Below are 113,212 nucleotides of genomic sequence, written 5' to 3' on the forward strand. Positions count from 1 at the left end.
ATACGCTGCGCCAGACCGACGGCACCCTGGGTCTCGAGCGCTGGGTGGCGCTGTTCGACCCGACGAAGTCCGCAGCGATCAAGCCGATCTGGATGGGTCTGGGCAACTCGCTCATCCTCGCCGCGGTGACTGTCGCGATCGTGCTCCTGCTGCTCGCTCCGACCATGATCCTGGTGAACCTCCGCTTCGCGAAGCTCAAACCGCTCTTCGAGTTCGCCGTCCTGCTGCCGATCTCGATCCCCGCGATCGTGCTCGTCGTCGGTCTCGCCCCGATCTACCTGCAGATCGGTCGAGCACTCGGCACAGGGACCTGGACCTTGGCCTTCGCGTACGGCATCACCGTGCTGCCCTTCGCGTACCGCTCCATCCAGGCCTCGATCGACGCCGCCGATCTGCGCACGCTCGCGGAGGCCGCGCGCTCACTCGGCGCCAGCTGGCCGACCGTCGTGCTGAAGGTGCTCGCCCCGAACCTGCGTCAGGGCCTGCTGGCCGCCTCGCTGATCTCGATCGCGGTCGTGCTCGGCGAGTTCACGATCGCCTCGCTCCTCAACCGCCAGGTGTTCCAGACGGCCATGGTCGTCGTGCAGAAACAGGACCCTTATGCCCCGGCGATCTTCACCCTGCTGGCGCTGCTGTTCGTCTTCCTGCTGCTCCTCCTCATCGGCCGCGTCGCTCGCGGCACCGGAAAGGCCCGCTCATGACACTCCCCCAGACCGCCGACAACATGCTGCTCGCCGAGGCGGGCGAGGGCACACGCGTGCAGTTGCAGGGCATCGTGAAGAGCTACTCGGGCACCACCGTGCTGCACGGCGTCGACCTCGACATCGCCCCCGGTGAGTTCGTCTCGCTGCTGGGGCCCTCGGGGTGCGGCAAGACCACGCTCCTGCGGGTGCTCGCAGGTCTCGAAGGTCTCGACAGCGGCGCGGTGCTGCTCGACGGCGGAGACGTCTCTCGCGTGCCGACGAACAAGCGCGACATGGGCATGGTCTTCCAGTCGTACTCGCTGTTCCCGCACCTACGCGTCGCGGAGAACACCGCGTTCGGGTTGCGTCGACGAGGCGTCGGAAAGAGCGAGGCCGCGAAGCGCGCGCTCGACGCCCTGGCGCTCGTCGGGCTCTCCGACTTCGCAGACCGCTTCCCTCACCAGCTCTCGGGTGGACAGCAGCAGCGTGTGGCGCTCGCGCGCGCACTCGTCACCGAGCCGAAGGTGCTGCTGCTCGACGAGCCGCTCTCGGCACTCGACGCGAAGGTGCGCGTGCAGCTGCGCGACGAGATCCGCCGCATCCAGCTGCGACTCGGCATCACCACCGTGTTCGTCACCCACGACCAGGAAGAGGCCCTCGCGGTCTCCGACAGGATCGCCGTGATGAACTCCGGGAGGATCGAGCAGATCGGCACCCCCGAGCAGCTCTACACGACACCGTCGACTGCGGGAGTGGCCGCATTCGTCGGCTTGTCGAGCGTCGTCTCCGGCGTCGCCGAGGGCGACCATGTCGTGGTGTGGGGTCAGCGACTTCCTCTGCAGTCCCCGGCCGACGGCCCCGTCGACGTCTACCTGCGCCCCGAGAACGTGCACTTCGCGTCCGAGGCGGATGCCGCGACAGATGCGCTCGTGCAGGAGAGCACGTTCCTCGGCAGCATGCGGCGCACGCTCGTCCGCACGGAGTCCGGTGAGCTGGTGCGTCTGCAGCACTCCCCCGGCATCCACCCGGCGTTCGGCGATCGAGTGCGGATCGCCGTGGCGCCGGAGCCCGTGGCGGTGCATCCTCGAGGCTGAATCGTGCTCTAGCCCTGGGCCAGTACTCCGGGATACCGTGATCGTCGAGGGCGTAACTCCCTCGATCCGTCAGAGAAAGGACGCCTCATGGCAGGCAAGTTCGAGCTGTACACCGACAGTGCCGGTGGTCACCGGTTCCGTCTGAAGGCCGGCAACGGTGAGGTGATCGCGTCGAGCGAGAGCTACTCCTCGAAGGCCGCCGCGTTGAACGGCATCGACTCCGTCCGCCGCAACGCCGCGGATGCCGAGGTCGTCGAGGCCTGACGCACCACACGACACTTCATACGAAGACCCCCTCCTGCTGATTCAGCGGAAGGGGGTCTTCGTATGAAGCGGGTCGAGAGACCGAGAACTCAGAGCACGCGGGCCAGGAAGTCCTGTGTCCGCGGATGCTGCGGATTGGCGAGCACCTCGCGCGGGTCGCCCTCTTCGACGATGTGCCCGCCGTCCATGAAGATCAGACGCGATCCGACCTCGCGGGCGAAGCCCATCTCGTGCGTGACGACGAGCATCGTCATGCCCTCGTCGGCGAGCGAGCGCATCACCTGCAGCACCTCGCCGACCAGTTCGGGGTCGAGCGCAGAGGTCGGCTCGTCGAAGAGCATCATGTCGGGATTCATGCACAGCGCTCGTGCGATTGCGACACGCTGCTGCTGACCGCCCGACAGGTGTCCGGGAAAGGCATCCGCCTTCTCGGCGAGCCCGACGCGTCCGAGCATCTCCTTCGCCACCCGCTCAGCCTCAGCCTTGGAGCGCTTCTTCACGCGCTGCTGCGCGATCATGAGGTTGCCCATGACGTCGAGGTGCGGGAACAGGTTGAAGCTCTGGAACACCATGCCGATGCGGGTGCGCACGCGGTCGATGTCGACATCGGGGTCGGTGATGTCGATGCCCTCGATGAGCACCTTGCCACCGGTCGGCTCTTCGAGCAGGTTCACCGAGCGCAGCAGCGTCGACTTGCCGGATCCAGAGGGCCCGATGATGCAAACGACCTCTCCGGCGGAGACGGTGAGGTCGATGCCCTTGAGCACCTCGTTGTCGCCGAAGCTCTTCACGAGCCCCTGCAGGTCGATCGCGGGTGCGTGGACGTCAATCAGATCGGTGATCATCGCTGCCTCGACATCCTTCGTTCCAGGTACGCGCTGAAGCGCGTGAGGGGGATCGTCACGATCAGGTAGAGGGCCGCCGCCATGATGAGCGGCGTACCGTTCGCGTTCTGCGTGCTCGCGTCACGGGCGAAGTTCGTCAGCTCCTTCGACCAGATGAAGGAGCCCGCGACGAAGAGCAGCGAGGTGTCCTTCAGCAGCAGCACGAACTCGTTCGTCAGCGGCGGGATGATGATGCGGAAGCCCTGGGGCACCACGATCCAGAAGGTGGTCTTCATGGGAGACATGCCGAGTGAGCGAGCCGCCTCCGTCTGTCCCTTCGGAACCGCCTGGATTCCCGCTCGGATGGTCTCGGCCATGTATGCCGATGCCACCAGGATCAGGCCGATCAAGCCGAGCACCACAGGCCCGCCGAGCTTCGTTCCCGGCACACCGAGTCCGATCGGCAGGATGAAGGCGATGGCGAAGATCGTGAGGATCGCGGGTAGTCCGCGGAACAGCTCGATCCACGCCGTCGCGATCCATCGGAAGGGTCCGATGCTCGACAGCTTCAGCAAAGCCAGCACGATGCCGAGCAGCAGGCCGCCGGCGAAAGCGACCGCAGTGAACCACAGCGTGTTGACGAGCGCGGTGGTGATGATGCCCGGGAGCATCTTCGCCGCGATCTCCGGGTTGAAGTACAGCTGCGCGATCCGCGGCCAGTCGGTGCTGACGATCAGCCATACGGCGACCGCGATCAGCACCGCATAGACGGTGTACCGATACAGCTTGCTCTTCGTGGTGCGCCTCAACGCCATTGTCAAGGTCTCCCTGTCCTACGTCGCTCGCCGATTACTTCGCGGTGAAGTAGGTGTCGTAGATCGTCTGGTAGTCGCCGCTGTCGCGGAGATCCTGCAGCGCGCCGTCGATAGCCTCGCGCAGAGCATCCTTCTCGCCCTTCGCGAAGGCGAAGCCGTAGGACTCGCCGGTCTCGTACTCCTCGACGATCTTGTAGGCGCTGTCGGCCTTCTCGTGCTCGAGGTTCACCGGCTGGTCCTGCAGGATCGCGTCGATCTGACCGGCCTGCATGGCGGGCCACAGCTCACCGTCGGAGGGGTACTGCACGAGCTGCGCGCCCTCGGCGTTCTCGGTCGCGTACGACTCGCCGGTCGTGCCCTGCTGGACGCCGACGTTCTTGCCCGACAGGTCGTCGATCGACTCGATGCCGGAGTCCGTGCGGACGAGCAGCGACTGCAGCGACTCGTAGTACGGCTCGGAGAAGTCGATGTTCGCCTTGCGCTCGTCGGTGATGGTCATCGCGGAGGCGCCGATGTCGCACTGTCCTGCGGCGAGGGTGGTGCCCGACTGCAGAGCGTCGAAGCCGACATCCTGCACCGCGAGCTTGAGGTCGAGCTCCTTGGCGATCGCGTCGAGCAGATCGATGTCGAAGCCGGTGTAGCCGGTGCCGTTGTCGCCGCCCTCGAACTCGAAGGGCGCGTAGGGGATGTCGGAGCAGACGGTCAGCGTGCCGGCCTCGATGAGGTCGTACTCGTCGCCCGCCGCCGGCTCACCGGATCCGGCACCTGACCCGGTCGCGCAGCCTGCGAGGGCGAGGGTGGCGGTCGCGGCGAGCGCGATCCCGGCGATGAAGTTGCGACGCTGCATGTCAGCTCCTGAAGGACGAGGGTGTGTTTCCCACGGACGGGTAGGAGAACATCTAAACATGCGCCACCCGGCCGAACGTGCCGCCAGCCGCCCTCAGCGGATCACATTTGTGTTGCAAGTGTGACCGAATATGACAGCCGTGTTACAGGTCACCCGGCACCGATTGTTCACCTTGCCTGAGTATCCTCTGGCCAAAAGCCCGAGCCGACGCGCTCCGGATTCGGAGGAGACCCGATCATGGCCAAGAAGACCCCTGCACAGCGCACCGCAGAGGCGGCTCTCGATGCCGCGAAGGATGCGGCGAAGGATGCGAAGAAGCTGATCAAGTCCCTCCCGAAGAAGGACGCCAAGAAGCTCAAGGCACTTGTCGAGGACGCGAAGGACGCGTCGAAGGCTTCCAAGAAGAAGATCGCCGACAAGCCCAAGAAGGTCGCGAAGTCGGCCACGGCTGCCACCGACCGACTGCAGGAGGCCGCAGCCCGACTGCGGGCTCCGAAGAAGAAGGGCTCGGCGAAGGACGCGAGTACGTCCGCCCGAAAGGTCGACAAGAAGGCCGACAAGAAGGCCGACAAAAAGGCCGACAAAAAGGCCGACCAGAAGCTGACGAAGAAGAGCACGACGACGACGACGGCTGCTCCGGTGGAGGCCGAGCCCGAGGTCACGACTCCGAAGGCAGCGACGCCGAAGGTCACGACGCCGAAGGCAGCGACGGCGACCGTCGTGAAGCCCGCGATCCCCGACTCGACGCCCGCAGCCGCCCCGACCGCGGCCCCCACCACCACCTCCGCGGAGCTGGCGTCGCTCACACTCGTCCAGCTCCGCGCCCGCGCACGCGCCCAGGGCCGCACGGGCTACTCGCGCCTCTCGAAGGCCGCCCTGCTCGACCTTCTTGCGAACTGACGTGCAGGAGGCGCTGGACCGCCGTGCCGAGGCGCCGCTCCCCCGGACGCTGATCGACATCCTCCGGGACACGACTCAGCGACACCCCGACGCTTCGGCCGTCGAGGACGCCGACGGTGCCCTGAGCTACGCCGAGCTGCTCGCGCGCGTCTGGCGCGCGGCCGCCGTACTGCGCGAGCACGGCGTGCATCGAGGTGACCGTGTCGGCATCAGGATGACGTCGGGGCGCCGCGATCTGTACATCGCGATCCTCGGGGCGATGGCAGCCGGTGCGGCGTACGTCCCGGTCGATGCGGACGACCCGCAGGAGCGCGCCGACCTCGTGTTCGGCGAGGCTCGGATCGCTGGCATGATCACCGACACCGGCTACCACCCGGCGGATGCCTCCGGTGCAGTTCCTCTCTTCGGCAGTGAGGATCCGCATCCCAGCACTTCCGCGATCCCGATCGTCGCCCCGCCGACGATCGACGACGACGCCTGGATCATCTTCACCTCCGGTTCGACGGGTGTTCCGAAGGGCGTCGCCGTCTCGCATCGCTCCGCAGCGGCGTTCGTCGACGCCGAGGCGCGCCTGTTCCTGCAGGAGGCACCGCTCGGCCCCGGCGACCGCGTGCTCGCAGGGCTCTCGGTGGCGTTCGACGCGTCCTGCGAGGAGATCTGGCTCGCCTGGGGGCATGGCGCATGTCTGGTTCCGGCTCCGCGGGCTCTGGTCCGCTCCGGCGAGGACCTCGGCCCCTGGCTGCTCGGCCATGGCATCACGGTCGTCTCGACCGTCCCCACGCTCGCAGCACTGTGGCCGCAGGATGCGATCGAGAACGTACGCCTGTTGATCTTCGGCGGCGAGGCCTGTCCACCCGAACTGGTCGCGCGGCTGGCATCGGACGGTCGCGAGGTCTGGAACACCTACGGCCCCACCGAAGCCACGGTCGTCGCGTGCGCCTCGCTCATGGATGGCACAGGTCCCGTGCGCATCGGCCTGCCTCTGGACGGATGGTCCCTGGCCGTCGTCGACGCCGACGGCCTCTCGGTGGCCGACGGCGAGGTCGGCGAGCTCATCATCGGCGGGGTGGGCCTCGCCCGCTACCTCGATCCGGCGAAGGATGCGGAGAAGTACGCGCCCATGCCCACGCTCGGATGGGACCGCGCCTACCGCTCGGGAGACCTCGTGCGTCTCGAAGCCGAGGGCCTGATCTTCCAGGGGCGCGCCGACGACCAGGTCAAGATCGGCGGACGTCGGATCGAGCTCGGCGAGGTCGAGGCCGCCCTGCAGTCGCTGACCTCGGTCTCGGCCGCGACAGTCGTCGTGCAGAAGACCGAAACCGGCATGTCGATCCTCGTCGGCTACGTCGTGCCCGATGACGGCTTCGACAGGCAGGTGGCGCGTGGCGAACTCGCCGACACTCTGCCTGCACCGCTCATCCCCCTGCTGGCGACCGTCGATGATCTGCCGGTGCGCACGTCCGGAAAAGTCGACAAGGCGGCGCTCCCCTGGCCCCTCGACGCCGGCGACGCGAGCGACTCCTCACTGTCGGGCACTGCCGCGTGGCTCGCCGAGCAGTGGTACGCCGTTCTCGGCATCCGCCCCGGTGGCGAGGACGCCGACTTCTTCCAGCTCGGCGGTGGATCCCTCGCCGCCGCGCAGCTTGTCTCGCGACTGCGCACCCGAGCCCCCGAGTTCACGATGACCGACGTCTACGATCTGCCGCGTCTCCGCCAGATGGCGGATGCCGTCGACGATGAGGCAGACGACGAGCACACCGAGGAGAGGGTCTTCAGCCAGCAGGCGCCCACGCCCAGACGCATGCAGTGGGTGCAGACGATCGCCGGGCTGCCCCTGTTCGTGTTCACCGGCATCCGATGGCTGCTGTTCCTGCTCGCCGCGAGCTGGATCCTGCGACTGACTCCGGGCTTCGAGTTCCTGCCGGACGTTCCGGTGTGGACGATCATCGTCGGCCTGCTGATCTTCGTGACTCCCCTGGGCAAGATGACGATCGCCGCGGTCGCCGCCCGTCTGCTGCTCGCAGGCCTCCGCCCGGGCGACTACCCGCGCGGCGGCGGCGTGCACCTGCGTCTCTGGCTCGCCGAGCAGATCGCGCAGCAGGTCGACCCGGTGGGCCTCGCTGGGGCCCCCTGGGTCGTGTACTACGCACGAGCGCTCGGCGCCCGCATCCACAAGGATGTCGACCTGCACACGGTGCCTCCGATCACCGGCATGCTCGACATCGGCGCCGGAGCGTCGATCGAACCGGAGGTGGATCTCACCGGTTACTGGATCGACGGCGACACCGTGCGCATCGGCGGCATCCGTATCGGCGCCGACGCGACCATCGGTGCGCGCAGCACTCTCGCCCCCGGCACCAAGATCGGCCGTGGCGCCGAGATCGCGCCGGGCTCGGCCGTGTTCGGGCGTGTGCGCTCCGGGCAGCGCTGGGCCGGATCTCCGGCAGCACGCGTCGGCGGTGTCTCGAAGCCGTTCGCGGCCGGCCGTCCTCCGCGCCGCACCCGTTGGCTGTGGGCCTACGCCGCTTCCTCCGCGGTGCTCGGCACCCTGCCCGTCGTCTCTCTGGCCACCGGGGCCTGGGTGGTGGCGCTCGGCATCCGAGGAGCTGAATCCCTCACGTCCGCGATTCCCGGCATCCTGGCGCTGCTCGTGCCCGCCGTGCTGCTCGCGGGTCTGGTGTTCGCCGTCCTCGTGCTGACTCTGGTGCGTCTGCTCGGCCTCGGCCTGTCAGAGGGCGTGTACCCCGTGCGCTCGCGCATCGCGTGGCAGGCGTGGACGACCGAGCGTCTGCTCGACTCCGCCCGCACCTTCCTCTTCCCCCTGTATTCGAGCATCGCCACCCCGCTCTGGCTCCGTGCCCTCGGAGCTGATGTCGGCCGCGACGTCGAGGCGTCGACGGTGCTGCTCATTCCGAAACTCACGACCATCGCCGACGGCGCCTTCCTCGCCGACGACACGATGGTCGCGACGTACGAGCTGCAGGGTGGATGGATGCGGCTGGGCACCGCGCGCATAGGCAAGCGCGCGTTCCTCGGAAACTCCGGCATGGCCTCCGGTGGCCACAACGTGCCGCGCGACGGCCTGGTCGCCGTGCTGTCGGTCGCACCGCCCAAGGCCAAGGCGGGCTCATCGTGGCTGGGCTCGCCCGCCGCGCGACTGCGCCGTGTGGTCAACGACGCCGATCTCGAGCGCACGTATCGCCCGCGCCCGGGACTCCGCCTCGCGCGAGCTCTCTGGGAGCTGTGCCGCATCATCCCGGTGTTCGTGACCTGCGCGATCGGAGTGAGTGTGATGCTCGTGCTCGCCGCGGTGGTCGAGGCCTGGGGGCTCGCATGGGCCGTGGTGCTCTCGAGCGCCGTGATGCTCGCCGCAGGCGCCTTCGCCGCTCTGATCACCACCGCCGCCAAGTGGCTGATCGTGGGGCCGATCCGGGCCGGCGAGCATCCGCTCTGGTCGAGCTTCGTGTGGCGCACGGAGGTGTCGGACACCTTCACGGAGATGGTGGCCGCGCCTTGGTTCGCCAACGCCGCATCGGGCACTCCTGCCCTCGCCATCTGGCTGCGCACGCTCGGGGCGAAGATCGGCCGAGGCGTCTGGACCGACAGCTACTGGCTGCCGGAGCCCGACCTCGTCACGCTCGGCGACGGCGCCACGGTGAACCGCGGATGTGTGGTTCAGACGCATCTGTTCCATGATCGTGTCATGAGCATCGACGCAGTGACCCTCGAGAACGGTGCGACACTCGGCCCGCACAGTGTGATCCTGCCCGCGGCGACGATCGGGGCCGATGCGACCGTTGGCCCGGCCTCGCTGGTGATGCGCGGCGAGTTCGTGCCGATCGGCAGTCGATGGAGCGGGAACCCCATCGGCCCGTGGCGCGCGGTCAAGGTGCGCTCCTACCAGGCGTCCGACGCATGACCGTCGACCCGTACACCCCGCACAGCGGCGATCGGCGCTACGGGGTGTTGCACTACGACCTGGCGCTCGACTACCGAGTCACCACGAACCGTCTCGTGGGTACAGCGACGATCAGACTGCGGATGCGGGAGTCCGCGAAGCACGTCTCCTTCGACCTCGTCGGGCTGAAGGCGACGAAGGTGCGGGTCAGCGGCGACCGCGCCGCGTCTTTCCGACAGGACGATCGGCGGATCAAGGTGATCTTCGGGAGCGAACGGGCCGGCGGCGACGAGATCACCGTGACCGTCGACTACTCCGGCGCTCCGTCACCTCGCCGTACGCGGTGGGGACTCCTCGGGTGGGAGGAGCTCGAAGACGGCGTGCTCGTCGCCTCCCAGCCGACGGGCGCCCCGACCTGGTTCCCCTGCAATGACATCCCCTCCGACAAGGCGACCTATCGTCTGGAGTTCACCTCCGACCACGAGTACACCGTCGTGAGCGGCGGGGCCGCCACACGGTCGACGCAGCGGGGCCGCACGCGGTGGACCTTCCACCAACCGGTGCCGACCGCCACCTATCTCATGACCGTGCAGATCGGTCAGTACGACGACGACCGGATCGATCTCGGTGCGACTCCCGGCAGGCTGTTCCACCCACGGGCGCTCGCATCGCGGGTGCGCTCCGACTTCGCCGCATTGCCGCAGATGATGGACGCCTTCGTCTCCGCCTTCGGCCCGTATCCGTACGAGTCGTACAAGGTCGTCGTCACACCGGACGTTCTCGAGATCCCCCTCGAAGCGCAGGGCATGGCGATCTTCGGAGCCAATCACGTCGACGGTGCGGGGGGCAGCGACCGTCTCATCGCCCACGAGCTCGCTCATCAGTGGTTCGGGAACAGCGTCGGGGTCGCCCGCTGGCAGGACATCTGGCTGAATGAGGGCTACGCCTGCTACGCGGAGTGGCTGTGGTCTGAAGCGTCGGGCGGGCCCTCTGCTCAGGCGAAGGCCGTTGCGCATCACCGCCACCTACGCACACTGCCACAGGATCTGGTTCTGTCAGATCCCGGCGCGAACGACATGTTCGACGACCGCGTGTACAAGCGCGGCGCTCTCACGCTTCACGCGTTGCGAGTGACGATCGGCGACGAGGTCTTCTTCGCCCTCACGCGGGAGTGGACGACCCGCTTCGCCCGGCTCGCCGTGACGAGCGACGATTTCCTCGGTCTCGTCGACGAGATCGCCGGAGGGCAGGCACGGGCCCTGGTGCGCACCTGGATAGACGAGCTGGCGCTGCCTGCGCTTCCCCCGGCCCAGGCGCCGAGCCGCGCGTAGGCGTTCCGCACGATAGTCAGGAGCTGCCGCTGCCGCGGGACTGTGCGGATGCCGCGAGACGTCCCGCGACTCGCGTCAGCCGAGCGCGATGCTCAGCACGTGTCCGGGTGGGCCCGAGAGGGTCGCGACCTCGATACGAGTCACGCCTCCGGGGAGGGCAGCCGACCATACACGCGGATGCACGTCACGCGGCCCGTCGTGCATGATCACCGCGCTCGGATCGATTTCGAAACCTCGGCCGTCCGCCTTGACCGCCGCCTCGACGCGCGTCCATCCAGCCAGATCGGGTGCTGCATCTTCTCGAAACAGCGAGCCCAGCTCGCTGACACGACCGGCGGCCGTCTGCGCCTCGACATCCACGCCGAGTCGGACGATCCCCGCGGCGGCGGCCACCACGACGAGGTCGCCGGCGTGACTCACGCTGAGCGAGACGTCCGCGGTGCGCGGACGACCATGCTCCCCGCCGCACCGGTGGCACCGGCTGTCGACCAGAACCTCCCCCGGGCCCCGAGTACTCTGAACCAGCGCACGGATCAGAGCCCTGCCTGCAAGGAACCCGCGCGCGCGGTCACCGCTGAGCTCACGGAATCGGTCGAGCTGTGTCTGCCCCATCGCGGCGACGTCGGCGTGGGTGAACTTCTCCAGTTCGGACGTCCGCGCCCACGCGACGGTCACCTCTCGCCAGGAGATCTGCCCCATGATCCCGCTTCTGTCTCGTCAGACGGCGGTCGCGGATCGACGGCTAGATCTCGAAGTCGACAGCGGCACGCGAAGCGACGACCGACCGCACGTACGCGACGACCTCTTCGTGCGCCGGATGCACCTGATACTCCTCGAGCGCGGCGATCGAGTCGAAGTCCGCGACGAGGGTGACATCCCAGTTGCTGTCTGGGTAGGCGGCGTTCGCGCCCGCCGAGATGGAGCGCAACTGCGGCACGACGCCGTCGAGGGCGTTGAGCCGACGGGCCACCTCTGCGGCCTGCTCGGCGCGCTCGCCTGTGTCCTCAGCGGCCAGCTTCCAGGTGACGACGTGACGGATCATCGCAAGTCCTTTCCCACTGCGTCCTCCTGGACGGCCTCTTCGAGAGCATCACGCAGTCGGTCGGCGGACAGCCGCCAGTGCGCGTGCAGGTCGCCGTCGATCAGGACGACGGGGATCTTCTCCCACCACAGCTCGTAGAGCGAAGGATCGTCGGCGATCGAGGCCTCCACGATCTCGATGCGCTCAGCCGCGGCATCCGGAAGCTCGGCGACCACCGCGTCGATGATCTCGGACGCGACGTCGCACAGATGGCAGTCGGGCTTGCCGATGAGGGTCAGCGTGGTCACGCCGAGGGCACCTCGACAGATCGCCCCTGTGCGATCCACTCACCGGTGCCGCCTTCGACGTTCGTCGCGTCGTAACCGCGGGACTCGAGCGCCTCGACGACGCGAGCCGACCGGCCGCCCGCCTGGCAGATCACATCGAACGACTCCGACGGAAGCTCTTCGAGTCGATTGCCGATCTCGGACATCGGGATGTTGACGGCACCCGGAACGTGGCCCGCGGCGAACTCATCGACCTCGCGGACGTCGATGAGCGGGGTGTTCGAGCGCTCGGCGAGCTCGGTGACGGTGATCGACTTCATGGCATGCTCCTGCGACGAGTGGGAAACCGGGGGTAGAGACACAAAGCGCCCGTCCGGAGACAGGCGCTCGTGTCTGGTCGCTTACTTCTTGTTGCGACGCTGGTGGCGAGTCTTACGAAGCAGCTTGCGGTGCTTCTTCTTCGCCATGCGCTTGCGGCGCTTCTTGATGACAGAACCCACGGAAACCTCACTAAGTCAGTGGCTGGGTGTCGTCGGTGACGGACACCCGGGTACGGGCACGGAAAAATGCCTCGGATCAGTCTAGCAAATCGTGGAGCTCCTGCTGCACGCCCCTGCCGGACGGTCGCCGAGGGTTCAGCCCACGTCGGCAATGGGCCGCTGCAGCGCGTCGGCGACCGCGGACTCCGGAACTCGGAAACTGCGACCGAAGCGGATGGCAGGCAGCTCCCCAGCGTGCACCATCCGATAGACGGTCATCTTCGACACGCGCATGAGTTCGGCGACCTCGGCCACCGTAAGGAACCGGACATCAGGAACCTCGGGCATCCCACGTACCCCTTTCTCGATTGTGCACACTCTATGGGGAACCTGGGACGCGTGTAAACCCATGTGGCCTGTGTGATCAGCGAGGAGTCCCAGCAGAGACATAGGATGTATGCCGGATCCGCTCAGAATGCTCTGACAAGGTGATCCCACGACTCACGATGGCACCATCCCGAGTCCACGTGGGCTGGGGCCCACGGCTTCGCCCCTGACGACATGCCCCCCGATCGTCAGGGGCGACGTGTGCCCGCGGGCGGAGTCAGGCGCCGAATCGCTTGAGCGCCGTCTCCACGACGTGCTTCGCGGACGCGGCTGCGCGACCGACCACCTCGGCGGCGTGCGCGGCACTGCCGGGCAGCGGCTGCCCGGGGTAGTCGATGTCCGGCGCGTCGTCACCGTATGCGTCCATCAGGAAAGGCACGAGCCAGTCGTCCACGACCCCGAGCGGCTGCACGGCCAGGCTGTAGAAGCGGCGCTGACCGTCTTCTCGCACGCTGACGAGTTCGGCCTCGCGGAGCACCTTCAGATGCTTCGAGACGGTCGGCTGGCTGATGCCCAGATCGGCGACGATCTGGCTGACGCTCGTGCCGGCATCCCCTTCGGTGGTGCGACGCAGGAGGAGCTGGAGGATGTCTCGCCTCGTACCGTCTGCGATCACGTCGAAGATGTCCGTCATGTGATCAGGGTAGTCGTCCCCGGCACGGAGTACCATGACGAAGGCTCGGCGATCGGCGTCGTGCAGCCGCAGAAGGCGGAGCAGGAAGAAAGAAGGGGGACGCGATGTCGGGCATCGTTTCGGCGTCGTCCCCTCGACAGCGGCTCCAGAACGCCGCTTCCTGGGGCAAGCACCTGATCACGTCGTCGCCCTCGCGCTTCGCGATCGTGATCTTCGCGCTCCTCATCCTCGTCTTCACCGTGCTGCTCTCGCTGCCGATCGCGTCGGCCTCGCGCACCGTCACACCGCTGGCCGACGCGCTGTTCACCGCGGTCTCCACAATCTGCGTCACGGGCCTCGCGACCGTCGACATGGCGACCCACTGGTCACCGTTCGGTCATGTGCTGATCTTCGTCGGTGTGAACATCGGCGCCCTCGGAGTGCTGACTCTCGCGTCGCTGATGGGCATGCTGATCTCCAAGCGGCTCGGCCTGCGCGCCAAGCTCATGGCCGCGGGCGACACGAACCCGATGCGCGCGCACGGCGGTGTGGTCAACGAAAGCCAGACCGTGCGGCTGGGCGAGGTCGGCCAGCTGCTGACGACGGTCGCGGTCTCAGCCCTGATCATCGAGGGCGCGCTCGCCATCCTGCTCTATCCCGCACTCGTGATGGCCGGCGTCGAGCCGATCGCGGCACTGTGGGAGGCCCCGTACTTCGCCGCCATGGCCTTCACCAACACCGGCTTCGCGCCGAACGCCGGTGGCGTGGCGGTGTTCGCCGACGACTATCTGGTGCTGTCGCTGCTGATGGTCGGGGTGTTCCTCGGAAGCATCGGCTTCCCGGTGATCTACACCCTCGCCAAGCATGTCTGGCACGTCAAGAAGTGGTCGCTGCACACCAAGCTCACCCTCGTCACCACCGTGCTGCTGTTCGTGCTCGGCGCCGTCGTGTTCCTCGTCCTCGAGTACGCCAACCCGAAGACCTTCGGGTCGATGGATGCGGCGGATACGACGTTCCAGGCGTTCTTCCTCTCGGCGATGACACGCTCGGGCGGATTCAACGTGATCGAGATGGATGACCTGAACGGCTCGTCGCTGCTCGCCGCCAGCATGCTGATGTTCGTCGGCGGCGGCTCGGCATCCACCGCCGGCGGGATCAAGGTCACGACGCTCGCGGTGCTCGCGATCGCCGTGTGGTCGGAGGCGAAAGGGCGCCAGTCCGTCGAGGCGTTCGGTCGACGCATCCCCAGCGACGTCCAGCGCGTCGCCCTCAGCGTCGTCGCATGGGGCGCCACGATCGTGGCGCTCTCGACGATCATCATCTCCCAGATCACCAAAGCCGACATCAGCCATGTCCTCTTCGACGTGATCTCGGCTTTCGGCACCGTCGGACTCTCGACCGGGCTCACCGCAGAGCTTCCCGACTCCGCCTCGTACGTGCTCGCGACCACCATCTTCATGGGGCGCGTTGGTACAGTGACTCTCGCCGCGGCGGTCGCCGCGACATCGCGAACGCAGTACTACTCACTGCCCGTGGAAAGGCCGATCGTTGGTTGAAGTCCTCCGGGGCGACGCGCCCGTCCTCGTCATCGGTCTCGGCCGGTTCGGCGCCGCCTGTGCGGGCGAACTCGACCGCCTCGACCGCGAGGTCCTCGCGATCGACGACAACCTCGAGCTCGTGCAGAAGTGGTCGGACCGCGTCACGCACACAGTGCAGGCCGACGCCAAGAACATCGACGCGCTGCGTCAGATCGGTGCGCAGGACTTCCAGGTCGCCGTCGTCGCCGTCGGCTCGTCGATCGAGGCGTCGGTGCTGATCACCGCGAACCTCGTCGACCTCAAGGTCCCGCAGATCTGGGCGAAGGCGGTCTCGCAGTCGCACGGCAAGATCCTCGCCCGCGTCGGCGCCAACCACGTGATCTACCCCGAGCGCGAAGCCGGCGAGCGCGTCGCGCATCTCGTCTCGGGTCGGATGCTCGACTTCATCCGCTTCGACGACGACTTCGTGCTGGCCAAGATGTACCCGCCGAAGTTCATCCGCGGAGTCGGTCTGAACGAATCGGGCGTGCGCAGCAAGTACAAGGTCACCGTCGTCGGAGTGAAGAGTCCCGGCAAGCCGTTCCGCTACGCCGAGGCGAACACGATCGTCACCAATCACGACCTCATCATCGTCTCGGGCACCAACAGCGACATCGAGCGCTTCGCCGCACTCGACCGCTGACCGGCATCCGCTCGCGCGTCAGGCGTCGATGTCGAGCGTCAGGTCGACGATGTCATCTAGCGTGATGCCCTCGCGATCCTGAAGGACCTTCTTGATCGGCACGATGTATCCGCCGTCCTTGGGCCAGAGTGCGGTCGTCACCGTGGTGCTCCCGATCGTCACGGATGCAGGGATCATGCCCCATCCGTAGGTGACGACGCTCGCCACGTCGCCGATCATCTCGCTCTCGGCCGGCGGCACGGTGACGAAATGGAACGGCGCGGGACCGCGCCAGAACCAGATCGCGCCCGAGAACCGCAGCTGCATGTCAGGCTCCGGCCGCCATTTCCTTGGCGCGCGCGAGGGCTGCGGCAGCAGCGTCAGCGAAGGTGCGGTCGAGGTGCGCGTCCTGCAGCACGGCGACCGCTCGTTCGGTGGTGCCCTTCGGACTCGTGACGCGGCGACGGAGCTCGGACGGCTCCTCCCCCGACACATCGAGCAGCGCGGTCGCCCCGATGAATGTCTGCTCCACCATGGTGCGCGCGTCGGTCTCACTGAATCCCATGCCGACAGCGGCCTTCGTCAGCTCCTCGATCAGCAGGTACACGTAGGCGGGACCAGAGCCCGAGATGGTCGACAGCGCGTCGATCTGCGACTCGGGAACCTCTACGACAGCCCCCACGGTCTCGAAGAGGCGGTGCACGAGGGCGAGGTCGTCGGCGGACGCCGCAGGGCCCGCCGCGAGACCGGTGACTCCCTTGCCGACCGTAGACGGCGTGTTCGGCATCGACCGGATGACCCGCACTTCGGCGCCGAGGTTGTCTGCGAAGGTCTGCAGGGTGACGCCCGCAGCGAGGCTCACGACGATCACGTCGTCGGTGAGATGCGGTGCGATCTCGCGCAGCAGATCGGGCACCATCGCGGGCTTCACCCCGACCATGACGATCCGGGCATTCGCGACCGCATCCGCGTTGCCGTCGGGGGTCTCGGACAGGGCGATGCTCCTGACCCCGTCGAGGTCGGCGAGGGCCGCCGCCTTCTCGGGTGTGCGGTTCGTGGCCGTGATTCCGCCTTCGACCCGGATGCCGGATGCGACCACCCCGCGGAGGATCGCACCCCCCATCGAACCGGCACCGAGGAACGCGAGAGAGGGAAGAGACTCAGCCATGTCGTCATCCTACGGCGGGCGCACCCGGCTTCCGAGGACGAGCGGATCTAGACTCGACGCATGAGTGCATCCGGCGGCGGCAAGGCCATTCTCGCGGCGTTCCTGGCGAACCTGGGCATCGCCCTGGCGAAGTTCGTGGCATGGGCGCTCTCGGGATCCGCCTCGATGCTCGCCGAGGCGATCCACTCGGTCGCTGACTCCGGCAATCAACTGCTGCTCATGCTGGGCGGCCGCAAGGCCAAGCGAGAGGCCGACCGGGCGCATCCGTTCGGGTACGGCCGGGAGCGCTACGTCTACGCGTTCGTCGTGTCGATCATCCTGTTCTCGGTCGGTGGCCTGTTCGCGATCTACGAGGCGATCGACAAGCTCACCCACCCGCACGAGCTCGATCCGACCTGGTGGTGGCTCCCGATCGTCGTGCTGGTGATCGCGATCGGACTCGAGTCGTTCTCGTTGCGCACCGCGGTGAAGGAGAGCAACCTCGTCCGCGATGAGGATCAGTCCTGGGTGTCGTTCGTGAGGCGTGCGAAGGCGCCCGAGCTGCCCGTCGTGCTGTTGGAAGATGTCGGGGCTCTCACCGGACTGACCTTCGCCCTGCTCGGTGTCGGTCTGACCGTGATCACCGGGAACCCGGTCTTCGACGCCCTCGGCACACTGATGATCGGCATCCTGCTCGTGGTCATCGCGATCGTGCTCGGGATCGAGACCAAGAGCCTGCTCGTGGGCGAGGGAGCCACCCCCGCCGATCACGACCGCATCGTCGACGCGATCAACGCCGGCGACGAGATCGAGAAGATCATCCACATGAAGACGCTGTATCTCGGGCCCGATGAGCTGATGGTCGCGGCGAAGATCGCGCTCAACGCCGACAAGCCGCTGCGCGAAGCGGCGGTCGACATCGACGCGATCGAGGCGCGGATCCGCGAAGCCGTTCCGACTGCCCGAGTCATCTACATCGAGCCCGACGTCTACCGGCCATCGCTCGACCCCGAACCGTCCACCGACGTGTTCGTGCTCAAGTCGTCCGACTGATCTTGGTCGCTCTCCGCCGTCTCAGCGGCGCTGGTCGAAGAAGTCGCGCAGCAGTACGGTGGCTGCGTCAGCGTCGATCCCTCCGATGACCTCGGCCCTATAGGGAAGTCGTCGGTCGCGGAGCACGTCGTACATCGACCCCGCCGCGCCTGCCTTCTCGTCCCAGGCGCCGAACACGACGCGCCCGATGCGCGCCTGCAGGATCGCGCCCGCGCACATGACGCACGGTTCCAACGTCACCACGAGAGTGTGGCCGTCGAGATTCCAGGAACCGACGGATGCCGCCGCCGCGCGCAGCGCCTCGACCTCCGCGTGACCGGTCGGATCGTGCGTCGTCTCGCGGTTGTTGCGGCCCTCGGCGACGATCCGGCCTTCGTCGTCGAGAACCACCGCGCCGACGGGGATCTCGGATGCCGCCGCCGCTTCGGCCGCGAGCTCGAGCGCTCGGCCCATCGCGATCTGGTCGGCGGCGGTCATGCGTCGAGCCTACCGACAGCGCGGCCGCCCTCGTCGGGCCCTCCCGTGCATCCGATGTCGTGCGGGGGCGTCCGGCGCATTAGCCTGTATCCATGCGTGTCCACGTCGCCGACCACCCTCTCGTCACTCACAAGCTGTCGGTCCTGCGCGACCACCGCACACCGTCGCCCGTGTTCCGCCAGTTGACGGAGGAGCTCGTGACGCTCCTCGCGTACGAGGCGACACGCAACGTGAGGGTCAGCCCGGTCGAGATCACCACGCCGGTGACGACGACGATGGGCGTGAAGATCTCCGAGCCTCGCCCCATCGTCGTGCCCATCCTGCGCGCAGGCCTCGGCATGCTCGAGGGTCTCGTCAAGCTGCTGCCGACCGCCGAGGTCGGCTTCCTCGGCATGGTCCGTGACGAGACGACCTTCGAGCCGACGACCTACGCCGAGCGTCTTCCTGATGACCTCAGCGACCGCCAGTGCTTCGCGATCGACCCGATGCTGGCCACCGGCGGCTCGCTGGCCGCAGCGATCCAGTTCCTCTTCGACCGCGGGGCCAAGGACGTCACGGCGATCTGCCTGCTCGGCACGCCTGAGGGCGTCGCCGCGATCGAGGCACTCGTCGGCGATCGAGATGTCACGCTCGTGCTCGGGGCACTCGATGAGCGTCTCAACGACAAGGGCTATATCGTCCCCGGGCTCGGCGACGCTGGAGACCGTCTGTACGGCACGGTCTGACGCGCGCGTCTCGTCGGACGGCGCACATGCCGTCGACCCTGCTCACACCTTCAGCGAGTAGGCGCGTTCGTCTCCGTAGTGCGTGAAACCGGCTCTCGCGAGGATCGGCGCAGACGTGGCGGTGCGACCTTTGACCAGCGCCGTGGTCGCTCCGAATGATGCACTGACGCGCAGTCGTTCGGCGAGGACCGCCCGGTAGGCGCCTCGGCCACGAGCTTCCTCGAGAGTGGCGGCGCCCCACAGGCGCGCGAACCCGTCGACGATCGTGCATCCGCCGGTGCTCACCGCCCGACCATCGAGACGCGCGAGCACGCGGACGTGTGTGCCGGCTTCGAACGCCGAGACCACTTCGTCGAGTTCGGTCCTCAGCCCGTCTTCGTCGAGTGGCTGCTGCTGCCAGACGGGCACGTTGATCGCGTCGACCTCGCGCACCTGGTCGATCGTCCGCACGATCTCTGCGGTGGTCTGCGACGGAACGCCGATCTCGGCGCCGGCGATCTCGAGGGCGAACACCGCGACCGTGTCGATGTGCTCGGCTCCGCGGCGGAGGAGCTCGTCTTCGAGATCGGGACGATCGGATTCGTTGGTCCAGAACCGGAGCTCGCCCTCGCCCCAGTCCCTGGTGCGATCGATGGCGCGATCGAGGACCGCGCCCGCATCAGCATCGGTGTCGACCTGCGAGGCTCGCACACCGCCGCCGAATCGCTCGGGGTACCGCACCAGCTGCAGATCTGTCTTCTCGTGCTCGCTGTCGCGAGGAAACCACACCCACGCGGCTGAGGCGCGCAGGATCTCGTCCGTCGTGTGCATCGTGATGTCTCCCTGCAGTGCGGGTCAGCCTGCGGCGCCGACGAGTCGGGCGAAGGCACTCAGCCGCACCACGCCTTCGGGCGTGCGGGGAAGGTCGTCGAGCAGCGCCGGCGAGTGGATCAGATACGCCGCGACCTGCGCTCTGGAGATCGCGACATTCAGTCGATTCTGAAGCAGCAGGAACTCCGGTCCGCGCGGGGCGTCGCGCCCGCTGGATGCGGCAAGCGACGTGATCGAGACCACAGCCTCCTTGCCCTGGAAGTTGTCGACGGTGCCGACGGGCACATCGGGGAACCCGGCCGCGTCGAGCGCGTCGAGAACCAGCTGACGCTGCGCGTTGTACGGCGCGACGACGATGATGTCGCTCTGCGCGAGAGGCCGCACCGTGGCATCCGCGTCGTTGTCGGTGAACGCGCGACCGACGAGATCTCGCACCAGCGCCACGACCTGTGCCGCCTCTTCGGGCGACTGCGTGGCATTTCCGCGATGCCGGAGCGGGACGATGTGCAGCCCCGGGTCGATGCCCTCGAGCGACCTCAGCTCGGTGCCGGGGGCTGAGGCCAGCTGGCCGGCATAGGCGAGGTTCGACACGGCGGCGGCGACGAACGGGTGCATCCGCCAGGACCGCGCCAGGAAGTACCCATGGTCGGGCCGGACGACCGGATCGCCCTCCATGACCCACCCGAGAGCGGAGGTGTCGACGGGCTCGGGGTGTGCTCCCTGACTCACCTGCGGAAGCTGCTGAGGGTCGCCGAGAAGCAGCAGCCGCTTCGCCCCCGCGGCGACGGCGATCGTCGAGGCGAGGGAGAACTGGCCCGCTTCGTCCACCACGAGCAGATCGAGGCCCCCACGCTCGACGCGCGACGTGTTGCTGAAGTCCCAGGCCGTGCCTCCGACGACCGCACCGTGCTGCGCGTGCTCGCCCAGGAAGGATGCCATGCCGTTCTTCGGTATCACCGTGTAGGACGGATCTGCCGAGGAATCCTTCGGTGCCTTCGCTACCTGCGCCGCGGGGACGCCGTCGGCGACCACCCGCTCGAGCAGGTTCTCGATGATCGCGTGCGACTGCGCCACCACACCGACGGTGAAGCCGTGGTCGTTGACGAGGCGCGCGATCACCTGAGAGCCGGTGTAGGTCTTGCCCGTGCCCGGAGGGCCCTGAACCGCGAGGTAGCTGCGGTCGAGGTCGAGGATGCCGCGCACGATCGCGTCGATCGTGTCGTCGCCCTTCGTCGGCAGTGCGTCGCCCGAGACGGTGCGCGGCGGGATGCGACGCAGGATGTCGGTCGCGGCATCGTGCGGGAATCCCGGCGCGGCAGCGTGCACCGTATCGGCCCACTCGTCGATCGCGCCCTGCAGCGAGACGACGCGCGGAGGTGCCGCCGGTGTCAGGGCGAGCGGCAGTTCATCCCACGTCTGCCCCTGGATCGCCGTCTCCGTGATCAGGTAGCCGTCGTCGAGCACCTCGGCGACCGTGACCGTGTGCGGCACGTGCACGGCACGAGACGGCACCTCTGTGTCGAACGGTGCAGGAACGGCGTAGAGCGCGAACGGTTGGGATCCGACACCGAGCGTGGTGCCCGGCGAGACCTCGCCGCGGACCTCGAGGTCGCGCGACATCACTCGACGCCCCTCGGCGACGCTCCACTCACGCCGGATCGTCGATGAGGTGCGGTCGACCCTCACCACGTCGCGCGTGCCGTCCCACATCGTGACCGGCTCGCGGAGCCGCTGGAAGTGCGACACCCAGAAGCTCTTCGCCTCGCGGGGGAAGTAATCGATCGCGGCGGCCGCGATGCGATGCACCTGCCCGTCTTCGCCCGCATCGACCGCTCGCTCGGCGTCGGCGAGCAGCGCCACCGACCGCGGAGAGGGCTCGTAGATCACCTCGTCGGCCTCGTCGGGCGGGGCGGGGTTCACCCCCTCTTTCTTCGCGATCTCGATCAGCCAGTTCCGCAGGCGTCTGGTCGACACGCAGTCGTAGCGGTTGTAGTCGGCGAGGTCGGCGAAGACCGCCTCGGCTTCGGCCTGCTCCCCCGCGGCGGCGAACTCCCGCGCCGCGACGTACTGGACGATCGAATCGTCGCCCTTCTGGACGTCGCTCGTGCGCACGTCTTCGCCCATGTACAGAGGTTCGAGCTTCTTGATCGAGTACGACCTCGATCCGACCCGCACGGTGCGCAGGACCAGCGGATACAGGTCGACGAACACTCCCTCGCGCAGCAGACGATCGATCTCGCCCTCGCGCACGCCATGTCGCGCCGCCATGGCCACGAGGTGAGATGTCTCATACGGGGCGTAGTGGTAGATGTGCATGCCGGGATGCGCCGCGCGGCGCACCTTCACGAAGTCGAGGAATCGCTCGAACGCCTCGCGCTCCGCGGCGAAATCATGCGCCCAGAGCGCGGTGTACTGATCGGTGTTGTCGACCCAGCCGAAGAGGTAGTCGATCCCCCAGTGCGCCTGGCCGTCAGGCGCGGGTTCCGTATAGAGCGGGTCGCCCTCGAAGTCGAAGAAGATGTCACCGTGGCTCGGTACGGGCAGCGTATGGATCGCCGCCGCGTAATGCACGTCATAGGTCGGTGCGCCCTCGGCATCCGCCCTCAGCTGCAGCCGCGCCTGCGCGCGGAGCGTCTCGAACGTGTCGGTGTTCATACCCTCCGGCACATCGGTCGCCGTGGCCAGCGCGTCGATAGTCTCGATTCCTGCCGTGCGCAGCCGCGCGCGCTGCACCGGCCGCATCCGCGCGACCATCAGCAGATCGCGATGCGCGATCACCTGCTCTTCGCAGGTCGCGCAGCGGCCGCATGCCACGATCTCGAGGTCACCGCGGTCATCGCCCCACGCGAGCGCCGCGTCGGAGGACGGGTCGTCGATCCTGCGGTCGGCGATCAGCGCACGCAACCGGGCCCTTCTCACCTGGAAGAGCGGGAGAAGGTCATCGACGGCATGCGTGCTGGTCGATCCGTCGCCGAGCAGGAGATCGACCTCGTCTGACCGAGGGATGCCGAGCCTGTCGAGTTGATCGACGTATGCCGCGAGCTGCATGAGAGCCGTGACTCTGGCCTTGCGGGCGAGCTTGGAATCCTGCACCCGCCAGCGACCGTCGTCATCGCGCTTCAGGAAGTCGGCGAATCCGACGAACTCGGGAGTCGCGAACGCCGCCTGGAACACGACGACGGCGTCGGATCCGAGCGCCTGCACCGTCTCGTCGACGGCTGCCGCGAGCGCCTCGGCGTCGACCGACGAGACCTTCTCGACGCGGTGCACCCGATCGTCGCCGAGGTCATCGATGTACCGCGCGAGGACGTTCTGCTCGTGGACGTCTCCGAGCAGCGCTGCGCGCGCGAGGGTCGCGTCTTCAGGCTCTTCGACCGCCGGCACGCGACCGAGCTTGGCGTCGATCGCCCGACACCACGCGAACTCGCATTCGGCGGCCGCCTTGAGGTCGCTCGCGCTCCAGATGACGCGCTGCGCCTGAGTGTCGATCCGCACGATGCTCCCGTTCTCTCGGATGCTTCGACACTAGCCGCGGCATCCGACACGGGAACACGATGGTCGCGTGTCAGCGCCACCAGGTGTCATCGGGCGTCACCGGCAGGTTCCGCTTGTGCTGGGTGGCGAGGTAGCGCGATTCGATGCGACCCGCCACGTCGGGGTCGACCTCACGCCCCTCGAGGAAGTCGTCGATCTGCTCGTAGGTGAGCCCCAGCTCGTCTTCGTCGGCGCGACCGGGCTGACCGTCGAGGAGATCGGCGGTCGGCACCTTGTAGGCGAGCTGGTCGGGTGCTCCGAGAAGAAGCAGCAGCGAGCGCCCCTGTCTCTTCGACAGGCCCGACAGCGGAAGGATGTCGGCGGCACCGTCGCCGAACTTCGTGTAGAAGCCCGTGACGGCCTCGGCCGCGTGGTCGGTGCCGATCACGAGCAGGCCGTCGTGCCCCGCCAGCGCATACTGCGTCACCATGCGGACTCGTGCCTTGATATTGCCGCGGTTGAAGTCGCTGATGTCGCTCGTGACGGCGAACTCGATGTCCTCCTCGACGCCGTCGACGCCGTTCTGGATGTTCACCTCGACGGACGAGTCGGGGGCGATGAACTCGAGCGCTGCCTCGGCGTCCGCCGCATCGTTCTGCACCCGATAGGGCAGCCGAACCGCGAGGAACTTCGCCTCCCCGCCCTCAGCGCGCACGCGCTCGACCGCGAGCTGCGCCAGACGACCGGCGAGGGTCGAGTCCTGGCCTCCTGAGATGCCGAGCACGAAGCCCTTGGCACCCGTGGTGCGCAGGTAGTCGACGAGGAACCCCACGCGGCGTTCCACCTCGACCTCGGGGTCGATGTCGGACTTCACTCCGAGTGCGTCAGAGATCTGCTGTTGCAGGGTCATGTGTTCCTCCGGTCTACCCGTCGTCAGTATCCTCCTCCAGTGTTACATCGAGATGTCGACGATCGCACGCACTTGACTTCGCGGCGATCGATGCACCTGAGAGGATGGCGGGGTGAAACTTCTCGTCGCAGCCATGGCCTCCGAACTCCAAGCGTTCCCGGAGCATCTCGAGGGATTCGACCAGCTCGTCACCGGCGAGGGCAAGATGCAGGCGGTGTTCGCCCTCACCCGCGCACTCGACGCCAAGGAGTACTCCGAAGTGGTGGTCGTCGGGACCGCCGGTGGTATCGACCCCGAACTCGAAGCGACCGCGCACGAGATCGGCAGCGCGCTGCAACACGACGTGTTCAACCTCGACGGTCTCGCGGGACACCACGTGTCGCTGCCGGCCCGAGTGTCCACGGGTCGCGAGGGCGTGCTGATCGCGACCGGTGACAGCTTCGTCGGCGATGCCGGGATCACCGCCGTCATCCGACGGTCCGGCGCCGGACTGATCGATATGGAGACCTACGCGTACATCTGGGTCGCACAGCAGTTCGGAGTACCGATCCGCGCATTCCGCGCGATCTCGGACCGGGCCGAGGACGGCGCGCTCGTCGACTTCCGCGAGGCGATCGCACGGTGCAGTGTTCAACTGCGCGACGTGATCCGTCGGGAGTACGGCGTCTGAGTACGGTCGCCGTCCGACTCGCGCTCTCGGCGGCGGAACGGCTATGACACGACGGGCGTCTCAGCGCGCGTCGATGACGCTCGGCCCTTCCGGCGTCGCACGCACTCGGAGTTGAGCAGGAATCTGCTCCTGCATCGCCTCGACATGGCTGATCACGCCGACCGTGCGCCCGCCCTGCCGTAGCTCGTCGAGCGTGCGCATCGCGACGTCGAGGGTGTCTCCGTCGAGGGATCCGAATCCTTCGTCGATGAACAGGGTGTCGAGGCGGATGCCGCCGGCGCGCGCCGTGACGACCTCGGCGAGGCCGAGCGCGAGGGCGAGCGAGCTCAGGAACGTCTCTCCTCCTGACAGCGACTGCGCAGGTCTCGTCTGTCCGGTGAAGGCATCGAACACGACGATGCCCAACCCCGACGCGGCTCCGCGGGCGGCCAGTGCGTCGGAGTGGCGGAGTTGGTAGCGCCCGGTCGACATGTCTCCGAGTCGGCGGTTCGCCGCATCGACGATCTCTTCGAGCTCGGCGGCCAGGACGAACGTCTCGAGCGTCATCTTGCGGGTGTTAGCCCCTCGCCCGGCGATGGTGTCGGCGAGGCTGCGGAGCACTTCGTAATCTGCGGCTTCGTCCGCGGTGCGCGCATGCTCCGCAGCCGAAGCCTCGATGATCGCGCTGAGCTGCTCGGCAACGCCGGCCGCTCGCCCTGCCTCATCGACCGCGGCAGACCAGCGCTGCCGCGCGGCGAGCGACGCGCGCTCAGCGGGGCCGGGATCGATCGTCTCCTCCGGAAGGGTGCGGAGCTCCAGCGGCAGGAGGATCGCACGTTCCTTCTCCTTCTGGACCGTGTGCTCGGTGACTCGGCTCTCGAGCGTCGACTGCGCGGCTGTGGAGCGGAGCGCGAGCTCGACCGCAGCGACTCCGTCGAACTCGGACGCCTCGAGCGCCGCATCCTGCTCGGCGTGCGCAGCTGTCGCCGCCGCGGCTCTGCGCGCTCGTTCCGCGGACGCCTCGACCAGGGCCGCCGCGTCCCGGACCTCGGCGAGTGTCGCCGTGAGTCTGTCGGCCACGGTGCCGTACGGCCCTCGCGCTTCGGCGACCGTCGTTCGCATCTCCTCGATCCGCTGAGAGACGAGTGCGTGGGCTTCTCGCGCCGCGGCCAGCGCTGCAGAATCGTGTTCGCGGTCGCCGTCCAGACGACGGATGCGTTCGACCAGAGCGTCGCGCTGCTGCTCGAGCGCGGCCTGTCGAGCTGACGCCTCGGTGCTCTGCGTGTGCGCGGCGGTCGCAGCAGTGAGCTCCGCGACGGCCTCATCGACCTCTCGACCGTCTGCGCGGGTGATCGCCGCGGCGAGTTCGGCGCGTAGCGAAGACTCTGACTTCGCAGCATCCCGCTCACCCCGCGCAAGGAGATCACGGGCGGCCTCGGCCTCGTCGACGTCGTCCGCCGAGACCGGATCAGCGTGCACAGCCGGAGCCGGATGCTCGTGCGAGCCGCACACGGGGCATGCATCGCCGTCTTTCAGAGAACCGGCCAACTCGCCCGCGAAACCGTCCAGTCGCCGCTGCCTGAGCCGGGCGAGGTCATTCTGCGCACCGGCGAGCGCCGAGCTCGCCTGGGCGAGGGCGCGGTCGGCGTCGGCGTGGGCGGCCTCAAGACGGACGGCCTCGAGCGCCGCCGCATGCCGCACAGCGGCAGCGTCTCTTGCTGCGGCCAGGTCTTGCGCACGATCGGCGAGCTGCCTGGCGGCGTCGCGCGCGATAGTGAGGGTTTCGAGCTGAGCGGGGAGCTCGACGCGATCGGCCTCTGCCGCCTCGACGCGCGCTGCAGCAGCCTCGACTGCGGCAGCGGCAGCGGCGAGCTCGACGTCGAGCGCGGAGGCATTCCGTTCGAGCTCTGCAGCCCGTTGCCACGCCCCTGTCTGCCTGGTGCGCTCGGCGATCCATTCCGCCAGGTCGTCCACGACGATGTCGCGCGCGTCCCAGGCCGCGCGTGCTCGCGTCTCGGCGTCGGTCGCCGCATCGAGGGCCGAGGCCGCCGCGACCGCGGCGGCGATCGGAGCTCGCAGCAGCTCCGCCGCCCTGGCATCGCGCAGCTCCCTGCGTGCGTCAGCGATCTGAGGTTCTTCGGCCTCCAGGCGATCGAGCGCGGCTCTCGCGCGATCACGCTCGGTCTGCGCCCGCTGCTCGTCGCGCACGGTCGAGAGCGCGGCATCTGCGGCAGCAGACTGCTTCTCTGCCTCGGCGCGCTCCGCTGCACGACGTTCGGCCCGGTAGTCGGCACGAGCCTTCGCACGGCGCAGACCCTCGAGGCGCTCATCAGTGGTCATCGCGAGCGGTTCTTGCTCGGGCGTGGTCTCGTCGGTCTGCGCCTCGCTGTCGTGGCCGAGGTCGGCGCTGTCGACCAGCCGCTGCGCCTCGTCGAGGCGAGCAGACACCGCGGCGCGTCGAGCACCCAGGGACTGCTCCGCCGCCCTGCGTCTCTCGTCGAACCGCGCCTGCACGTCTTCGAAGCGCTCGGTGCCGAACAGCCGCCTCAACAGCGCCTGTCGCTCTCTGCTGCCTGCGAGGAGGAACTCCGAGAATCGGTTCTGCGCGAGCAGGATGACCTGCAGGAACTGCTCGCGACTGAGCTGCAGGATCTCGTCGAGCTCGTACGCCGCCTCACGTTCCTTCGCGGCGAGACCGATCCATTCTCCGCCGACCATGGTGTCGAGCTGCACGGCCGCCGACTGTATCGTCATGCCGCCGCCGCGCTTCTTCGGACGCTCGTAGTCGGGTGAGCGTCTCACGCGGTATCGCCCGGCCGGGGTACTGAACTCGACCACGACCTCGGTGACGTCGTCGGGCTCGCAATGATCGCTGCGCAATCGCTTCTCGCCGCCCTCGTACCGCGGCACCCCGCCGTAGAGGCCGAAGCATACGGCGTCGAGGATGCTCGATTTGCCGGCACCTGTTCGCCCGGCGATCAGGAAGATCCCGTCGTCGGCGAACGCATCGAAATCGACCGTCTGCCGCTCGCGGAACGGGCCGAACCCTTCGACCTCGAGTCGGTGCAGCTGCATCAGAGCACCTTCTTCGCTGTCAGAGCATGATCGCAGTCACGCGTCACCGGGCCGGATCGAGTCGTCGCCGCGTTGGATCGAGTCATCGCCGGACTAGATGAGCGCTTCGGCGCGGACGCGGTCGTCGAGGACTTCGCGGATCAGCTCGCCCTCACGCTCCGTCGCGCCATGGCCCGAGCGCACGTGTTCGAGGAAGGCCTCGATGCGCTCGGGGTCGGTGACGGCACCGCGCAGTCTCTCGACGTAGGAGCGCTCGACCGCCTCGAACGTCTCGGAGGGCTGATGCTGCACCATCGCGCAGTGCGGGTACCGCTCGCGAAGCCTGCGCATCGGCTCGGTCTGGGCGAGCGCATCGGTGTACACCGCGCACACCCAGTCGTCGGCGTGCGCCGAGACGTTCTCGGGTGAAAAGATCTCGTCGAGCGTGCCGGTCAGCGTGACGAGACGGCGCGGCACGGGCAACTCGAGCCAGTCGACCGACGCGAGGCCTGTCGCATCGAGCTCGACCAGCCACGACCCTCGAGGCTTGTTCTGCTCTCCGAAGCTGTAGTGCAGCGGAGCGCCCGAGTAGCGCACGCGCTCGCTGATCTGCTGGCGTCCGTGGATGTGGCCGAGGGCGACGTAGTCGGGGCCGTCGAACACCGCCAGCGGCACGACGTCGAGGCCGCCCTGGCGCACCTCGCGCTCGAGGCCGATCGTGGCGTCGACCCCGGCGGAGAAGCAGTGGGCGATCGCGACCGATCGACCGGGGTGCTCGGCCATGCCCGCACGGACCAGATCCATCGCGTGAGCGAGGGTCTGCGCCTGTGTGCGGAGGTCGGCCCCGATCCAGTGCTGACGGACGATCGCCGGTTCGAGGTACGGGATGCCGTAGAACCGCACCGGACCATCCGCATCCGTCAACGTCACCGGGGTGCCGATCTCGAGGGGATCGGTCAGCACGTGAATTCCGTCGCGCAGCAGGCGCGCCTGGAATCCGAGGCGAGCGGCGGAGTCGTGGTTGCCGCTCGTGACGATCACCCGGGCGCCCGTCTCGTGCAGCGCCACCAGAGCGTCGCCGAGCAGCGTGTAGGCGGCGCCCGCCGGCGTCGCCGAATCGAAGATGTCACCCGCGACGATCACGACGTCGACCGCGTTCTTCCGAACCTGCTCCGTGAGCGCCTCGAGCACCTCGGCCAGCGCGTCCATGGTCGAGTTGCCATGGAAGGTGCGGCCGATGTGCCAGTCGGAGGTGTGCAGGATTCGCATACTCACACGGTACGAAGAGCCACCGACATTTGGCCCGAGGCGTGCCGCAGCGAGCGTTCCTGAGCGTCGATGTCTCCGGATGCCGTCAGGAACGCTCGCTGCGAGCGCGTCAGTGCGCGCCGACCGCCATTCCCGCATTCGCCGGCATCAGCTCGTCCTTCGTGCCCCGCACCATCACCGCGGCGATGAGGGCGGCGACGACCATGAGGATCGACGCGACGATGAAGATCCAGCCGTACGCGTCGGTGAGCTGCCAGGGAGAGAGCTCCGCCTGCGCGTGCCCGCCGACGGATGCCGCGTACACCGCGGTGAACACCGACAGTCCGATGGATCCGCCGATCTGCATCGCGGAGTTGGCGACCGCCGATGCGACGCCCGCATCGTGCGGAGCGACTCCCGTCAAGGCGAGGTTCTGCAGCGGGATGAACACGAAGCCCATGCCGACTCCGAGGAGAACGAGCGCCGGGGCGATCTGCACGATGTACGCCCCGTCAGGGGTGATCCCCGACAGCAGGAACAGACCGGCTGCGGCGATCAGCGGCCCCACGATGAGCATCGGACGCGGGCCGATCACCGTGAGGAGCTTCGTGGCGATGGGGGCGATGATCATCGTCGCGATCGGCAGCGGAAGGGTCGCAGCCCCCGCCGGGAGCGCACCCATCCCGAGCACGAACTGGAGGTGGAAGGTCAGATAGAGCGTCGCCCCGATCATGATCGCTCCGGCGACACCCTGGATCAGGAACGCACCGCCGCGCACCCGGTCAGCAACCACTCGCAGCGGCAGCAGCGGCTGTGCGACCCGGCTCTCGACCCACACGAACACGCCGAGAAGCACCACGCCGAGTGCGAGGAACGAGATCGTCAGAGGGTCACCCCAGCCGTTCTCGGCGAGGCTGAATCCGTAGACGAGAGCTCCGAGTCCCAGGGTCACAGTGATCGCACCCCAGACGTCGTAGTGGTTGTCGCCCTCAGCTCGGCTCTCGGTGAGGAAGAGCGCACCGCCGACGAGACCGACGGCGACGAAGAAGAGGTTGACCAGCAGGCACCAACGCCAGTCGGTGAACTCGGTGAGGAATCCGCCGAGCAGCAGTCCGATCGCTGCTCCCGTTCCCGCGACCGTTCCGAAGACCGCGAACGCGGTGTTGCGCTCCCGTCCTGAGGGGAAGGTCACGGTCAGCAGAGCGAGCGCCGCGGGCGCCAGGAGCGCGGCGAAGACGCCCTGGAGGCCGCGCGCGAGGACGAGCTCCCATCCCTGCTGTGCGAGACCGCCGAACAGGGATGCCGCGCCGAACCCGACCATGCCGATCATGAACGTGCGTTTGCGACCGAGGTAGTCGGCGATGCGACCCCCGAGCAGCAGCAGCGCGCCGAAAGCGAGGGCGTACGCGGTGACGACCCATTGCCGCTGGCCGTCGCTGAGGCCGAGATCGGCCTGGGCTCGCGGGAGGGCGATGCTGACGATGGTGCCGTCGAGCACGACGATCAGCTGCGTGAGAGAGATGACGGCGAGCGCCCACCATTTGGTCTGGGGGCGGGCGCGCAAGGACGATGACATGGAAGAACCTCCGGTGTCGGGGACGATGCCGGAGGTTTCGAGCCTCGGACCAGCACGCGTCGAGCGCCTGACCACCTCAGCCGACGGGGCTGAGCAGAAGATCCATATTACCCGAGTCGAGACTCTGCGAGTGCGAGCGAAAGGTCCCCTGACCCACCCTCGTCACGAAGATCGGCACGTGGTGATGCGACATGCGCGATGCGCGGTCACATGTGCGGGGTGCGGGGCTGCGCGATGCGAATCTGGGCTGCCCTCCGCCCGACATGTGCCGGAATTGCCCCTCCGGCTGGGGGTGTGCCCGCCTCGTCGTGACTACCGACTTCCGCTCGCTACTCCTTCAGGTCATGCAGCCAGTTCGCCTGCTGGATCCGATTGTCGAGTTCGCGCAGCTCCTGCGCGACCGTGTCAGCGCGCGAACGCAGCTCGGCGACGGGGAGCGCGGAGATCTGGCGCAGCTCCGATCGCATCTGTCGGAGGAACTGGTCGTTCGCCCCGGACGCCGCAGCGGCCGCATCCGCCAGCAGCGAGTGCTGCAGACGGAGCACGTCCCGGGCGGCGAGCGCATCCGTCATCGTTCCGTCCGCGCCCAGGTCGAGCCGGGAGTTGGTCGCATTGATGCGCCTGATCAGGTCTCGGAGCTGCGCCAGGGCGGCCTCCACGTCGACGAGCAGAGCCGATGCGTCTTCTGCCGGCTCCTCTCCCTCCTGATACCGGGCATTCGCGGTGATGCGCGCGCGCAGTTGCTCGATGCGACGCTGCAGATCGGCGCGGGCGGTGAGGGCCTCTGCGAGTTTCATGCCTTCATCCTGGCAGGACACCGCGTGTAACAGAGCGTCACACGGGCGGAGGTCAGCGCGAACGCAGCAGCGACGCGTGCTCGGGGTGCGCGGAGAACCAGTCGGAGACGTACCAGCACACGGCGTCGACCTTGCGGTCGCCTCGCGCTTCGATGTCGGCGACGGCGCCCTCGACGACCGTGCCCGCATAGCCCTTTCCGCGGAAAGTCGGGATTGTGAACGCTCTCGTCAGAGCGATCGTGTGTCCGTCGTCTCGGTAGTCGAGCACGCTCACGAGCTGCCCGTCGCGCATCAGCGTGTACCGCGATGCGTCCTTCTCGTCGGTGAGGATGAAGCCTGAGGCGAGGGTCGAGGTGGTCACCCGGACCACGTTACGCCCGACTCCCCCGCCGACGGCCGTTTTGACACGCACGGACTTCTTCCGACATAATCCCCCCATGACTACCAACGCAAGCCCTTTGTCCGCCCAGGAGGCGAACAGGACTGCCGGGATGATGATGCCCGGTCGCGTTGGCATGTGTTGCCGAATGTGTCGCTGAACGAACAGCCACTCCGTCTGACCTGACTTCTCGCGATCTGCGAGGTACAGGTCTTCGAGCATCCACCCTTTGCTCGCTCTTCCGGCTCGCCCGGTCATTCATGCAACGCATCAGAGCCCGTCTCCCGGCTCACGTCCTGAGGACTTCATCATCATGTCGAACATCGCACTTCTCGAGCGTCCCGCCGTCTCCGCCGCCGCCCGCACCGCATCGGCGCCCGCAACCGCCCCGCTCGACGCAGATCTTCCCGCCGTCCGCTCGCCCCGCGGTTTCGCGCTCTACGTCGGTCTCGACGAGATCAAGGCAGCCGAAGCCGGGGTCAGCCTCCCGCTTCTCGTCGACGCCCTGCGTCGCACCCTCGCCGAGCTGGCGCCCGGCGCCGAGACGCACGCCACGGTCGCCCTCGCCCCGCACGGATCTGGTGGCCGCGACCTCGACGTCGTCCGCCTCGCACTCCACGAGCCCGGCGCGATCGCTCGCACCAAGGCCGCGGCCGAGGAGGAGACCACTGACGAAGAGGGCGGAGTCGTCGTCGACATCTCCCGCAAGCGAGTCCTGATCGACGGCGAGTCCGCTGCCTTCACATACAAGGAATTCGAGCTCCTGCAGTACCTGGTGCTCCGCGAGGGACGCACGATCGAGCGCAGCGAGCTCGTCTCTGCACTGTGGCAGGCACAGGACGACGAGACCCCCGGCGAGCGCACCATCGATGTGCACGTCCGGCGACTGCGCGCCAAGCTCGGCCGCTACGAGGACATCGTCCGCACCGTGCGCGGCATCGGCTACCGCTTCGATCGTCACGCCGACGTCGTCATCCGCTACGGTCACGGGACTCCCTCGCCCGACCGCTTCTGACCTCGGTGTCAGGCCCGCCACGTATGGTGGGCGCATGACCCTGACCGCGGACTCCGGAGCCGCCGACGCCGCTCCGCAAAGTCCTCCGCGGGAGAGCGTCTACCGCCCGGCAGAACCGGTCGATCTGCGCGCCACTGTGGGGATGCTCCGCCGCGGCCCAGGCGACCCGACCATGGTCCACGACGGCCCCGTCATCTGGCGCGCGCTGCGCACGCCCCTGGGGCCTGCGACACTCGCGCTCCGAGTCCACGGTGACGAGATCAGCGCGACCGCGTGGGGTGCCGGAGCGGAGCACGCTCTCGACAGCGTGCCGTCACTCTGCGGCGCCGACGACGACCCCTCCGATTTCGATGCGTCGCACCATCCGTTCATCGCCGAGGTGGCGCGCCGCACGCGCGGACTGCGCCTCGCCCGCACGGGTGTCGTCTTCGACGCTCTCGCGTGCGCCATCATCGAGCAGAAGGTCACCGGACTCGAGGCGTTCCGCGCCTGGCGACTGCTCGTCACGAAGTTCGGCGAACGCGCACCGGGTCCGACGCCGAGACCGATGTACACCGCCCCCGCCGCTGCGCAGTGGCATCGCATCCCTTCGTGGGACTGGCATCGCGTCGCCGTTCAGCCACCGCAGTCGAAGACGATCGTGCGAGTGGCCGCCCGGGCCGACAGCATCTCTCGCGCCCTCCTGGCCGCGCCCACGGGCGACGCACGCGACCGCGTGCTGACGAGTCTTCCCGGGGTGGGCCTGTGGACTTCGGCGGAGACACGCATCCGCGCGCTCGGCGACCCGGATGCGGTGAGCGTCGGCGACTACCACCTCGCCCACGAGGTCGGCTACGCGCTCACCGGTCATCGCACCGATGACGCCGGGATGCTCGAACTGCTCGAGCCGTGGGCCGGGCACCGGCAGAGGGTGATCAGGCTCATCTTCGCGAGCCGGGTGAGCGAACCCCGTCGCGGACCCCGACTCTCCCCCGAAGACCACCGCAGTCGCTGACCCGCGCGTCAGACGAAGATCGCCTCTAGGCTGAGCCCATGTCCCGCACCGCGCTCCGCTTCTCCGTCACCGCCGGGCTCCTCATCCTCGGCGTCGTCATCGGCCTGATCTTCCAGAACGTCTGGCTCGGCGTCCTCCTGGCCGCCATCGTCTGGCTCGGGTGGTTCATCGGCTACGAATCCCGTCGAGGGCGCAACGAAGGCGTGAACGACGAGGATCACGGCATCGAGCTCTGAGCGACCTCAGTAGTAGACGGCCAGTGGGCCGGAGGGCCCCTCGACCACCTGCACGTCGGTGTCGAACACCCGGGTGAGCACCTCACCGGTCATGATCTCGGCCGGAGAGCCGAATTCGACCACGGCGCCGTCCTTCATGGCGCAGATGTGATCGGCGTAGTGCCCGGCGAAGTTGATGTCGTGCAGCACGATGACGATCGTGCGTCCGAGCTCCTCCGACGCACGCCGCAAGTGCTTCATCATCTGCACCGCGTGCTTCATGTCGAGGTTGTTGAGGGGCTCATCGAGGAGGACGAACTCGGTGTCCTGCGCGAGCACCATCGCGACATAGGCGCGCTGCCGCTGCCCTCCCGAGAGCTCGTCGAGGTAGCGCCCCTCGAGCTCCCCGAGGTCGAGGAAGTCGATCGCCTCGCTGATGACCTGCTCGTCCGCCCGGCTCAACCTCCCCTGGGAGTGCGGGAAGCGGCCGAAGCCCACGAGCTGACGAACGGTCAGACGCGTGACGAAATGGTTCTCCTGCCGGAGCACCGAGACGATCTTCGCCAGATCCTTCGACTTCGTGGTCGCGACGTCGTACCCCGCGATCTCGATCGCGCCCGCATCCATCCCGCCGAGTCGTCCGATCATCGTCAGCAGAGTGGACTTGCCCGCGCCGTTCGGACCGATCAGTGCGGTGATGCCCCCCGCAGGGATCTCGAGATCGACGGGGCCGATCGCGACCTCGCTGCTGTAGTCGCGGCGCACGCCGTCGAGTGTGATCACAGTCGGCCCTTTCTGAGGATGACGATGAGGAAGACCGTGCCGCCGACCAGTTCGATCAGGATCGACACCATGCCCTGCGCGTAGAAGACGTTCTTCATGACGAAGTACGCCCCTGAGAGGATCGTGAAGGCGGTGAGCACGGCCACGGGGAAGATCAGCCGGTGATCGTGAGAATCTGCGAACTGATAGGCGAGGGTCGCGACGAGGAAGCCGAGGAACGTCATCGGCCCCACCAGCGCGGTCGACGTCGCCATCAGGACGGCCACCAGGAACAGCACGATGTAGAGCTCGCGCTTGTGGTCGAGGCCGAGCGAACGAGACACGTCGGGGCCCAGCGCCAGCAGGTTCAGCCTCCGCGATCTCAGCCACAGCAGCGCGGATGCCGCGACGCACAGCGGAATCGCGAGCGGCAGGTACGACGCGTCGGCGTTGGAGACATTGCCGAACAGCCGCGCCGCCAGAACGTCGAACTCGCTGGGTGTCAGCAGTCGCTGCATGAAGGTCGAGATCGCGCCGAGCCCGCCTCCGATGATGATGCCGATGAGCAGCATGATCTGCAGGTTGCCGTAGCGGCCGGACAGCAGCCATCCGTACAGCGCCATCGCGAGCCCGACCATGATGACGACCTGCAGGCCGAACTGCCAGACCCCCTGGATCGCGACGAGACCGGCGACGCCGAACAGGTACACGGTGGTGGTCTGCACGACCCGGTAGAGCGACTCGAACCCCATGATCGAGGGGGTGATGATGCGGTTGTTCGTGACCGTCTGAAAGCTCACGGTCGCGATCGCCTGCGCCACGGCGACCACCGCCATCACGATCACGTTCGTCGTCCTGAGCTTCGCGATGCGCCAGAAGCCGGGAGAACCCACGGGCATCGGGTTCTCCCACGCCAGCAGCGCGAAGGCGAAGACCGCGGAGAGCACGATGAGGATGCCGAGCGCGATCGCATACCGGCGCCGCGCGCGAGGCGTCGTGAAGGATCCGGAGGTGCGGTCGTGTGCCGCGATCGCACTAGCCACGACGGCGCTGCCTCAGCAGGAGCAGGATGAAGACGATCGCGCCGACGATCCCGAGGATCAACGACACCGGGACCTCGAAGGGCATGATGATGGTCCGTCCGATGATGTCGCAGACGGTGACGATCGCGATGCCGAGCAGGCAGACCCATGGCAGGTTGCTGCGCAAGTCGTCACCGCGGACCATCGAGACGATGTTGGGGACGATGAGTCCCAGGAACGGCAGGTTGCCGACGACGACCGTCACGACGCCTGTCGTGATCGCGATGAGCACGGTGCCGAGGAGGATCACCCGGTTGTAGTTCACGCCGACGTTCGTGGCGATCTCCTCGCCCAGCCCGGCGATCGTCAGACGGTCGGCCACGAGGAACACGACCACGCCGACGATCGCGACGATCCAGAGCATCTCGTACTGCCCGCGCAGCACCGAGGTGAAGCTGCCCGCGAACCACACGCCGATCGCCTGCAGGGAGTCCGTCGCCAGCGCGAAGTAGGTCGAGACCGCTCCGACGACGGCACCCAGCATGATCCCGACGATCGGAACGATGAGCGATGACTTGAGCGAGACGCGGCGGAGGAACGCGAAGAACACCATGGTCCCGATGAACGCCGCGACGATCGCGCCGATCATGCGCAGCGGGATCGAGGGGTCGGGTACGAGCACCATCACGGTCAGCAGCCCGAGCCCCGCCCACTCGGTGGTGCCGGTGGTCGTGGGCTCGACGAAACGGTTCTGGGTCAGCAGCTGCATGACGAGGCCCGCCATGGCCATGGCGGCGCCCGCGAGGACCAGCGCGATCGTCCTCGGCACGCGGGTGATCTGGAACATCTCGGCGCCGTCCGCGGCCCCGGCGATGTCGTACACGCCCGTGAAGAGGGACACGACGAGGAGCGCGGCGACGACGAGGACGCCGATGAGGAGTCTCGCGTCGAAAAGTCGCCCGACGGTGCGGGCCAGCTCTGGAGAAGCGGTGCGGGTCATGATCGAACGCCGGACGGCGGCATCCGCCGTGGAGCGGATGCCGCCATGCCGCTGCTACTTCTGCGCCGCCTCGAGCGCGTCCGCGAGGTCGTTGAGGAACGTCGTGTACGTCTGGATGCCCTCGTTCAGGTAGGTGTCGGTGGGCATGTACACGATCTGCTCGTCTGCGACGGCGGTGACGGAGGCGAGCGCCTCGGAGCCCTCCAGGATCTCGGATGCCTGTACGTAGTCGGGGGTCTCTGCGGCGAACACGGCATCACGGTCGAGCACCAGGAGCCAGTCGGGGTTCGAGGCGGCGATCGCCTCGACCGAGATGTCGTCGCCCTGGTGGTCGTCGGAGGCGTCGTCCACCTCGAGCGCCGGGGTCAGTCCGAGGATGTCGTAGATCGGCCCGAGCGAGCGCCCCACGGTCGGTGCGAGGTATCCGATCTCACCGCCCGACGTGTTCACGGCCATGACGGTGTCGGAGTCGTCATAGGCGGCCTTGGCGCGCTCGACCGCGGCGTCGAAGTCGTCGACCAGTGCCTGTGCCTCGTCCTTCTTGCCGAAGATCTCGCCGAGCACCGTGACCTGCCGCTTGAGCTCCGCATCGAAGGACTCGCCCTCGCGCGGTTCCAGGTCGACGATCGTGGCGTCGGGAACGAGCTCGGCGATCGCCTCGTTGTGCTGCGTGAAGCGCTGACCGCTGATGATCAGATCCGGCTCGACGGCGACGATCGCCTCGAGGTCGGGTTCGCTGTGCAGGCCGATGTCGACGATCGCGTCGTCTTCGAGGTACGACACTGTGTCGGGCATGAGCGCGACCGCGCCGGCCGAGAGCTCGATTCCCCAGTCTGACAGCGTCTGGAAGGTGCGGTTGTCGAGTGCGACCACCGACGCCGGCGGGGTCGCGATCTCATGCGTGCCCGTGTTGTCCTCGATCGTGACCGAGGATGCTGCCGCCTCGGTCTTCTCCGGTTCGGATTCGCCGCCGGAAGCGCACCCCGAGAGGGCGAGGAGGCCGACGAGACCGATGCTCGTGGCGGTGAGGATTCTGGGCATCGACATGGAGAGACTCCTGTTCTGCGGTGTGGAAACGCGCACGAATGGCGCAGGACGATCGACTTAGGCATGCCTAACTTCAACCTGAAAGATAGGTTAGCCTTACTTTATGAGCGATACGAAATCCGGCTTCTCGATCGAGCGTCGCAGCCTCGACCTGCGGTTCCGCACAGTGGCTCTCAGTGCCAGGGAGTGGCTCGCCCCCGACTTCGTCCGTGTACGCCTGACCGGCGGCGATCTCGAAGGATTCGACTCGCCCGGATCCGACGACCACATGCGCCTGTTCTTCCCCACCGGCCCTGTGAGCTCGGTCGAGGAGATACGGGCGTCGCCGAGTCGCGAGTACACGCCCCTCGCCTGGGGTGCGGACTGGCTCGACGTCGAGTTCGCGGTGCACGGTGACGCCGGCATCGCTGCACCCTGGGCAGCCACCGCTCCCCTCGGCTCATCGATCGGCGTCGGCGGACCCCGCGGATCGATGGTGCTGACGGGCACGCCCGGCTCCTGGCTTCTGGTCGGCGACGAGACCGCGATCCCCGCGATCCGGCGGTTCGCGGCGCTCCTTCCCGCGGATGTCAGCGCACGGATCGTGATCGAGACGGTCTCGACCGGGCGCGAGATCGACATCGGAGCGCCTGTCGACGTCGAGTGGATGCATCGGGGTGATGCCGCCTCGGGCTCGGCACTCATCGCGTTCCTCGACGGGCTGACGGCAGAGGATTCGATCGGCGACGACCCGTTCGTGTTCATCGCGGCCGAACAGTCGATCGTCAGACCCGGGCGCGCGCTGCTGGAACGGTGGGGCATCGACACGGCGCGCGCCGTGGTGAAGGGCTACTGGAAGCGCGGCGAAGCCGAGTACCACGCGCCGCATTAGGGCGACTCCGGCGCCGCCTGGAATACTGCGCACATGGCTCTTCTGGATCATCTGGGCATCACCGTCGACGACCTCGAACGGGGCAGGGCGCAGTTCCATCCCGTGCTGACCGCACTCGGGTACGAGAGCGGGGGCGAGGACGACCACTCGATCTCATGGAACAAGGGCGACGAGACCGAGATCATCCTCTACACGTGGGATGAGGAATCCGGCCCGCATCGGCACGGCCGAGTCGGCTGGCAGCACATCGCGTTCGCCGCATCGTCTCGAGAGGAGGTCGATCACCTCCACGCGGTGGCCCTCGACGCCGGCTGGACGGCCGTCCGCGAACCGAAGGAGTATCCCAGATACTCGGATCGCTACTACGCCTCCTTCGTGGAGGACGACGACGGCATCCGGATCGAGTTCATGCACAATCCGCCCCGCGCGGCAGGGTGACGCCAGGGCGGGCCGCCGAGCTCTTGCGCCTGTCCTGCACTTCTCGGCTGCAACTCACGTTCTCCCCTGTATTCGGGATGACGGTATACAGCGACGTGGATCTCGGTGCGTCGTCTGGAACGATGCGAGGATGACACGGTGCACCTCATGAACGACGCTCAGATCTGGACGATGATCGGCTCGTTCACTGCGCTCATGCTCAGCATGATGACGGTCGTGTCGACACTCTTCATCCGCGTCGTCCGGGCCGAGATCGGCGGACTCCGTGGAGAGATCGGCGGACTCCGCGGCGAGATGAACGCTCAGATCGGCGGACTCCGCAATGAGATGAACGCCCGCTTCGACACCGTGAACACCCGCATCGACGGGCTCGACCGCGACATGCAGGCCGTGGTCAAGCGCTCCTTCGGCCTCGACCGCGACTGACGTCAGACCACGGGGGCGGCGACCGCCTCGGCATCCGTCCGGTCGGTGAACGCCTCTTTGGGGACGAACACGAGGATCGCGGCCGCGACGAGCGCCGTCACACCGCAGACCACCCAGACCGTGATGTAGCCGGCGAAGGAACCGGCGGTGCCCTCGACCGCGCCGCTCACGCCGTTCAGCAGCGCGATGCCGAAGATGCACGAGGCGATCGCCCCGCCCACGGTCTTGACCGAGTTCGTCAGTCCCGTCGCGACCCCCGTCTGCGTGGCCGGAGCCGCTGACGCCGCGGCGGCCGGAAGCGCAGCGACGAGCGCGCCGGATCCGAGACCGACGACGACCATGTTCGTCACGACCTGCACGTACGAGTCGTGGAAGGGGAGGAACAGCAGGAATCCGACGCCGACCAGCAGTGATGCTCCCATCAGCGTGACGCGCGGGGTGAGGAGTCGGGCGATCACCGGGAACAGCAGGGCGCCGGCGATCATCGCAATCAGATACAGGCCGATGATCAACGAAGTGGCGAAGCCGGTGGTTCCGAGCCCGTAGCCGTATACGCCGGGGTCGGTGCGGGCGAAGGTCGACAGCGGCGCCTGGGCGCCCAGGACGCTCACACCGAACAGACCGGCGGTGAGGAACACCGGGCCGAGCGCCGGCGAACGGAACATGCGCACGTCGATGAGCGGGTCGTCGCAGCGGAGCTCCCAGAGCACGAACGGGATCACGAGCAGGAGGCCGAGCGCGACGACGGCCCACGACCACGGGTTCACCAGTCCACCCTCGAGGCGGAGCAGGCTGAGCCCACCGGTGAAGCAGATCAGCGCCATCGAGATCAGGACCACACCGACCGTGTCGAACACGCCGCCGGTCGGATCGGGAGACTCCTTCACCCCGAACAGGATCACGAAGAAGCACACGACGATGAGGACGGCGGGGATGAGGAGCACGACGGTCAGCGGCAGCACGTCGATGAGTGCGCCGCCGACGAGGGCACCGATGATCGCGCCACCCTCGAGTGCCGCGACAAGGAGCCCCGCGGCCTTCGCTGTGATCGACGAGCGCCCCTCCATGCGGCGCGAGCGCGACCAGATCAGGGCGATCTCGAGCGGCAGCCACACGACGTAGAAGCCCATCAGCGTCCAGCCGATGAGGAAGACGGGGAAGGAGTAGGTGAAGGGCAGGATGAGCGCCGCCGCGGCGGTCAGCGCGGTCGAGATCAACAGCATCCGCTTGTGGCCGACCATGTCGCCGAGCTTCGCGAATGCCGGCACGACGAGCGCCGAGAGCATGAGCTGTGTGCCCTCGAGCCAGTTGACATCGGCGTCGTGGATGCCGAGGTGCCGCGCGATGTCGGTCAGCATGGGCGTGTAGTAGCCCTGCAGCACGCCGCTGGTGAACTCGACGAAGGCCAGGAAGCCGACGACGGTGGCGAGGGTTCCCAGAGTCCGACTGCGCGTCATCGCGACTCCTCGGTGAAGGGGTTGAGTCGGACGCCGAGACGCCCGCGAAGGGGTGAGATCACCCTAGTCGCTCGAGGAGGGCCCGGTGGAACCGCTCCCCTCGTTCGAGGGCGGCGATCTCGACGTTCTCGTCGACGCCGTGGATCGACGCCCGCTGCGCGTTCGACATGTCGAGCGGGGCGAAGCGATAGACGGCGGGGGCGAAGCGGTGGAAGTGGCGCGAATCCGTCGCCGCCATCATCACGTACGGCACCGCCGGAACGCCCGGGTGCGACACCGAGAGCGCGTCGGCCAGCAGCGCGAACTGGGCGTTGTCGGTCGCGGACTCGGGCGACGGCTCGCTCGCCTCCTCGACCTTCACCACGACCAGCGGATCGCGGATGCGCCGACGCACCCGGAGCACGGCCTGCTGCGTCGTCTCGCCCAGAGCGATCCGCAGGTTCACGGTCGCCGAGGCGTGGGAGGGCAGGACGTTCGCCGCCGTTCCGCCCGACTGCATCGTGGGCGCCACCGTCGTGCGCACGAGGGCGGCCGGCTCACCGCCGAGCGCCGCGAAGAGCTGGCCTGTGAGGAACGGTGCGGATCCGAGCAGACGGAGAAGATGCCGAGCCGGCCCCGGCGTCTGGGCGCCGAGCTGTGTCAGCATCCGCCCGATGGCCTTCGAGGGCCGGGGTCGGAACGTTTTGGGCCCGAGTCGGTCGACGGCCCGCGCCACTCGACGCACGGCGGTGAGCGCCGGGGGCGCCGAGGCATGACCCCCCTCGCCGCGCGCCGACAGAGTGAGCGTCATGACGCCCTTCTCCCCCACGCCGATCATGGCCGCGCGTCCGGGCACGAACGGCAGTGGAGCGTCGACGACCGCGCCTCCTTCGTCGACGACCAGCCACGGGACGATGCCGCGCTCGCGGAGCACACGTGCGATCTCTTCTGCCGCGCGGCCGTAGGTCTCCTCGTTGCCGCCGAACGAGAGGTAGACGTCGCGGGCGGGGGCGAAACCGTCAGCGAGCAGGTTCTCGACCGCTTCGAGCACGACGATCAGCGGACCCTTGTCGTCGAGGGCTCCGCGTCCGTAGACGATGCCGTCGGCGATGACACCGGCGAACGGCGGATGCGTCCAGGCGTCGCTCTCATCGACCGGGACCACGTCGTAGTGCGCCATGAGCACGACCGGCTCCTCGGCGACAGCGCCGATGCCCGCCCAGTGGAAGAGCAGTCCGAACTCGGTGTGCCGCTCGAGCGTCAACTTCTCGTGGACGAGTGGGTAGAGCTCGGCGATCAGCGTGACGAAGTTCTCGAACGGCTCGGATCCACGCTCCTCGAGCTCGGCCGAGACTGTCGGCAACTGGATCATCTGCGCGAGGCGCTCGGCGATTCCGGGGCGAGGTTCGGTCACGTCGGCCATCGTATCGTCGGGCTCCCCTGTCTCCGTCGGTTCTCCGGGCGCAGTTCGTGCCGTCTGATGCGTGGCCCGGCGGTACGAACTGCGACTGGAACGACTCCTCGGTGTCACGCGAAGCGCACGGGACGCGAGACAATCGAGGGATGAGTCTGTTCGCCCTGGCCCCCAAGCGCGGCCCGCGCTGGCACCTGGCGACGCAGGCGGCTCTGGGAATCGCCGTCCCGATCGCCGCCATGACCCTCCTCGGCGAACCGTCGCTCGGCTACATCGCCGCATCCGGAGCCTTCACCGTCCTGTTCGCCGGCACCGCGCCCGTGATCGACCGGGCGAGGATCCTCCCGTTCGTCGCCGCGGGCCTGATCCTCAGCGCAGCCCTCGGCGTCGCCCTCTCGGCGAGCGCCGTGCTCGTGAGCATCGGCGTCGTCGTGGTGGCGATCGTCAGCGCGGCTCTGGCGTTCGGATTCCGGCTCGGTCCTCCAGGGCCCCTGTTCTTCGTGCTGGTCTTCGGCCTCTCCGCCCACGTCATCGCCAGTTCGCCGATCGCACCGCTCGTCTACATCGCAGCGCTCGCAGCGGGGTGCCTGTTCTCATATCTGGTCGCGATGGCTCCGCTGCTTCTCCCCCGCTCTCGCACGATCGCCGCGCGACCGCTGCGCGAGCTGCTGCCCGGCCCTGCCTTCACGCCCGATTCGCGCCTGCTCCTCGTGCGGGTCGCCATCGTCGCCGTGATCGGAGTGCTGCTGGGCCTGGTGATCGACCCGACGCGAACGTATTGGATCGTCGGTTCCGCCGTCGCCGTGATCGGTGTCGCCGCCGCGCGTCGTGCCGCCGTGCAGCGCGGACTGCACCGGATGCTCGGCACCGTCGTCGGCGCCGGAGTGTACGCGCTGCTCGCACTGCTGCATCCGTCCGGCCTGTGGCTGGCGCTTCTGCTGGGCGCACTGCAGTTCACGATCGAGCTCGTCGTGGTGCGTCACTACGCCCTGGCGCTCGTCTTCATCACTCCGCTGGTGCTTCTGCTGACCGGCGCGGCAACCGGGGACATCGGATCGATGGACGTCGCCTTCGAGCGCATCGTGGACACCGTCGTCGGGGCGGCCCTCGGCGCCGCATCCGGACTGCTCCATCCTCGTGCCGCCGCCAAGACGGGCTGACTCTCGACGCCGATCGGCGCGCGGGGCATACTCGCACCATGAGCCGCGCACCTGAGATCGACGAGTATCATCGCAACCTCGCTCCGGAGGACCGCGAGATCTGCGACCTGCTCGTCACCGAGATCGAACAGGGGCTCCCCGAAGCTGCGGGCAAGGTGTGGCACGCGCACCCGGTCTGGTTCCTCGACGGCAATCCGATCGTCGGCTACCACCGACTGAAGGATGCCGTGCGTCTGATGTTCTGGAGCGGCCAGTCGTTCACGGGCGGCGGGCTCACCGCGTCAGGGACGTTCCAGGCGGCCGAAGCGAGGTATCTCGACGCCGCTGAGGTCGACACCACAGCCCTCGCCGGCTGGCTCGCCGAATCACGCCTGATCCAGTGGGACTACGAGCACATCCGCACGAATCGCGGGTTGGTGAAGCGCACCGAGTTCTGACCGGGCACCGGGAACACCCAGCGCATTCCGCCGGTTGCACAGGGAGGACCGAGAGGGAGCCCGATGGAACTGACGCTCGTCACATCCGCGTTCTGCGGAGCCTGCTCGCGCACCCGCTCGGTTCTGACCGATGCCGCACGGTTCCTGCCGGATGCCACGATCACCGAGATCGACGTCGCGCGCGAGCCCGATGCCGCCGAAGCGCTCGGCATCCGCTTCACGCCGCCCGTCATCATCCGCGACTCGTCGGGCGCCGAGGTGTTCCGCGCCGAAGGCGTGCCGACCGTGCCACAGGTGCTCACGGCGGCAGTGAAGGCACTCCCGTCCTGAGCCGCCGCGCACGCTCTTGCGGATGTCCGACCCCCGGCGAAGAATGAGCGTGCAGCGGGGTCGTCGTCGACTCCGCATCACATGACTGGGGGCAGCACCATGGCGAATCTCAACCCGTATCTCTCGTTCCGCACCGAGGCGCGGCAGGCGATGGAGTTCTATCAGAGCGTGCTCGGCGGTGAGCTCGACATCAACGTCTTCGGCGAGTTCCCTGACATGGTCCAGAACCCGGATCAGAAGGATCTCGTGATGCACGCGCAGCTCACGACCGACGACGGGCTCGTGCTCATGGCGTCGGACACGCCCGACGGAATCCCGTTCGAGCCGCCGCAGGGCTTCTCGGTCTCGCTCAGCGGCAACTCGCAGGAGCGCACTCAGGTCGTCTGGGATGCACTGGCCGACGGTGCGGCCATCACGATGCCGCTCGACACCCCTCCGTGGGGTGGCACGTTCGGCATGCTCGTCGACCGCTTCGGCGTGCCGTGGATGCTGCACGGCGACCCGGAATGACCCTGCTCGGCGTCGTCCGACCCGCTGCCGACCGGAATCCGACCCGGTGACTGCGAGACCCCTCCTGCCGTGAGCGGCGGGAGGGGTCTCGGCGGTCGCTGGTCGGATCTCGGATCAGCGCAGGTCGGATCTCGGATCAGCGCGATTCGGCTGTCGGATCAGCGCAGCGCCTTGGCCTCGATGAAGGCGCGGAGCTCGTGCTCGTCATCGGCCATCTCGGTCGTGCGCTGCGCGGCATCGAGCATCGTGCGCAGCTCGGACGAGTACTCGAGCTCGACGCCGATCGCCTCACGGATCGTCTCGGCGAACTTCTGCGGCTTCGCGGTCTCGAGCACGAGCATCGGAACGCCGGGCTCGAGGTACTCGCGGGCGACCTTGACGCCGTCCGCCGTGTGCGGATCGATGATGTCGCCCGACGCGTCGTACACCGCCTTGATGGTCGCGAGCCGGTCGTCGTGGGTGGAGGTTCCGCTGACGATGCCGAACTCCTCGACGAAACGCTCGAGGTCTGCGGTGAAGTCGAAGTACCCCTGCGTGTCGAGTTTCTGCCACGCGCTCACGACGCGAGCGGCATCGCGGCCGACGAGCTCGAAGATGAAGCGCTCGAGGTTCGAGGCCTTCGAGATGTCCATGGACGGGCTCGACGTGGCGAGGGTCTGGGCTGCGCTGCGCGGACGGTAGACGCCGGTGCGGAAGAACTCGTCGAGGACGTTGTTCTCATTCGCTGCGAGCACCAGGCGACGGATCGGAAGACCCATCTGCTTCGCGAAGAAACCCGAGAGGATGTTGCCGAAGTTGCCAGATGGCACCGTGAACGACACCTCGGTCCAGCCGCCGGCATCCGTCGCACGCAGCCATGCCCAGAAGTAGTACACGACCTGGGCGGTGATGCGGGCGAGGTTGATCGAGTTGACAGCGCCGAGGTGCTGGGCGCGCTTGAAGTCGAGGTCGCCCGCGAGCTGCTTGACGAGGTTCTGGCAGTCGTCGAAGACGCCGTCGACCACGATGTTGTGGATGTTCTCGTCATCGAGCGAGAACATCTGCGCCCGCTGGAACGCGCTCATGCGCCCCTTCGGGGAGAGCATGAAGACCGAGATGCGGTCTTTGCCGCGCAGCGCGTGCTCGGCAGCGGAACCGGTGTCACCGGACGTCGCGCCGAGGATGTTCAGCACCGAGCCCTTGCGCTCCAGCGCGTACTCGACGACCTGGCCGAGGAACTGCATGGCCATGTCCTTGAACGCCAGCGTCGGCCCCTCGGACAGCCCCACGAGCGTGAGGTCGTCGCCGATCGAGCGCAGCGGAACGACCTCTTCGGGGAACGGCTCGTATGCGGCGGCCGTCATGCGTGCGAGATCGACACGAGGGATGTCAGTGGCGAAGAGCGCCAGCACCTCCGTAGCCAGCTGCGGGTACGTCAGTGCGCGCCAACGCTCGAGCGTCTCGCCGTCGACCGTCGGCATGGTCTCGGGAACGGCCAGGCCGCCGTCGGGAGCGAGCCCTTCGAGCAGAGTCTCGCAGTACGGCAGCGGCTGCATGCCGCCTCGGGTGGAGATGTACTGCACGGGTGCTCCTCGGATCGGAATCGGCACGGGACTTCCATTGTCGCAGGTGGTCGGGAGGTGATTGCGCGAACTCCCGAGACTCCGCGATCAGAACAGGGATGCGGGCAGCGCACCCTCGTGCTCGAGCAGCCAGCGCTTGGTCGCCAGCCCCTGTCCCGGGGCACCGCCGGAGTATCCTCCCAGCCCGTCGCCCGCGACGACGCGATGGCAGGGCACGATGATCGGCACCGGATTGGCACCCATGATCGCGCCGATCCCTCTCGCGGGCACATCGGTGCCGCTGCGCCGAGCGAGTCCGCCGTAGGTCAGCGTCTCTCCATGACCCACCGTCTCATAGAGCGCTGTCAGGACCGCACGGGTGGTGTCGGTCTGCCGACCGAGATCGACGGGCAGGTCGAACTCCCGCAGCGCGCCAGCGAAGTACGCGGTCAGCTGCGCGAGCGCTTCTGCGAGCAGCGGGTCCGGCTCGGCATCCGTCTCGGCATCCGGCTCCGCCGGCGGATCCGAGCGCCAGGTGACCTTCCGGATAGCCGTCCCGTCGCTGACGATGCCGATCTCGCCGATGGGAGAGAGCAGGGTTCCGAACGAGGGCATGGCGAGAGGCTACCGCGACTCGGGGCAGCGGCCTGGACCTAGCGCCTTTGAGGTGTGGAGGCAATGGTATTCCGCTTCCGGTTCTCACCTCTTAGCGTGGAGCCCATCAACAGAATCAGGAGCCCTCATGACTGCGAAGACCCATACCGCGCATGACCACCAGCCCGTACAAGGCCAGGCTCCCGCGAAAGCGCCCACGCCTGTCGAGCCCCTGTACGAACGCGTCGACCTCGACCGCTACGTCGTGCTCCACGAAGGGCCCGTCGGCTACGTCGAACACGTGCATCCGGTGTTCGTCTGCTACGTCGGACACCCCTATCACCAGGCCGATGAGGTCGCGCAGGTGCATGACTTCCATGACGCCGTGAAGACCGTCCTGCACCGCGCCGTCGCGACTCGGCGCGCTCTGTGAGCCACGACGTCTGGCCCGGTTCGCCGTACCCCCTCGGGGCGACCTTCGACGGACAGGGCACCAACTTCGCGCTGTTCAGCGAGGGAGCGGAGAAGGTCGAGCTGTGCCTCTTCGACGATGACGGCGTCGAGGAGCGTGTGCTCCTCGAAGAGGTCGACGCGTTCGTGTGGCACGGCTATCTGCCTTCGGTGCAGCCCGGCCAGCTATACGGCTACCGCGTGCACGGCCCCTACGAGCCCACGCAGGGTCAGCGGTTCAACCCGAACAAGCTCCTCCTCGACCCGTACGCGAAGTCAGTGGCTGGGCGCATCGACTGGGGGCAGCCCCTCTTCGGTTACGACTTCGGCGACCCGGACTCGCGCAATGACGATGACTCGGCTTCCACGATGGTCAAGGGCGTCGTCATCAACCCGTTCTTCGAGTGGGCCGGCGACCGCCTTCCCAAGACGCCGTACGCGCAGACCGTCATCTACGAGGCGCACGTCAAGGGCCTCACCGAACTGCACCCCGACGTTCCCGAAGAGCTGCGCGGCACCTACGCGGCGATCGCGCACCCGTCGGTCATCGATCACCTCGTGCATCTGGGGGTCACCGCCATCGAGCTGATGCCGGTGCACCAGTTCGTGTACGACTCCACCCTGCTGGAGAAGGGCCTGACGAACTACTGGGGCTACAACACCCTGGCGTTCTTCGCGCCCCACAACGACTATTCGTCCAGCGGGCAGCACGGTCAGCAGGTGCAGGAGTTCAAGGCGATGGTGCGCGCTCTGCACGCCGCGGGCATCGAGGTCATCCTCGACGTGGTCTACAACCACACCGCCGAGGGCAATCACATGGGCCCGATGCTGTCGATGCGAGGCATCGACAACGAGGCGTACTACCGCCTCGAAGAGGACCGTCGGTACTACACCGACTACACCGGCACCGGGAACAGTCTCAACGCCGGCAACCCGCACGCGCTGCAGCTGATCATGGACTCGCTGCGCTACTGGGTCACCGAGATGCACGTCGACGGCTTCCGCTTCGACCTCGCGTCGACTCTCGCGCGCGAGTTCTACGACGTCGATCGTCTCGCGGCGTTCTTCGAGCTCGTGCAGCAGGATCCGATCGTCTCGCAGGTGAAGCTCATCGCCGAGCCGTGGGATGTCGGCCCCGGCGGATACCAGGTGGGCAACTTCCCGCCGCAGTGGACCGAGTGGAACGGCAAGTACCGCGATACCGTGCGCGACTTCTGGAGAGGAGAGCCCCAGGCTCTCGGCGAGTTCGCCTCGCGCCTGACGGGCTCCGCCGACCTCTACGAGCACTCCGGCAGGCGCCCGGTGGCATCCATCAACTTCGTCACGGCGCATGACGGCTTCACGCTGCGCGACCTCGTCTCGTACAACGAGAAGCACAACGACGCGAACGGGGAGGACAACAACGACGGCGAATCCCACAACCGCTCGGAGAACAACGGGGTGGAGGGGCCGACCGACGACGAGGCCGTGAACCGCATCCGCGCCAGGCAGCAGCGCAACTTCCTGGCGACACTGCTGCTGTCTCAGGGCGTGCCGATGATCGCGCACGGCGACGAACTCGGCCGCACTCAGGACGGCAACAACAACGGCTACGCCCAGGACAACGCGCTGACCTGGGTCGACTGGGATGCTGCGGATCGCCCCCTCGTCGAGTTCACCGCCGCCGTCGCCAGACTCCGCCGCGCGCATCCGACCTTCCGGCGCAGCCGCTTCTTCGACGGTCGTCCGGTGCGCTCCGAAGACGGCGAGCGTGTGCCCGACGTGGTCTGGCTCCGCCCCGACGGCCGCCGGATGCAACCGGAGGACTGGGACTCGGGCTTCGGCCTCGCGATCGGCATGTTCCTCAACGGTCAGGGCATCCGCGAGAAGGACCGCCGTGGCCGACCGGTCGCGGATCAGAACTTCCTGATCTACTTCCACAGCGGGGCGGAGGCGATCGACGCCATGCTTCCGGACGACCGGCACGGACGCGCTTGGGAGGTCGCGATCGACACCGCCTCAGACCGGGCGGGCGGCACGCCGCTCGACGCGGGAGCTCCCGTGACGCTCGAGGCTCATTCCCTGCTGGTGCTGCGCGAGGTCGACCAGACCGAGGTGCCGACGGACGACTCCGTCGAGGCATCGCTGCGCATCCAGACGGAGCGCGCCGAGACGCCCTCGCCCGCACCGAGCCCGGAGCTGCCTCGATGACCCGACGCCCTCTCTCGACGTATCGACTGCAGATCAGGGCGGGCTTCACGCTCGACGACGCCGCGGCGGTCACTCGCTACCTGGCCGAGCTCGGCGTCTCCTGGGCGTACCTGTCGCCACTGCTCGCGGCCGTGCCCGGGTCCGACCACGGATACGACGTCGTCGACCACTCCCGGATCGACGACGCCCGCGGCGGCCCCGAGGGACTGGAGCGCTTCGCCGCCGCCGCACGAGCTGCGGACCTCGGCATCCTCGTCGACATCGTCCCGAACCATGTCGGGGTGGCGCTCCCCCGCGCCAACCCGTGGTGGTGGGACATGCTGCGGCTCGGTCGCGCATCGAGGCACGCGGTGGCCTTCGACGTCGACAAGAGGGTGTCAGAGGGTCGGGTGCGACTCCCGATCCTGGGGTCCTCGCCCACCGAGGTCCTCGCCGCAGGGGAGCTCGTCATCGACACGACCCCCGCGGACGATGCTCCCGACGGAACCCTGAGCTACTTCGATCATGTGCTGCCGCTGGCTCCCGGCACCGGCGCTCTGGCAGAGGATCTTCCTGCTCTGCTCGAGGCCCAGCACTACGAGCTGCGGTTCTGGGAGGACCAGAACACCGACCTCGACTATCGCCGCTTCTTCGCCGTCTCGGAGCTCGCGGGCATCCGCGTCGAGCTTCCGGACGTGTTCGACGAATCGCACCGGGAGATCGCGCGGTGGATCACCGACGGACTCGCCGACGGACTGCGGGTGGACCACCCGGACGGGCTGGCGCACCCCGGCGACTATCTGGAACGTCTCGCCGACGCGACCGGCGCCGCCTACACCCTGGTCGAGAAGATCCTGGAGCCCGGCGAGGAACTGCCCGCCTGGTGGCGCACCGAGGGCACGACAGGCTACGACGCTCTGGTCGAGATCGATCGGGTGCTGATCGACCAGTCGGGCGTCGATGAACTCGACGCCCTCGACGCCCGGTTGCGCGCCGAGACCGGTCTGCCGGTGGCACAGCCGTGGCATGATCTGATCCTCACCACGAAGCGCAAGGTCGCCGACGAGATCCTGCAGTCCGAGATCCGCCGACTGGTGCGCGCGCTGCCGTTCGGCATCGTCGGAGCGGAGGATGCTCTGACCGAGATCGTCGCGAGCTTCCCCGTCTACCGGGCGTATCTGCCGGCGGGACGCGAGCACCTGCAGCACGCGATCGACGACGCCACCCGCCGACGGCCCGATCTCGCCGAGTCGATCGCCGAGCTCGCGCCGCTGCTCTTCGACACGACGCTCGAGGTGGCGGAGCGGTTCCCGCAGGTCACCGGAGCGGTGATGGCGAAGGGCGTGGAGGACACCGCGTTCTACCGTTTCACCCGGCTGGGCACGCTGACCGAGGTCGGTGGCGACCCGTCGATCGGGTCTCTCTCGGTCGAGTCGTTCCACGATGCCCAGCGGTCCAGGCTCGCCTCATGGCCGCACTCGATGACCACACTGTCGACGCACGACACGAAGGGCTCCGAAGATGTCCGTGCCCGACTGTCGGTGCTCGCCGAGGTCCCTGAGCGCTGGTCCGAAACGCTGACGGAACTTCGCGCCGTCGCGTCGACCGGACACGGCCCCCTCGATGCGCTCCTGTGGCAGGCAGTCGTGGGAGCGTGGCCCGTCTCGACCGAGCGCCTGACCGCCTATGGCCTGAAGGCCGCTCGCGAGGCCGCCGAGGGCACCGGATGGCAGCATCCGGACGCCGAGTTCGAGAGGGGCGTCACGGCGATCGCCGAGGCCGCCAACGGCTCAGCACGACACATCGTCGAGCGGTTCGTGAACGAGATCGTCGCCCCCGGCCGTGTCAACTCGCTGTCCGCGAAGCTGCTTCAGCTCGCGGCGCCCGGTGTTCCCGACGTATATCAGGGCACCGAGCTGTGGGACCACTCGCTCGTCGACCCCGACAACCGTCGTCCGGTCGACTTCGCCGAGCGGTCCGCGCTGCTGCGGCTCCTCGACGAGGACGCCTCCCGCGGCATCCTCCCTCCGATCGACGACTCCGGACTCGCGAAGATGCTCATCACCTCGAGGACTCTGCGCCTGCGCCGTGACCACCCCGACCTCTTCCGCGGATACCGACCCGGCGCGGTCGCAGGACAGGCCGCCGACCACGCGATCGCCTTCGATCGCGGCGGGGTGCTCACGGTGGCCACTCGGCTGCCGGTCGGTCTGGCGCGCCGGGGAGGATGGGGAGACACCGTGCTGATGCGGCCCGACCTCGCCGCCGTCGATGTGCTGACGGGTCGACGCATCGCCGGAGGTCCTGTTCCGCTGGCGGAGCTGCTCGACACCTATCCGGTCGCGCTCCTGGTGGAGGAGCGATGATCTCGGTCTGGGCACCACGGGCGAACACCGTGCGGCTGCGGCGCCTGACCCCCGCATGCGTGCTGATCTCGGAACACGACATGACGCCGACCTCGGCGAAACCGGGATGGTGGAGCAGCGACGTCCCGATGTCCGAAGGTGAGCGCTACGGCTTCCTGCTCGACGGGAGCGATGACCTTCGGCCCGATCCCCGGTCTCGAAGACAGCCTCGCGGTGTGCATGGTCCGTCCGCTCTGTTCGACGCCGCGCGGTTCGAGTGGACCGACACGAGCTGGACGGGTCGGCCGCTCGAAGGCGGAGTGATCTACGAACTGCACGTGGGCACCTTCACGCCGGAGGGGACTCTCGACGCGCTGATCGGGCGCCTCGATCACCTCGTCGGGCTCGGGATCACGCACATCGAGCTGCTCCCGGTCAACGCGTTCAGCGGCATGTGGAACTGGGGCTACGACGGAGTGCTCTGGTATGCCGTGCACGAGGCCTACGGCGGCCCCGCCGGATACCAGCGGCTCGTGGATGCGGCGCACGCCCGCGGCCTCGCGGTGATCCAGGATGTGGTCTACAACCACCTGGGTCCGAGCGGCAACTACCTGCCCGAGTTCGGGCCGTACCTGCGCGACGGCGAGCACACTTCCTGGGGCGAATCGGTGAACCTCGACGAGCCGGCGGTGCGCGAGTACATCATCGAGAACGCCCTGATGTGGCTGCGCGACTTCCATGTCGACGGGCTGCGTCTCGACGCGGTGCACGCGCTCCACGACGACCGCACTCCGCACCTCCTGCACGAGCTCGCCGAGCGGGTCGACACGCTCTCCGCCGAGCTCGATCGCCCGCTCAGCCTCATCGCGGAGTCCGACCTGAACGACCCGACGCTCATCCTGCCCCGCGACGCCGGCGGATACGGGCTCACGGCGCAGTGGTCCGACGACTGGCATCACGCGGTCCATGTCGCCCTCACCGGTGAGACCGACGGCTACTACGCGGACTTCGCCGCGCCGGATGCCGTGGCCAAGGTGTCGGAGGGCGGCTTCTTCCACGACGGCACCTACTCCTCTTTCCGCGGCCGCACGCACGGTGCTCCCCTACCCGCGACCGTCCCCGCCTGGCGCCTCGTCACCTTCGCGCAGGACCACGACCAGATCGGCAACCGGGCCGCCGGCGACCGCCTCGCAGCTTCGCTGTCGCCGGGCCGCCTCGCGGTCGCTGCGGTGCTCACGCTGACCGCCCCGGGCACGCCCATGCTGTTCATGGGTGAGGAGTGGGCCGCATCGACGCCCTGGCAGTTCTTCACCTCGCACAAGGAACCCGAACTCGCCCGGGCCACCGCCGAGGGGCGCATCTCCGAGTTCGCGCGCATGGGCTGGGACCCGACGCTGGTGCCCGATCCGCAGGATCCGGCGACGTTCGAGCGCTCGCACCTCGACTGGAACGAGCTCGGCGACGAGCCGCACGCCGAGCTGCTCGACCTCTACCGCCGCCTGATCTCCCTGCGGCACGAGCGCGCCGAGCTCACCGATCCCGACATGGCGCAGACGACCGTCACCGTCTCGCATCGAGATGCGTCTCCGGATGCCCGTGCGTACCGCATCGACCGCGGACACCTCTCAGTGCTCGTCAACCTGACGGCGGACGACGTCGAGTTCGACCTGGAACCGGATGCCCGAGTGCTGCTGGAGACGGCGCCCGGCCGGATCATGGCCCGCACGATCTTCGTGCTGCCGGAGTCGGCGGTGATCGTCGGCCCGCCCTACTGATCGACGTCACCCCGCGGCGAGCGCCTTCGCGAAGCACAGCGAGAGGTCGCTCTCCACGTAGTGGCCGTAGAGCGGGATCGGCGTGTACCCCTCGCGCTCGTAGAAGCGCACCGCATCGGGCTGCGCCGTGCCGGTCTCGAGCACCAGGCGTCGGATGCCGAGCTCGCCGGCCGCCCGCTCGAGAGCGGTGAGCAGCGCGGTGGCGGCTCCCGTTCCGCGCGCCTGCGGAGCGGCGTACATCCGCTTGATCTCCGCGACGCCTTCGCCGAGCACATGGTCATCGAGCGGGCGCAGGCCACCGCACACGATCGCCTCTCCGTGCGGGTCGCGCGCGAGCAGGAAGACAGGTACGTCGTCGGCCGAAGGGATGACGCCGGGCTCGTGATCGTCGCTGCCGTATCGGGCGTCGAGCTCGACCCGCTGCGCGGCGCGCAGCCGCTCGGCATCCGGGTGGGTCCAGGCCACGCGCTCGATCGTCACACTCGTCATCAGTCGTTCTCCTTCGCTCCCGCGTCCGTTCGCAGAGCCACGCTATCGATCCGGAGTTTCGGCGATGTTGCCAACTTCGAGTTCAGGTTTCGCTGAGTTCAGGGTTTTCTGTACTGTTGTGGTGTGACTCTCACGGCCTCCCCCACCCACACCGCCGCCGTCGCCCGGCTGGGACACGCCCTGTCCGACTCGACGCGCGCGTCGATCCTGCTCGCGCTCCGCGAAGACCCCGCGTATCCCTCCGACCTCGCCGAGCAGCTCGGCGTGAGTCGACAGCTGCTGTCGAACCACCTCGCGTGTCTGCGCGGGTGCGGTCTCGTCGAGAGCGTCCAGGACGGCCGTCGCAGCCGATATCAGCTCGCGGATCCGCACCTCGTCCCGGCACTCGACGCCCTGCTGCAGGTCGTGCTGATCGTCGAGCCCGACTGCTGCGACGGCGAAGGATGCTCCTGCTGATGACCACTGTCGCCCCAGCCCCCGCCCGTCGCGCGACGCTGCACCGTCGCATCCGACTCATCGTGGCGTTCACGATCGTCTACAACGTGATCGAGGCGATCATCGCGATCACGGCCGGGTCCCTCGCGTCATCCTCCGCACTCATCGGCTTTGGCCTCGACTCGAGCATCGAGGTGCTGTCGGCTGCGGCCGTCGCCTGGCAGTTCACCCGCCGCGACCCCGAACGGTGGGAGAAACCGACGCTGCGGGTGATCGCGGTCGCCTTCTTCGCCCTCGCGATCTACGTGGTCGTATCCTCCGCGCTCTCGCTGATCGGCGGCGAGCGCCCCGCACACAGCACGGTCGGCCTCGTCCTCACCGCCGTGAGCGTCGTCATCATGCCTCTCGTCTCCCTCGCGGAGCGACGTGCAGGGCATGAGGTCGGCTCGGCCACAGCGGTCGCCGATTCGAAGCAGACGCTGATCTGCACCTATCTGTCAGCCGCCGTGCTGATCGGTCTCGCGCTCAACAGCCTGTGGGGCTGGTGGTGGGCGGATGCCGTCGCAGGACTCGTCATCGCGATCTTCGCCGTGCGCGAAGGCGTGGAGGCCTGGAAGGGCGACGCGTGCGCCACCTCGGTGGGCATGATCCTCGACGACGGACATGACCACGGACATGACCACGACCACGACCACGACCACGACCATCACCGCTGACGAGCGAGCCTCCGGGTTCAGATCCAGCCGCGCTCCTCGGCGAGCAGCACGGCCTGCTGCCGGGTTCCGACCGACAGCTTCGCGAGCACGGCCGAGATGTGATTGCGCACCGTCCCAGGGGCGAGCGACAGAGCCTTCGCGATCTGACCGGTCGTCTGGCCACGGCGACCTGCGCGCAGCACATCGAGCTCGCGGTCGGTGAGCGGGGATCGTTCGTCGCTCAGCGCATCCGCTGCGATCTCCGGATCGACGTATCGAGCACCGGCCGCGACCCTGCGGATCACGTCGGCGACCTGATCGGCCCCGCGGGACTTCGGCAGGAACCCCGAGACGCCGGAGGCGAGCGCCCGGCGCAGCACGCCCGGCCGAGCATGCCGGGTGACGACGACGCACCGCGTGGCGATCGCCCTGTTCAGCCTCTCGGCCACTTCGACGCCGTCGAGTCCCGGCATCTCGAGGTCGAGCAGGCACACGTCCGGCGTCAACCTCAGAGCCTCGGCGAGCGCCTGCTCTCCGTCTTCGCACTCGGCGACGACCTCGATGTCGCCCTCCAACCGCAGCAGTGCCGCGAGCGCCGAACGGATCATCCCCTCGTCGTCGGCCAGAAGCACCCGGATCATCGCGACCCTCCTCGCTCTACGGACGCGCCCTCGCCCGCGGGCACCGTGACCACGACGGAGAAGTCCCCACCCTCGTCATGGATCTCCAGCGTGCCTCCTGCCTCGGCGATGCGCCGCCTGACCCCGTCGAGGCCCGAGCCGACCGGCTCCCGCGCGGCATCGGCATCCACGTCGTTCACGACTTCGTAGCACCACCCCTCCGGCACCCTCTTCAGCGTGAGCCGCGCGTGGCGTCCGGCACCGTGCCGCAGGACGTTGGTGGTCGTCTCGCGGATCACAGGCCCGAGAGCGGATGCCGGTGCATCGTCGGCATCCGGCGCGATCTCCGCCTCCACCGCGAGGCCCGCGGCGCTGAGGAGGTCGCGCGCGTTCGCCACCTCGTCGCCCAGCGGCACCGAGCGGAAGCGGGTCGCGAGATCGCGCGTGCCCTGTCGCGCCTCGTCGACACTCACCCTGGCGGCCTGCAGCTGCTCGAGGGCAGCATCAGGATCGAGACCCATGAGTCGCTCGGCGAGTTCGAGCTGCAGTGCGATCACCTGCAGATGGTGTCCCTGCAGATCGTGCACGTCGGTGGCGACGCGAAGGCGCTCCTGCGTCGCGGCGAGCCTCGACTCGGAAGCGCGCGCCCGGTCGAGCGTGACCAGGACGTCCCACCACCACAGCGAGCTCACCGACATCGCCGGGATCAGGATCGCGTACAGCGCCGGCAACCACCCCGGCGCACCGGGCTCCATGGCACCGCGGGCACCGTCGATGAACGCCAGGCAGAAGAGCAGCACGGTCGTCAGGACCACGATCCGCAGCCGCACGCCCTTCGGCCAGTTGAGCAGCGCGACCGACTGCGCGATCGGCATGACTGCGAGCAGCCAGCTGTCGGTCACGAAGCCTGCCAGCGCGCCGTAGCCAGCCGCGATCAGCAGCGGAAGAGCGATGCGCGTCCACGGGATGCCGGGGTCAGCGTCGACGCGGTGGCGATACGCCCACAGCAGGATCGCGGTCGACAGCCACCAGACGATGCCGCCGGCGCCGACGATCACCGGCGCGGCCGCGTCACCTGGCGAGGCGAACGCCTCGAGTGTCCACACCAGCACCAGGAAGAGCTCGAGGAACACGACGGCCGAGAACGTGTACCACCAGGTCGCAGTGATGCCACGAGCCAGCTGGCGGGCTCCGAGCGACGGGTCGCCGGGTGGCTCGACCAGCGGGGATGTGCTCTGCATGCCCCCACGATACGGGCGTGACACATGTCACGGATGCCGTGGGCGAACCACCCGGAAACGAGTGACGCCCCGACACTGCCGCCGAGAGCGGAGGAGCGATGGACTGGATACATCGCGGCGGAGACACCGGCGCTCAGACCATAGGAGCAATCCAATGAACCTCATCGAGACCTTCCAGGGCTTCGTCGCCCAGGTTCCCGAACTCGTCCAGCCGCTCATCGTCGCCCTCGCGGGTGCCATCCCCTTCATCGAGGGCGAGGGTGCCGTCTCTATCGGCATCATCGGCGGCATCCACCCCGTCGTCGCAGCGATCGCGGCGATGGTGGGCAACTTCCTCTGCGTCGCCGTGCTCGTGATCGCGAGCTCGGGTGCCCGCACGGCGATCGTGAACCGCAATCGCAGCCGTGAGGCCGTGTTGGCCGGAACGACCGGCGGCGCGGCCGAGGCGATCCCCGCGGACTCCGAGCGCGGAGGAGCACGCAAGGAGAAGTTCCAGCGGGCGTTCGAGCGCTACGGAGTTCCCGGAGTGAGCCTCCTGGGTCCGCTGCTGCTGCCGACCCAGTTCACTGCCACGATGCTCGCCGCCGCCGGCGTGGGCAAGGTCCGCATCCTGATCTGGCAGGCCGTCGCCATCATCGGGTGGACCACGATCGTCGCCGTGATCGTCGGCAGCGCCGTCTACGCGATCCGCTGATCGGGCGGTCGCACGAACAACGGGTGGTCGCCGATCGGCGACCACCCGTTGTCTACGCACGTACCACGCTCAGCGACGACCCGCGCTCACTCGCCGCTTCACCGAGACGGCGGTCGCGAGCCCACCGCCGACGATCAATGCGACCGCGAGGGCGAGGAAGCCCGACCCGTCGGCGCCACCCGTCAGCGCCAGCTCGCCGGGAGCTGTGGCCGGCGTCGGGTTCGGGGATGGCGGCTGCGTGGAAGTCGGGGTCGGGGTCGGCTCGACCACCGGAACCGGGTTCGCGACATTGGTGAGGGTGAGAACCACCCCTGCCGCTGTTCCGGGCGTGACCTCGTAGGTGCCATTGCCCGCATCGACGACTCCCTCACCGGAGATCGTCCACGTGCCCCAGGTCACTCCCTCCACGACCGGGAGATCGATCTCTTCGACGACGAAAGTCGATCCGAGGGGAGCACGATCGCTGATGACCGACTGACCGACGGGCACGACCATCGTCTTGGCCGGAGCGGTGGAGCCCTTGACCGAGTACCGCACGGTGTACGTCGCGGCCCGTGCGGCAGCTGCCTGGGGCCCTGTCAGCGCCTTCGAGATCGAGAAGCTCGCGTACGTCACTCCGGTGCCGTCGCCGCCGCCGGATTCGGTGACCGTGTGGGTCGCGGACGTCTCGAACGTGTCGACGACGGCGCGATTGCCGAAGACCTCTCCCTTCACCACGGGACCATCCGCCTGCGTGTAGTACGTCAGCTCATAGGCGAAGTCTCCGGCCGGCAGCCCCGAGGCGGCGAGTTCGAAGGACTGGCCATCGTCGGCGAACACGATCTGGTATCTCGACGGGTCGACCGTGATCCAGTCTCCGACGAGGTCGCCGTTCACGACCGCTCGCTGCATCATCCGCACCTCACCGGTGTAGCGGTGTCCCGTGAGGCCAGCCTCGAGGGTGTCCGCGATCGTGAAGGAGCCGTCAGCGACATAGCCGCTCGGAATACCGACCACCCACCTAAGCCGTCCGTCAGTCGCGGTCGCGTTGCCGTACTTATAGGGCTCTCCCTCTTCCGCAGGATTCTCAGCCACCACTCCGCCCTCCCCCGGGAGGTCGGTGATCTCGATCGTGTCGCCCAGGTCGAACTCGACGGTCTCGCTGGTCGTCGACTGCGAAGCGCGCGCCTCCATCCAGAATGAACCACCGACCTCGTCGAGTCCCTCGACCGCATCGGTCAGAGTGCACACCATCTCCGGCCCCTGGCCGGTGGACACCACGCAGTTCGCCATGATCAGCCCGGCCTCAGGGTCTGCGATGGTGAACTCGCCAGCGGACTGCCGGCTGAACTCCGCGGGGAGGGTCATCCCGAACGTCTCCCCTGCGCGTGCTCCCGCCGGAACCGCCCACGTTCCCGAGATCCGCACGACCTCGTGCTGCACCAGCGGCCCCCCGTTCGGATCCTCGAGGACGACACCGCTGATCGCGCCCGGATAGGTGACGGTCGGCGCAGCTGCGGCAGGCAGAGCAGCCCCCAGCATTCCGACCGCGCCCATGATCATCCCCATGATGATCGCGAGGACCGCTCGGCCTCGCATCCCCTTCTTCGCCCCGTCGATCGCCCTCTGTCGGCCGATCGTCCTTGTGTGCGCGCGCACGTCAGTGCTCTCTCCGGTCATCGTCTTCCCCAGTCCGATATTCGAGCCGCTCCCAGTCGCGACTCATCTAAGAGACCAGACGATCGCGATCTGATTACGCCGTTACCGGAATACAGCACCGATATGCCAGCACAGCAGCTTGTGCGACTCGCAGAGACGAGGAGAACAGGGACTCCTGATATGCACAGGATTAATACACTAGATTGGATTCGTTCATCCTCGATCCGGCAGCGAAGCCCGGTCAGAGCCACGTGCACCCGATGAGCACGCGGTGCACACACCCGCATGCGGAGGTCCACCAATGCCGATTCCCACATCGTCGAAGCCCGAACTCAAGCGTCGACTGTTGAAAGACGAGGCGTACGACGCCATTCGACGGGCGATCATGGACGGTTCCTTCCAGCCGGGAGAGCACCTCGACGACGTCGCGCTGCAGGAGTGGCTGGGCATCTCCCGCACCCCCATCCGCGATGCGCTGATGAACCTGCAGCGAGACGGACTCGTCGAGATCGTGCCGCAGGCCCACACCAAGGTCGTCGATGCCCACCCCGAGGTCGTCGAAGCGAACATCCAGACTCTCGGCGTCGTGCTCGGCGGCGTGGTCAGGGTCACCGTGCCTGCGCTCGACGCGTCCGCGCACCCCGCACTCACCGCGGCGACCCGTGTGGCACGCGATGCGGTGGCCTCGCGAAACAGACGGGCGCACGTGGACGCGGCGCTCGAGGTCTACAGCGCGATCATCGACCTGTGCCCCAATGCCGTGCTCAAGGGCGTAGCCCAGGAGACGGTCACGCGACTGGTCTTCCAGGTCCAGCTGACGATCGACACCCGCGAACCGAACTGGGATCTCCTCGCCGACTGCTGGCAGCGGTTCGACGCCGCGCTCGCCGATCACGACCCGATCGCCGCCGAGCTGGCGTTCGAAGAGATGCACCGTCTACCGCTCCCTTACGACACCCAGTGGGCGCCGGCGACCTGGACGACCAAGTAGCGAGCCCCCTCACCGGCTGCTTCGCCACCGACGTCTGAGAAGTGCCCCACCCGAGAATCGGACGATGTGGATCTCGAGCGCGGACGACGGCGGCGGATGGCCGAGCGCTGACTCCAGCGCACGGAGACTGACCGGAACGACATCGGCGAGCACGCTTGCGCGCACCCGCAGCCCGTGGTCGGGAATGTCGATGATCCACCATCCCCGATCCGTGTGGACAGTGATGTCGAAGCGCGGAGTCGCGCGCGCGGACTGACTCATGAGCATCCTTGGGAACGAAGCGGTGAGTGGGCCCGGACGGGCCCACTCACCTGTGTCGATCTCCGGAACGGGGAAGCGTCCGGAGATCTGCGGGCGGGCGTCGAGGAGAGGCGCCCGCCCGAGTCACGTCAGGAGACCGTGGTCTCCCTCCGGCGACGGATGACCAGGAGCACGGCACCGCCGATGGCGAGGCCACCCGCCAGTGCGATGAGGCTCCAGGCGATCGTCTGTCCGGTCTGCGCGAGGGCTACGGCCGGGCCGTCGACCCGGTCGGTGTCGCTCGTGGTGCAGCCGTCTTCGTCGAAGCACCCCTGATCCGTGGTCACGGAGGCGTGGTTGATGACGGTGTCGCCGTCAGCCGCATTCGGGGCGACCGTCACCGACACGCGCACGACCTTCTCGGCCCCTCCGGCGAGGTCGCCGAGGTTCCAGGTCACGGTGCGCGTCGCGCTGTCGTACGTGCCGCCGTCGGATGTCGAGACGAACGTCGTGTTCGCCGGCAGCTCATCGGTGACGACGACTCCAGTCGCTGCCCACTCCGCACGATTCGTGACCGTGAGGTCGTAGTCGAGCTGCTCGCCGGGAGCGACGACCGTCTTGTGGTCGTCCTTCACGATCGACACGTCGGGGGTGTGATCGGTGTCGCCCGTCTCGCAGTCCTCCGCGATCAGGCATCCCTCATCGGTGGTGACCGTCGCCCGGTTGACGATGGTGTCGCCGGGCGGGGTCTCGTCCTTCACGATGGCGGTGACCTGCACGAGTGCGCTGTCTCCTGCGGCGAGTGTTCCCAGGTTCCACGTCACCGCGTGCGTGTCGGCGTCGTAGACGCCGCCGTCACTCGCACTGACGAAGGCGAGCTGAGCAGGCAGCTCATCGGTCACGACGACGCTCGTGGCATCGGTCTTGGCCGAGTGGTTGCGCACCGTCAGGTCGTACGTCAGCTCCTCGCCGAGTCCGACGACCGTCTTGTGGTCGTCCTTCTCGATCGACACACGCGGCGGCGTGATGTCGACATCGGTCGACTCGCACGTGGCGGTGTCCTCGCAGCCGTACTTCGTGTCCACGAGCGCGACGTTGGCGATGTCCGCGTCGGTCGGGGTGTCGGCCTTGACGACGGCAGTGACGTGCACGGTGCGCACCGCTGCCGCGGCGAGATCTCCCAGGTTCCAGGTGACCGTATGCGCATCCGCGTCATACATTCCTCCGTCGCTGGCGCTCTCGAATGTGAGCTCTGCCGGAAGGGTGTCGGTGACGACGACTTCTTCGGCTTTCTGAACGGACGACGTGTTGGTCACGCTGAGGTCGTACCTCGTCGCCTCACCGGGCGCGACCACCGTCCGGTGATCGTCCTTCACGATCGTGACGGCCGGCGGAGTCCTGTCCACGTCGGTGGACTCGCAGGTCGCGGGGTCGATGCATCCTTGATCCGTGGCGACCGTCGCCACATTCGCGATGTCGGTGTCTGCCGGGGTCCCGCTCTTCACCGCACCGGTGACGGTCAGGGTGAGAGTCGTGTCTGCGGGAAGGTCGCCGATGTCCCAGCTGACCGTGTGAGCGGCCGCGTCATAGACACCGCCGTCTGCCGCGGATTCGAATGCGAGTTCGGCGGGCAGGACGTCCGTCACGACCACACCGGTGGCGGCCTGCGTGGCCGAGGTGTTCGTCACGACGATCTCGTACGTCGTCGACTCGCCTGGTCTGATCACCGACCGGTGATCGTCCTTGACGATCGTGACAGCAGCAGGCGGGGCGATCGGATGCTCCGTGCAGGTGTCGTCACCATCCTCGCAGGTCGGAGGCGGAGTGCCACCCGTCTTGACGACGAAGTTGTCGGCCTGGTGGTCGACTCCGTCGGCATACGGCTTGACGGTCACCGAGAAGGTGAGGGTTGCTCCCTGATCATGCGGGATGGAGCCCGTCCACACGATGTCGCCGCCTGGCGCCACGGTGAAAGTCCCGGCGGAGGCGGTGGCGTCGCCGTTGTAGACGGCTTCGGCGAGGACGTCGGACATCGAATCGGTGACGTCGAACGCAATGACGGCGCCCGCAGGCGAGTCCGCCGTGGGCTCGACGTGGAGCGAGTACGCGATCACGTCGCCCTGGCCGACGAGACTGCCGGAGGCCGGATCCGAGGTCTTCGAGACGGTGTAGTCACCGACGACCAGCGTGGCGCATTCCGGTCCATCCAGTCCCACCACGTCGGTGACGTGGGTGCCGGGGCAGTTGTCGAAAGATCCGGTGGCGGCAGCGGTGACCGAGACCGACACCTCGCACGATGCCTGACCGGAGTCGAGGTCGCCGGACACGGCGAGCGCCTGGCCGTCGATCGACACCGAGCCGTCGGTGCAGGTCGTGGCGACCGAGGCCGGATCGGGTCGTAGATTCGGGTCGAGGCTGTCCACGAACGACCACCCGCGTTTGGCGGAGAGCTCGCTCGTGTTCACGACCGTGAACGTGAGCGTCGAGGTCTTGGCCGTATCCGGCTCGGAGAACGCCTTGTGCAGCGTCGGGGTCACATCGACGACGCGGATGTTGTCGAACGCGGCGTCGTTTCCCTGACGGCTTCCCGAGCCGTTGACGAGGCGGATGCCGAGCGCCGTGCCCGAGTAGAGGACCGATCCGTCCGAGTAATAGGTGCCGGAGTGCAACGGCCCCCAGCCCACGCCATCAGGATCGGTGATGCCTCCCGGAGGAGTCACGCAGGGATTGATCGGCTTGTCGTCGATGACGGCGATCGGGTCTCCGGCGCCCGTGAGGTAGAACATGTACGCCGGGTCTTCGCCGGGGATGCTCACGGGGAAGCCGTATTCGCCGACGCAGGTGACGGCTGCCGCATCGACCGAGAAGGTGAGGAAGCGGCCTGACGGCACAGGGATCTGCGCTCCGGCGGTCTCGAACTCGGTCTGGGAGGCACCACCCGGGAGGGACCATCCCCAGTCGCCGCTCTCGGGGTAGGGATCGGACGATGCGGAGACAGCGCGGTTGGAACCGGGGACTGCACCGTGGAGGGCGCCGATCGCATCGGAGAGAGGGCCGATGAGCTGCTGCCATGCTCCGTCCTGGCAGTCCATCGCGGCCTGAGCGGGCTGCGCGTCAGTGGAACTCGCCACCCACCCGTTGCAATAGTCGAGCCAGTCCGCCGAGGCTCCGTACGTCGTTCCGTTCAGCCCGACGTAGTCGGAGAGGGCGACGGCCGACGAGGTGTTCTCGAAGTCCTCGAGGTACAGGACCTCGGGGTCCTCGGGCGTCGGAACGGCGGCCGCTGCGGCTGCGGCCACCCGGTCCATCGAGGACGAGGCGGGCGTCGGACTCGCAGCGAACGCCGGCGCGGCGATTCCGCCGGCGAAGAGGGCCGCGACGACACCGCTCGCCGCGGCGAGCTTCCCCAGGCGTCGCGTACGCGCGCCGGTGTCTATGGCAGTAGTCATTGGATGTGGCTTTCTGAGAGGGCTCCGCACGAACGGCAGAGCGACTCCTGAATCGTACCACAATTAAAATATTAGGGTTCTAGTCCTCTAATCGTTGATGCATCAGAGTCACAGGGGCGCAGCGGCCGATCTGACCGACCTGTGTCGGTAGGTGAAGCGCGACCCCCGTGAAAACGCGGGTGAGTCATGAGACGTGGAGGCTGCCGTCGCATCAGCGCCCGAGCCATCCTCCGTCGACCGGCAGGGTGATCCCCGAGACGTAGTCGGACGCCGGTGCGGCGAGGAACACCGCGGCTCCGCCGATGTCGGACGCCGCACCCCAGCGTCCTGCGGGGATGCGCTCGAGGATCGACCGTGATCGCTCCGGATCATCCTGCAGCGCCTGAGTGTTGTCGGTCGCGATGTAGCCAGGAGCGATCGCGTTCACCGTGACCCCGCGCATCGCCCACTCGTTCGACAGCGCTTTGGTGAGGCCGGCGATCGCGGACTTCGCCGCCGCATAGCCCGGCACGTTGATGCCTCCCTGGAAGGCGAGCAAGGAGGCCGTGAAGATGACCCTGCCGCGACCGCGCTCCAGCATGCCCTGCGCGAGCGCCTGGGTGAACGCGAACTGGCTCGAGAGATCGACCTGTATCACCTCGTCCCACCATTTGCTCGGATGCTGGGCGGCGGGGGCGCGACGGATCGTGCCCGCATTGTTGACCAGGATGTCGACGGGCCTGTCACCGAGGCGGGCGCCGAGAGCGGCGACGGCCTCGGGGTCGGCGAAGTCGCACGCGAAGGCCTCGAACGCGCGTCCGCGCGCGGCGACGGCATCCCCCACCGCGCTCCGCGTGGGATCGATCGACGCACTCACCGCGATGATGTCCGCCCCCGCGTCAGCGAGGGACTCGGCGATCGCTCGGCCGATGCCGCGGGACGCGCCCGTCACGACGGCGAGACGTCCGGTGAGGTCGAACGGGCCGCTCATTCGCCCGCTCCGACGTCGACGAGGATCTTCAGCGCGGTTCCCTGCTCCAGGTCGTCGAATGCCGACTGCACCTGCGAGAGCGGGACGACCTTGGTGATCAGCAGCTCCGTCGGGATCGCCCCCTCCGCGAGCAGTGCGACCGCCGTGTCGAAGTCGCGCCGCTCGTAGACGCGGGCACCGAGCAGCCGCAGCTCGCGCCAGAACACCCGCTGCAGGTCGATCGGCCGCGGAGTCGGATGGATCGCGACGACCACGATCGTTCCGCGGACCTTCGCCAGCGACGTCGCCCCCCGCACCGCGGCCTCCGCGCCGGAGACCTCGAAGACGACATCGGCCCCCGCCCCTTCCGTCCACCTGTGCACCCAGGCATCCTGGTTCGTCACACGCGGATCGAGCGTCTCGAACCCGAGCCCGGCGATCTGCGCGCGTCGGGATGGTGCCAGCTCGATCACCGCGACGTCGGCACCGAAGTGGCGGGCGACGCTCGCGATGAGCACACCGATCGGCCCCCCGCCGATCACGACGACCTTGTCGCCGGGGCCGAGTTCAGAGCGTCGCACATCGTGCACGGCGACCGCCGTCGGCTCAGCCAGCGCGGCGATGTCGAGGGGCATGTCGTCGGGCAGGGGGATCAGCCACTCGGCGCGGACGTTCCAGCGCTGCTGCAGTGAGCCAGGGGAGTCGATCCCGACGAAGTCGAGGTTCTGGCAGATGTGCTGATGTCCGGCGAGGCACGCGGGGCAGGTGCCGTCCCACTCCAAGGGCATGACCGTGACCCGGTCGCCGACCGCCCATCCCTCGACGCCCGGCCCGATCTGCTCGACCGTGCCGCTCATCTCGTGCCCGAAGACCAGAGGAGTCGTCACGCGCGAGTCCATGGATCCGTGGATGATGTGCAGGTCGGTGCCGCAGAGGCCCGTGAAGGCGACGGCAAGCTGCACCTCTCCGGCGGCGGGCGCCTCGGTCGGCCGGTCTGCGACCTCGACCCGACCCGACCCGATGTACGACACGCTCTGCATGACAAACTCCTCGCACCCTTAAAGATATGATGAATTCACTGTAGCGCGAATGGAGAATCATGGACGGTCGACTTTCGCCCGGGCGGCTCGCACTCCCCCCGATCGGCCTCGGCGGCAGCGCCTTCGGCAACCTGTACCGGGTGACGAGCGATGAGGACTGCGCTGCCGCCATCGATGCCGCCTGGGATGCCGGCGTGCGCTACTTCGACACAGCCCCCCACTACGGGCTCGGGCTGTCCGAGCGCCGGTTGGGCGCGCTTCTCGCCGATCGACCGCGGTCGGAATGGATCCTGTCGACCAAGGTGGGTCGCCTCCTCGATCCCACCCCCGAGCACGCCGACCGCCTTGACGACGACTTCGCGGTGCCCGCCACGCACCGCCGTGTGTGGGACTTCTCGCGCGACGGGATCCTGCGCTCCCTCGAAGCGAGCCTCGAGCGACTCGGCCTCGACCGGATCGACGTCGTGTATCTCCACGATCCAGACGAGCACTGGGAGCAGGCGTCGACCGCGGCCGTCGACACCCTCATCGAGCTCCGGGACCAGGGCGTGATCACGGCGATCGGTGCCGGGATGAACCAGTCGCCGATGCTCGCGGAGTTCGTGCGCCGGTGCGACATCGACATCGTCATGCTCGCCGGCCGCTACACACTGCTGGATCGCTCTGCCGAAGCGGATCTGCTCCCTCTCGCGCAGGAGCGCGGAGTCGACGTCGTGGCCGCAGGCGTGTACAACTCCGGCCTGCTCAGTCGTGCACACGTGGACCCGGCCTCGCGGTTCGACTACCTGGCGACGCCTGGTCGCCTCGTCCGGCGCGCATCGCGCCTCGCCGAGATCTGCCGCTCGCACGGAGTGACGCTGCCCGACGCCGCCGTGCAGTTCCCGCTGCGGCACCCGGCGGTCGCGTCGGTCGTGATCGGCGCGCGGGATCGCCAGCAGGTCGAACAGGGCATCGAGCGCGGCTCGGTAGCGATTCCAGAATCCCTGTGGGACGAGATCGATGCGTGGCTGAGCGACGACAACCTCTCGCCCACAGACGAATTCATTCGATGATTACCGATAGAGTGTAAGCAACACTGCCGTTGCATCGACCGCCGGGAAGGAACCGCGCCGTGTCCTACAGATCCGGGTTCTGGAGTTCATCCGCTGCTCTCGATTGGGAGCACGGCCTCGTCGCGGGCACGGGCTCGCTCGGCGCCGTGTTGTCCGGGACCCCGGCACGGCACGTCGTGCACGTCTGCCACGAGGAGTTCTTCCTGCCCGTGAACTCGGCCATCCCCGCGCCGCGCATCGGCGAGCGGATCACCGAGGTCCGCGCGGCGCTCCTCGCCGGGGACACGGATGCCGCGGCAGGGATCACATCGGCAGCCGCGGCGGAAGACGGCTACGACGGACGACTGATCTGGACCGACCCTTTCATCCCGGTCGGCGCGATCTCGTGGATACCCGACGACCCGACCGAGGAATCGACCTACCGCAGGGTCGGCGACTTCACGACGGGTCGGGTCGAGGCGGAATGGATGACCGCCGCCGGAGAGCGGAGCAGCATCGCCCTGATCCCCGACCGCGCCGGGGGAACCCTCGTGCTCGAACTCTTCTCCACCCGCGAGGTGGCCGGCGTACTGACTCTCGACTTCGGTCCCGACGAGCAGATCGAGGGCGACTACCCCTCAACCGACTACGGAGTCTTCCTGACCTCGTCCGAGCCCGTGTTCGAGGGCGGTCGACTGACGGTCGACGTCGAGGTCGACGCGCAGGCGCTCCCCGCGTTCGTCCGCGAGCATCCGCCGAGCCCGTCGCAGCCCACGGGCGCGCGGCTCGACGTCGATGTCTCCGGTGGCCTCGATCCACACCCGGTCGACGGCGGCGTGCACATGCGGCTCCCGGCAGGCGTTGCCGTGCGCCTGCCGATCCGCGTCCAGCTGTCCGGCGGTCATGTCGAGGCGGCACCAGAGGTCGACGCTTCGCATGCATCCCTGTTCGCCACGACGTCGCTCGATCTGCACAGCGGCGTCGACGACGCCGTCTCTTATGACGACGTGCTCCGCGGGGCACGGACAGGTGACGCGGACCACGTGCTGGCCGCCCTCGAACTCGCCTTCGCGTCGGGGCGGCACACGATCATCTCCTCCACCGGGGTGCTGCCGCCGACGCTGGTCGGCATCTGGCAGGGAACCCGTCGACCGGCCTGGTCGGGCGACTGGACCCAGAACGGCAATGTGCAGCATGGCGGAGTGGCCTCCCTGGTCGCGTCCGGCACCCCGGAGCTGTTCACCTCCTACCTGCGCGCGCTCTTCCGTCACGTCGAGGACTACGTCGAGAACGCGCAGCGCGTGTTCGGCGCTGACGGCTGGCTGCTGCCCGCCCGCTTCGACTCGCACGGCCGTAGCAACCACTTCGCCACCGCGTACCCCCACCTCTACTGGATGGCCGGTGGGGCGTGGGTGCTCCGCCTCGCGTGGGATCAGTTCTGCGCGACCGGTGACCTCGGGCTGCTGCGGGAGTACGCCTGGCCGCTCGCCCGGAACGTCATGGCGTTCGCGACGTCGGTCGCGTCCGCTGACGAGGCCGGAATCCTCCACCTCGCGCCGTCGTACTCGCCGGAGAACACCCCGGCCAATCGCACGAATCCGCTCGCGGTCGATGCGACCATGGACGTCGCCGCGTTCCGGGACGCCACGCGACTCAGCGTCCGGATCGCCGACCTGCTGGGCGAACATGTCGATCGCACGGCCTGGGAGTCATTCGCCGATCGCCTTCCGCCGTTCCGCGTCGCGGACGACGGGACATTCGCCGAATGGCTGGATCCGGCGTTCGACGAGCAGCTCGCGCACCGTCACGTCTCGCAGCTCTACCCGTTCTGGTACGAGGAGGATGCCGCCGCTGAGACGCCCGAACTCCGCGCGGCGGCGCGCGAGACGATCCGCCGGAAGCTGGACTGGCGGGACGAACGGCCCTGGGCCGGACAGGACGGCCACCAGGAGATGGCGTTCGGTCTGGTGGGTCTGGGCCTCGCAGCCGCGCGGCTCGGTGATACGGACTCCGCCCTGCGGTGCGTCGAGTCCCTCGCCCTCGACTTCTGGCGCCCCAACGCGGTCTCCACACACGACGGCGACTCGATCTTCAACGTCGATGCGAGCGGTGGCCTCCCCGCCGTCGTGATCGAGATGCTGATCCAGTCGCAACCCGGGTCGCTGAGGATCCTCCCGGCGCTGCCTGCGTCATGGCCCTCCGGTTCGATCCGCGGCGTGCGAGCGCGCGGCGGCGTCGTGATCGACGAGCTGATGTGGGATGCCGATGGCGCCACGCTCTCACTTGCGCTCGTTCCCGGATCGGATGCCGCCCGCCCCGGCGACGTCGTCTCGGTGACCGGCCCCGGCGGCTCGCTCTCGGTCGACCTGTCGCACGGACCGCGCACCGTGCGGCTCGATCGCATCCCCCAGCAACGACAGAAGCAGCCGCGACAGACCACTGAAACGAAAGCCGACACATGACGCAGAACAAGCAGGCCCTGATCGTGCGGGGAGGGTGGGACGGACACGAGCCGCTGCAGACCACCGACTCGGTGATCCCGTTCCTCGAAGCGGAGGGCTTCGACGTCCGGGTCGAGGAGGGGACGGCCGTCTACGCCGATGCCGCGACCATGACGAGCATCGACCTCATCGTCCAGGTCAACACCATGAACACGATCGCCGATGACGAGCTCGCGGGGTTGATCGCCGCCGTGGTCGCCGGCACCGGACTGGCCGGATGGCACGGCGGGATCGCGGACTCCTACCGCAACAGCGCCGACTACCTGCAGCTGATCGGCGGGCAGTTCGCGCATCACGCCGCAGCGCCGAAGGAGGAACGCACGGGCGAGCAGTCCGACCACTACCTCGACTTCACCGTGAACATCGTGCCCGAAAGGCGTGATCACCCGATCGTGTCCGGCGTCGAGGACTTCTCCCTGCACACGGAGCAGTACTGGGTGCTCTCCGACGCCTACAACGACGTGCTGGCGACGACCGAGATCGTGCACCGCGACTTCGACGCCTGGCACCACTCGTTCACAACTCCGGTGGTGTGGACACGGCTGTGGGGTGCCGGCCGCGTCTTCGTCTGCACCGCCGGGCACAAGCTCGACGTCCTGAATGAAGCACCCGTGCGCTCGATCATCGAGAGAGGGCTGCTGTGGGCAAGTCGCTGAACGGGGTCGCCGGTGCTCCGCTGAGAGTCGGGATGGTCGGCGTCGGCTTCATCTCGCGGATGTACTTCGAGACGCTGCAGCGGATCAGCGACGACGTGCGACTGGCCCGCGTCGCCGATCTGGATGTTGAGCGCGCCGCGGCCGTCGGCGCCGCCCAGGGAGTCCCCGCTGGCGGCGTCGACGACCTGCTCGCGGATCCGGACGTCGACATCGTGCTCAACCTCACGATCCCCGCCGCGCACGCGGACATATCCCTCCGTGCGCTCGAGGCCGGAAAGCACGTGTACGGCGAGAAGCCGCTCACCGTCACGCTGGCGGAGGCGCGGACCGTGCGCGAACTCGCCGCGCAGCGCGGTCTCTGGGTGGGCTGCGCTCCGGACACGGTGCTCGGAACCGGCATCCAGACCGCCCGTCGCGCCGTGGACGACGGCCTCATCGGACGACCGGTCGCAGCGACGGCGACCATGGCGATCCCGGGTCATGAGGCGTGGCATCCGAATCCCGACTTCTACTACGCGCCTGGCGGGGGACCGCTCTACGACATGGGTCCGTACTATCTGCACGCGCTGATCACGCTGCTCGGCCCGGTCGTGCGGGTCTCGGCTGTCGCGTCGCGTCCGCGAGACGAACGGACCATCGCCTCGGGCCCGCGCGCGGGCGAGCGCGTTCCCGTGCTCACCGACACGCACATCACCGGTCTGCTCGAGCACGCCGGAGGTGCCACGACGACGCTCACGATGAGCTTCGACACCGTGGGCACCCGCGCCGTCCCGATCGAGGTGCACGGGCTCGAGGGATCGCTGATCGTGCCCGACCCGAACGAGTTCACCGGCACCACGCTGCTGAAGGTCCGAGGCAAGGACTGGGAGCCGCTTCCGGTGTCAGCGGGCTACGAGGAGAGCGCCCGCGGATTCGGCCTGCTCGACTTCCATCGGACCGCGCCCGGAGACGTGCCCCGCGCGGACGCGGGCATCGCCTTCCACGCTCTCGAGATCATGGAGACGATGATGACCGCCTCGGTCGAGGGCCGACGTCTGGACCTCGGCCCTGCGGCGGACCGGCCGACTGCCGTGCCCCTGACGTCACTCTGAAGGACGCAGGCCCGGCGCTCAGCCGGCCTGCGCCTCAGACGGCCCACACCTCAAGGGAGACGGACGGCAGCCCCGGCGCGGACGCGGTCAGCACGACGCCACTCGCACCCGACGAGCGGACGACCGCGAGCGCGCGCCCGTCGTACAGGCGATGGCGGGAATCGGCGAACGACTCCTCGGTCTCCGGACGCGCGCTGCCGAATCCCTGCAGCGCCCCCGCACCGTCGACGTCGATCTCGATCTCCACGTCGCCGTCGGTCGCTCGCACGCCGAGATCGTCCACAAGCTCGACGACGACGAACGCGAGGCAGTGACCCGCGGCATCCGGATCGGAGAGTTCTGCGCTCAGCGCGAGCCGACGATCGGTCCCGGCCGCCTGCAGCGCCGTGCGCTCGGCGGGGATGCCGTCGCGCACGGCGACCGCCTCCAGCGCGCCCGGCACGTACGGCACGGCGAACAGGGCGCGGAATCCGTGCTCGACTCCGGCGGGCTGTCTTCCGAGCGAGGATCCGGCGAGGAACAGCTCGACCTCGTCCGCGTCACTGTAGACCTCGACCTCCAGAGGATCTGCGCCGGCGTCGGGCCACGTCCAGGAGGGGATGCTGTCCGTCCACGACCAGGGGGCGGGCTTCATCTCGCGACCTCGGGTACGCGGCCGTCGCACGGCGATGAAAGGCTCGGGGCGCAGGCCGTAGACGACCTCCCGGTAGTACGACGCGGGGCGCCGTTCACCCGTGATGTCGATGTCGCCGGCGGAGGAGAGGAGGAACGGGTAGGCGCCGAGCGCCCCACCGCCGGGCTGGTCATCGCGGTAGTGCATGCGCCCGAGGCCGGGTTCGCCGAGATAGTCCCAGCCGGTCCAGGTGAAGTCGCCGATGACATGAGGGTTGGCGAGGACGAGGCCCCACAGCCGGTCGATCCGAGTAGGGAACGTCTCAGATCCGACGATGACCCGATGCGGGTACCGCTCGTGGTCGATCTCGTAGCGGGCGTCCTGATAGTTCATCCCCGCGATGTCGAGCGCACCGTAGGCCTCTTCGGTCAGTTCGGCGACGGCATCGGTGACGGCCAGAGAACTCATCCGCTCCGCGAGGCTCAGCGAGCGGGCGTTGATCTCGGTCACGGGCTCCAACGACGCGCCGCCCAACAGCTCCGGGTCGATGTCGACGGCCTCGTCCATCACGAACAGCGCGCCGTTGACTGCCGCCGTCACGTAGCGGGTCGGGTCGAGCGTGCGCGTCGCAGCCGCCATCGCCCTGGTCAGTGCGCTCCCCGACCGCGTCGCCGCCTCAGGGATCTCGTTGCCGATCGAGTAGACGATCACGCTGGGGTGGTTGCGGTCCTTGCGGACCATCGCCTCGAGATCGGACCGCCAGCGCTCGAGGAAGACATCCGAGCCGTCCTCGGGCGACTTCGCCACCGTCCACACGTCGGTGAGCTCGTCCATGACGAGCATCCCGAGCCGATCGCAGGCGTCCAGCATCGCCCTGCTCATCGGCTGGTGAGCACTGCGGATCGCGTTGAAGCCGGCGGCCTGGAGGATCGCGACCCGGCGCACCTCCGCGGCATCGAACGCCGCGCCGCCGATGACCCCGTTGTCGGCGTGCACACAGGCCCCGCGCAGCTTCACCGGCTGTCCGTTCACTCGCAGACCGCGCCGCGCGTCCAGATGAAGCGATCGGATGCCGAAGGTCACGTCGCTCCGGTCCGTCTGGCCCTCGTCCCCGTCGCCCGTGGTGAGAAGAGATGTCGCGCGGTACAGGTCCGGAGTGTCGACGGACCAGCGCCGGGGCGCCTCCACGAGGATGCGCTGACTGACTTCCGCCTCGCCTCCAGCTGGCACGCTGACCCTGGTCCGGTCCACGCCGACGACGTCGCCAGCGGGGCTCAGCATGCTCGTCTCCAGCCACCGCACGACGGGCACGGTCTCGCGGTTGTGCACCGTGGTGATGATCTGCACGAGCGACGACTCCACATCGTGCTCGGGAGTGGTCACCACGACGCCGTCGAGGGGGATGTGCACGCGGGGTCCGACGGCGAGGTGCACGGGTCGGATGATCCCTCCTCCGGTATACCATCGCGCGTCGCGGTCGGCACGGAATTCGACGACGATCTCGTTGTCGGCGCCGTAGCGCAGGAACGTGTCGAGCTCGACGAGCAGAGCGGTGGTCCCGGACGGCTGACGGGCAGCGAGGTCCCCGTTCAGGAACACGGCGGCGGAGCGGTGGACGGCCTCGAATTCGAGGACCACATGTCGATCGTGCCAGTCCACAGGGGCGAAGATCCGGGTGCGGTACTCCCCCTTCACGCCGGGAAAGTAGCCGGAGGCCATCTGGCGCGAGTCCGCGACACGCGCCGTCGCAAGCACCGCATCGTGGGGGACGGCGACCGGGCGTGGATCCCCCGGGCTGCCGCCGGTGAGCTCCCGATACTCCCATGGCCGTGAATACGCATCCCGCTGCATCCGGGTCTCCTCTTCAGTGACGACACGTCACGCTAACATCGTGGCCAGTTCGTGTAAACATCAGATCTTTCACTCGTTATGCCAGTAGCATGGAGTGAGTCGTGATCGAGGTGCCGCGAAGTGACAGCCGTCAGAAACACCGAAATCTCGATGATTTCAATGGAGAATCGATTTGAGCGTTCGAGTGACGTGGCGATCGACGTAGGGGCAAACCTCTACGAGAGCAGTGATAGATCGAATGATCTCCGATCTATCACCAGGAAGAAGGTACGACTGATGGCCACCATCACCGGCGTGCGCGTGCACGACATACGCTTCCCCACCTCGCTCGACGCCGACGGCTCCGATGCGATGAACAAGGACGGCGACTACTCCGCCGCCTACGTCGTCCTGGAGACCGACGGCGACCTGAGCGGCCACGGCTTCACCTTCACGATCGGACGCGGGAACGACCTGTGCGCAGAGGCAGCCCGGCAGCGCGCCCAACCTCTGATCGGTCGCGACGTCGATTCCCTTCTGGACGATCTCGGAGGGATCTACCGCGAGCTCGCATCCGACTCGCAGCTGCGATGGTTGGGGCCCGAGAAGGGTGTCGTCCACCTGGCGATGGCGGCGGTCATGAACGCCCTCTGGGACATGGCCGCCCGGCGCGCCCGGGTGCCGCTGTGGCGGCTACTCGTCGAGATGACCCCGGAGCAGCTCGTGGATGCGGCGGATCTGCGGTATCTGTCCGACGCCCTGACTCGCCAGGAGGCCCTCGACATCCTGCACGCGGCCGCCCCGCTGCGTCAGCAGCGCATCGCGGAGCTGACCGCCCGCGGCGGCTACCCGTGCTACACGACCAGCGCCGGCTGGCTCGGCTACTCCGACGACAAGCTGCGCACCTTGCTGCGAGAGGCCGTGGACGAGGGCTACAGCCACTTCAAGCTGAAGGTCGGCGCCGATCTCGAAGAGGATCGTCGGCGACTGCGGGTGGCCCGCGAGATCATCGGGTGGGACGCCGAGCTCATGATCGACGCCAACCAGGTCTGGGATGTGCCGCAGGCGATCGACTGGATCAACGAGCTCGCGGAGTTCCGCCCGCTGTGGATCGAGGAGCCCACGAGTCCCGACGACGTGCTCGGACACGCAGCCATCCGCAGAGCCGTCAGCCCCATCGGCGTCGCGAGCGGTGAGCACGGCATGAATCGCGTGCTCTTCAAGCAGATGTTCCAGGCCGAGGCGATCGACTTCTGCCAGCTGGACTCAGCCCGCCTGGCCAGCGTCAACGAGATCCTCTCCGTCTATCTCATGGCCCACAAGTTCGGAGTCCCGGTGTGCCCGCACGCGGGCGGTGTCGGGCTATGCGAGCTCGTGCAGCACCTGTCGATCTTCGACTTCGTCGCCGTATCAGGGTCGCTGGACAAGCGCCTCACGGAGTACGTCGATCACCTGCACGAGCACTTCGTCGATCCCGTCGTCGTCGTCGGCGGGCACTACCTGCTGCCCTCGAACCCGGGATACAGCGCGGAGATGCTCGAGGACAGCATCCAGCGCTACGAATTCCCGACCGGCGGCCACTGGGTGGAGTCGGAGGCCGCGGCTGTGCTCATCACGTCCTGACCACTCACGCCTTCGACGCCGGCGGCTCGTCGCCCTTGACGTGGTGATCGGCGGCGAAGACCTCGACGCCCAGCAGATGCGCGGCCATGCGGATGCGAGCGCGCTCCGCATCACGCGTACGCAGGGCAGCCAGAATGGCCCTGTGATCGGCGTGCGCTTCGCCGAGGGAGTCCCGCTCGGTGATCGCGCGCCAGAGGCGCCCGCGCAGGGTGCGGGTCATGAGGCTGTCGATCAGCGCGGCCAGGGCGGGGTTGCCGCTGGCGATCGCGATCTGGCGGTGGAACGCGGCATCGGCATCGATGAACGACTCGGGCTCGAGCTCGCCCGTGACGAGTCCGGCATCGATCTCTGCGAGGATGCGCTCCAGTGCGTCGAATTCGTCATCGGTGAGCCGCACCGCGGCCAGACCGGCCGACTCCGTCTCGAGCACGCGACGCACCGCGAGCAGGTCGACCGACTGGTTCGCCTCCTGCAGACCGGCCCAGAACTCGAGGTGACGCAGGAGAGAGCTCGCGTCGAGCTGCGTCACGTACGTGCCGTCGCCCTGCCTCGTCTCGAGCACGCCGAGCGTAGCCAGCGATCGTACGGCCTCGCGCAGAGAGCCACGGGAGACGCCCAGCTGCGCGGCGAGCTCCTTCTCGACCGGGAGCCGGTCCCCCGCTCGCAGCTCACCGGACGCGATCATCCGCTTCACATGGTCGATCACGTGATCCGACCGGGAGAGGGAACCCGTCGGGAGGTCTTCAGTCTCAGCAGTCACGTGCCCAGTGTAGAACGTCGGACGAATATTCCCCTCGGTACCGCACTACCGCTTATCGGACCGAAAGATTCAATCAATCGACAAGCATCCTGCGAGAAATCGTGACCCTTGGCGGTAATTGACACAGATTGATCTGACGTTTATCGTGAAGTGTGCCTGCATCGAAGCAGAGAGGAAGCCAGATGAACATCCGCCCGAGGTTGATCGCCGGTTCCCCTCCCCGTCCCACTTCCGCCCGCCTCGCGAGGTCCTCATGGTGAGCCCGCCCGGTGTCGGCCTCGATGTCGGCGGCGTCACCCGCAAGCTCCGCGACCGGCGCAACTCCCGCGGGTTCCGCGGACTCAAGCGCAGCTGGCGCCGGCATTGGCAGCTCTACCTGCTGATACTGGTCCCGATCGCCTACTTCGTCATCTTCAAGTACATCCCGATGGCGAACGCCATCATCGCGTTCAAGGATTACAACGTTATAGACGGCGTCTGGGGAAGTGATTGGGCCGGAGTGAAGCACTTCGAGCGCTTCTTCAACAACCCGATGTTCTGGCCGGTGCTCCGCAACACCTTCATCCTCTCCGCGTACGTCGTCCTGGCGAGCTTCCCGATCCCGATCATCCTCGCGCTCGCGCTGAACGAAGTCCGCCTGCGGTTCTTCAAGAACACCGTGCAGATGGTCACTTACGCCCCGTATTTCATCTCGACGGTCGTCGTCGTCTCGATGACGATCCTCTTCCTGTCACCACGGCTGGGCATCGCCGGCCACGTGACCCAGTTCTTCGGCTTGGGATCCATCGACTTTCTGAGCGACCCGGAGTTCTTCCGTCACATCTACGTCTTCAGCGACATCTGGCAGACGATGGGCTATTCCGCCGTCATCTATCTGGCGGCCCTCGCGGGCATCGATCCCACGCTCTACGAAGCCGCGCGGGTCGACGGCGCCACCCGCTGGCAGAAGATCCGCAACGTCGATCTACCGGGCATCATGCCCACCGCGATGATCGTGCTCGTCCTCGGCGTCGGCAACGTCATGGCGATCGGCTTCGAGAAGGCCTATCTGCTGCAGAACAGTCTCAACATCTCGCAGTCCGAGATCATCGCGACCTATACGTACAAGGTCGGTCTACTCAGCGCCGACTTCAGCCAGGCGGCGGCGATCGGACTGTTCAACGGCGTGATCAACCTCGGACTGCTGCTCGGTGTGAACGCGATCGTGAAACGACTGACAGGAAACGGACTGTGGTGAACACGATGCTGAAGAAGACCTCCGGCGAGGCCGGCAGGAAGTCGCGTCTCCCGAGGTCGCGCAACGACTTCACGCCGACGCGCATCAAAGAGCCGGTGGTCGACCGGTGGTTCATGGCAGGCGTGTACATCCTGCTCACCACCTTCCTGCTCGTGGTGCTGCTGCCCCTCGTCTACATCCTCGCCAGCTCCTTCAGCGATCCGCTTGCGGTCTCGTCGGGCCAGGTCACCTTCTGGCCGATCGACTTCACGCTCGAGGGCTATCAGCGCGCGCTCAGCGACAGCTCGATCCTCACCGGATTCGGCAACTCGCTGTTCTACACGATCGCGGGCACCGCGATCAGCCTCGCGCTCACGGTCGCGATCGCCTATCCGCTGTCCCGACAGGACTTCTGGGGCCGACGCGGCATCACGGTCTTCGTGGTGTTCACGATGTTGTTCGCCGGCGGCATCATCCCGATGTATCTCGTCGTGCAGAACCTCGGCCTCCTCGACACCCGATGGGCCATCATCCTCCCGCAGGCGATCGGCGTCTGGCAGGTGATCATCGCCGTCGCGTTCTTCCGGTCGTCGATCCCCGACGAACTCTACGAAGCGGCACAGCTGGACGGTGCGAGCGATCTGCGCTTCCTCTTCTCTACGGTGCTGCCGTTGTCCAAACCGCTGCTCGCGGTGATCGCGTTGATGTACGCGATCTTCCAGTGGAATTCCTACTTCGACGCACTGCTCTATCTGCGCAATCCGGATCTCTTCCCCCTCCAACTCGTGCTCCGCAACGTGCTGATCCTCAATCAGGCCGCCCCCGGCCTCGACGCGGCCGCAGCCATGGAGCGGCAACAGCTCGCCGACCTGATGAAGTACTCGCTCATCGTCATCTCGACGGTGCCGGTCATGCTCGTGTATCCGTTCGTCGCCCGCTTCTTCAACAAGGGGATCCTGATCGGGGCCGTCAAGGGGTGACCGTGGGCGAGCAGATCACCTGGCGTCCTGGCGCCATCGAGCTCGACGTCTCGATGCCGGACGACGGACCGCCGACGGTCTGGCGCCTCGCGCGGGTCGGCGACGAGAGCACTCCCGATCCGGCATCCGCTCTGCCGATCGCCGAGATCCACCTCGGCGGCGAGGGTTCTGGAGTCTCCTCGTCGGAGCGTCTGATGGGCAGCGCCGCGGGGCGTCGACTGCGTTTCGTCGGCCACCGGGAGTGGCACGAAGACGGGATGGCGCATCTCGAGGTGACCTCGCAGGACCCGGTGACGAACATCAGCGTGATCTCACGATGGTCGAGCTGGCCGGACCTGTCGGTCGCGCGATGCGAGACCGAGGTGGTCGCTGGCGCAGATCCCGTCGAGCTCCGCGCGGTCTCGTCGGTCGCACTCGGCGGTATCTCGGCACCGGGCTCGAACTGGTGGCTCGACCACGAGGTCGGCTTCGCGCACAACACCTGGTTCCGCGAGATGGTCTGGCAGCGTCGCCTCCCGGCTGAGCTCGGACTCGACGACGCGGGACTCGACCAGTGGGGCATCACCAGCTCCCGCGCGTCGTTCGCCATCGGGCAGCGCGGAAGCTGGTCGACCGGCGGTCACCTGCCTATGGGCATGCTGCGAGCCCGGGATCAGTCTCGATCCATGCTGTGGCAGGTGGAGCACAACGGAGCCTGGCGCTGGGAGCTGGGCGATCAGGGCGGAGCGCTGTACCTCGTGGCGAGCGGGCCGACGGACCAGAGCGCTGCGTGGATGCGCCGCCTCGCGCCCGGCGAGCGGTTCTGCTCCGTGCCGACGACCATCGTCCTCGCCGGGGATGACGACGCGCTGTTCGGAGCTCTCACCCGCGCGCGGCGCCGCATGCGTCGGCCACACTCCGACAACGAGGCGCTGCCGGTGATCGTGAACGACTACATGAACGCCCTCATGGGCGACCCCACGAGCGAGAACATCCCGCCGTTCATCGACGCCGCCCACCGTGCGGGCGCGGAGATCTACTGCATGGACTCGGGCTGGTACACCGACGGGGCGACCTGGTGGAACGACCTCGGGTCGTGGGAGCCGTCGCGCCGCCGGTTCCCCGACGGCCTTCACGCGATGACGGATCGAATGCGCGACGCCGGCATGGTGCCGGGTCTCTGGCTCGAACCCGAAGTTGTCTCGGTGTCGAGCCCCGTCGCCGCGGCTCTGCCGCCGGAGGCCTTCTTCCAGCGCGACGGACGGCCGGTCATCGAGTCCGGTCGAGTGCAGCTGGACCTCCGGCATCCGGCCGCACTCGCCCACATCGACGGCGCGGTCGAGCGGCTCATCACCGACCTGGGCCTCGGCTACCTGAAGTTCGACTACAACATGGATGTCACGCAGGGCACCGACGTCGACGCCGACAGCCCCGGCGACGGGCAGCTCCGCCACCAGCAGGTGCTGCTGAACTGGGTGCGAAGTCTCATGGACCGGCACCCCGGACTCGTCATCGAGAGCTGTGCGAGCGGCGGGCAGCGGATGGATGCGGCGACCCTCGCGGTGCACCCCGTGCAGTCGACGAGCGACAACCAGGATCCGCTGTTCACCGCGGCGATCGCGGCGGCGGCACCCACGGCTGTCACTCCCGAACAGGGGGCCGTGTGGGCGTACCCCGACCCGTCGTGGTCCGACGAGCGGATCGCCTTCTCGCTCGCGAACACCCTGCTGGGACGCGTGCATCTCGGCGGTCGGCTCGACCTTCTCTCGCCGCCGCAGATGGCGCTGGTGCGGGCGGGGCTGGCTGCGTACCGCGAGACGCGTGACCGACTCCCGGCGGCCGTGCCTTTCTGGCCCCTCGGCCTGCCCGGCTGGCATGACCCCGTCGTCGCCCTCGGCATGCGCGACGACGCGGGCGAACTACTCACCGTCTGGCGCCGTTCCGGTCCCCGCACCGTGTGGGTCCCGCTCCCGGGGCACACGGGGCGCGAGCTCGACGTGGAGATCGTGTTCCCGAAGGACTTCCCGACGCGAGTGGTGTGGGATGCCGACGTCGGCGAACTCGTGATCGAGCTCCCCGACGAGCCTGCGGCGCGGACGTTCCACCTGCGGCGCGCGTAGCCGCCGAGCCCCGTCTCGGGTGGATCGCCTCAGCTGAGGCGATCCACCCGGTGTTTCAGGAGTCCTGTCTAGGCGTCGACGACCGGGCTCGGATGCGGAGCGAGAGCGGGCGCGTGGGCCAGGTCGGTCGCGACGAACTTCCCGGCCGCGTCACCGGGGTCATCCCCTGCGCGCAGCGGCAGCATCCGATAGAGGTGTCGATACGGGCCCTTGGCTGGAGTGTTGCTGAACCTGTCGGGCCGCGTCATGACGTCCCAGTTGCCGCCGTGCATGCCCTCCTGCGCCGCGTCCACGCGGACCACCGTCCGGTTCGACGCCGGAACCTCGTGCCAGTGGCGACGGTCCGCGAGCTCAGCCGGGCTGTTCGGCTGCGCGTTGAAGAACATGCTCCCGCCGGCGACGAAGAGCACGCCCGCGCCGTCGTGATCCGTGACCGCCGCCCAGCGGGTGTCGGCCTTGTTCGCCGAATCCTGAGGGCGGCTGTAGCGGGTGACCTGCTCCGCGACGGAGCCGGAGTACCGCCCGAAGAACGCGGAGGACCGTCGGTCAGCCGTCGACTCCCACGGCCCGCGGCCGTACCAGTGGACGGTGTCGAGCTCCTGCCGGAGTCCGAGCGTGGTGCCGATCACCTGCGGATTGGGCGCGCCCGCCACAGGCTCGAACGTCGTCAAGACATCGACCTGTCCGTTGCCGTGGATCGTGTAGACGATCGACTGCGGCGAGGTGGTGATCTGATCGCTCGGACGGAAGGGCACCTTCGTGGTGACGGAGCCACGGACCGTGATCCGCACAGCCCCGGTCATCGGCCGCACCTCGACCTCGTCGATGGCCCAGTCCTCGCCGACGCCGCGCCACGGCAGGGACGGCTCCGGACGCTTCAATCGGATGTCGGGGATCGCCAGCTCCGAATCGTTCGGCGTGCGCCAGAAGTTCGGCATCAGGTCGCCGGCGAGCACTTCGCGCCCGTCGTACACCAGCGACGTGAGGCGCCCCGTCTCGCAGGAGATCACGGCATCGAACCTGTCGCCGCTGACGTGGACCGAGCCGGCCTCTTCGACCACCTCGACGGGCGGAAGATCCTCGGCGGCGACGTGCGCCGCCTCGGGAGCCACGAGCGGGATGTCGAACTGTGCATGGGCGACGATATGGCCACGCTCGGCCCACGGTGCGTCTTCGGAGAGCGTGAGCGCGACGTCCAGCCGGTACTCCGCGCCCGGGCGAAGACTCTCGGGAAGTTCGAGCGGAAGCGTGACCTCGGAACTCTCCCCCGGGCCGATGGCCAGCTCTGCCCGCGGCACGGTTCCCTGCTGCAGCGTGATCCCGTCTTCGGTCAGCGACCACTCGAGAGTGTGGCCCTCCAGATCCGTGAACAGGTACTCATTGGAGATCGTGATGCGCCCGGTGGGCACGGCGAGGCCTGTGATGCTGACCGGCTGGTAGGCGAGCTTCGCTTCCGCGAGCTTGGCCGTGGGAGTGCGATCGGCGAGCGTCAACCCGCTCATGTGCGCACTCTCCTCATTCGGGTCGTCGCCCCAATCCCCGCCATACGCGATGAACTCGACCTCCGGGTTTCCCGGCGTCGGCCACCACAGGCCCTTGTCGGCCCAATCCCAGAGGAAGCCGCCGTACACCTGCCCCGGGTGCTCTCGAATGGCAGTCCAGTACTCGTCGAGGTAGCCGGAGGCGTTCCCCTGCCCGAAGGCGTACTCGATGAGCAGATACGGCCTGGGGTCGCGTTGCGAGCGCGTGATCAGCTGGCCGGTCGGCGGATAGAAGTCGCCGTCGAAGTCGGAGAGCTCCGTCGGGACGATCGGCGTCCCGGAGCCGGTCGGGTCCTGGTAGCTGACCGGACGGGTCGGGTCATGTTCCTTCGCCCAGTCGTACATGGCCTTCAGATTGGAACCGACACCGGATTCGTTGCCGATCGACCAGGCGATGACGCACGCGTGGTTCTTGTCCCTCTCGACCACGTTCCGCATCCGCCACAGCAGCGGGTCCCGCAGTTCCGGGCGGTTCCCGGGGATGTTGGGCTTGCCCTCTGCATCGACGCTGTTGATATGGGTCTCGTTGTTGGCTTCGTCGAAGAGGTACAGCCCGTAGGCATCGGCGAGTTCGTACCAGCGAGGGTCGTTCGGGTAGTGAGAGGTGCGCACGGCGTTGATGTTGGACTGCTTCATGAGCCGGATGTCGGCGATCATGTCTTCACGGGAGAGCGTGCGCCCGGTCCGCGGGTTCCACTCGTGCCGGTTGACGCCGCGGATGGACAGCGGTCGACCGTTGAGCAGAAGAGCGCCGTCGACGATCTCGACCCGGCGGAAGCCGACGCGGGTGGAGACGCGCTCGACGACTGCTCCGGTCTCGTCGCACAGTTCGAGGACCAGTGTGTAGAGTTCCGGATGCTCGGCCGACCACAGACGCGGGTGATGAACCGGCGCCGACAGGCTGACGCGGGAATCGACCCCCGGGCCGGCGAGCCGCACGATGGTGACCTCTGTCCACACCTCGGCCGCCGACGGCCCGGTGCCGTCGAAGAGACGCGCCCGAAAGCGGTGCTCGAGCCCGACGCTCTCACCCGCGTAGTCGCGGATGTCTGCCGACACATCGAGCAGGGCGTCGGTGAACGCGTCGTTCAGCGGAGTGCGGACGGTGAAGTCGCGGATCAGCACCGGCGATCGGGAGATCAGGGACACACTGCGGAAGATGCCGGAGAGCCGCACGTTGTCCTGGTTCTCCAGGTAGGAACCGGTGCTCCAGCGATAGACCTCCACCGCCACCAGGTTGCGCCCAGGGCGGAGGTGGGCCGTGATGTCGAATTCGCCGAGGGTGTAGCTGTCTTCGCGGTACCCGATCTTCTGGCCGTTGATCCACACGTAGTAGGCGGATTCCACACCGTCGAACCGAAGGAAGGTGCGGCGCGGCGCCCATCCCTCCGGCAGTTCGAAGGTCGTGCGGTACTGACCGACCGGGTTGTACGCGGTCGGCGCATGCGGGTAGTCGCCGTGCGGATCGGGCTGCTCCCCTCTCCCGTTGGCTCCGGTCCACGGCAGGACCGTGTTGGTGCCGATGGGGAAGTCGTAGCCGTGCAGCTGCCACGAGGACGGGACCGGGATCGTGTCCCACCCCGAGTCATCGACACCGTCGCCGGCGAAGTCGAGCATCCTCACCGCGGGATTCTCCGACCAGAGGAACTTCCAGTCGCCGTCGAGGCTCAGGCGATAGGGGGAGTCGAGCCGATCGGCCTCCAGCGCCTGCGCGTGCGTCTCATAGGGCATGAGCGCGGCGTGAGCGGGCTCGGTCCCCCATTCGTAGACGGCGGGATCGTTCCACTCCGGTGCGTTCGTCATCATGGGTCCTCTGCGGTGTCGACGCGCCCTTGCGCGAGCCGTAAGTCATTAGATGTTTAGCCTAGCGCGCTCGCACGAACGGCGCCATAATCTCTGTATTGACACCGAATGATCAGACGTTTACCGTGAAGACATGCCTGCAGAGCCGCAGCCATCTCTTGATGCCGTTGATGCTCCGGCACCTGATCGTCGCCACATCTCCGCTGAGGGTCATCGACTCCTCGGCGATGCCGTACCCACCACAGAGAGGCAAGACATTGTCCAGACAACACCTATCCGACACGATGCGACACCGCCGTCGCTCGGTCGCCGGCGTCGCGGCGGTCGCGGTTCTGGCCACCGCTATGGTCGCCTGTTCCCCCAGCTCGGAGGACGACCAGAAGGTCATCACCATCTTCGGCGAGCAGGGCGGGCAGATGGATCTGAACACCAACTCGTTCACCCTCCTCATGGAGGAGAAGTTCGACGTCGACATCCAGTTCGAGACGACCGGCTACGAATCGGGAGCGGCGAACGAGGCCCGCCAGGTCTCCCTGGCCGGCGGCGACCTGCCCGAGGCGTACATGCTCGTCCCGTGGGCGTCGCAGTTCAACAAGGCGGAGCTGCAGCGCTACGGCGACCAGGGCGTGATCCTCCCGCTGAACGACCTCATCGACGAGTACGCACCGAACATCGCCGACGCCCTCGCCGCCGAGCCCGGCTTCGAGTCGCTCGCCACCGCACCCGACGGCAAGATCTGGGGCCTTCCGCAGTGGAACGACTGCTACCACTGCTCCTATCCGTACAAGTTCTGGATCAACCAGGAGTGGCTGACCACGCTCGGGCTCGACGAGCCGACGACCCCCGATGAGTTCTTCGACGTCATGATGGCGTTCAAGACGGAAGACCCCAACGGCAACGGTGTCGCGGACGAGATCCCGATCACCGGCAGCTCGCAGTGGTCGATCGTGCCGTTCATCATGAACGCGTTCGTCTCCAACTCCTTCAACACCGGAGCCGGCGCGAACGGGCAGCCCATCTCGCTCGGACTCGATGGGGACACCGTCCAGATGCAGACGATGCAGGACGGATGGCGGGAGGGACTGGCGTTCCTCAACAAGATGTGGGAAGCAGGCCTCATCGATCCGGCGGCATTCTCCCAGGGTGACGACACCATGCAGGGCACGGGCAACAACGCCGAAGCAGTGATCGTCGGCGGCGCCACGGCCATCCACTCCGGCATCTTCGTGAGCATCGGTCAGGAAGACGGTCGCGACAACCAGTACTTCCCGATCGCGCCGCTCGAGGGACCCGGCGGTGCGAATGCGACATATCAGCTGCCGAGCATCCCCGGTGCCACCTTCGTCGTCACGAAGGCCGCCGACGAGACGGAGCAGAAGGTGATCATGGAGATGATGGACTACCTCTTCACCGAGGAAGGCCACATGCGCGGCGAGTTCGGCGAGCAGGACATCGGCTGGCGCGCAGCGGAGGAGGACGAGATCGCCCTCGACTCCGACCTCGAAGCGACCTTCTTCGACATCCTGGTGGATGAAGAGAACGAAGCCGACTACAACGGCAGCTGGGGACCGATGGCCCAGGTGTTCGAGACGAGGGAGTTCCGCAACGCACAGGTGGCACCACTCGACATCAACACGCAGCCCGGCTTCGAGCGTCGACTCTTCGAGGCGACCGAACTCTACGACGGTAAGGACTCCGACGCGATGTTCCCGTACTGGGATCTCTGGGTCCCCGTCGAGGAAGGCAATGAACTGTCCACACTGACCGCCAACATCGAGAGCAACGTGGCGACATCGACCGCCGAGTTCGTCACCGGAGTGCGCGACCCCAACGACGACGGCGACTGGAAGGGCTACCTGGACGGACTCCAGGGTCTGGGCGTCGACCGCTACCTGGAGATCTGGCAGAACGCGTACGACGCGAGCTGACCCGGAGTATTTCCGAATCGGGGGGCGAGGCGCAAGCTTCGCCCCCCGATTCGCTCATTCCACCCCACCCCGAAAGGATTCACTCATGCACACACGCACACTCGGCAACGACACCGTCGGCCGCACCGAGGTCGGAGCGATCGGCCTCGGCCTGATGACCTTCGACCAGACCGGCCATCAGCCCAGACCACAGCTGCTCGACACCGTGCGCGCCGCGCTCGACGCAGGCGTCACCCTCTTCGACACCGCCGATGCCTATGGCCCCGGCGGTGAGCTGGGTGCCGAGGCGCAGGGCGAGAACGAGAGGCTCATCGCCTCGATCCTCGACGAGCTGGGCGTCCGCGATCGCGTTCTCCTCGCCACCAAGGGCGGTGCGTTCCGCATCGAGGGTGGCGGCTGGGATCACGATGGCCGACCCGAGCACCTGCACCGCGCGGTCGATGCCAGTCTGTCCCGGCTCGGAGTCGAGCAGATCACGCTCTGGCAGCACCACCGCCCCGACGCCACGATCGACTATTCGGAGACGATCGGCGCACTCTCCGAGATCGCCGCCAGCGACAAGGTGCGGATGATCGGGATCTCCAACGCGGACCCTGCGCAGATCCGGGCCGCGCACGCGGCGCTGGGGGACAGCCTGGTCAGCGTGCAGAACCAGTTCAGCCCGAAGTTCCGCAGCAGCCGACCTGAGATCGACGTCTGCGACGAACTGGGTCTGGCCTTCCTGGCCTGGAGCCCGCTCGGCGGGCTGTCGGATGCTAAGGAGCTGGCCGAGCGCCACCCGGCCTTCCAGCAGGTGGCCGAGGCCCGCGGCGTGAGCGCCCAGCAGGTGGCGCTGGCCTGGGAGCTGGCGCAATCGCCGGTGGTCATCCCGATTCCGGGGGCCAAGCGGCCGCAGTCGGTCATCGACTCCGCCGCAGCCGCCGACCTCGAGCTGACCATCGACGAGGTGGCCACCCTCGACCGGGTCTGAGTCCCGCAGCCTGCACACCGCAGAGGACGCCTGCTCAGCGCACAGCGCTCAGCGGGCGTCCTCGGGTTTCAGCAGGCGTTCATGGCTTGGTGGAGAAGGCTGCGTCGAAGGCGGCATCCGGCGGGGTGATCGCAGCGAGCTTCTGCACGAAGGCGAGCGCCTCGGGGGCGCCGTGCAGACGATCCATCCCGGCATCCTCCCACTCCACACTCGTCGGACCCGTGTACCCGATCGCGTTCAGCGCGCGGAACAGCGGCTCCCATTTCACGGCACCGTGCCCGGTAGACACGAACGTCCACCCCCGCCGCGGGTTCACCCACGGCAGGTGCGAGCCGAGCACCCCATTGCGGCCGTCGAGGTTCGTGATCGATTCCTTCACGTGCACATGGAAGATGTGACCCGCGAAATCGAGGACGAATGCGACCGAGTCGAGCTGCTGCCAGACGAAGTGCGAGGGGTCGAAGTTGAACCCGAAGCTCTTGCGGTGGCCGATCGCGTCGAGCGTCGCCTTCGCTGTCCAGTAGTCGTAGGCGATCTCGGACGGGTGCACCTCGAGCGCGAACCGCACACCCACTTCCTCGAACACATCGAGGATCGGATTCCACCGGTCGGCGAAGTCCTGATAGCCGGCCGCGACGAACTCGTCCGACGCCGGTGGGAACATCGCCACGGCCTTCCAGATGCTCGACCCGGTGAAGCCGTTCACGGTCGTGACGCCGAGCTTCGCGGCGAACCGCGCCGTGTCCTTGAGGTCCTCGGCCGCCCGCTGACGCACGCCCTCCGGATCACCGTCGCCCCAGACCCGGTCGGAGAGGATGTCGCGGTGGCGCATGTCGATCGGATCGTCGCACACCGCCTGCCCGGTCAGATGGTTCGAGATCGCCCACACCTGCAGGCCGTTGCGCTGGAGGATGTCGCGGCGGCTCTGCACATACTCCTCATCGTCCCAGCGTGAGACGTCGATGTGGTCACCCCAGCAGGCGATCTCCAACCCGTCATACCCCCACTCCCCTGCAAGCCTGGCGACCTCGTCGAACGGAAGATCGGCCCACTGACCGGTGAAAAGCGTGATCGGACGTGCCATGAACGACTCCTTCGTAGAAACGTGGCGGGGATGCGGATGGAGGATGCGCGTCAGCGCACCCGGGTGTAGCGGCCTTCGTCGCCGGCGCTCTCCTCGACCGCTGCGAGCACCCGCTGCACCTGGTACGCGTCGGCGAATGTCGGCGGTTCGGGCGTGCCGTCGATCGATCGCGCGAAATCGACGACCTGGTGCGTGAATGTGTGCTCGTAGCCGAGGCCGTGGCCGGTGGGCCACCACGCGTCCGCGTAGGGGTGCGCGGGATCGGTGGCCTGGATCGTGCGGAACCCGCGGCGGTCGTCGGCGTCGTGTTCGCTGTAGTACTCGAGCTCGTTCATCCGCTCGAAGTCGAAGGCGATCGAGCCGCGGTCGCCGTTGATCTCGATGCGGTTGGCATTGCGGTGCCCGAGCGCCATGCGCGTTGCCTCGAACACCCCGAGCGCGCCGCCGCTGAACCCGGCGATGAACGCCGCCGCGTCGTCGACATCGACCGGCAGCCGCTCGGCGTCCAGGTCGCCCTTGCCGCCGAGACCCACCTCGGCGCGCCGCCGAGGGCGCGAGGTCACGAACGTGCGGAGGTGCGCGGACACGCCTTCGATTCGCTCGCCGGTCAGCCACTGCGCGGTGTCGATGCTGTGCGCACCGATATCTCCGAGAGCGCCGGATCCCGCCGCGGCCCGGTCGAGACGCCAGGTGTGCGGGGAATCCGCGTCGCTCAGCCAGTCCTGCAGGTACTGGGCGCGCACGTGCCGGATGGTGCCGAGGGCTCCCTCGGCGATGAGGCGGCGGGCCGAGGCGAGCGCGGGCGTGCGTCGGTAGCTGTAGCCGCACATCGCAGCGATGCCCTGCTGTGCGGCAGCATCCGCGGCGGCGACCATCTCGGCGGCATCCGCCGGGTCGTTCGCGAGTGGCTTCTCACAGAGGACATGCTTGCCGGCGTGGAGAGCAGCGATCGCGATCGCCGCGTGGGTGTCGCCCGGAGTGCAGATATCGATCACATCGATGTCATCGCGTTCGATCACGGACCGCCAGTCGCCCGACCAGCTGTCCCAGCCCCAATCGTCCGCCGCCTTCTGACCACGCGCCTCATCGCGCGCTACGAGCACCGAGAGCCGCGGCTCCCGCGGCAGGTCGAAGAAACGCGGTGCGGTGCGCCAGGCGTGCGAGTGCGCCCTCGCCATGAAGCCCGCACCGATCACGGCCACCCGCAGCGGAGTCGTCATCATGACGCCACGTCCTCTCGTTCGATCGCCGGGTGTTCCGGTCCCAGTTCGAGCTCCACCGTGGCGAAGGAGTGCGGCGGCAGGGTCACGGTCAACATCCCGTCGCGCAGCACGGTGTCGAACGCGCGCGGGGCCACCCGGTCAGGCGTCGCGGCATCGTTGAACGCCGACGCATCGTCACCGGTGAGCACGCGGGCCCTGCTGACTTTCGCACCCCGGCCGCGCAGGTCGATGCTCACCGCGCAGTCGGCGTCGACCGCGAGGTGGCTGAGCGAGATCAGAGCAGTGTCGCCCCGCGTTGAGGCCGACAGGGAGACCAGAGGGAGGTCGTCGCCACGCACGCGGGCGGTCGGCACCTGACGCAGGTGTGCGGACAGCTGCAGCGCGTCCTGGTGCCCCTTGTTCATCTCGAACACGTGGTACGTCGGCGTGAGCACGAGCGTGTCGCCGTCGGTGAGGACCATCGCCTGCAGCACGTTGACCGTCTGCGCGATGTTCGCCATCGAGATCCGTCGCGCGTAACGGTGGAAGACGTCGAAGTGGATTCCTGCCACCAGCGCATCGCGCACCGTGTTCTGCTGGAACAGGAAGCCGGGGTTCGTACCCTCCTCGACGTTCCACCAGGTCCCCCACTCGTCGCACACGAGCGAGACGCGGTTGTCGGGATCGTAAGAATCCATCACGGCCACATGTCCGCGCACGATGCGCTCGACGTCGGCGGCGTAGGCCATCGTCTCGTAGTACTTCTCGTCACTGAAGGGGGCGGCATCCTCGGTGTTGATGCCCGATCCGGAGTGCGTGTAGTAGTGGAACGAGATCGCCTGATACGGCAGGTTCCCGTAGAGCGTACAGCCGTGACACTCCATGAGCGTCTTCATCAGGACGCGGGTCCAGTCGAGGTCGTCCTCGTTGGCGCCGGCCGCGATGCGGGTGAGCCGGTTGTCGCCGTGGTTGTGGGTGAAGGTGGCGTAGCGCCGGGCCTCTTCGGCGTAGTGCGCGGCCGACATGTTGCCGCCGCATCCCCACGCCTCGTTCCCGAGGCCCCAGAACGGCACCTTCCACGGCTCGTCCCGGCCGTTCTCTCGCCGGAGCCGCGCCATCGGGCTGTCGTCGCCGCGGGTGAGGTACTCCACCCACTCGGACATCTCCTGCACCGTTCCGCTGCCGATGTTGCCGTTGACGTAGGCGTCGGCGCCGAGCAGGTCGCAGAGGTCCATGAACTCGTGCGTGCCGAAGTGGTTGTTCTCCACCACGTCGCCCCAGTTGGTGTTCGCAATCTGCGGCCGCAGCTCGCGCGGACCGACGCCGTCGCGCCAGTGGTAGGTGTCGGCGAAGCATCCGCCCGGCCAGCGGAGATTCGGGATGTCGAGGGCCCTCAAGGCCTCGATGATGTCGAGACGGATGCCGCGCACGTTCGGGATATCGGAATCCTCGCCCACCCAGAAGCCGTCGTAGATGCAGCGGCCCAGATGCTCGGCGAAGTGACCGTAGATGTGCCGGTTGATGCGATCTCCGGTCACGTCGAGGTCGATGATCGCGCGCGCAGTGGTGGTGGTGATGGTCAACGCTTTCTCCAGGAGTTCTCGGGGGTGAAGGGGATGAGGGCCGGCCGCTCGGGAGCGGTGGTCAGATCGATGCGTCGGCCGCTGGCCGCGGAATCCGTCAGCGCCGTCATGATCTCGAGCACGTGCAGGGCGATGTCGCCGCGTGCGCTGCCGGCGCCGGTGGCGAGGCGGTCGAGGATGCCGATCCCACGGCCGGCGTTCTCGTACCCGGCGCGCTCGGTCACCGGGGTCCAGTCGCCCTCGCCCGGCCGACGCAGCCGGACGACGCCCTCGAAGAGGTTCGGGTCGGGCACCGACAGCGTGCCGGTCTCTCCGTGGATCTCGAGCGGAGCGGCATCCGTCGCCGCGCCGTCGAAGCTGAAGGTGACGGTCGACACCGCTCCGCCGATGTGCTCGAGGATGCCGGTCACATGCGTGTCGATCTCGACCGGGATCTCCTCCCCCGCCCGCGGGCCCGACCCGATCGTGCGCACGGCCTTCGGGCGGGACGACGCCCCGGAGACACGGGCCACGGGCCCGAGCAGGTGGAACAGCGTCGTGAGGTAGTACGGCCCCATGTCGAACAGGGGCCCGCCCCCGTCGCGGTAGTAGAAGTCGGGGTGCGGATGCCACGCCTCGTGCCCCGATGAGACCCAGGCCGCCACCGCGGCGACGGGTCGTCCGATGGTGCCGGCATCCACGGCCGCACGTGCCGTCTGCACGCCGGTGCCCAGCACGGTGTCCGGCGCGCAGCCGACCCAGGACGACCCCGCGGCCTCGATGATCCGGCGGGCGTCGACGAGCGTCGCCGCGAGCGGCTTCTCCCCGAAGACGTTCTTGCCTCCGGCGAGCGCGGCGAGCGCGACATCGGCGTGCGCGGCCGGAATCGTGAGATTGATCACGGTGTCGACGGACGGGTCCGAGACGAGGTCGTCGACGCTGAGCGCGCGGCACCCCGGATACCGGGCGGCGACCGCCTCGGCCCTGGTGGCGTCGAGGTCGGCGGTCGCCACGATGCGCACGCCGGGGTGCGCGCCGAGCGTGTCGAGGTACTGCGTCGAGATGACGCCGAGACCCACTATTCCTATGCCGTGCGGCTCGCCCACAGCATCCCCCTTTCGATGATGGTACGGACGCTCGTGTCCCGCAGGACGGCGAGGCTGTGCCCCGGTGTGGCGACGAACACCCGGCCCCGACCCCACTCGCGTGTCCAGACGGCGGGCGTGGTGATCGGTCGATGCCAGGGATGGAACGGCTGCACGGGGTGAGTGGTCGTGGCGAGGACGTCGTTGAGGTCGTCGGTCAGCACCCAGTACTGCTCCGTGCGGAGTGTGAAGTCCTCGATGCCCGCCATGATCTCGTGCCCCCGGCCGAGGTCGGTGAGGTCGACGGTGTAGCAGAGGAAATTGTCGGCCTCGCCGCCCTCGCGCGCGTCGGGGTGCTTGCCGGGGTGAGTGGCGAACTGGCCGCCGACGAGCTGCAGGTAATCGGAGCTGTTGCGGTAGGAGTCGGCGATGCCGCCGTGCCACCCAGCGAGGCCCGTGCCGCGCTCGACCGCACCGCGGAGGCCCTTCAGTGCCTCGTCCGAGATGTCGGACATCGTCACGCTCTGCACGATGAGGTCGGTGCGATCCATCTCGTCGCGGTCGGCGTAGACGTCGTTGGAGTCCTCGACCCGCACATCGAAACCGTTGTCGGCCAGGAACGGGAGGAACATGTCGGTGGCTTCGACAGGGCGGTGCCCGTCCCAGCCCCCACGCACCACAAGTGCTCTGCGCGCGGTCATGACGTCTCCTCCGGCCAGGTGCCCGGTTCGTCAGGGCGCACCCCGGTTCCGCGCTTGTTCAGCGCTGTCGGCAGCGTCGTCTTCATCGACAAGTCCCTCCGCATCGACGGGCATGTGTGCAACGTCCGACACGATGCCATCGACCTGTGGCGGACCGCACTGATTTTGCGCAAAAATAGGATGATGACCACGTCGCCGCGCATCACACTCAGCGACGTCGCGGACCGCGCGGGGGTCAGCGTGGCCACGGCGTCGCGCGCGCTGCGGGCACGAGGCGAGATGGCGGCGGACACGAGATCACGTGTGCTGCGCGCGGCGACGGAGCTCGGGTACTCGACCGTCGGTCAGCTGCGCGGGCGTCCGCGACGCGGGACGTCGCTGATGTTCGATCTGGTGCTCGGGCACTTCCACGACCCGTACACCGAGGAGATCACGGCGGGTGCGCGCACCACCGCGTCCGAGCTCGGCTACGACCTGGTCCTGACGGGCGAGCGCGACGATCCGGCGGACGACTGGCCCGAGCGCATCCGCTCGCGCGGCTCCGCCGGGGTCATCGTCGGCCTCATCGTGCCGACCAGTACCCAGATCGCCGCGATGCGCCGCGCCTCGATCCCGCTGGTGCTGATGGAGCCGCCCTCCGAGGCGTCGAGCCCACTACCGAGTCTGCGGACCACCGACCGTGCGGGCGGTGGAGCGGCGGCCAGGCACCTGGTCGAACGTGGCGCTCAGCGCTTCGTCGTGATCGGCGGAGCACCCTCCTACCGCTACGGTCGCGCACGTGTGGACGGCTTCGTCCGCACGATCGACGAGGTCGCGCCGGGCGCTGCGTGCGTGCGCACCAGCGCGGACTGGAGCGCCTGGGATGCCAGGAGGGCCTGTGCCCGAGCGCTCGCCGAGCTGCCGGGCAGCGGTCCGATCGGCGTGTTCGCCTGCTCCGACGAGATGGCTGCCGGCGCCTACCGGGCGATCGCAGACAGCGGCCGCAGTATCCCCCGCGACGTCATGGTCGTGGGCTTCGACGATGTGCGCGGGGCGCGCTGGCTGCATCCGTCACTGACCACTATCCGCCAGCCGATCCGCGAGATGGCTTCGGCGGCCGTGCGCATCCTCGCCCAGGCGACGGCGGGCGGCGAGGTCTCGACCGAGGCCATCGTCATGCCGACGGAGCTCGTCGAGCGGGGCTCCACTCGCCCGCTCGTCAGGGGGTGACCGCCGCACGCACCGGGAAGTAGACCGAGTAGCGCTCGTCGGTCACCTCGTTGAGCGGGATGAAGCGGATGCCGGTATTGCGGCCGACCGTGCGGTACCGCACCAGCCACTGGGTCCACTGACGCTCGTCGTCGGCGGCGAGAAGGGTGGACGGATCGGCCGGGTCACCCTCCAGAGAGACCTCCCTGTCGACCAGGCCGGCGAGGACGATCGGCCCCTCCACGAACGCGACCGTGTCGGGTTCGTCCGGGATCGGCACGGTGCGCAGCACGAAGGGGAACTCCACATCGACGGCCGTCTGCCCGCCGGGATGGACGAGTTCGAGGAACCGGTCGTCGCGCTGCCATGACGCGCCGGTCGTCACCACAGGTTCGCTCGACGTCCACGCCGGGATGCGGAGGCGCACCCGCGCGGCCGCTCCCTCCGCCGAGGTGACCACGACCTGCACGCGCAGCGCCCGCGGGCGGTGCAGCTCACCACCGGGCCCGCCGTTCGCATCGGGGCCGACATAGCTGGCGTCGTCGCGGAGGCGCACTTCGACGGTCACCGGCCGACCCGACGCCATGGCCTCCGCCCGCACCGGCAGGTACTGCGCGACCGTCAGCGTGTCGTCGTCGGCGTAGACGGCGAGCGGCGCGATACGCGTGTGCGCCTGCACGAGACTCCCGTGGCAGCACCAGAAGTCCTCCGTCGGCGTGCCCCAGTTCTTGCGGGCGCCGCCTTCCAACGGCAGGAAGTACGCGACCATGCCCGTCTCCGGATGCTGCTGCGCGAGCAGTCCGTTGTGCAGATTCGCCTCGATGTAGTCGAGGTGCGCGGGGTGGCCGTCCCAGCGATACAGCACGTCGGCGAGCCGGATCATGTTGTACACCGAGCAGTGCTCCTGCGTCTTCGGTCCGCGGCGAGCCGCGAAGGAGAACGGCGGCGTCCAGATCTCGCCCGACGTCTGGCCGCCGGTGCAGAAGGTGCCGCGGCGGGTGACCGCCCACTCCCAGTACTGTTCGACGACACGCTTCCAGCGCTCTTCACCCGTGACCTCGTACGCGCGAGCGGCGCCGAGCACCTCGGGGATCGTGGTGTTGGCGTGCATGTTCGTGAGCGCGTCCTCGCCGGCCAGCAGCGCGTCGAACAGCGAGCCGTGCCAGTACCGCTCGAGGAGCTCACGATAGAGGTCGTCGCCGGTCGCCTCGAGGAGGTCGGCCCAGACCTCCAGCATCCCCCCGGTCTCCATGTCGAGGATCTGCTGGAACTTCTCCCGCTCGAAGCCTCGCGCCCACTCGGCGATGGCGCCGGCCGCGCGGTGCGCGATCTGCAGCGCGCGCTCGTCATCGAGGTCGCGGTACACATCGACGAGCCCCATGAACGTCTTGTGGATCGCGTACTGCGGCGCCCAGACGTCGCGGCCCTCCGCGAGCCGCCGGAGGAAGGAGGGCGGAGTCGCGAAGACCCACTCACCCCCGTTCTCCTCCTGGCACCGGGCGAGCAGATCGAGCACCCCGTCGAGCTTGGCGCGCAGCATGACGTCTCCGGTCGCCGCGGTCTCGCGGGCCGCCGCCGACATCCAGTGGCCGAGGAAGTGCCCGCGCAGCAGAGAGCCCGGCGTCTCCCACCCCCAGTGCCGGTCGAGCCCCCGGTCGGCCGCCGAGGAACCGGACGGCTTCAGGTGCCAGAGCTGGTCGCCGATGCCCGCCTCGATCAGGTGGTTCTGCACCAGGTTGCGCTCCGACAGCGACACGAGGTACTCGCGATTGCGGCGTCGGCGCCGGTCGAAGGTTCCCGCTGTGAGGCGCACGGCCGAGGGCGGGAGAGCGAGAGCGGACATGAATCCTCCTGGGTGTGCGAGATCGATCTCTGACTGTACTCCAGCAGCACGGCCGTGCAGAATGGTCGGCATGCAATCCCCTCGCGTGATCCACCTCGCCGCCGATGACGTCTCTCTCGTGCTGGCGACGTTCTCGGACGATCTCCCGGTCATCCTGCACTGGGGGGCGAGGATCACCGCGACCGAGGAGGTTCTGGAGGCCTTCGCACTCGCAGAGCAAAGACCAGGTCTGGGCGGAGTTTCCGACCTGCCGTACCGGCCCTCGGTGCTTCCTGAGCACAGTCGAGGGTGGTTCGGTCGCCCCGGCCTGAGTGCGCATCGCGTGGGCGCCGGATGGGCGCCGTCATTCCGCGTCGACACGATCGCGGTCGACGGCACGCCGATCGAGGCGGGGGTGGTCCAGGCCGGAGCGGCGTCGATTCGGGTCGACGCGAGGGACGATCAGGCGGCGATCTCGATCCGCGTGGAGATCGATCTCACGACGGCGGGCCTGCTCCGGCTCCGCGCCGGCGTCCGCAACGACGCGGCGGAGGGCGCACCGCTCGAAGTCGAAGACCTGATGCTCGCCCTGCCCGTCCCGACGCGGGCGACCGAGATGCTCGACTTCTCCGGCCGCTGGGCGCACGAGCGCATCGCGCAGCGGCACCGCGTGGTGCGCGGCACCCACAGCCGCCCCTCACGGCGGGGGCGGACCGGCCTGGATGCCACGACCGTGATGCTCGCCGGCACCCCGGGGTTCTCCGCCGAGGCGGGGGAAGTCTGGATGTTCCACGTCGGATTCAGCGGCGACCACGAGCACGCCCTCGAACGCGGGGACGGGACGCTTGCCTTCCGCGGCGGTGAGCTCCTGCTGCCCGGCGAGATCCGACTCGCACCCGGCGAGGAGTATTTCGGGCCGTGGGTCTACGGCAGTCACGGCGCGGGGTGGGATGCCGCCTCCGCCCGCTTTCACGCCTTCCTGCGCGGCATCTCGCGATCGGCGCGGAGGGACCGGCCCGTCACCCTCAACGTCTGGGAGGCGGTGTACTTCGATCAGGATTCCGCCACCCTTACCGACCTCGCCGAGACCGGCGCCGCGCTCGGGGTCGAGAGGTTCGTGCTCGACGACGGCTGGTTCCGGGGTCGCGCCGACGACCGCGCCGGACTCGGCGATTGGCAGCCAGACCCGGTGGCGTGGCCCGATGGGTTGCGACCGCTCGCCGACCAGGTGCGCGACCTCGGGATGGAGTTCGGGCTGTGGGTCGAGCCCGAGATGATCAATGAGGACTCCGATCTCGCCCGCGCCCATCCCGACTGGATCCTGCGGGCCGGCAAAGAACTCCCCGCCCAGTACCGCTTCCAGCAGGTGCTGGATCTTACCCAGCCGGAAGCCTTCGCGTACATCCTCGACTCGCTCGACGGGCTGATCCGCGACATCGGCGTCAGCTACCTCAAGTGGGACCACAACCGCGACCTCGTCTCGGCCGGGCACCCGGCCACCGGCGCGCCCGCCGTGCACGAGCAGACGCTCGCTCTGTACCGACTGCTCGACGAGCTGCGGGCGCGACACCCCGAGCTCGAGATCGAGAGCTGCGCCTCCGGCGGCGGCCGCGTGGATCTCGGCATCCTGGAGCGCAGCGATCGCATCCATCCCTCCGACAGTCATGATCCGATCGACCGCTTCGACATCCTGCGGAACACGGGTCTGCTCGTGCCGCCCGAGATGATGGGATCACACGTCGCGTCGCGGGTGTCGAGCGTGACCGGACGCACGTCCGACCTGCACTTCCGGTGCGCCGTGGCCTTGCTCGGGCACTTCGGGATCGAGTGGGACATCCGCGAGCTGAGCGACGGGGAGCATGCCGAACTGGCCACGTGGATCGCCCGTTTCCGTCGTCTGCGCCCACTCATCCAGACAGGTCGTACCGTCGGCGGCGGCGAGGACGACCCCTCGGCCCCGTCGATGCGCGGTGTCGTCGCGCCGGACCGCAGCGAGGCGTTGTACACCGTCGTGACGCCCAGAACGACGGCCGACACCCTGGCCCGGATACGCTTGCAAGGACTCGACCCCGCGCGTTGCTATCGGCTCACGGCCAGCGTGCCGAAGACGCTCGGACCGCCCTGGCAGGTGCCGGACTGGCTGCGCGCGCCCGACCTCGACGATGGCGGGCCGGCGCCCGTGTTCTCCGGTGCGCTGCTGTCGACGGCCGGGCTGGAGTTCCCGACGTTCCATCCGGAGCGCGCGGTGGTCCTGCACCTCCGCGCCGAGGAGGCGTCGTGAGTGCCGCCCGGCGAGCCGCCGCCGCACTGCCGCCGATGGGGTGGAACAGCTGGGACTGCTTCGGCTCCTCGGTCACAGAGGACGAGGTCATCCGCAACGCCGAGTTCCTGGCGGAGCGCCTCGCACCCTTCGGGTGGGACACGGTCGTCGTCGACATCCAGTGGTACGAGTCCGATCCCGGCCATCACGACTACCGCGAGGTGTCTCGCCCTGCGCTCGACGAGTGGGGCCGTCCGCTGCCCGCGGCCAGCCGGTTCCCGTCGGCGGCCCGGGGATCCTTCCGACCGCTCGCCGACCGCATCCACGCCCTCGGTCTGCGCTTCGGCGTGCACATGATGCGCGGGGTGCCGCGCGTCGCGGCGGAACAGGAGCTGCCGGTACTCGATGCACCCGGGGCGACCTGCGCGAGCATCGCGGATCGAACGAACGTCTGCCCGTGGAACCCCGACAACTTCGGCATCGACATGGGTGCGCCGGGCGCACAGGAGTACTACGACTCGCTCGCCGCGCAATTCGCCGCGTGGGGCGTCGACTTCATCAAGCTCGACGACGTGCTCTATCCGCCGGTGCAGACGGCGGAGGTCGCCGCGTTCTCCCGGGCGATCGACCGCACCGGACGCCCGATGGTACTGAGCCTCTCCCCCGGCAAGCAGCTGTCGACCGCGCACCTGGATACGCTGCGCGCGCACGCTCAGCTGTGGCGCATCTCGGACGACCTCTGGGACGAGTGGCCGCAGGTGCGGGAGCAGTTCCAGCGCGCGGCCCGCTGGGCCCCGCTGCAGCAGTCGGGTGCGTGGGCGGATGCCGACATGCTGCCGTTCGGGCGCATCGGCATCCGCGGGCATGTCGGTCGCGACCGGCTCAGTCGACTCATGGTCGAGGAGCAGCGCACGGTGATGACTCTGTGGTGCCTCCTACGTTCTCCGCTCATGTTCGGAGGCCACCTCCCGGACACCCCCGACGAGACGCTCGCGCTCCTGACACGCCGCGAGGTGCTGGCGCTCCGCGAAGGTCGAGAGGCGGGCGAGATCGTGCGCGATGGCGATCTGGTGATCTGGAGATCGCAGGTCGGCGACCGCGAGTATCGCGCGCTGTTCTGGCTCGGCGATGAACCGAAGACCCTGCGCGCCCACGTCGATGACCTCGGCGTGGATGCAGCGCTCACCGGCGCGTGCGAAGACGCGTGGTCCGGCGAGACGCCGGCCGTCGACGACGGATGGGTCGAGGTCGAAGTGGCCGCGCACGGCGTGCGGCTGCTCATCTTCGGGTGAGACGTTCGTCGGCGGCCGGGAGCCGCGGATCCCGGCCTCAGCGCGGCGGACCACCCTCCCATGCACGCAGCTGGTCGACGACCTCGACTTCCCCTGCCGCCTCGGCTTCGGCGAGCGCCGCAGCACCGGCGCGCGCGAAGACCGAGTCCAGCTCGACCCTGTTCCCGGTCGAAGCCGACTCCCCTGCCGCCTCGACCATCGCGAGGCTGCGGATGTTGCGACGGATCTCTCCGGACGGAGCCTCGCCCCCGTCCAGCGCAGTCAGGAACTCCGTGAGCGCCGCGTCGAGCCCCTCGCTCGCCGACCCCACCGACACGTCCTGCTCGGGCCCCTCCGCGCCCTGCATCCGCACGGTCATCTCGCCATCCCACGTCGCCGAACCGCCCGGCGCGCTCGCGCGCCAGTCTGCGTTCCACGACGTCATCAGACCGTCAGCGCACCAGCTTCCCGCGTATCCGAAGCGCGCCCCGTTCGAGAAGCGGAAGATCGCCTGCGCCGCAGCCGCCCCGCGGTACCAGCTCCACGAGGGCGAGAACTCCTCGCAGTAGACCGACTCCGGTTCGCTCCCGAGCAGGAACCGCGCCTGGTCGAATTGGTGGATCGCCATGTCGACCAGCAGCGGTGAAGCCATCTCGTCGCGGAACCCGCCGAACCGGGGGTTCTGGAAGAACTGCGTCTCGAGCTGTCCGGCGCCGCCGAGATCGCGCAGCGCCGCACGGAAGGCGCTGATCCCGGCCGAGTGCCGGCGCGACTGGCTGGTCGCGAGCAGCACCCCGCGGGTGACGCTCAGTGCGCCGAGCCACATCGCGTCCGCCACGGTCGGGGTCACCGGCTTCTCACTGAGCACCGGAATGCCGGCGCGGATCGCGGCCTCGCTCACCGTCCGGTGCGCCTCGGGGATCGTGACGTTCAGCAGCAGATCAGCCGGCGCCTCCCGCAGCGCGGTGGTCACGTCGTCGAAGACCGGCACATCCCAGCCGCGCTCCGCCGCCGCTGCTCGCGCCGCCGAGGTGTCGATGTCGACGACGGCCGACGGGCGCAGACCCACCCTCGCCTGCACGACGTCCATCCAGGCACGGCCCATGCCGCCGGCCCCGACCACGATGACGTCGCGTACGTCAGCATCCTTCACTGCATCCATCGATCCCATGTCCCCGCTCACTCCGGCGGCAGTTCGAACTGGCCGTCCCGCTGCATCGTGATCCGTGGCTGCGCGCGCGACCGATCCTGGAACGCCCAGCCGACGGCGTTGGCGAGCACGCGCTTGATCTCCGGCTGGTGATAGACGGGATAGTCCTGATCACCGGGTGAGAAGTAGAAGATGCGCCCGTGACCGCGCGAGAACGTCATGCCCGAGCGGAAGATCTCGCCACCCGAGAAGCTCGAGACGAACACCAGTTCGTCGGGTGCGGGCACATCGAAGAACTCGCCGTACATCTCCTGGGCGGGGATCACGAGCGGATGCGGCACGCCCTCGGCGATCGGATGCGTCGGGGACACCGTCCACACCAGCTCGCGGTCATCGCCCTGCCGCCAGCGCAGGGTGCAAGTGGTTCCCATCAGTCGGATGAAGATCTTCGAGAAGTGCGCCGAATGCAGCGGGATGAACCCCATCCCCCCGAGCACGTGGCGGTGCACACGCTCGACCACCTCGTCGTCCACGGCGTCGTGCTTGATGTGCCCCCACCACAGCAGCACATCGGTCTGCGCGAGACGTTCCTCGCTCAGACCGTGCTCCGGGTCGTCGAGGGTGGCGGTCTCGACCACGACGTCATCCCCGAGGAGCTCCCGCAGGCCGGCCGCGATCGTGCCGTGCATGGTGTCCGGATAGATCCGTTGCGGGACCTCGTCGTGCTTCTCGTGATGGTTCTCGCCCCAGACCAGCACCCGTATCGGTCGCTTCGCAGTCATTCCTCATCCTCTCCATGATCGACGTCCCACTCTCCATGATCGACGTCCCACGCGGTTCTCCCCGCGCGGGCCAGCACCAGGTGTCGCGGTCCGGTGAGCCGGACGGACACCGCGCATTCTCGGTCCGCGACCGATCGGCCCGCGGCGAGCACCACGGTTCCCGGGTCGACGCTCAGCCGGCTGTCGACCCCGGTCGCCGCGAGGCGCGCAGCCTCGAGCGTGAAGCGGACGGTCCGGCGCGCTCCCGCCGGGATGCGGATGCGGGCGTAACCGACGAGCTGCGCCTCCGGACGCACCACCGGCCCGAACGGATAGGAGGCGTAGAGCTGCACGACCTCGACCGCCGATGCCCCCGCATTGCGCACGGTGACGACGACCTCGGCGGCCCCGTCGGTGCGGAGGCCGACGGGAGCATCGATCGACTCGTACTCGATACGGCCGCGGGTCAGTCCGTATCCGAACGGATAAAGCGGGGTCGGGTCGGCGACCGTGATCCCCGCGTTGTGACGGCCCAGCAGCGGCTCAAGATACGTGCTCGACACCGAGGGCGATCGCGGGATCTGCACGGGAAGCCGCCCGCTCGGAGCGACCCGACCGGAGAGGATGCCGGCGATGGCGCCCGCACCGTCGGCGCCGGGGAAGAAAGCCTGCACGATCGCGCGAGCCGCGCCGTACTCCCCCAGCGCGTACGGGCGTCCGGAGACCACGACCAGCACCGTCGGCACGCCCGTGGCGAGCACGGCCAGGACGAGGTCGTGCTGGCGACCGGGAAGCCGCAGGTCGGGGGCGTCGCATCCCTCGCCGGAGGTTCCGTCGCCGAAGAGCCCGGCGACATCGCCGACGACCACCACGGCCACGTCGCTCTCATGGGCCGCCTTCACGGCGGTGGCGATCTCCTCAGCGTCGTCGAGGATCTCGCAGCCTCGGACGAAGCGCAGCTCTCCCACACCCGGCTCGGTACGCAGCGCCGCCTCGATCGTCGGAATCGTGATGCCGGGATCGTGGCCCGGGTACTTGGTGAGCACATGGTTGGGGAAGGCGTAGCATCCGAGCAAGCTCCGGTACTCGGCGGCCGCCGGTCCGATCAACACCACCCGGGAGTCGACGGTCAGGGGCAGGACGCCGTCGTCGTCGAGGAGCACGATCGACTCCTCGGCGATCCGGGCTGACAGAGCCCGGTTGCGCGCGCTGTCGAGGTCGACGTCCTCCGCCGCGGTCGGCACCGCCGATTCCGCGTCGAGCAGCCCCGCCTCGATCTTGTGCCGCAGATGACGCACCGCGGCGCGGTCGATGTCGCTCTCGTCGACGATCCCCTCGCGGACCAGTCGCGGAAGTGCTGCGAACGCGACCGTCGACGGCAGCTCGACGTCGACGCCGGCGCGGAGCGCGAGTGCGCCCGCCTCGGCGGCATCGGCGGCGACCCGGTGCATGGTGACGAGGAAGGGGATCGCCCAGTAGTCCGCCACGACCGTGCCGTCGAATCCCCACTCGGTGCGCAGGATGCCGTCCAGCAGCGCCCGATTGCCCGTGCTCGGGATGCCGTCGACATCGGTGTACGAGGTCATCACACTGCGCGCGCCGCCCTGCCGCAGGGCCATCTCGAATGGCGGCAGCACGGTGTCGGAGAACTCACGCGGCCCCATGCTGACCGGGCCGTGATTGCGCGCGCCGCGGGACGCGGCGTAGCCGGCGAAGTGCTTCAGCGTGGCGATGATCCCGGCGCTCTCGAGGCCAGCGACGTACGCGGCGCCGAGCTGACCGACGAGATACGGATCTTCACCGAGGGTCTCCTCGACGCGCCCCCAACGGTAGTCGCGTACGACGTCGAGCACCGGAGCCAGGCCCTGGTGCACGCCGATGGCACGCATGTCGTCACCGATCGCCCGCGCCATCTCCCGCACCAGCTCGTCGTCGAAGGTCGCCGCCCACGCGAGCGGCGCGGGAAATGCCGTCGCGCCATACGCGGCAAGGCCGGTCAGACACTCCTCGTGCACGAGGGCGGGGATCCCCAGGCGCTGGTTCTCCATCACCTTCCGCTGCAGGGCCCGCAGCTTCGTCACGCCGTCGCGCAGGCTGATCGGAGCGGTGCCGAAGACCCGGGTGAGCTGGCCGAGGCCGAGCGCGAACGGGTCTACGACGGCATCCGCGAGGTCGTCCGAGAGGCGCGGTGCGAAGGCGTCGGCGCTCTCGGTCAGCCACACCGATCCGAGCTGGGCGACCTTCTCCTCGAGGGTGAGCTCGTCGACCAGGGCCTGGGCACGCTCGCGCGCACTCAACGTCGGATCGCGCCACCGATCCTGGTCGACGGCGCTCAGCTCGACGGTCATCCCTTGAACGCCCCGTCCATGATGCCCGCGACCATGCGGCGTCCGACGAAGAAGAACACGATGAGCAGCGGCAGGGTCGCCATGAACGAGCCGCCCATCGTCAGCGCCAGGTCGATCGTGCGGTTCGCCTGCAGCTGCTTCAGCGCGATCTGCACCGTGAACAGCTCGGGCGACTTCAGCACGATGAACGGCCACATGAAGTCGTTCCACACCCCGGTGAACGTGATGAGACCCAGGACGAAGGCGGCCGGCCGCACGACGGGGAACCCGATGCGCCAGAAGATCTGCCAGCTGTTGGCACCGTCGATGCGCGCGGCGGCCATCAGCTCGTCGTTCAGCGTGGTCGACAGGTGCTGCCGCATCCAGAAGATGCCGAAGGCGCTCGCGAGGCCAGGCAGGATGATCGCCTGCAGCGTGTCGACCCAGTCGAGCCACGAGATGATCAGGTACTGCGGGATCACGCTGAGCTGCGCGGGCACGGTCATCGTGAGGAGCACGATGAGGAACAGTGCGTTGCGCCCGGGGAACTGCAGCTTGGCGAAGGCGAATCCGGCCAGCGCACACAGCAGCGAAGTGATGACCGCCACGGCGAGCGAGACGATCACGCTGTTCATCAGCGATTGCAGGAACGGCACGGTCTCGAACACCTTCGCCGCGATGTCGAAGAAGTTGAATCCCGGGTACAGCCGAGGCGGGATGGAGGTGACGGCCGACGCCCCGACCGAGGCGATCACGAACATGTAATAGAGCGGGAAGACGCTGATCACCACCGCGACGATGAGGAACGCGTAAACGTACCAGCGCACCTTTCCGACGCGGTTGCCGCGACTGCGGCGACGCGCGGGGACGTCTGGCTTCACCTGCGAAACGAGCGTCGCCTCCTGGGTCACGTGAGTCATGCGCGTGCCTTCCTGGTGCGGGTGGTGAGGTAGAAGTTGATCAGCGACACGACCACGACGATGACGAACAGCGCCACCCCGATCGCGGAGCCGTAGCCGAACTCGAACTGTCCAAAGCCCTGCTCGTACAGGAAGAGGGCGAGAGTCTGGCACTGACGACCGCCGCCACAGGTGAGTCCCGCCTCGGGCGCGACGAGCAGCGGTTCGGTGAAGATCTGCAGTCCGCCGATCGTCGACATGATCACGGTGAAGATGATGATCGGACGCAGCGACGGGATCGTCAGGTGGATGAACTGCTGCCATCCGGATGCCCCGTCGACGGATGCCGCTTCGTACATCTCGCGCGGGAGGGCCTGGAGCCCTGCGAGGTAGAGCAGGGTGTTGTAGCCGAACCAGCGCCACATGACCATCGATGAGATCACGATCCAGGAGCCGAGCTGGGAAGACATGAAGTTGACCGCCGGCGCTCCGACGAGATCGAGGATCCAGTTGATGAGCCCGAAGTTCTTGTCGAAGATCTGCGCGAACACGAGCGCGGTCGCGGCGACCGAGGTGATGTACGGGATGAGCAGGGCCATCCGGAAGAAGTTCGCCAGCTTCAACGTGGCGTGATTCAGCAGGTGCGCGAGGCCGAGTGCCAGCAGCAGCTGCGGAATCGTGGAGATCAGGAAGATCCCGAAGGTGTTGACGAACGCGTTCCAGAACCGCGGGTCCTGGAAGAGCCGCTCGAAGTTCGCCAAGCCGACGAACGTCTGCTCGCCGATCGGGTTCCAGTCGAACAGCGCCACGTAGAAGGTGAACAGGAGCGGGAAGAGGCCGAAGATCGCGAAGATGACGAAGAACGGCGCGACGTAGAGATACGGAGCGAGTCGTTCGGCGAACGGCTGTCTGATCTTCTGAGTGGGCGGCCGGTCACGCCGGCGGGTCTTCTGGACGGGGAATGCGGTCGCTGTCGCGGTCATGGTCCTACCTCGGTGGGGATGGTGGCCCGCCCTCCCCGGCACGGGCCACCATGGATCGGTTCGATGGTTCAGCCGCCGATGGCGGCTTTGGCGCTGTCGAGCCCGGTCTTCCACGCGTCAGCCGGTTTGACATTGCCGGCCTCCATGTCGACCAGGGCGTTCAACAGCGCGGCACCGATTGCGCTCGTGTCCGGACCGTTGTAGAACGAGCTGAACTCCAGCACCGAGTCGCTCATGGTCGCACCGATCGGCGAGTCACCGAAGAACGGGTCGGTGTAGTTGCGCACCTCTTCGCTCTCGAGGGCCTCGTTCGCGGCGGGGAAGGTTCCGACAGTCGCAAAGTGCTCGGTCTGGCCCTCCGGGGACAGCATCGTCTCGATGTACTGCCAGGCTGCTTCCGGGTTGTCGGCTCGTGCCGGGATCGCGATGACGCTGCCACCCCAGTTGCCGCCCACGCCGGGGATCGACGCGATGCGCCACAGCCCCTCGGTGTCGGGGGCGTCGGTCTTGAAGCCGGACAGCATCCACGAGGGAGCCGTCGTGACGGCGAACGCGCCGTTCGCCTTGCCGGGCGCCCAGCCGGACGACCAGGCGGGGATGCTGGCGCTGATGCCGGCGTCGTAGGTGCGCACAGCGACGTCGAACGCCTCTTCGACCTCGGGGTTCTTGTCGTAGATCAGCTCGCCGTCGGGCGAGTAGTACTTCTCACTCACCTGGTTGACGGTCGAGAAGAACACGCTCGTCTCGACGTTGTCGACGAAGGGCTCGCCCGTCGCTGCGGTGTACTTCTCACCCATCTCGATGAACTTGTCCCAGGTCGACCACATCTCGGCCACCTCGGCCGGGTCGGTAGGGAGGCCCGCTGCCTCGAACAGGTCGGCGCGATAGGCGAAGCTCAGGCCTCCGACGTCGGTCGGGATCCCGATGATCGAGCCGTCCTCCGCGGTCGCTCCGTCGATCGCCCAGTCCAGGTACTCGTCGCCGATGTCGTCGCCGCCGAGCGTGCGCAGGTCGACGAAGTTGCCCGGGTTCTCGACGAACTTGGGCAGGTCGTCGTTCTGGATCATGACGAGGTCCGGTACGCGGCCGCCGGCGAGGGCGGCGGTGAGAGCGGTGGCCGTCTCGGTCGTGCTGCCGACCTCGCTCAGCTTCACCTTGGCGTCGGGGTTCGCCTCCAGATACCGGTTGACGGAATCCTTCTGACCGATGCCGGTGAACGACCAGAACTCGAACTCGGCATTCGGATCACCGGATCCGGACTCCGATCCTGATCCGCCGGATGAGCATCCGGAGATCAGCAGCGCGAATGCGCCGATCGCTGCGATCGGCAGGGCCAGTTTGCGACGGTACACAACAGCTCCTCTTCTTCGGGGACTTGTGAGTGCAGGGCGAGTGGAGACTCGCTGAGAGATCGATCTCTCGTTCGGGTCACAGTAGCCAAGATTTCTCCACACGGCAACCCTGGCGATCGAGATGGCCGCAGGTTGGGCAGTGCGCTGCGGTTGACGACACTTCGCAGCGGTACGCGCGGACGATCACCCGATTTCGTGCAATGATCTCTTCAGTCAGAGATCGATCTTCGGTCCACCCTCACACCTGCGGAGAGAGCCATGGTCAGACCCACCATCGTCGACGTCGCACACGCCGCAGGAGTCTCCCGCGCCACCGCGGCGCGCGTCCTTGCCGGCGCGACGAACGTCGACCCGACGATGACCCTGTCGGTCGAGCGCGAGGCACAGCGCCTCGGCTACGAGACGAACTTCGCCGCACGAGTGCTCCGTGGCGGTCGCGCCGGCGCCGTGGGCCTGGTGATCGCCTTCGAAGAGCTCGGCAGCCACAGCGGAACGTTCTTCACCGCCGTACTCAAGGGCGCGGCGAAGGGCCTGTCGGCGGGCGAGGTGCAACCCGTCCTGCTCCCCGCAGACGAGGAGGACCTCGACCGCATCCCCCGATTCCTGCGCTCCGGCGCGGTCGACGGCGCCATCGTGATCCTGCAGCACGAGATCACGCACCTCGTGGAGCGGCTGGCCGACTCTCCGGTTCCGATCGCCTGGGTCGGTCGCCCGCACGCCGACATCGGTCCCGACCCGATCGTGATCGACTCGGACAACTACGGCGGCGGCGTGCTCGCCGCCCGGGCCCTCGTCGAAGCGGGACGCCGGTCGATCGGAATCATCACCGGCCCCCTCGACCTCGAGCAGGCGAGAGACCGCACGCGCGGCTGGACGGACGAGCTGGCCAGACACGGCATCGCGCCGGGCCCGATCGTGCACGGCGACTTCACGCTCGACAGCGGCACCGCCGCGATGGCGCGGCTGCTGCAACGAGCACCCGACCTCGACGGCATCTTCGCGTCATCCGATCTCATGGCAGCGGGGGCTCTGCGCGTGCTGCAGGCCGCAGGACGCCGGGTTCCGACGGACGTCTCTGTCGTGGGTTTCGACGACATCCTCATCGCCGGCACCTCCGACCCGCCGCTGACGACGGTACGCCAGCCCCTCGAGGAGATGGGCCGGGCCGCAGCCGACACGCTTCTCGCGACCATCCGCGGGCTGCCGGCTGAGAAGGAGCAGCTGCTTCCGACCTCCCTGATCCATCGTGAATCGCTCTGACGTCCTGCATACTCCCCCGCGCCGCAAGGTGCTGATCAGCACGGATGCCGCGAACGAGGCCGACGACCAGTTTGCCGTCGTGCACGCGCTGCTCTCGCCCGTGCTCGACGTGCGCGGAGTGCTGCCGGCGCACTTCGGTCGCGACGGCAGCAGAGCGGCATCGAGCGACGAGATCGAGCGACTCCGCAGACTGATGGGGGCCTCGGGGGATCTCGCGGTCGCCGAAGGCGCCGACGGCCCCCTGCCCGACGCGCGAACACCTCGCCCCTCCGCGGCATCCCGGCTCATCATCGATGAGGCGTACTCCGACGAGCGGCGGCTATGCATCGCCGTGCTCGGCCCGCTCACCGACGTGGCCACCGCACTCCTGGAGCACCCCGATCTCGTCGCGGCCGATCCGCTCGTCGTATGGGTGGGCGGCCCACCCTACGAGGGGTTCGCGGGGTACTCCCCCGAGTTCAACCTCGTGAACGATGTGGCGGCCGCCGAGGCCGTCTTCGCGTCCGGTGTCGAGATCTGGCAGATCCCGATGCCGGTGTACACGATGATCGGCGTCGGGCACGCCGAGCTCCGCGAGCGACTGTCCGGCACTAGCCCGCTAGGCGACTACCTCGTGGATCAGCTGATCGCGTTCAACTCGACCGTGGAGTACGGACCGGTGGATTTCCGATCGCTCGGCGACAGCCCTGCGATCGGCGCGCTCCTGAATCCGCTCGGCGCGCGCTGGAGCATGCGTCTGCCGCCGCGGTTCACGGCCGACGCGCAGATCGATGGCGTTCTCGATGACGACCCGCGCATCCGGGTGTGCGAGGCGTTCGACACCCGCTGGCTGATCGAGGACATGTTCGCCAAGCTCAGGTGCTGGGGAAAGAACCACTGACCATGTGCCAGGAATTTCGTGACCAAACCGTTGCATTCGTTATCTCGCCGTTATAGAGTGATCGCACGGTGAATGTTTGCTGTGGCATACACCGCATGTGATTGCAGGACACTCTTGGTGCAAGGGACAAGGGCCGGTCGGGAGCCTCTCCGACCGGCCCTTTACTGTTGCCAGTACGCTGTTCCCATGACCGATCGCAAGCTCGCCCTCGAGGCATGGGAGAGCCTGTTCCGCGCGCAGCACGAGCTGTTCACCGAGATGAACGCCGACTTCGAGGACACGGATCTCGGCCAGGCCGAGTACGACGTGCTGCTCACCGTCACCCGCTCCCCCGGCATGTCCGCGCGACTGCGCGACGTGACGGCGAACATGCTCATCAGCCAGCCGAGCGTCTCGCGCCTGATCGACCGGATGGTCGCGCGCGATCTCGTCTCGAAGTGCCCCGACCCCGATGACGGACGCGGGGCACTGATCAGGGCGACGGATGCCGGCTCGAAGGCCTTCCGCGCCATCGCGACCGTGCACGGGCGATCGATCGCCGAGCGGATGTCGCGTCTCGACGACGCCGAGTTGAAGACGCTCCGCGACCTCGCCGAGAAGCTCCGGGCTCGCTGACCTTCCCTCCGCACCACGGCCACGACGGCCCCTGCGCTTTTCTGGCAGGGTGGAGCGTGAACGCCCGCGCGGCCGCGCCGGCATCCAAGACCGCCCCCTCGGGGGGAACCAGGGAGGTCATCCATGGAGATCGCCGGAATCGTCGGCATCCTCGTCATCGTCGGAATCGCAGTCGTCGCCGCCGTCGTCGTCCTGCTCATCCTGCTGCTGTTCGCACGCAGCTGGATCAAGGTCGCGCGCGCCGATGAGGCGCTCGTCATCTCGGGACGCAAGCAGAAGGTGGCACGCGCTGTCATCGGAGCGGACGGCTCGACCAGAGACGAGATGTCGGAGTCGCCCGTCACGGTCATCGTGAACGGCAAGTCGCTGGTGAACCCTATCACCCAGCGCCACGAGATCATCTCGCTGCGCTCGCGCCAGGTCTCGCTCAACGCCGAGGCCCAGTCGCTCGACAGCGTCACGCTCAACGTCGACGGCGTCGCGATCGTGAAGATCGGCTCCGACCCCATCCTCGTGCGCCGCGCCGCCGAGCGTTTCGCCTCGCAGGACAAGGCCATCGAGCAGTTCACCACCGAGCAGCTCGAAGGTGCTCTCCGCGGCATCGTCGCGACGCTCTCGGTCGTCGAGCTCATGCGCGAGCGCAAGAAGTTCTCCGACCAGATCGCTGCCGACGTCTCGCAGGAGCTCGCCGAGCAGGGTCTGATCCTGGACTCCTTCCAGATCAAGGGCATCACCGACAAGGTCGGCTACATCCAGTCGCTCGGTGCTCCCGAGATCCAGGCGAAGCGTCAGTCCGCCGAGATCTCGCAGACCAACGCCGACCGTGCGATCAACCAGAAGAACATCGCCAATCAGGAAGCCAACCTGGTCGAGCAGACCGCTCTCGACACCAACACCGCCAACGCCAACGCCGGCATCGGCCGTGCGCGCGCCGAGGCAGAGCAGGCCGAGAACCTCGCCCGCGAGCAGGCCCAGCAGGCCGTTCTGCAGCAGCAGGCCGAGAACCGGCAGGCTCAGCTCGACGCCGACGTCAAGCGCGTCGCCGACGCCCAGCGGTACGAAGCCGAGACCCGTGCACAGGCCGAGCTCTACACGCGTGAGCGCGCGGCAGAGGCCGGCGCGATCGAGCAGGTCAAGCAGGCCGAGGCCCGCACCCGCATCGCCGAGCAGCAGGCCCAGGCCGACAAGGCCAAGGCCGACGGTGAGGCCGCAGCCGCGATCGCCCGTGCGACCGGTGAGGCCGACGCACTGCGCGCCCAGGCCGAGGCGGAGTCCGAGGCTCGTCGTCTGCGTGCGAACGCCGAGGCCGACGCCATCCGCGCCGAGGGTGAGGCGCGAGCCGCCGCCGTCGAGGCCGAGGCGAAGGCCATCGCCTCCAACCAGGATGCCTTCCTGTCGCAGCGCGTGCTCGATGTGCTGCCGTCGATCATGGCCGAGTTCTCGAAGGGCTACGCCGCGATCGGCAACGTCTCGATCATCGGCGGCTCGAGCGAGGACGGCGCCTCGAACGTCGTCGGCGCCGACAGCGCGAAGGCGCTGAAGTCGGTGTTCGACAGCGTCAGCTCGGCGACCGGGCTCGATCTCGCGTCGATCATCCAGGGTCAGGCCGTCGGTCGCGGCATCGGCGAGGGCGTGGCTGCGGCAACAGCCCCGGCCGCCGCGCCGACTCGCCAGTCGGCACCGACCACCCCGCCGCCGCCGGCACCGCCGGCTCCCGCAGCGGAGTAGTCAGCACACAGCACACAGCACACAGCACACAGCGGATGCCGCGGCCGGATCGGTCGCGGCATCCGTCGTCTGCGGAGTCGCGGAGAACGGGCAGACTGGAGGGGTGACCGCTCCCGTCTTCGACCTCGCTGCCATCGGCGCCGGGCTCTCGTTCGCGGCCGCCGTCGATGATCTCTCCGCAGCGCTCGACGCCAGTGCGTCCGTGGTGGTGAGCGCACCGCCGGGCACGGGCAAGACCACGCTCGTGCCGCCTCTCGTCGCATCGCGGACGACCGGGCGTGTGATCGTCACCCAGCCCCGCCGCGTCGCCGCCCGCGCGGCCGCACGGCGACTCGCCCACCTCGACCGCACCGCGCTCGGCACCCGCGTGGGCTTCACCGTCCGCGGCGAGCGCTCCGCAGGACCCGAGACGCTGATCGAGTTCGTCACGGCCGGGGTGCTCCTGCGGCGGATGCTCGATGATCCGGGGCTCGACGGCGTGAGCGCCGTGATCATCGACGAGGTGCACGAGCGCGCCCTCGAGACCGACCTGCTGATCGGCCTGCTCTCGGAGGTCCGTGAGCTGCGCGACGACCTGACGGTCATCGCCATGTCCGCCACCCTCGACGCGCCTCGAATCTCGGCCGCCCTCGGCACCGACGACCTTGCCGCACCGATCGTCGACCACGACGTCCCCGCCTTCCCGCTCACGGAACGCTGGGCCCCGAGCCCCGTGCCGCGACTCGATGAGCGCGGGGTCACCTGGGGGTTCCTCGATCACGTCGCCGCGACCACGGCATCCGCTGCCAGGGAGCTCACCCGAGACGACCATCGGGCCGACGTGCTGGTCTTCGCCCCGGGCGCGCGTGAGGTCTCCGAGATCGCCCGACGCCTGCGCACCGCGAGCGACGCGTTCGATGTGCGCGAGCTGCACGGACAGATCTCCGCGGCAGAGCAGGATGCCGTGATCGTCGGCCGCGCACCGGATGCCCCTCCGCGCATCATCGTCACGACGTCGCTCGCCGAGTCGTCGCTGACCGTGCCGGGCGTGCGCCTGGTCGTGGACAGCTGCCTCGCTCGGCATCCCCAACGCGACGCCGCGCGCGGCATGACGGGTCTGGTGACCGCCGCCGCCTCCCGCTCGTCGTGCGTGCAGCGTGCGGGACGCGCGACCCGCCAAGGCGCCGGCACGGTGATCCGCTGCGTCGACGAGCGCACCTACGCGGCGGCTCCTGTGCGTCCTGCTCCCGAGATCGCGGTGACCGACCTCGCGGATGCCGCCCTGTTGCTCGCCTGCTGGGGCGCCCCCGGCGGCGCCGGCCTGCGGATGATCGACCCGCTTCCTGCTCAGAACCTGGCCGATGCGCTCGCCGTACTCCGGGGTCTCGGCGCGATCGACCACGAGGGTCGAGCCACCGCCGAGGGCCGCAGCCTGGCACGCATCCCTACCGATCCACGGCTCGCCCGCGCTCTCCGCGATGGGAGTCCCCGGGTCGGGGCGCGACTCTCGGCCGAAATCGTCGCACTGCTGGGCGGCGACCTGCGCATCGCCGAAGCCGACGTCGCTCAGGCGATCATCGCGCTGCGTGGTGGCCGGGCGCCGGACGCCCGCCGATGGCGCAGCGACGCCGATCGCCTCGAACGGATGGTGCGCCCCACGCCGGGGGTCCGCTCGGACCTCGACGGAGTCGGCCTGGTGATCGCTCTCGCCTTCCCCGAGCGAATCGCCCACCGTGTCGAACGCACCGCCGAGGGTGCGACGTTCCTGCTGGCATCCGGAACCCGTGCGGGAGTGCGCGGTCCGCTCGCGGCGGTCGAATGGCTCGCCGTCGCCGACGTCGCACGCGCCTCTGCCCGAGCCGCAGCGGGATCCGGTGCCATCATCCGGTCAGCCGCCGTGCTCACCGAGGCGCAGATCGACAGCGCCGCGAATCATCTGATGACCGATCGCGTCGAGGCGGAGTTCACCGGCGGTCGGGTCCAGGCTCGTCGCGAGCGCCGCATCGGTGCGATCCTGCGCTCCTCGGCGCCGGTGCGCGCATCGGCCCGGGAAGGACGGGATGCCGTGCGCCGGGCGATCCGACGAGA

General features: G+C 68.2%; 99 protein-coding genes (2 of these 99 only partly in view). 47 read left to right on the forward strand and 52 right to left on the reverse strand.

From position 1 onward, the window contains the following. The 3 genes from ACQ4LY_RS01280 to ACQ4LY_RS01290 form a co-directional block, all read left to right on the forward strand. Window positions 1-701 carry the 3' portion of an ABC transporter permease gene (locus ACQ4LY_RS01280; protein ID WP_431074194.1) on the forward strand. It extends 94 nt beyond the left edge of the window, so the window shows 701 of its 795 coding nt (coding positions 95-795); its start codon lies beyond the left edge, outside the window; its stop codon occupies window positions 699-701. Next, on the forward strand, window positions 698-1,777 hold the full coding sequence (locus ACQ4LY_RS01285; protein ID WP_431074195.1) for an ABC transporter ATP-binding protein: 1,080 nt from the start codon (window positions 698-700) through the stop codon (window positions 1,775-1,777). The genes ACQ4LY_RS01280 and ACQ4LY_RS01285 overlap by 4 nt, the downstream gene beginning before the upstream one ends. Window positions 1,778-1,864: 87 nt before the next feature. Continuing rightward, window positions 1,865-2,041, forward strand: coding sequence for a YegP family protein (locus ACQ4LY_RS01290; RefSeq protein WP_431074196.1), 177 nt, complete (start codon window positions 1,865-1,867; stop codon window positions 2,039-2,041). Between the two features lie 89 nt (window positions 2,042-2,130). Here ACQ4LY_RS01290 and ACQ4LY_RS01295 read toward each other — a convergent pair whose 3' ends face one another. Genes ACQ4LY_RS01295 through ACQ4LY_RS01305 form a run of 3 tightly spaced genes read right to left on the reverse strand, consistent with a single transcriptional unit; the run spans window position 2,131 to window position 4,527 of the window. Continuing rightward, on the reverse strand, window positions 2,131-2,886 hold the full coding sequence (locus ACQ4LY_RS01295; protein WP_056309438.1) for an amino acid ABC transporter ATP-binding protein: 756 nt from the start codon (window positions 2,884-2,886) through the stop codon (window positions 2,131-2,133). After that, window positions 2,883-3,680, reverse strand: coding sequence for an amino acid ABC transporter permease (locus ACQ4LY_RS01300; RefSeq protein ID WP_431074197.1), 798 nt, complete (start codon window positions 3,678-3,680; stop codon window positions 2,883-2,885). Before ACQ4LY_RS01300 ends, ACQ4LY_RS01295 begins: the two co-directional genes overlap by 4 nt. A gap of 34 nt (window positions 3,681-3,714) precedes the next feature. Continuing rightward, window positions 3,715-4,527, reverse strand: a complete 813-nt coding sequence (locus ACQ4LY_RS01305) for a basic amino acid ABC transporter substrate-binding protein (RefSeq protein ID WP_431074198.1) — start codon at window positions 4,525-4,527, stop codon at window positions 3,715-3,717. 237 nt (window positions 4,528-4,764) lie between these two features. Here ACQ4LY_RS01305 and ACQ4LY_RS01310 point away from each other — a divergent pair, with 237 nt between their 5' ends. The 3 genes from ACQ4LY_RS01310 to ACQ4LY_RS01320 are packed head-to-tail and all read left to right on the forward strand — an operon-like array spanning window position 4,765 to window position 10,656. Next, complete coding sequence (locus tag ACQ4LY_RS01310) at window positions 4,765-5,427, forward strand: hypothetical protein (RefSeq protein ID WP_431074199.1); 663 nt, start codon at window positions 4,765-4,767, stop codon at window positions 5,425-5,427. 1 nt (window position 5,428) lies between these two features. Then, window positions 5,429-9,346 carry a Pls/PosA family non-ribosomal peptide synthetase gene (locus ACQ4LY_RS01315; protein ID WP_431074200.1) on the forward strand — a complete coding sequence of 1,306 codons (3,918 nt, stop codon included), beginning with the start codon at window positions 5,429-5,431 and terminating at the stop codon, window positions 9,344-9,346. Next, window positions 9,343-10,656: a M1 family metallopeptidase gene (locus ACQ4LY_RS01320; protein ID WP_431074201.1), complete on the forward strand. Its 1,314-nt coding sequence runs from the start codon at window positions 9,343-9,345 to the stop codon at window positions 10,654-10,656. Before ACQ4LY_RS01315 ends, ACQ4LY_RS01320 begins: the two co-directional genes overlap by 4 nt. A gap of 75 nt (window positions 10,657-10,731) precedes the next feature. Here ACQ4LY_RS01320 and ACQ4LY_RS01325 read toward each other — a convergent pair whose 3' ends face one another. The 7 genes from ACQ4LY_RS01325 to ACQ4LY_RS01355 all read right to left on the reverse strand — a co-directional run bounded on the left by ACQ4LY_RS01325 (window position 10,732) and on the right by ACQ4LY_RS01355 (window position 13,464). After that, window positions 10,732-11,355, reverse strand: a complete 624-nt coding sequence (locus ACQ4LY_RS01325; protein WP_431074202.1) for a 4'-phosphopantetheinyl transferase family protein — start codon at window positions 11,353-11,355, stop codon at window positions 10,732-10,734. Window positions 11,356-11,398: 43 nt separating this feature from the next. Continuing rightward, window positions 11,399-11,698 carry a Dabb family protein gene (locus ACQ4LY_RS01330; RefSeq protein WP_431074203.1) on the reverse strand — a complete coding sequence of 100 codons (300 nt, stop codon included), beginning with the start codon at window positions 11,696-11,698 and terminating at the stop codon, window positions 11,399-11,401. After that, window positions 11,695-11,985 (reverse strand): glutaredoxin family protein, encoded by a 291-nt coding sequence (locus ACQ4LY_RS01335; protein WP_431074204.1) that lies wholly within the window; start codon window positions 11,983-11,985, stop codon window positions 11,695-11,697. The genes ACQ4LY_RS01330 and ACQ4LY_RS01335 overlap by 4 nt, the downstream gene beginning before the upstream one ends. Next, window positions 11,982-12,284 carry a rhodanese-like domain-containing protein gene (locus ACQ4LY_RS01340; RefSeq protein ID WP_056309450.1) on the reverse strand — a complete coding sequence of 101 codons (303 nt, stop codon included), beginning with the start codon at window positions 12,282-12,284 and terminating at the stop codon, window positions 11,982-11,984. The genes ACQ4LY_RS01335 and ACQ4LY_RS01340 overlap by 4 nt, the downstream gene beginning before the upstream one ends. Window positions 12,285-12,365: 81 nt before the next feature. Continuing rightward, window positions 12,366-12,464, reverse strand: coding sequence for a 30S ribosomal protein bS22 (locus tag ACQ4LY_RS01345; RefSeq protein ID WP_003792170.1), 99 nt, complete (start codon window positions 12,462-12,464; stop codon window positions 12,366-12,368). 135 nt (window positions 12,465-12,599) lie between these two features. Next, complete coding sequence (locus tag ACQ4LY_RS01350) at window positions 12,600-12,791, reverse strand: helix-turn-helix domain-containing protein (RefSeq protein ID WP_042538977.1); 192 nt, start codon at window positions 12,789-12,791, stop codon at window positions 12,600-12,602. Window positions 12,792-13,047: 256 nt separating this feature from the next. Next, complete coding sequence (locus ACQ4LY_RS01355; RefSeq protein WP_431074205.1) at window positions 13,048-13,464, reverse strand: ArsR/SmtB family transcription factor; 417 nt, start codon at window positions 13,462-13,464, stop codon at window positions 13,048-13,050. A gap of 104 nt (window positions 13,465-13,568) precedes the next feature. Here ACQ4LY_RS01355 and ACQ4LY_RS01360 point away from each other — a divergent pair, with 104 nt between their 5' ends. After that, window positions 13,569-14,999, forward strand: coding sequence for a TrkH family potassium uptake protein (locus tag ACQ4LY_RS01360; RefSeq protein ID WP_056309453.1), 1,431 nt, complete (start codon window positions 13,569-13,571; stop codon window positions 14,997-14,999). Then, window positions 14,992-15,663 (forward strand): potassium channel family protein, encoded by a 672-nt coding sequence (locus ACQ4LY_RS01365; protein ID WP_047520565.1) that lies wholly within the window; start codon window positions 14,992-14,994, stop codon window positions 15,661-15,663. Before ACQ4LY_RS01360 ends, ACQ4LY_RS01365 begins: the two co-directional genes overlap by 8 nt. An 18-nt stretch (window positions 15,664-15,681) precedes the next feature. On the opposite strand, the gene ACQ4LY_RS01370 is transcribed toward ACQ4LY_RS01365, so the two are convergent. Then, window positions 15,682-15,969, reverse strand: coding sequence for a DUF1905 domain-containing protein (locus ACQ4LY_RS01370; RefSeq protein WP_431074206.1), 288 nt, complete (start codon window positions 15,967-15,969; stop codon window positions 15,682-15,684). Between the two features lies 1 nt (window position 15,970). Next, on the reverse strand, window positions 15,971-16,810 hold the full coding sequence (proC, locus tag ACQ4LY_RS01375; RefSeq protein ID WP_431074207.1) for a pyrroline-5-carboxylate reductase: 840 nt from the start codon (window positions 16,808-16,810) through the stop codon (window positions 15,971-15,973). Window positions 16,811-16,870: 60 nt separating this feature from the next. Here proC and ACQ4LY_RS01380 point away from each other — a divergent pair, with 60 nt between their 5' ends. Continuing rightward, window positions 16,871-17,842, forward strand: a complete 972-nt coding sequence (locus tag ACQ4LY_RS01380) for a cation diffusion facilitator family transporter (RefSeq protein ID WP_431074208.1) — start codon at window positions 16,871-16,873, stop codon at window positions 17,840-17,842. Window positions 17,843-17,863: 21 nt separating this feature from the next. On the opposite strand, the gene tadA is transcribed toward ACQ4LY_RS01380, so the two are convergent. After that, window positions 17,864-18,319 carry a tRNA adenosine(34) deaminase TadA gene (tadA, locus tag ACQ4LY_RS01385; RefSeq protein WP_431074209.1) on the reverse strand — a complete coding sequence of 152 codons (456 nt, stop codon included), beginning with the start codon at window positions 18,317-18,319 and terminating at the stop codon, window positions 17,864-17,866. Window positions 18,320-18,411: 92 nt separating this feature from the next. On the opposite strand from tadA, the gene upp reads away from it, so the two are divergent. Beyond that, on the forward strand, window positions 18,412-19,044 hold the full coding sequence (upp, locus tag ACQ4LY_RS01390) for a uracil phosphoribosyltransferase (RefSeq protein WP_431074210.1): 633 nt from the start codon (window positions 18,412-18,414) through the stop codon (window positions 19,042-19,044). Window positions 19,045-19,086: 42 nt separating this feature from the next. Here the strand turns inward: upp and ACQ4LY_RS01395 are convergent, their stop codons facing one another. The 3 genes from ACQ4LY_RS01395 to nadE form a co-directional block, all read right to left on the reverse strand. Continuing rightward, window positions 19,087-19,854, reverse strand: coding sequence for a hypothetical protein (locus ACQ4LY_RS01395; protein WP_431074211.1), 768 nt, complete (start codon window positions 19,852-19,854; stop codon window positions 19,087-19,089). Window positions 19,855-19,878: 24 nt separating this feature from the next. Further along, complete coding sequence (locus ACQ4LY_RS01400; RefSeq protein WP_431074212.1) at window positions 19,879-23,349, reverse strand: TM0106 family RecB-like putative nuclease; 3,471 nt, start codon at window positions 23,347-23,349, stop codon at window positions 19,879-19,881. Between the two features lie 70 nt (window positions 23,350-23,419). Further along, window positions 23,420-24,238, reverse strand: coding sequence for an ammonia-dependent NAD(+) synthetase (gene nadE, locus ACQ4LY_RS01405; protein ID WP_431074213.1), 819 nt, complete (start codon window positions 24,236-24,238; stop codon window positions 23,420-23,422). A gap of 112 nt (window positions 24,239-24,350) precedes the next feature. Here nadE and ACQ4LY_RS01410 point away from each other — a divergent pair, with 112 nt between their 5' ends. Next, on the forward strand, window positions 24,351-24,908 hold the full coding sequence (locus tag ACQ4LY_RS01410; RefSeq protein WP_431074214.1) for a nucleoside phosphorylase: 558 nt from the start codon (window positions 24,351-24,353) through the stop codon (window positions 24,906-24,908). Between the two features lie 60 nt (window positions 24,909-24,968). On the opposite strand, the gene ACQ4LY_RS01415 is transcribed toward ACQ4LY_RS01410, so the two are convergent. From ACQ4LY_RS01415 to ACQ4LY_RS01435, 5 genes are all read right to left on the reverse strand, one after another. Further along, the gene (locus ACQ4LY_RS01415; protein WP_431074215.1) at window positions 24,969-27,962 is read right to left on the reverse strand and encodes an AAA family ATPase; all 2,994 of its coding nucleotides are present in this window, start codon (window positions 27,960-27,962) and stop codon (window positions 24,969-24,971) included. A gap of 93 nt (window positions 27,963-28,055) precedes the next feature. After that, complete coding sequence (locus tag ACQ4LY_RS01420; RefSeq protein ID WP_431074216.1) at window positions 28,056-29,210, reverse strand: exonuclease SbcCD subunit D; 1,155 nt, start codon at window positions 29,208-29,210, stop codon at window positions 28,056-28,058. 109 nt (window positions 29,211-29,319) lie between these two features. After that, window positions 29,320-30,765, reverse strand: a complete 1,446-nt coding sequence (locus ACQ4LY_RS01425) for an MFS transporter (RefSeq protein ID WP_431074217.1) — start codon at window positions 30,763-30,765, stop codon at window positions 29,320-29,322. A 329-nt stretch (window positions 30,766-31,094) separates the two neighbouring features. Next, window positions 31,095-31,562, reverse strand: a complete 468-nt coding sequence (locus ACQ4LY_RS01430) for a DIP1984 family protein (RefSeq protein WP_431074218.1) — start codon at window positions 31,560-31,562, stop codon at window positions 31,095-31,097. 52 nt (window positions 31,563-31,614) lie between these two features. Continuing rightward, entirely contained in the window at window positions 31,615-31,854 is a 240-nt protein-coding gene (locus ACQ4LY_RS01435) for a GNAT family N-acetyltransferase (RefSeq protein WP_431075733.1), read from the reverse strand. Window positions 31,855-32,254: 400 nt separating this feature from the next. Between ACQ4LY_RS01435 and ACQ4LY_RS01440 the strand changes: the two genes are divergently transcribed. From ACQ4LY_RS01440 to ACQ4LY_RS01450, 3 genes are read left to right on the forward strand one after another with little or no spacing between them, the layout of a single operon-like run. Next, window positions 32,255-32,956 carry a winged helix-turn-helix domain-containing protein gene (locus ACQ4LY_RS01440; protein WP_431074219.1) on the forward strand — a complete coding sequence of 234 codons (702 nt, stop codon included), beginning with the start codon at window positions 32,255-32,257 and terminating at the stop codon, window positions 32,954-32,956. 34 nt (window positions 32,957-32,990) lie between these two features. Continuing rightward, window positions 32,991-33,950, forward strand: coding sequence for a DNA-3-methyladenine glycosylase family protein (locus ACQ4LY_RS01445; protein ID WP_431074220.1), 960 nt, complete (start codon window positions 32,991-32,993; stop codon window positions 33,948-33,950). Window positions 33,951-33,988: 38 nt separating this feature from the next. Further along, a complete protein-coding gene (locus tag ACQ4LY_RS01450; protein ID WP_431074221.1) occupies window positions 33,989-34,186 on the forward strand; it encodes a hypothetical protein in 198 nt (65 codons plus the stop codon). A 6-nt stretch (window positions 34,187-34,192) separates the two neighbouring features. Here the strand turns inward: ACQ4LY_RS01450 and ACQ4LY_RS01455 are convergent, their stop codons facing one another. The 4 genes from ACQ4LY_RS01455 to ACQ4LY_RS01470 are packed head-to-tail and all read right to left on the reverse strand — an operon-like array spanning window position 34,193 to window position 37,996. Then, window positions 34,193-34,948 carry an ABC transporter ATP-binding protein gene (locus ACQ4LY_RS01455; protein ID WP_431074222.1) on the reverse strand — a complete coding sequence of 252 codons (756 nt, stop codon included), beginning with the start codon at window positions 34,946-34,948 and terminating at the stop codon, window positions 34,193-34,195. Then, entirely contained in the window at window positions 34,945-35,970 is a 1,026-nt protein-coding gene (locus ACQ4LY_RS01460; protein WP_431074223.1) for an iron chelate uptake ABC transporter family permease subunit, read from the reverse strand. Before ACQ4LY_RS01460 ends, ACQ4LY_RS01455 begins: the two co-directional genes overlap by 4 nt. Continuing rightward, the gene (locus tag ACQ4LY_RS01465; protein ID WP_431074224.1) at window positions 35,963-36,949 is read right to left on the reverse strand and encodes an ABC transporter permease; all 987 of its coding nucleotides are present in this window, start codon (window positions 36,947-36,949) and stop codon (window positions 35,963-35,965) included. Before ACQ4LY_RS01465 ends, ACQ4LY_RS01460 begins: the two co-directional genes overlap by 8 nt. A 54-nt stretch (window positions 36,950-37,003) precedes the next feature. After that, window positions 37,004-37,996 carry a siderophore ABC transporter substrate-binding protein gene (locus ACQ4LY_RS01470; protein WP_431074225.1) on the reverse strand — a complete coding sequence of 331 codons (993 nt, stop codon included), beginning with the start codon at window positions 37,994-37,996 and terminating at the stop codon, window positions 37,004-37,006. A gap of 103 nt (window positions 37,997-38,099) precedes the next feature. Here ACQ4LY_RS01470 and ACQ4LY_RS01475 point away from each other — a divergent pair, with 103 nt between their 5' ends. The 3 genes from ACQ4LY_RS01475 to ACQ4LY_RS01485 all read left to right on the forward strand — a co-directional run bounded on the left by ACQ4LY_RS01475 (window position 38,100) and on the right by ACQ4LY_RS01485 (window position 39,731). Further along, complete coding sequence (locus tag ACQ4LY_RS01475; RefSeq protein ID WP_431074226.1) at window positions 38,100-38,867, forward strand: siderophore-interacting protein; 768 nt, start codon at window positions 38,100-38,102, stop codon at window positions 38,865-38,867. A 33-nt stretch (window positions 38,868-38,900) separates the two neighbouring features. Further along, on the forward strand, window positions 38,901-39,305 hold the full coding sequence (locus ACQ4LY_RS01480) for a VOC family protein (protein WP_431074227.1): 405 nt from the start codon (window positions 38,901-38,903) through the stop codon (window positions 39,303-39,305). Window positions 39,306-39,452: 147 nt separating this feature from the next. Next, window positions 39,453-39,731, forward strand: a complete 279-nt coding sequence (locus tag ACQ4LY_RS01485) for a hypothetical protein (protein WP_431075734.1) — start codon at window positions 39,453-39,455, stop codon at window positions 39,729-39,731. Window positions 39,732-39,733: 2 nt separating this feature from the next. Here ACQ4LY_RS01485 and ACQ4LY_RS01490 read toward each other — a convergent pair whose 3' ends face one another. Further along, complete coding sequence (locus ACQ4LY_RS01490; RefSeq protein WP_431074228.1) at window positions 39,734-41,188, reverse strand: MFS transporter; 1,455 nt, start codon at window positions 41,186-41,188, stop codon at window positions 39,734-39,736. 58 nt (window positions 41,189-41,246) lie between these two features. Continuing rightward, window positions 41,247-42,590, reverse strand: coding sequence for a M20/M25/M40 family metallo-hydrolase (locus ACQ4LY_RS01495; protein WP_431074229.1), 1,344 nt, complete (start codon window positions 42,588-42,590; stop codon window positions 41,247-41,249). 140 nt (window positions 42,591-42,730) lie between these two features. Here ACQ4LY_RS01495 and ACQ4LY_RS01500 point away from each other — a divergent pair, with 140 nt between their 5' ends. From ACQ4LY_RS01500 to ACQ4LY_RS01515, 4 genes are all read left to right on the forward strand, one after another. Then, window positions 42,731-43,741: an FUSC family protein gene (locus ACQ4LY_RS01500; RefSeq protein ID WP_431074230.1), complete on the forward strand. Its 1,011-nt coding sequence runs from the start codon at window positions 42,731-42,733 to the stop codon at window positions 43,739-43,741. A gap of 38 nt (window positions 43,742-43,779) precedes the next feature. Continuing rightward, window positions 43,780-44,178 carry a hypothetical protein gene (locus tag ACQ4LY_RS01505; RefSeq protein WP_431074231.1) on the forward strand — a complete coding sequence of 133 codons (399 nt, stop codon included), beginning with the start codon at window positions 43,780-43,782 and terminating at the stop codon, window positions 44,176-44,178. Between the two features lie 63 nt (window positions 44,179-44,241). Then, the gene (locus ACQ4LY_RS01510) at window positions 44,242-44,508 is read left to right on the forward strand and encodes a glutaredoxin family protein (protein ID WP_431074232.1); all 267 of its coding nucleotides are present in this window, start codon (window positions 44,242-44,244) and stop codon (window positions 44,506-44,508) included. 81 nt (window positions 44,509-44,589) lie between these two features. Beyond that, window positions 44,590-45,018: a VOC family protein gene (locus ACQ4LY_RS01515; protein ID WP_431074233.1), complete on the forward strand. Its 429-nt coding sequence runs from the start codon at window positions 44,590-44,592 to the stop codon at window positions 45,016-45,018. A gap of 158 nt (window positions 45,019-45,176) precedes the next feature. Here the strand turns inward: ACQ4LY_RS01515 and thrC are convergent, their stop codons facing one another. Then, window positions 45,177-46,580, reverse strand: coding sequence for a threonine synthase (gene thrC / locus ACQ4LY_RS01520; RefSeq protein WP_431074234.1), 1,404 nt, complete (start codon window positions 46,578-46,580; stop codon window positions 45,177-45,179). A gap of 87 nt (window positions 46,581-46,667) precedes the next feature. Further along, window positions 46,668-47,174, reverse strand: coding sequence for a methylated-DNA--[protein]-cysteine S-methyltransferase (locus ACQ4LY_RS01525; protein ID WP_431074235.1), 507 nt, complete (start codon window positions 47,172-47,174; stop codon window positions 46,668-46,670). Window positions 47,175-47,301: 127 nt separating this feature from the next. Here ACQ4LY_RS01525 and ACQ4LY_RS01530 point away from each other — a divergent pair, with 127 nt between their 5' ends. Genes ACQ4LY_RS01530 through treZ form a run of 4 tightly spaced genes read left to right on the forward strand, consistent with a single transcriptional unit; the run spans window position 47,302 to window position 53,892 of the window. Further along, window positions 47,302-47,586 (forward strand): hypothetical protein, encoded by a 285-nt coding sequence (locus ACQ4LY_RS01530; RefSeq protein ID WP_431074236.1) that lies wholly within the window; start codon window positions 47,302-47,304, stop codon window positions 47,584-47,586. After that, window positions 47,583-49,793 carry a glycogen debranching protein GlgX gene (gene glgX, locus ACQ4LY_RS01535; RefSeq protein WP_431074237.1) on the forward strand — a complete coding sequence of 737 codons (2,211 nt, stop codon included), beginning with the start codon at window positions 47,583-47,585 and terminating at the stop codon, window positions 49,791-49,793. The genes ACQ4LY_RS01530 and glgX overlap by 4 nt, the downstream gene beginning before the upstream one ends. Continuing rightward, window positions 49,790-52,138, forward strand: coding sequence for a malto-oligosyltrehalose synthase (gene treY, locus ACQ4LY_RS01540; RefSeq protein ID WP_431074238.1), 2,349 nt, complete (start codon window positions 49,790-49,792; stop codon window positions 52,136-52,138). The genes glgX and treY overlap by 4 nt, the downstream gene beginning before the upstream one ends. After that, window positions 52,135-53,892 carry a malto-oligosyltrehalose trehalohydrolase gene (gene treZ / locus ACQ4LY_RS01545; RefSeq protein ID WP_431074239.1) on the forward strand — a complete coding sequence of 586 codons (1,758 nt, stop codon included), beginning with the start codon at window positions 52,135-52,137 and terminating at the stop codon, window positions 53,890-53,892. The genes treY and treZ overlap by 4 nt, the downstream gene beginning before the upstream one ends. Window positions 53,893-53,898: 6 nt before the next feature. On the opposite strand, the gene ACQ4LY_RS01550 is transcribed toward treZ, so the two are convergent. Continuing rightward, window positions 53,899-54,381, reverse strand: coding sequence for a GNAT family N-acetyltransferase (locus tag ACQ4LY_RS01550; protein WP_431074240.1), 483 nt, complete (start codon window positions 54,379-54,381; stop codon window positions 53,899-53,901). Between the two features lie 123 nt (window positions 54,382-54,504). On the opposite strand from ACQ4LY_RS01550, the gene ACQ4LY_RS01555 reads away from it, so the two are divergent. Continuing rightward, window positions 54,505-54,837 carry an ArsR/SmtB family transcription factor gene (locus tag ACQ4LY_RS01555; protein ID WP_431074241.1) on the forward strand — a complete coding sequence of 111 codons (333 nt, stop codon included), beginning with the start codon at window positions 54,505-54,507 and terminating at the stop codon, window positions 54,835-54,837. Further along, the gene (locus ACQ4LY_RS01560) at window positions 54,837-55,532 is read left to right on the forward strand and encodes a cation diffusion facilitator family transporter (RefSeq protein ID WP_431074242.1); all 696 of its coding nucleotides are present in this window, start codon (window positions 54,837-54,839) and stop codon (window positions 55,530-55,532) included. Before ACQ4LY_RS01555 ends, ACQ4LY_RS01560 begins: the two co-directional genes overlap by 1 nt. A gap of 17 nt (window positions 55,533-55,549) precedes the next feature. On the opposite strand, the gene ACQ4LY_RS01565 is transcribed toward ACQ4LY_RS01560, so the two are convergent. Both ACQ4LY_RS01565 and ACQ4LY_RS01570 read right to left on the reverse strand, forming a co-directional pair. After that, on the reverse strand, window positions 55,550-56,152 hold the full coding sequence (locus tag ACQ4LY_RS01565; protein WP_056309526.1) for a response regulator transcription factor: 603 nt from the start codon (window positions 56,150-56,152) through the stop codon (window positions 55,550-55,552). Further along, on the reverse strand, window positions 56,149-57,372 hold the full coding sequence (locus ACQ4LY_RS01570; protein WP_431074243.1) for a sensor histidine kinase: 1,224 nt from the start codon (window positions 57,370-57,372) through the stop codon (window positions 56,149-56,151). The genes ACQ4LY_RS01565 and ACQ4LY_RS01570 overlap by 4 nt, the downstream gene beginning before the upstream one ends. A gap of 154 nt (window positions 57,373-57,526) precedes the next feature. Between ACQ4LY_RS01570 and ACQ4LY_RS01575 the strand changes: the two genes are divergently transcribed. Further along, window positions 57,527-58,066: a small multidrug efflux protein gene (locus tag ACQ4LY_RS01575; RefSeq protein ID WP_431074244.1), complete on the forward strand. Its 540-nt coding sequence runs from the start codon at window positions 57,527-57,529 to the stop codon at window positions 58,064-58,066. A gap of 69 nt (window positions 58,067-58,135) precedes the next feature. Here the strand turns inward: ACQ4LY_RS01575 and ACQ4LY_RS01580 are convergent, their stop codons facing one another. Next, entirely contained in the window at window positions 58,136-59,725 is a 1,590-nt protein-coding gene (locus tag ACQ4LY_RS01580) for an Ig-like domain-containing protein (protein WP_431074245.1), read from the reverse strand. 280 nt (window positions 59,726-60,005) lie between these two features. Between ACQ4LY_RS01580 and ACQ4LY_RS01585 the strand changes: the two genes are divergently transcribed. After that, window positions 60,006-60,695 carry a GntR family transcriptional regulator gene (locus tag ACQ4LY_RS01585; RefSeq protein ID WP_431074246.1) on the forward strand — a complete coding sequence of 230 codons (690 nt, stop codon included), beginning with the start codon at window positions 60,006-60,008 and terminating at the stop codon, window positions 60,693-60,695. A gap of 9 nt (window positions 60,696-60,704) precedes the next feature. Here ACQ4LY_RS01585 and ACQ4LY_RS01590 read toward each other — a convergent pair whose 3' ends face one another. From ACQ4LY_RS01590 to ACQ4LY_RS01605, 4 genes are all read right to left on the reverse strand, one after another. Then, window positions 60,705-60,956 (reverse strand): hypothetical protein, encoded by a 252-nt coding sequence (locus ACQ4LY_RS01590; RefSeq protein ID WP_431074247.1) that lies wholly within the window; start codon window positions 60,954-60,956, stop codon window positions 60,705-60,707. Between the two features lie 128 nt (window positions 60,957-61,084). After that, window positions 61,085-64,384, reverse strand: a complete 3,300-nt coding sequence (locus ACQ4LY_RS01595) for a COG1361 S-layer family protein (RefSeq protein ID WP_431074248.1) — start codon at window positions 64,382-64,384, stop codon at window positions 61,085-61,087. Window positions 64,385-64,595: 211 nt separating this feature from the next. Continuing rightward, window positions 64,596-65,354: an SDR family oxidoreductase gene (locus ACQ4LY_RS01600; RefSeq protein ID WP_431074249.1), complete on the reverse strand. Its 759-nt coding sequence runs from the start codon at window positions 65,352-65,354 to the stop codon at window positions 64,596-64,598. Continuing rightward, window positions 65,351-66,373, reverse strand: a complete 1,023-nt coding sequence (locus ACQ4LY_RS01605) for a zinc-dependent alcohol dehydrogenase (protein ID WP_431074250.1) — start codon at window positions 66,371-66,373, stop codon at window positions 65,351-65,353. Before ACQ4LY_RS01605 ends, ACQ4LY_RS01600 begins: the two co-directional genes overlap by 4 nt. A gap of 59 nt (window positions 66,374-66,432) precedes the next feature. Here ACQ4LY_RS01605 and ACQ4LY_RS01610 point away from each other — a divergent pair, with 59 nt between their 5' ends. The 4 genes from ACQ4LY_RS01610 to ACQ4LY_RS01625 are packed head-to-tail and all read left to right on the forward strand — an operon-like array spanning window position 66,433 to window position 71,652. Next, window positions 66,433-67,425, forward strand: a complete 993-nt coding sequence (locus ACQ4LY_RS01610; protein WP_431074251.1) for an aldo/keto reductase — start codon at window positions 66,433-66,435, stop codon at window positions 67,423-67,425. A 59-nt stretch (window positions 67,426-67,484) separates the two neighbouring features. Then, window positions 67,485-69,866 carry a glycosyl hydrolase family 95 catalytic domain-containing protein gene (locus ACQ4LY_RS01615; protein ID WP_431074252.1) on the forward strand — a complete coding sequence of 794 codons (2,382 nt, stop codon included), beginning with the start codon at window positions 67,485-67,487 and terminating at the stop codon, window positions 69,864-69,866. Beyond that, window positions 69,863-70,561, forward strand: a complete 699-nt coding sequence (locus ACQ4LY_RS01620; RefSeq protein WP_431074253.1) for a ThuA domain-containing protein — start codon at window positions 69,863-69,865, stop codon at window positions 70,559-70,561. Before ACQ4LY_RS01615 ends, ACQ4LY_RS01620 begins: the two co-directional genes overlap by 4 nt. Further along, a complete protein-coding gene (locus ACQ4LY_RS01625) occupies window positions 70,546-71,652 on the forward strand; it encodes a Gfo/Idh/MocA family protein (protein WP_431074254.1) in 1,107 nt (368 codons plus the stop codon). The genes ACQ4LY_RS01620 and ACQ4LY_RS01625 overlap by 16 nt, the downstream gene beginning before the upstream one ends. Window positions 71,653-71,686: 34 nt before the next feature. Here the strand turns inward: ACQ4LY_RS01625 and ACQ4LY_RS01630 are convergent, their stop codons facing one another. Then, on the reverse strand, window positions 71,687-74,116 hold the full coding sequence (locus tag ACQ4LY_RS01630; protein WP_431074255.1) for a glycoside hydrolase family 2 TIM barrel-domain containing protein: 2,430 nt from the start codon (window positions 74,114-74,116) through the stop codon (window positions 71,687-71,689). 276 nt (window positions 74,117-74,392) lie between these two features. On the opposite strand from ACQ4LY_RS01630, the gene ACQ4LY_RS01635 reads away from it, so the two are divergent. Further along, the gene (locus tag ACQ4LY_RS01635; RefSeq protein ID WP_431074256.1) at window positions 74,393-75,718 is read left to right on the forward strand and encodes an L-fuconate dehydratase; all 1,326 of its coding nucleotides are present in this window, start codon (window positions 74,393-74,395) and stop codon (window positions 75,716-75,718) included. Window positions 75,719-75,722: 4 nt separating this feature from the next. Here the strand turns inward: ACQ4LY_RS01635 and ACQ4LY_RS01640 are convergent, their stop codons facing one another. Next, window positions 75,723-76,478: a FadR/GntR family transcriptional regulator gene (locus ACQ4LY_RS01640; protein ID WP_431074257.1), complete on the reverse strand. Its 756-nt coding sequence runs from the start codon at window positions 76,476-76,478 to the stop codon at window positions 75,723-75,725. A gap of 253 nt (window positions 76,479-76,731) precedes the next feature. On the opposite strand from ACQ4LY_RS01640, the gene ACQ4LY_RS01645 reads away from it, so the two are divergent. The 3 genes from ACQ4LY_RS01645 to ACQ4LY_RS01655 are packed head-to-tail and all read left to right on the forward strand — an operon-like array spanning window position 76,732 to window position 80,773. Further along, window positions 76,732-77,715 carry an ABC transporter permease gene (locus tag ACQ4LY_RS01645; protein ID WP_431074258.1) on the forward strand — a complete coding sequence of 328 codons (984 nt, stop codon included), beginning with the start codon at window positions 76,732-76,734 and terminating at the stop codon, window positions 77,713-77,715. Window positions 77,716-77,720: 5 nt separating this feature from the next. Next, window positions 77,721-78,674 (forward strand): carbohydrate ABC transporter permease, encoded by a 954-nt coding sequence (locus tag ACQ4LY_RS01650; protein ID WP_431074259.1) that lies wholly within the window; start codon window positions 77,721-77,723, stop codon window positions 78,672-78,674. 2 nt (window positions 78,675-78,676) lie between these two features. Continuing rightward, window positions 78,677-80,773, forward strand: coding sequence for a glycoside hydrolase family 36 protein (locus ACQ4LY_RS01655; RefSeq protein ID WP_431074260.1), 2,097 nt, complete (start codon window positions 78,677-78,679; stop codon window positions 80,771-80,773). A 68-nt stretch (window positions 80,774-80,841) separates the two neighbouring features. Here the strand turns inward: ACQ4LY_RS01655 and ACQ4LY_RS01660 are convergent, their stop codons facing one another. Beyond that, a complete protein-coding gene (locus ACQ4LY_RS01660) occupies window positions 80,842-84,117 on the reverse strand; it encodes a glycoside hydrolase family 2 TIM barrel-domain containing protein (RefSeq protein WP_431074261.1) in 3,276 nt (1,091 codons plus the stop codon). Between the two features lie 284 nt (window positions 84,118-84,401). Between ACQ4LY_RS01660 and ACQ4LY_RS01665 the strand changes: the two genes are divergently transcribed. After that, entirely contained in the window at window positions 84,402-86,045 is a 1,644-nt protein-coding gene (locus ACQ4LY_RS01665) for an ABC transporter substrate-binding protein (protein WP_431074262.1), read from the forward strand. 85 nt (window positions 86,046-86,130) lie between these two features. Beyond that, window positions 86,131-87,015 carry an aldo/keto reductase gene (locus ACQ4LY_RS01670; RefSeq protein WP_431074263.1) on the forward strand — a complete coding sequence of 295 codons (885 nt, stop codon included), beginning with the start codon at window positions 86,131-86,133 and terminating at the stop codon, window positions 87,013-87,015. Between the two features lie 79 nt (window positions 87,016-87,094). Here the strand turns inward: ACQ4LY_RS01670 and ACQ4LY_RS01675 are convergent, their stop codons facing one another. Genes ACQ4LY_RS01675 through ACQ4LY_RS01695 form a run of 5 tightly spaced genes read right to left on the reverse strand, consistent with a single transcriptional unit; the run spans window position 87,095 to window position 92,649 of the window. After that, complete coding sequence (locus tag ACQ4LY_RS01675; RefSeq protein WP_431074264.1) at window positions 87,095-88,099, reverse strand: sugar phosphate isomerase/epimerase family protein; 1,005 nt, start codon at window positions 88,097-88,099, stop codon at window positions 87,095-87,097. Window positions 88,100-88,149: 50 nt separating this feature from the next. Continuing rightward, window positions 88,150-89,319 carry a Gfo/Idh/MocA family protein gene (locus ACQ4LY_RS01680; protein ID WP_431075735.1) on the reverse strand — a complete coding sequence of 390 codons (1,170 nt, stop codon included), beginning with the start codon at window positions 89,317-89,319 and terminating at the stop codon, window positions 88,150-88,152. After that, window positions 89,319-90,884 carry an alpha-N-arabinofuranosidase gene (locus ACQ4LY_RS01685; protein ID WP_431074265.1) on the reverse strand — a complete coding sequence of 522 codons (1,566 nt, stop codon included), beginning with the start codon at window positions 90,882-90,884 and terminating at the stop codon, window positions 89,319-89,321. The genes ACQ4LY_RS01680 and ACQ4LY_RS01685 overlap by 1 nt, the downstream gene beginning before the upstream one ends. After that, window positions 90,881-91,969: a Gfo/Idh/MocA family protein gene (locus tag ACQ4LY_RS01690; RefSeq protein ID WP_431074266.1), complete on the reverse strand. Its 1,089-nt coding sequence runs from the start codon at window positions 91,967-91,969 to the stop codon at window positions 90,881-90,883. The genes ACQ4LY_RS01685 and ACQ4LY_RS01690 overlap by 4 nt, the downstream gene beginning before the upstream one ends. Continuing rightward, entirely contained in the window at window positions 91,948-92,649 is a 702-nt protein-coding gene (locus ACQ4LY_RS01695) for a ThuA domain-containing protein (protein ID WP_431074267.1), read from the reverse strand. The genes ACQ4LY_RS01690 and ACQ4LY_RS01695 overlap by 22 nt, the downstream gene beginning before the upstream one ends. Before the next feature lie 183 nt (window positions 92,650-92,832). Here ACQ4LY_RS01695 and ACQ4LY_RS01700 point away from each other — a divergent pair, with 183 nt between their 5' ends. Continuing rightward, window positions 92,833-93,858: a LacI family DNA-binding transcriptional regulator gene (locus ACQ4LY_RS01700; RefSeq protein WP_431074268.1), complete on the forward strand. Its 1,026-nt coding sequence runs from the start codon at window positions 92,833-92,835 to the stop codon at window positions 93,856-93,858. Here the strand turns inward: ACQ4LY_RS01700 and ACQ4LY_RS01705 are convergent. Then, a complete protein-coding gene (locus tag ACQ4LY_RS01705; RefSeq protein ID WP_431074269.1) occupies window positions 93,848-95,680 on the reverse strand; it encodes a beta-L-arabinofuranosidase domain-containing protein in 1,833 nt (610 codons plus the stop codon). The genes ACQ4LY_RS01700 and ACQ4LY_RS01705 overlap by 11 nt on opposite strands. A 70-nt stretch (window positions 95,681-95,750) precedes the next feature. Between ACQ4LY_RS01705 and ACQ4LY_RS01710 the strand changes: the two genes are divergently transcribed. Beyond that, on the forward strand, window positions 95,751-97,940 hold the full coding sequence (locus ACQ4LY_RS01710; RefSeq protein WP_431074270.1) for an alpha-galactosidase: 2,190 nt from the start codon (window positions 95,751-95,753) through the stop codon (window positions 97,938-97,940). Then, on the forward strand, window positions 97,937-99,211 hold the full coding sequence (locus ACQ4LY_RS01715) for an alpha-galactosidase (RefSeq protein WP_431074271.1): 1,275 nt from the start codon (window positions 97,937-97,939) through the stop codon (window positions 99,209-99,211). The genes ACQ4LY_RS01710 and ACQ4LY_RS01715 overlap by 4 nt, the downstream gene beginning before the upstream one ends. A gap of 37 nt (window positions 99,212-99,248) precedes the next feature. Here the strand turns inward: ACQ4LY_RS01715 and ACQ4LY_RS01720 are convergent, their stop codons facing one another. From ACQ4LY_RS01720 to ACQ4LY_RS01745, 6 genes are all read right to left on the reverse strand, one after another. Next, on the reverse strand, window positions 99,249-100,352 hold the full coding sequence (locus ACQ4LY_RS01720) for a Gfo/Idh/MocA family protein (RefSeq protein ID WP_431074273.1): 1,104 nt from the start codon (window positions 100,350-100,352) through the stop codon (window positions 99,249-99,251). Between the two features lie 17 nt (window positions 100,353-100,369). Then, window positions 100,370-101,122: a ThuA domain-containing protein gene (locus tag ACQ4LY_RS01725; RefSeq protein WP_431074274.1), complete on the reverse strand. Its 753-nt coding sequence runs from the start codon at window positions 101,120-101,122 to the stop codon at window positions 100,370-100,372. Beyond that, window positions 101,119-103,449 carry a beta-glucosidase family protein gene (locus tag ACQ4LY_RS01730; protein WP_431074275.1) on the reverse strand — a complete coding sequence of 777 codons (2,331 nt, stop codon included), beginning with the start codon at window positions 103,447-103,449 and terminating at the stop codon, window positions 101,119-101,121. Before ACQ4LY_RS01730 ends, ACQ4LY_RS01725 begins: the two co-directional genes overlap by 4 nt. Next, window positions 103,446-104,348 (reverse strand): carbohydrate ABC transporter permease, encoded by a 903-nt coding sequence (locus tag ACQ4LY_RS01735; protein WP_431074276.1) that lies wholly within the window; start codon window positions 104,346-104,348, stop codon window positions 103,446-103,448. The genes ACQ4LY_RS01730 and ACQ4LY_RS01735 overlap by 4 nt, the downstream gene beginning before the upstream one ends. Continuing rightward, entirely contained in the window at window positions 104,345-105,310 is a 966-nt protein-coding gene (locus ACQ4LY_RS01740) for a carbohydrate ABC transporter permease (protein ID WP_431074277.1), read from the reverse strand. The genes ACQ4LY_RS01735 and ACQ4LY_RS01740 overlap by 4 nt, the downstream gene beginning before the upstream one ends. A 68-nt stretch (window positions 105,311-105,378) precedes the next feature. Then, window positions 105,379-106,662: an ABC transporter substrate-binding protein gene (locus ACQ4LY_RS01745; protein ID WP_431074278.1), complete on the reverse strand. Its 1,284-nt coding sequence runs from the start codon at window positions 106,660-106,662 to the stop codon at window positions 105,379-105,381. A 258-nt stretch (window positions 106,663-106,920) separates the two neighbouring features. On the opposite strand from ACQ4LY_RS01745, the gene ACQ4LY_RS01750 reads away from it, so the two are divergent. The 5 genes from ACQ4LY_RS01750 to hrpB form a co-directional block, all read left to right on the forward strand. Then, the gene (locus ACQ4LY_RS01750; protein WP_431074279.1) at window positions 106,921-107,922 is read left to right on the forward strand and encodes a LacI family DNA-binding transcriptional regulator; all 1,002 of its coding nucleotides are present in this window, start codon (window positions 106,921-106,923) and stop codon (window positions 107,920-107,922) included. Next, window positions 107,909-108,802, forward strand: a complete 894-nt coding sequence (locus ACQ4LY_RS01755; protein ID WP_431074280.1) for a nucleoside hydrolase — start codon at window positions 107,909-107,911, stop codon at window positions 108,800-108,802. The genes ACQ4LY_RS01750 and ACQ4LY_RS01755 overlap by 14 nt, the downstream gene beginning before the upstream one ends. Before the next feature lie 186 nt (window positions 108,803-108,988). Then, window positions 108,989-109,417, forward strand: a complete 429-nt coding sequence (locus ACQ4LY_RS01760; protein WP_431074281.1) for a MarR family winged helix-turn-helix transcriptional regulator — start codon at window positions 108,989-108,991, stop codon at window positions 109,415-109,417. Window positions 109,418-109,540: 123 nt separating this feature from the next. Beyond that, the gene (locus ACQ4LY_RS01765; protein WP_431074282.1) at window positions 109,541-111,145 is read left to right on the forward strand and encodes an SPFH domain-containing protein; all 1,605 of its coding nucleotides are present in this window, start codon (window positions 109,541-109,543) and stop codon (window positions 111,143-111,145) included. A gap of 103 nt (window positions 111,146-111,248) precedes the next feature. Next, window positions 111,249-113,212: the 5' portion of an ATP-dependent helicase HrpB gene (gene hrpB, locus ACQ4LY_RS01770; RefSeq protein ID WP_431074283.1), read on the forward strand. Its footprint extends 589 nt past the window's final position; the window shows 1,964 of its 2,553 coding nt (coding positions 1-1,964); its start codon is at window positions 111,249-111,251; its stop codon lies off the right edge, out of view.

Source organism: Microbacterium phyllosphaerae, assembly GCF_050628115.1.
GTDB classification, from domain to species: domain Bacteria; phylum Actinomycetota; class Actinomycetes; order Actinomycetales; family Microbacteriaceae; genus Microbacterium; species Microbacterium phyllosphaerae_A.

Excerpts from the sequence above, each read along its gene's own strand:
- proC (WP_431074207.1), bottom strand. The coding sequence starts at position 16,810 with ATGGCTGAGTCTCTTCCCTCTCTCGCGTTCCTCGGTGCCGGTTCGATG.
- ACQ4LY_RS01635 (WP_431074256.1), top strand. The coding sequence starts at position 74,393 with ATGGCCACCATCACCGGCGTGCGCGTGCACGACATACGCTTCCCCACC.
- ACQ4LY_RS01610 (WP_431074251.1), top strand. The coding sequence starts at position 66,433 with ATGGACGGTCGACTTTCGCCCGGGCGGCTCGCACTCCCCCCGATCGGC.
- ACQ4LY_RS01595 (WP_431074248.1), bottom strand. The coding sequence starts at position 64,384 with ATGACTACTGCCATAGACACCGGCGCGCGTACGCGACGCCTGGGGAAG.
- ACQ4LY_RS01515 (WP_431074233.1), top strand. The coding sequence starts at position 44,590 with ATGACTGGGGGCAGCACCATGGCGAATCTCAACCCGTATCTCTCGTTC.
- ACQ4LY_RS01505 (WP_431074231.1), top strand. The coding sequence starts at position 43,780 with ATGAGCCGCGCACCTGAGATCGACGAGTATCATCGCAACCTCGCTCCG.
- ACQ4LY_RS01415 (WP_431074215.1), bottom strand. The coding sequence starts at position 27,962 with ATGCAGCTGCACCGACTCGAGGTCGAAGGGTTCGGCCCGTTCCGCGAG.
- ACQ4LY_RS01430 (WP_431074218.1), bottom strand. The coding sequence starts at position 31,562 with ATGAAACTCGCAGAGGCCCTCACCGCCCGCGCCGATCTGCAGCGTCGC.
- ACQ4LY_RS01285 (WP_431074195.1), top strand. The coding sequence starts at position 698 with ATGACACTCCCCCAGACCGCCGACAACATGCTGCTCGCCGAGGCGGGC.
- ACQ4LY_RS01300 (WP_431074197.1), bottom strand. The coding sequence starts at position 3,680 with ATGGCGTTGAGGCGCACCACGAAGAGCAAGCTGTATCGGTACACCGTC.
- ACQ4LY_RS01485 (WP_431075734.1), top strand. The coding sequence starts at position 39,453 with ATGAACGACGCTCAGATCTGGACGATGATCGGCTCGTTCACTGCGCTC.
- ACQ4LY_RS01355 (WP_431074205.1), bottom strand. The coding sequence starts at position 13,464 with ATGACGGACATCTTCGACGTGATCGCAGACGGTACGAGGCGAGACATC.
- ACQ4LY_RS01470 (WP_431074225.1), bottom strand. The coding sequence starts at position 37,996 with ATGTCGATGCCCAGAATCCTCACCGCCACGAGCATCGGTCTCGTCGGC.
- ACQ4LY_RS01310 (WP_431074199.1), top strand. The coding sequence starts at position 4,765 with ATGGCCAAGAAGACCCCTGCACAGCGCACCGCAGAGGCGGCTCTCGAT.
- tadA (WP_431074209.1), bottom strand. The coding sequence starts at position 18,319 with ATGACCGCCGCCGACCAGATCGCGATGGGCCGAGCGCTCGAGCTCGCG.
- ACQ4LY_RS01500 (WP_431074230.1), top strand. The coding sequence starts at position 42,731 with ATGAGTCTGTTCGCCCTGGCCCCCAAGCGCGGCCCGCGCTGGCACCTG.
- ACQ4LY_RS01440 (WP_431074219.1), top strand. The coding sequence starts at position 32,255 with ATGTCGAACATCGCACTTCTCGAGCGTCCCGCCGTCTCCGCCGCCGCC.
- ACQ4LY_RS01525 (WP_431074235.1), bottom strand. The coding sequence starts at position 47,174 with ATGCCCTCGTTCGGAACCCTGCTCTCTCCCATCGGCGAGATCGGCATC.
- treY (WP_431074238.1), top strand. The coding sequence starts at position 49,790 with ATGACCCGACGCCCTCTCTCGACGTATCGACTGCAGATCAGGGCGGGC.
- ACQ4LY_RS01510 (WP_431074232.1), top strand. The coding sequence starts at position 44,242 with ATGGAACTGACGCTCGTCACATCCGCGTTCTGCGGAGCCTGCTCGCGC.
- ACQ4LY_RS01445 (WP_431074220.1), top strand. The coding sequence starts at position 32,991 with ATGACCCTGACCGCGGACTCCGGAGCCGCCGACGCCGCTCCGCAAAGT.
- ACQ4LY_RS01450 (WP_431074221.1), top strand. The coding sequence starts at position 33,989 with ATGTCCCGCACCGCGCTCCGCTTCTCCGTCACCGCCGGGCTCCTCATC.
- ACQ4LY_RS01340 (WP_056309450.1), bottom strand. The coding sequence starts at position 12,284 with ATGAAGTCGATCACCGTCACCGAGCTCGCCGAGCGCTCGAACACCCCG.
- ACQ4LY_RS01605 (WP_431074250.1), bottom strand. The coding sequence starts at position 66,373 with ATGCAGAGCGTGTCGTACATCGGGTCGGGTCGGGTCGAGGTCGCAGAC.
- ACQ4LY_RS01645 (WP_431074258.1), top strand. The coding sequence starts at position 76,732 with ATGGTGAGCCCGCCCGGTGTCGGCCTCGATGTCGGCGGCGTCACCCGC.
- ACQ4LY_RS01495 (WP_431074229.1), bottom strand. The coding sequence starts at position 42,590 with ATGGCCGACGTGACCGAACCTCGCCCCGGAATCGCCGAGCGCCTCGCG.
- ACQ4LY_RS01720 (WP_431074273.1), bottom strand. The coding sequence starts at position 100,352 with ATGGATGCAGTGAAGGATGCTGACGTACGCGACGTCATCGTGGTCGGG.
- ACQ4LY_RS01710 (WP_431074270.1), top strand. The coding sequence starts at position 95,751 with ATGCAATCCCCTCGCGTGATCCACCTCGCCGCCGATGACGTCTCTCTC.
- ACQ4LY_RS01530 (WP_431074236.1), top strand. The coding sequence starts at position 47,302 with ATGACTGCGAAGACCCATACCGCGCATGACCACCAGCCCGTACAAGGC.
- ACQ4LY_RS01580 (WP_431074245.1), bottom strand. The coding sequence starts at position 59,725 with ATGACCGGAGAGAGCACTGACGTGCGCGCGCACACAAGGACGATCGGC.
- ACQ4LY_RS01600 (WP_431074249.1), bottom strand. The coding sequence starts at position 65,354 with ATGAGCGGCCCGTTCGACCTCACCGGACGTCTCGCCGTCGTGACGGGC.
- ACQ4LY_RS01735 (WP_431074276.1), bottom strand. The coding sequence starts at position 104,348 with ATGACTCACGTGACCCAGGAGGCGACGCTCGTTTCGCAGGTGAAGCCA.
- ACQ4LY_RS01490 (WP_431074228.1), bottom strand. The coding sequence starts at position 41,188 with ATGACGCGCAGTCGGACTCTGGGAACCCTCGCCACCGTCGTCGGCTTC.
- ACQ4LY_RS01680 (WP_431075735.1), bottom strand. The coding sequence starts at position 89,319 with ATGACGACTCCGCTGCGGGTGGCCGTGATCGGTGCGGGCTTCATGGCG.
- ACQ4LY_RS01370 (WP_431074206.1), bottom strand. The coding sequence starts at position 15,969 with ATGCAGCTGCGGTTCTCGGGCGCGATCTGGTTCTGGCGCGGTCCCGCG.
- ACQ4LY_RS01620 (WP_431074253.1), top strand. The coding sequence starts at position 69,863 with ATGACGCAGAACAAGCAGGCCCTGATCGTGCGGGGAGGGTGGGACGGA.
- ACQ4LY_RS01575 (WP_431074244.1), top strand. The coding sequence starts at position 57,527 with ATGAACCTCATCGAGACCTTCCAGGGCTTCGTCGCCCAGGTTCCCGAA.
- ACQ4LY_RS01650 (WP_431074259.1), top strand. The coding sequence starts at position 77,721 with ATGCTGAAGAAGACCTCCGGCGAGGCCGGCAGGAAGTCGCGTCTCCCG.
- ACQ4LY_RS01290 (WP_431074196.1), top strand. The coding sequence starts at position 1,865 with ATGGCAGGCAAGTTCGAGCTGTACACCGACAGTGCCGGTGGTCACCGG.
- ACQ4LY_RS01630 (WP_431074255.1), bottom strand. The coding sequence starts at position 74,116 with ATGCAGCGGGATGCGTATTCACGGCCATGGGAGTATCGGGAGCTCACC.
- ACQ4LY_RS01700 (WP_431074268.1), top strand. The coding sequence starts at position 92,833 with ATGACCACGTCGCCGCGCATCACACTCAGCGACGTCGCGGACCGCGCG.
- ACQ4LY_RS01350 (WP_042538977.1), bottom strand. The coding sequence starts at position 12,791 with ATGCCCGAGGTTCCTGATGTCCGGTTCCTTACGGTGGCCGAGGTCGCC.
- ACQ4LY_RS01435 (WP_431075733.1), bottom strand. The coding sequence starts at position 31,854 with ATGCGCGACGGGCAGCTCGTGAGCGTGCTCGACTACCGAGACGACGGA.
- ACQ4LY_RS01420 (WP_431074216.1), bottom strand. The coding sequence starts at position 29,210 with ATGCGAATCCTGCACACCTCCGACTGGCACATCGGCCGCACCTTCCAT.
- ACQ4LY_RS01665 (WP_431074262.1), top strand. The coding sequence starts at position 84,402 with ATGCGACACCGCCGTCGCTCGGTCGCCGGCGTCGCGGCGGTCGCGGTT.
- ACQ4LY_RS01725 (WP_431074274.1), bottom strand. The coding sequence starts at position 101,122 with ATGACTGCGAAGCGACCGATACGGGTGCTGGTCTGGGGCGAGAACCAT.
- ACQ4LY_RS01295 (WP_056309438.1), bottom strand. The coding sequence starts at position 2,886 with ATGATCACCGATCTGATTGACGTCCACGCACCCGCGATCGACCTGCAG.
- ACQ4LY_RS01330 (WP_431074203.1), bottom strand. The coding sequence starts at position 11,698 with ATGATCCGTCACGTCGTCACCTGGAAGCTGGCCGCTGAGGACACAGGC.
- upp (WP_431074210.1), top strand. The coding sequence starts at position 18,412 with ATGCGTGTCCACGTCGCCGACCACCCTCTCGTCACTCACAAGCTGTCG.
- treZ (WP_431074239.1), top strand. The coding sequence starts at position 52,135 with ATGATCTCGGTCTGGGCACCACGGGCGAACACCGTGCGGCTGCGGCGC.
- ACQ4LY_RS01550 (WP_431074240.1), bottom strand. The coding sequence starts at position 54,381 with ATGACGAGTGTGACGATCGAGCGCGTGGCCTGGACCCACCCGGATGCC.
- ACQ4LY_RS01730 (WP_431074275.1), bottom strand. The coding sequence starts at position 103,449 with ATGACCGTCGAGCTGAGCGCCGTCGACCAGGATCGGTGGCGCGATCCG.
- ACQ4LY_RS01740 (WP_431074277.1), bottom strand. The coding sequence starts at position 105,310 with ATGACCGCGACAGCGACCGCATTCCCCGTCCAGAAGACCCGCCGGCGT.
- ACQ4LY_RS01765 (WP_431074282.1), top strand. The coding sequence starts at position 109,541 with ATGGAGATCGCCGGAATCGTCGGCATCCTCGTCATCGTCGGAATCGCA.
- ACQ4LY_RS01425 (WP_431074217.1), bottom strand. The coding sequence starts at position 30,765 with ATGTCATCGTCCTTGCGCGCCCGCCCCCAGACCAAATGGTGGGCGCTC.
- ACQ4LY_RS01750 (WP_431074279.1), top strand. The coding sequence starts at position 106,921 with ATGGTCAGACCCACCATCGTCGACGTCGCACACGCCGCAGGAGTCTCC.
- ACQ4LY_RS01570 (WP_431074243.1), bottom strand. The coding sequence starts at position 57,372 with ATGCAGAGCACATCCCCGCTGGTCGAGCCACCCGGCGACCCGTCGCTC.
- ACQ4LY_RS01305 (WP_431074198.1), bottom strand. The coding sequence starts at position 4,527 with ATGCAGCGTCGCAACTTCATCGCCGGGATCGCGCTCGCCGCGACCGCC.
- nadE (WP_431074213.1), bottom strand. The coding sequence starts at position 24,238 with ATGACCCTGCAACAGCAGATCTCTGACGCACTCGGAGTGAAGTCCGAC.
- ACQ4LY_RS01560 (WP_431074242.1), top strand. The coding sequence starts at position 54,837 with ATGACCACTGTCGCCCCAGCCCCCGCCCGTCGCGCGACGCTGCACCGT.
- ACQ4LY_RS01670 (WP_431074263.1), top strand. The coding sequence starts at position 86,131 with ATGCACACACGCACACTCGGCAACGACACCGTCGGCCGCACCGAGGTC.
- ACQ4LY_RS01465 (WP_431074224.1), bottom strand. The coding sequence starts at position 36,949 with ATGACCCGCACCGCTTCTCCAGAGCTGGCCCGCACCGTCGGGCGACTT.
- ACQ4LY_RS01585 (WP_431074246.1), top strand. The coding sequence starts at position 60,006 with ATGCCGATTCCCACATCGTCGAAGCCCGAACTCAAGCGTCGACTGTTG.
- ACQ4LY_RS01705 (WP_431074269.1), bottom strand. The coding sequence starts at position 95,680 with ATGTCCGCTCTCGCTCTCCCGCCCTCGGCCGTGCGCCTCACAGCGGGA.
- ACQ4LY_RS01380 (WP_431074208.1), top strand. The coding sequence starts at position 16,871 with ATGAGTGCATCCGGCGGCGGCAAGGCCATTCTCGCGGCGTTCCTGGCG.
- ACQ4LY_RS01480 (WP_431074227.1), top strand. The coding sequence starts at position 38,901 with ATGGCTCTTCTGGATCATCTGGGCATCACCGTCGACGACCTCGAACGG.
- ACQ4LY_RS01320 (WP_431074201.1), top strand. The coding sequence starts at position 9,343 with ATGACCGTCGACCCGTACACCCCGCACAGCGGCGATCGGCGCTACGGG.
- ACQ4LY_RS01695 (WP_431074267.1), bottom strand. The coding sequence starts at position 92,649 with ATGACCGCGCGCAGAGCACTTGTGGTGCGTGGGGGCTGGGACGGGCAC.
- ACQ4LY_RS01760 (WP_431074281.1), top strand. The coding sequence starts at position 108,989 with ATGACCGATCGCAAGCTCGCCCTCGAGGCATGGGAGAGCCTGTTCCGC.
- ACQ4LY_RS01360 (WP_056309453.1), top strand. The coding sequence starts at position 13,569 with ATGTCGGGCATCGTTTCGGCGTCGTCCCCTCGACAGCGGCTCCAGAAC.
- ACQ4LY_RS01675 (WP_431074264.1), bottom strand. The coding sequence starts at position 88,099 with ATGGCACGTCCGATCACGCTTTTCACCGGTCAGTGGGCCGATCTTCCG.
- ACQ4LY_RS01565 (WP_056309526.1), bottom strand. The coding sequence starts at position 56,152 with ATGATCCGGGTGCTTCTGGCCGACGACGAGGGGATGATCCGTTCGGCG.
- ACQ4LY_RS01325 (WP_431074202.1), bottom strand. The coding sequence starts at position 11,355 with ATGGGGCAGATCTCCTGGCGAGAGGTGACCGTCGCGTGGGCGCGGACG.
- ACQ4LY_RS01590 (WP_431074247.1), bottom strand. The coding sequence starts at position 60,956 with ATGAGTCAGTCCGCGCGCGCGACTCCGCGCTTCGACATCACTGTCCAC.
- ACQ4LY_RS01395 (WP_431074211.1), bottom strand. The coding sequence starts at position 19,854 with ATGCACACGACGGACGAGATCCTGCGCGCCTCAGCCGCGTGGGTGTGG.
- ACQ4LY_RS01660 (WP_431074261.1), bottom strand. The coding sequence starts at position 84,117 with ATGACGAACGCACCGGAGTGGAACGATCCCGCCGTCTACGAATGGGGG.
- ACQ4LY_RS01475 (WP_431074226.1), top strand. The coding sequence starts at position 38,100 with ATGAGCGATACGAAATCCGGCTTCTCGATCGAGCGTCGCAGCCTCGAC.